Origin of the sequence: Alkalihalophilus pseudofirmus OF4, from assembly GCF_000005825.2 — a bacterium.
GTDB classification, from domain to species: Bacteria; Bacillota; Bacilli; order Bacillales; family Bacillaceae_D; genus Alkalihalophilus; species Alkalihalophilus pseudofirmus.
This window is the reverse complement of the sequence record NC_013791.2, coordinates 2593185-2705967: the sequence shown is the minus strand read 5'-3', so window position 1 is coordinate 2705967 and position 112783 is coordinate 2593185. Positions and strand designations below refer to the sequence as shown.

At 39.2% G+C, this 112783-nt stretch carries 121 protein-coding genes, 17 tRNA genes, 2 pseudogenes and 1 riboswitch (2 of these 141 only partly in view); of the genes and pseudogenes, 95 read left to right on the top strand and 45 right to left on the bottom strand.

The window, feature by feature from the left end; all coding sequences use genetic code 11:
* From BPOF4_RS13785 to BPOF4_RS13770, 4 genes are all read left to right on the top strand, one after another.
* A protein-coding gene (locus BPOF4_RS13785; protein WP_012959795.1) for a helix-turn-helix domain-containing protein crosses the window boundary here: on the top strand, window positions 1-272 show its 3' end. The gene continues 295 nt to the left of window position 1, outside the view; the window shows 272 of its 567 coding nt (coding positions 296-567); the start codon falls outside the window, past its left edge; it ends in the stop codon at window positions 270-272.
* A 36-nt stretch (window positions 273-308) separates the two neighbouring features.
* Window positions 309-2057, top strand: coding sequence for a sensor histidine kinase (locus tag BPOF4_RS13780; RefSeq protein ID WP_012959794.1), 1749 nt, complete (start codon window positions 309-311; stop codon window positions 2055-2057).
* On the top strand, window positions 2050-2784 hold the full coding sequence (locus tag BPOF4_RS13775) for a LytR/AlgR family response regulator transcription factor (protein ID WP_012959793.1): 735 nt from the start codon (window positions 2050-2052) through the stop codon (window positions 2782-2784). Before BPOF4_RS13780 ends, BPOF4_RS13775 begins: the two co-directional genes overlap by 8 nt.
* A gap of 158 nt (window positions 2785-2942) precedes the next feature.
* Window positions 2943-4391: a carbon starvation CstA family protein gene (locus BPOF4_RS13770; protein WP_012959792.1), complete on the top strand. Its 1449-nt coding sequence runs from the start codon at window positions 2943-2945 to the stop codon at window positions 4389-4391.
* A 149-nt stretch (window positions 4392-4540) separates the two neighbouring features.
* On the opposite strand, the gene BPOF4_RS13765 is transcribed toward BPOF4_RS13770, so the two are convergent.
* The 5 genes from BPOF4_RS13765 to BPOF4_RS13750 form a co-directional block, all read right to left on the bottom strand.
* Window positions 4541-5140, bottom strand: coding sequence for a hypothetical protein (locus BPOF4_RS13765; protein ID WP_012959791.1), 600 nt, complete (start codon window positions 5138-5140; stop codon window positions 4541-4543).
* Between the two features lie 159 nt (window positions 5141-5299).
* Window positions 5300-5755 carry a GNAT family N-acetyltransferase gene (locus tag BPOF4_RS13760; RefSeq protein ID WP_012959790.1) on the bottom strand — a complete coding sequence of 152 codons (456 nt, stop codon included), beginning with the start codon at window positions 5753-5755 and terminating at the stop codon, window positions 5300-5302.
* A 178-nt stretch (window positions 5756-5933) separates the two neighbouring features.
* Complete coding sequence (locus BPOF4_RS13755; protein ID WP_012959789.1) at window positions 5934-6161, bottom strand: DUF3813 domain-containing protein; 228 nt, start codon at window positions 6159-6161, stop codon at window positions 5934-5936.
* On the bottom strand, window positions 6161-6298 hold the full coding sequence (locus tag BPOF4_RS22255; RefSeq protein ID WP_012959788.1) for a hypothetical protein: 138 nt from the start codon (window positions 6296-6298) through the stop codon (window positions 6161-6163). Before BPOF4_RS22255 ends, BPOF4_RS13755 begins: the two co-directional genes overlap by 1 nt.
* A 71-nt stretch (window positions 6299-6369) precedes the next feature.
* Window positions 6370-7179: a Cof-type HAD-IIB family hydrolase gene (locus BPOF4_RS13750; protein WP_012959787.1), complete on the bottom strand. Its 810-nt coding sequence runs from the start codon at window positions 7177-7179 to the stop codon at window positions 6370-6372.
* A 149-nt stretch (window positions 7180-7328) separates the two neighbouring features.
* Here BPOF4_RS13750 and ctaG point away from each other — a divergent pair, with 149 nt between their 5' ends.
* From ctaG to BPOF4_RS21240, 17 genes and pseudogenes are all read left to right on the top strand, one after another.
* Entirely contained in the window at window positions 7329-8246 is a 918-nt protein-coding gene (gene ctaG, locus BPOF4_RS13745) for a cytochrome c oxidase assembly factor CtaG (RefSeq protein ID WP_012959786.1), read from the top strand.
* Window positions 8247-8264: 18 nt separating this feature from the next.
* A complete protein-coding gene (locus BPOF4_RS13740) occupies window positions 8265-8855 on the top strand; it encodes an SCO family protein (protein ID WP_012959785.1) in 591 nt (196 codons plus the stop codon).
* A 125-nt stretch (window positions 8856-8980) separates the two neighbouring features.
* Window positions 8981-9178: a hypothetical protein gene (locus BPOF4_RS13735; RefSeq protein ID WP_012959784.1), complete on the top strand. Its 198-nt coding sequence runs from the start codon at window positions 8981-8983 to the stop codon at window positions 9176-9178.
* A gap of 18 nt (window positions 9179-9196) precedes the next feature.
* A pseudogene (locus BPOF4_RS13730) lies at window positions 9197-9511 on the top strand (redoxin domain-containing protein); the annotation flags it as partial.
* 156 nt (window positions 9512-9667) lie between these two features.
* Window positions 9668-10705: an N-acetyl-gamma-glutamyl-phosphate reductase gene (gene argC / locus BPOF4_RS13725; protein WP_012959782.1), complete on the top strand. Its 1038-nt coding sequence runs from the start codon at window positions 9668-9670 to the stop codon at window positions 10703-10705.
* A gap of 13 nt (window positions 10706-10718) precedes the next feature.
* A complete protein-coding gene (gene argJ / locus BPOF4_RS13720) occupies window positions 10719-11954 on the top strand; it encodes a bifunctional glutamate N-acetyltransferase/amino-acid acetyltransferase ArgJ (RefSeq protein ID WP_041822490.1) in 1236 nt (411 codons plus the stop codon).
* A 13-nt stretch (window positions 11955-11967) separates the two neighbouring features.
* Window positions 11968-12753, top strand: coding sequence for an acetylglutamate kinase (gene argB / locus BPOF4_RS13715; RefSeq protein ID WP_012959780.1), 786 nt, complete (start codon window positions 11968-11970; stop codon window positions 12751-12753).
* A gap of 13 nt (window positions 12754-12766) precedes the next feature.
* A complete protein-coding gene (locus BPOF4_RS13710; RefSeq protein ID WP_012959779.1) occupies window positions 12767-13924 on the top strand; it encodes an acetylornithine transaminase in 1158 nt (385 codons plus the stop codon).
* 91 nt (window positions 13925-14015) lie between these two features.
* Window positions 14016-15095 (top strand): carbamoyl phosphate synthase small subunit, encoded by a 1080-nt coding sequence (locus BPOF4_RS13705; protein ID WP_012959778.1) that lies wholly within the window; start codon window positions 14016-14018, stop codon window positions 15093-15095.
* The gene (locus tag BPOF4_RS13700) at window positions 15088-18234 is read left to right on the top strand and encodes a carbamoyl phosphate synthase large subunit (RefSeq protein WP_012959777.1); all 3147 of its coding nucleotides are present in this window, start codon (window positions 15088-15090) and stop codon (window positions 18232-18234) included. Before BPOF4_RS13705 ends, BPOF4_RS13700 begins: the two co-directional genes overlap by 8 nt.
* Before the next feature lie 18 nt (window positions 18235-18252).
* Window positions 18253-19215 carry an ornithine carbamoyltransferase gene (argF, locus tag BPOF4_RS13695; protein WP_420796438.1) on the top strand — a complete coding sequence of 321 codons (963 nt, stop codon included), beginning with the start codon at window positions 18253-18255 and terminating at the stop codon, window positions 19213-19215.
* Window positions 19216-19279: 64 nt separating this feature from the next.
* Window positions 19280-19456 (top strand): annotated as a pseudogene (locus BPOF4_RS13690) (YjzC family protein); the annotation flags it as partial.
* Between the two features lie 179 nt (window positions 19457-19635).
* Complete coding sequence (locus tag BPOF4_RS13685; RefSeq protein ID WP_012959774.1) at window positions 19636-20382, top strand: alpha/beta fold hydrolase; 747 nt, start codon at window positions 19636-19638, stop codon at window positions 20380-20382.
* A 29-nt stretch (window positions 20383-20411) separates the two neighbouring features.
* Window positions 20412-21158 (top strand): NAD-dependent epimerase/dehydratase family protein, encoded by a 747-nt coding sequence (locus BPOF4_RS13680; RefSeq protein ID WP_012959773.1) that lies wholly within the window; start codon window positions 20412-20414, stop codon window positions 21156-21158.
* 5 nt (window positions 21159-21163) lie between these two features.
* Complete coding sequence (locus BPOF4_RS13675; protein WP_012959772.1) at window positions 21164-21370, top strand: hypothetical protein; 207 nt, start codon at window positions 21164-21166, stop codon at window positions 21368-21370.
* A 221-nt stretch (window positions 21371-21591) separates the two neighbouring features.
* Complete coding sequence (locus BPOF4_RS13670; protein WP_012959771.1) at window positions 21592-22257, top strand: cobalamin B12-binding domain-containing protein; 666 nt, start codon at window positions 21592-21594, stop codon at window positions 22255-22257.
* Window positions 22244-22993, top strand: coding sequence for an STAS domain-containing protein (locus BPOF4_RS21240; protein WP_012959770.1), 750 nt, complete (start codon window positions 22244-22246; stop codon window positions 22991-22993). Before BPOF4_RS13670 ends, BPOF4_RS21240 begins: the two co-directional genes overlap by 14 nt.
* 36 nt (window positions 22994-23029) lie before the next feature.
* Here BPOF4_RS21240 and BPOF4_RS13660 read toward each other — a convergent pair whose 3' ends face one another.
* A complete protein-coding gene (locus BPOF4_RS13660) occupies window positions 23030-24625 on the bottom strand; it encodes a peptide chain release factor 3 (RefSeq protein WP_012959769.1) in 1596 nt (531 codons plus the stop codon).
* A 375-nt stretch (window positions 24626-25000) separates the two neighbouring features.
* Here BPOF4_RS13660 and BPOF4_RS13655 point away from each other — a divergent pair, with 375 nt between their 5' ends.
* The 4 genes from BPOF4_RS13655 to BPOF4_RS13640 all read left to right on the top strand — a co-directional run bounded on the left by BPOF4_RS13655 (window position 25001) and on the right by BPOF4_RS13640 (window position 27031).
* Window positions 25001-25957 (top strand): BMP family ABC transporter substrate-binding protein, encoded by a 957-nt coding sequence (locus BPOF4_RS13655; RefSeq protein WP_012959768.1) that lies wholly within the window; start codon window positions 25001-25003, stop codon window positions 25955-25957.
* 134 nt (window positions 25958-26091) lie between these two features.
* The gene (locus tag BPOF4_RS13650; protein ID WP_041822935.1) at window positions 26092-26271 is read left to right on the top strand and encodes a ComZ family protein; all 180 of its coding nucleotides are present in this window, start codon (window positions 26092-26094) and stop codon (window positions 26269-26271) included.
* Between the two features lie 73 nt (window positions 26272-26344).
* Window positions 26345-26677 carry a hypothetical protein gene (locus BPOF4_RS13645; protein WP_012959766.1) on the top strand — a complete coding sequence of 111 codons (333 nt, stop codon included), beginning with the start codon at window positions 26345-26347 and terminating at the stop codon, window positions 26675-26677.
* A 66-nt stretch (window positions 26678-26743) separates the two neighbouring features.
* Window positions 26744-27031: a hypothetical protein gene (locus BPOF4_RS13640; RefSeq protein WP_012959765.1), complete on the top strand. Its 288-nt coding sequence runs from the start codon at window positions 26744-26746 to the stop codon at window positions 27029-27031.
* Between the two features lie 18 nt (window positions 27032-27049).
* On the opposite strand, the gene BPOF4_RS13635 is transcribed toward BPOF4_RS13640, so the two are convergent.
* Window positions 27050-27328, bottom strand: a complete 279-nt coding sequence (locus BPOF4_RS13635; protein ID WP_012959764.1) for a hypothetical protein — start codon at window positions 27326-27328, stop codon at window positions 27050-27052.
* Window positions 27329-27541: 213 nt separating this feature from the next.
* Between BPOF4_RS13635 and BPOF4_RS13630 the strand changes: the two genes are divergently transcribed.
* Together BPOF4_RS13630 and fabF are read left to right on the top strand one after the other, a co-directional pair.
* The gene (locus tag BPOF4_RS13630) at window positions 27542-28477 is read left to right on the top strand and encodes a beta-ketoacyl-ACP synthase III (protein WP_012959763.1); all 936 of its coding nucleotides are present in this window, start codon (window positions 27542-27544) and stop codon (window positions 28475-28477) included.
* A gap of 60 nt (window positions 28478-28537) precedes the next feature.
* On the top strand, window positions 28538-29773 hold the full coding sequence (fabF, locus tag BPOF4_RS13625; RefSeq protein ID WP_012959762.1) for a beta-ketoacyl-ACP synthase II: 1236 nt from the start codon (window positions 28538-28540) through the stop codon (window positions 29771-29773).
* A gap of 77 nt (window positions 29774-29850) precedes the next feature.
* On the opposite strand, the gene BPOF4_RS13620 is transcribed toward fabF, so the two are convergent.
* Window positions 29851-30804, bottom strand: a complete 954-nt coding sequence (locus BPOF4_RS13620) for an LCP family protein (protein ID WP_238446466.1) — start codon at window positions 30802-30804, stop codon at window positions 29851-29853.
* A 492-nt stretch (window positions 30805-31296) separates the two neighbouring features.
* On the opposite strand from BPOF4_RS13620, the gene BPOF4_RS13615 reads away from it, so the two are divergent.
* On the top strand, window positions 31297-32580 hold the full coding sequence (locus BPOF4_RS13615; RefSeq protein WP_012959760.1) for an acetyl-CoA hydrolase/transferase family protein: 1284 nt from the start codon (window positions 31297-31299) through the stop codon (window positions 32578-32580).
* Window positions 32581-32596: 16 nt separating this feature from the next.
* Here BPOF4_RS13615 and BPOF4_RS13610 read toward each other — a convergent pair whose 3' ends face one another.
* The 3 genes from BPOF4_RS13610 to BPOF4_RS13600 all read right to left on the bottom strand — a co-directional run bounded on the left by BPOF4_RS13610 (window position 32597) and on the right by BPOF4_RS13600 (window position 36714).
* On the bottom strand, window positions 32597-35134 hold the full coding sequence (locus tag BPOF4_RS13610) for a CBS domain-containing protein (protein WP_012959759.1): 2538 nt from the start codon (window positions 35132-35134) through the stop codon (window positions 32597-32599).
* A gap of 102 nt (window positions 35135-35236) precedes the next feature.
* Window positions 35237-35899, bottom strand: coding sequence for a hypothetical protein (locus BPOF4_RS13605; RefSeq protein WP_012959758.1), 663 nt, complete (start codon window positions 35897-35899; stop codon window positions 35237-35239).
* Window positions 35900-36123: 224 nt separating this feature from the next.
* Window positions 36124-36714, bottom strand: a complete 591-nt coding sequence (locus BPOF4_RS13600) for a cell wall hydrolase (protein WP_012959757.1) — start codon at window positions 36712-36714, stop codon at window positions 36124-36126.
* 356 nt (window positions 36715-37070) lie between these two features.
* Between BPOF4_RS13600 and BPOF4_RS13595 the strand changes: the two genes are divergently transcribed.
* On the top strand, window positions 37071-37886 hold the full coding sequence (locus BPOF4_RS13595; protein WP_012959756.1) for a CAP domain-containing protein: 816 nt from the start codon (window positions 37071-37073) through the stop codon (window positions 37884-37886).
* 103 nt (window positions 37887-37989) lie between these two features.
* Window positions 37990-39114, top strand: a complete 1125-nt coding sequence (locus tag BPOF4_RS13590; protein WP_012959755.1) for a D-alanyl-D-alanine carboxypeptidase family protein — start codon at window positions 37990-37992, stop codon at window positions 39112-39114.
* Between the two features lie 49 nt (window positions 39115-39163).
* Here the strand turns inward: BPOF4_RS13590 and coaA are convergent, their stop codons facing one another.
* A complete protein-coding gene (gene coaA, locus BPOF4_RS13585; protein ID WP_012959754.1) occupies window positions 39164-40114 on the bottom strand; it encodes a type I pantothenate kinase in 951 nt (316 codons plus the stop codon).
* Window positions 40115-40260: 146 nt separating this feature from the next.
* Complete coding sequence (locus BPOF4_RS13580; protein WP_012959753.1) at window positions 40261-41070, bottom strand: PRC-barrel domain-containing protein; 810 nt, start codon at window positions 41068-41070, stop codon at window positions 40261-40263.
* A 198-nt stretch (window positions 41071-41268) separates the two neighbouring features.
* Between BPOF4_RS13580 and BPOF4_RS13575 the strand changes: the two genes are divergently transcribed.
* From BPOF4_RS13575 to BPOF4_RS13560, 4 genes are all read left to right on the top strand, one after another.
* Entirely contained in the window at window positions 41269-41703 is a 435-nt protein-coding gene (locus BPOF4_RS13575; protein WP_012959752.1) for a MarR family winged helix-turn-helix transcriptional regulator, read from the top strand.
* A gap of 29 nt (window positions 41704-41732) precedes the next feature.
* Entirely contained in the window at window positions 41733-42713 is a 981-nt protein-coding gene (locus BPOF4_RS13570; protein ID WP_012959751.1) for a ring-cleaving dioxygenase, read from the top strand.
* 30 nt (window positions 42714-42743) lie between these two features.
* Window positions 42744-43361 carry an alpha/beta hydrolase gene (locus tag BPOF4_RS13565; RefSeq protein ID WP_012959750.1) on the top strand — a complete coding sequence of 206 codons (618 nt, stop codon included), beginning with the start codon at window positions 42744-42746 and terminating at the stop codon, window positions 43359-43361.
* 133 nt (window positions 43362-43494) lie between these two features.
* The gene (locus tag BPOF4_RS13560; RefSeq protein ID WP_012959749.1) at window positions 43495-45666 is read left to right on the top strand and encodes a DNA topoisomerase III; all 2172 of its coding nucleotides are present in this window, start codon (window positions 43495-43497) and stop codon (window positions 45664-45666) included.
* 51 nt (window positions 45667-45717) lie between these two features.
* On the opposite strand, the gene BPOF4_RS22655 is transcribed toward BPOF4_RS13560, so the two are convergent.
* Window positions 45718-46014 (bottom strand): hypothetical protein, encoded by a 297-nt coding sequence (locus BPOF4_RS22655; RefSeq protein WP_012959748.1) that lies wholly within the window; start codon window positions 46012-46014, stop codon window positions 45718-45720.
* Window positions 46015-46047: 33 nt separating this feature from the next.
* Window positions 46048-46185, bottom strand: a complete 138-nt coding sequence (locus BPOF4_RS22250) for a hypothetical protein (protein ID WP_012959747.1) — start codon at window positions 46183-46185, stop codon at window positions 46048-46050.
* Between the two features lie 175 nt (window positions 46186-46360).
* Between BPOF4_RS22250 and BPOF4_RS13550 the strand changes: the two genes are divergently transcribed.
* From BPOF4_RS13550 to BPOF4_RS22805, 4 genes are all read left to right on the top strand, one after another.
* Entirely contained in the window at window positions 46361-47206 is an 846-nt protein-coding gene (locus BPOF4_RS13550) for a DUF2268 domain-containing putative Zn-dependent protease (RefSeq protein WP_041822488.1), read from the top strand.
* A gap of 59 nt (window positions 47207-47265) precedes the next feature.
* Entirely contained in the window at window positions 47266-47472 is a 207-nt protein-coding gene (locus BPOF4_RS13545) for a YuzI family membrane protein (protein WP_031311585.1), read from the top strand.
* Between the two features lie 128 nt (window positions 47473-47600).
* Complete coding sequence (locus BPOF4_RS13540; protein ID WP_012959745.1) at window positions 47601-48347, top strand: YjbA family protein; 747 nt, start codon at window positions 47601-47603, stop codon at window positions 48345-48347.
* A gap of 172 nt (window positions 48348-48519) precedes the next feature.
* Window positions 48520-48642, top strand: coding sequence for a hypothetical protein (locus BPOF4_RS22805; protein WP_012959744.1), 123 nt, complete (start codon window positions 48520-48522; stop codon window positions 48640-48642).
* 103 nt (window positions 48643-48745) lie between these two features.
* Here BPOF4_RS22805 and trpS read toward each other — a convergent pair whose 3' ends face one another.
* On the bottom strand, window positions 48746-49738 hold the full coding sequence (gene trpS / locus BPOF4_RS13535; RefSeq protein ID WP_041822932.1) for a tryptophan--tRNA ligase: 993 nt from the start codon (window positions 49736-49738) through the stop codon (window positions 48746-48748).
* A gap of 194 nt (window positions 49739-49932) precedes the next feature.
* Between trpS and BPOF4_RS13530 the strand changes: the two genes are divergently transcribed.
* Window positions 49933-51069, top strand: a complete 1137-nt coding sequence (locus tag BPOF4_RS13530) for an MGDG synthase family glycosyltransferase (RefSeq protein WP_012959742.1) — start codon at window positions 49933-49935, stop codon at window positions 51067-51069.
* 50 nt (window positions 51070-51119) lie between these two features.
* Here the strand turns inward: BPOF4_RS13530 and BPOF4_RS13525 are convergent, their stop codons facing one another.
* Together BPOF4_RS13525 and BPOF4_RS13520 are read right to left on the bottom strand one after the other, a co-directional pair.
* The gene (locus BPOF4_RS13525; RefSeq protein WP_012959741.1) at window positions 51120-52211 is read right to left on the bottom strand and encodes a class II aldolase/adducin family protein; all 1092 of its coding nucleotides are present in this window, start codon (window positions 52209-52211) and stop codon (window positions 51120-51122) included.
* Window positions 52208-53449 (bottom strand): zinc-dependent alcohol dehydrogenase, encoded by a 1242-nt coding sequence (locus BPOF4_RS13520; RefSeq protein ID WP_041822487.1) that lies wholly within the window; start codon window positions 53447-53449, stop codon window positions 52208-52210. The genes BPOF4_RS13525 and BPOF4_RS13520 overlap by 4 nt, the downstream gene beginning before the upstream one ends.
* Window positions 53450-53624: 175 nt before the next feature.
* Here BPOF4_RS13520 and BPOF4_RS13515 point away from each other — a divergent pair, with 175 nt between their 5' ends.
* Window positions 53625-54503, top strand: coding sequence for a diacylglycerol/lipid kinase family protein (locus BPOF4_RS13515; RefSeq protein WP_012959739.1), 879 nt, complete (start codon window positions 53625-53627; stop codon window positions 54501-54503).
* A 15-nt stretch (window positions 54504-54518) separates the two neighbouring features.
* Here the strand turns inward: BPOF4_RS13515 and BPOF4_RS22245 are convergent, their stop codons facing one another.
* Window positions 54519-54671 carry a hypothetical protein gene (locus BPOF4_RS22245; RefSeq protein WP_158305572.1) on the bottom strand — a complete coding sequence of 51 codons (153 nt, stop codon included), beginning with the start codon at window positions 54669-54671 and terminating at the stop codon, window positions 54519-54521.
* A 68-nt stretch (window positions 54672-54739) separates the two neighbouring features.
* Entirely contained in the window at window positions 54740-54907 is a 168-nt protein-coding gene (locus BPOF4_RS22475; RefSeq protein WP_012959737.1) for a hypothetical protein, read from the bottom strand.
* 90 nt (window positions 54908-54997) lie between these two features.
* On the opposite strand from BPOF4_RS22475, the gene BPOF4_RS13510 reads away from it, so the two are divergent.
* A complete protein-coding gene (locus tag BPOF4_RS13510; protein ID WP_012959736.1) occupies window positions 54998-55555 on the top strand; it encodes a TlpA disulfide reductase family protein in 558 nt (185 codons plus the stop codon).
* A 61-nt stretch (window positions 55556-55616) separates the two neighbouring features.
* Here the strand turns inward: BPOF4_RS13510 and BPOF4_RS13505 are convergent, their stop codons facing one another.
* Complete coding sequence (locus tag BPOF4_RS13505; protein WP_012959735.1) at window positions 55617-56612, bottom strand: sodium:calcium antiporter; 996 nt, start codon at window positions 56610-56612, stop codon at window positions 55617-55619.
* A 398-nt stretch (window positions 56613-57010) separates the two neighbouring features.
* Window positions 57011-57532, bottom strand: coding sequence for an HD domain-containing protein (locus BPOF4_RS13500; RefSeq protein ID WP_012959734.1), 522 nt, complete (start codon window positions 57530-57532; stop codon window positions 57011-57013).
* Between the two features lie 169 nt (window positions 57533-57701).
* On the opposite strand from BPOF4_RS13500, the gene trhA reads away from it, so the two are divergent.
* The 5 genes from trhA to spxA all read left to right on the top strand — a co-directional run bounded on the left by trhA (window position 57702) and on the right by spxA (window position 61682).
* A complete protein-coding gene (gene trhA / locus BPOF4_RS13495; protein ID WP_012959733.1) occupies window positions 57702-58346 on the top strand; it encodes a PAQR family membrane homeostasis protein TrhA in 645 nt (214 codons plus the stop codon).
* Window positions 58347-58503: 157 nt separating this feature from the next.
* Complete coding sequence (locus tag BPOF4_RS13490) at window positions 58504-58734, top strand: excisionase family DNA-binding protein (protein ID WP_012959732.1); 231 nt, start codon at window positions 58504-58506, stop codon at window positions 58732-58734.
* 39 nt (window positions 58735-58773) lie between these two features.
* A complete protein-coding gene (locus BPOF4_RS13485; RefSeq protein WP_012959731.1) occupies window positions 58774-59985 on the top strand; it encodes a putative glycoside hydrolase in 1212 nt (403 codons plus the stop codon).
* A 198-nt stretch (window positions 59986-60183) separates the two neighbouring features.
* Complete coding sequence (locus BPOF4_RS13480) at window positions 60184-60753, top strand: GNAT family N-acetyltransferase (RefSeq protein WP_012959730.1); 570 nt, start codon at window positions 60184-60186, stop codon at window positions 60751-60753.
* Window positions 60754-61286: 533 nt separating this feature from the next.
* Window positions 61287-61682 (top strand): transcriptional regulator SpxA, encoded by a 396-nt coding sequence (gene spxA / locus BPOF4_RS13475; protein WP_012959728.1) that lies wholly within the window; start codon window positions 61287-61289, stop codon window positions 61680-61682.
* A gap of 49 nt (window positions 61683-61731) precedes the next feature.
* Here spxA and BPOF4_RS13470 read toward each other — a convergent pair whose 3' ends face one another.
* Window positions 61732-62400: a TerC family protein gene (locus BPOF4_RS13470; protein ID WP_012959727.1), complete on the bottom strand. Its 669-nt coding sequence runs from the start codon at window positions 62398-62400 to the stop codon at window positions 61732-61734.
* Between the two features lie 461 nt (window positions 62401-62861).
* Between BPOF4_RS13470 and mecA the strand changes: the two genes are divergently transcribed.
* The 4 genes from mecA to pepF all read left to right on the top strand — a co-directional run bounded on the left by mecA (window position 62862) and on the right by pepF (window position 68396).
* On the top strand, window positions 62862-63515 hold the full coding sequence (gene mecA / locus BPOF4_RS13465) for an adaptor protein MecA (RefSeq protein WP_012959726.1): 654 nt from the start codon (window positions 62862-62864) through the stop codon (window positions 63513-63515).
* Window positions 63516-63622: 107 nt separating this feature from the next.
* Window positions 63623-65134: a cardiolipin synthase gene (cls, locus tag BPOF4_RS13460; RefSeq protein WP_012959725.1), complete on the top strand. Its 1512-nt coding sequence runs from the start codon at window positions 63623-63625 to the stop codon at window positions 65132-65134.
* Window positions 65135-65290: 156 nt separating this feature from the next.
* Window positions 65291-66493, top strand: a complete 1203-nt coding sequence (locus BPOF4_RS13455; protein ID WP_012959724.1) for a competence protein CoiA — start codon at window positions 65291-65293, stop codon at window positions 66491-66493.
* A 100-nt stretch (window positions 66494-66593) separates the two neighbouring features.
* Window positions 66594-68396, top strand: a complete 1803-nt coding sequence (pepF, locus tag BPOF4_RS13450) for an oligoendopeptidase F (RefSeq protein WP_012959723.1) — start codon at window positions 66594-66596, stop codon at window positions 68394-68396.
* A gap of 483 nt (window positions 68397-68879) precedes the next feature.
* Here pepF and BPOF4_RS13445 read toward each other — a convergent pair whose 3' ends face one another.
* On the bottom strand, window positions 68880-69797 hold the full coding sequence (locus BPOF4_RS13445; RefSeq protein WP_012959722.1) for a ClpXP adapter SpxH family protein: 918 nt from the start codon (window positions 69795-69797) through the stop codon (window positions 68880-68882).
* A 43-nt stretch (window positions 69798-69840) separates the two neighbouring features.
* Window positions 69841-70215 carry a globin domain-containing protein gene (locus BPOF4_RS13440; RefSeq protein WP_012959721.1) on the bottom strand — a complete coding sequence of 125 codons (375 nt, stop codon included), beginning with the start codon at window positions 70213-70215 and terminating at the stop codon, window positions 69841-69843.
* Window positions 70216-70450: 235 nt separating this feature from the next.
* Here BPOF4_RS13440 and BPOF4_RS13435 point away from each other — a divergent pair, with 235 nt between their 5' ends.
* Window positions 70451-72490, top strand: coding sequence for a molybdopterin-dependent oxidoreductase (locus BPOF4_RS13435; protein ID WP_012959720.1), 2040 nt, complete (start codon window positions 70451-70453; stop codon window positions 72488-72490).
* Window positions 72491-72528: 38 nt separating this feature from the next.
* Here the strand turns inward: BPOF4_RS13435 and BPOF4_RS21235 are convergent, their stop codons facing one another.
* The gene (locus BPOF4_RS21235) at window positions 72529-73239 is read right to left on the bottom strand and encodes a lytic transglycosylase domain-containing protein (RefSeq protein ID WP_012959719.1); all 711 of its coding nucleotides are present in this window, start codon (window positions 73237-73239) and stop codon (window positions 72529-72531) included.
* Window positions 73240-73302: 63 nt separating this feature from the next.
* Window positions 73303-73899, bottom strand: coding sequence for a CYTH domain-containing protein (locus BPOF4_RS13425; RefSeq protein ID WP_012959718.1), 597 nt, complete (start codon window positions 73897-73899; stop codon window positions 73303-73305).
* Window positions 73900-74076: 177 nt separating this feature from the next.
* On the opposite strand from BPOF4_RS13425, the gene BPOF4_RS13420 reads away from it, so the two are divergent.
* The 4 genes from BPOF4_RS13420 to BPOF4_RS13405 are packed head-to-tail and all read left to right on the top strand — an operon-like array spanning window position 74077 to window position 76896.
* Window positions 74077-74463: a UPF0738 family protein gene (locus tag BPOF4_RS13420; RefSeq protein ID WP_012959717.1), complete on the top strand. Its 387-nt coding sequence runs from the start codon at window positions 74077-74079 to the stop codon at window positions 74461-74463.
* A 21-nt stretch (window positions 74464-74484) separates the two neighbouring features.
* Entirely contained in the window at window positions 74485-75117 is a 633-nt protein-coding gene (yjbM, locus tag BPOF4_RS13415) for a GTP diphosphokinase (RefSeq protein ID WP_031311579.1), read from the top strand.
* 23 nt (window positions 75118-75140) lie between these two features.
* Window positions 75141-75935, top strand: a complete 795-nt coding sequence (locus BPOF4_RS13410; protein ID WP_012959715.1) for an NAD kinase — start codon at window positions 75141-75143, stop codon at window positions 75933-75935.
* Entirely contained in the window at window positions 75928-76896 is a 969-nt protein-coding gene (locus BPOF4_RS13405) for an RluA family pseudouridine synthase (RefSeq protein ID WP_012959714.1), read from the top strand. The genes BPOF4_RS13410 and BPOF4_RS13405 overlap by 8 nt, the downstream gene beginning before the upstream one ends.
* A 51-nt stretch (window positions 76897-76947) precedes the next feature.
* On the opposite strand, the gene BPOF4_RS13400 is transcribed toward BPOF4_RS13405, so the two are convergent.
* The gene (locus tag BPOF4_RS13400; RefSeq protein WP_012959713.1) at window positions 76948-77415 is read right to left on the bottom strand and encodes a hypothetical protein; all 468 of its coding nucleotides are present in this window, start codon (window positions 77413-77415) and stop codon (window positions 76948-76950) included.
* A 47-nt stretch (window positions 77416-77462) separates the two neighbouring features.
* Entirely contained in the window at window positions 77463-78200 is a 738-nt protein-coding gene (prpE, locus tag BPOF4_RS13395) for a bis(5'-nucleosyl)-tetraphosphatase PrpE (RefSeq protein WP_012959712.1), read from the bottom strand.
* 203 nt (window positions 78201-78403) lie between these two features.
* On the opposite strand from prpE, the gene BPOF4_RS13390 reads away from it, so the two are divergent.
* Window positions 78404-80467, top strand: a complete 2064-nt coding sequence (locus BPOF4_RS13390) for a cation:proton antiporter (protein WP_012959711.1) — start codon at window positions 78404-78406, stop codon at window positions 80465-80467.
* A gap of 39 nt (window positions 80468-80506) precedes the next feature.
* Here BPOF4_RS13390 and BPOF4_RS13385 read toward each other — a convergent pair whose 3' ends face one another.
* Together BPOF4_RS13385 and BPOF4_RS13380 are read right to left on the bottom strand one after the other, a co-directional pair.
* Complete coding sequence (locus BPOF4_RS13385) at window positions 80507-80947, bottom strand: class F sortase (protein WP_012959710.1); 441 nt, start codon at window positions 80945-80947, stop codon at window positions 80507-80509.
* A gap of 169 nt (window positions 80948-81116) precedes the next feature.
* On the bottom strand, window positions 81117-81938 hold the full coding sequence (locus BPOF4_RS13380; protein ID WP_012959709.1) for a DUF4397 domain-containing protein: 822 nt from the start codon (window positions 81936-81938) through the stop codon (window positions 81117-81119).
* A gap of 247 nt (window positions 81939-82185) precedes the next feature.
* Between BPOF4_RS13380 and BPOF4_RS22470 the strand changes: the two genes are divergently transcribed.
* Window positions 82186-82329: a hypothetical protein gene (locus BPOF4_RS22470; RefSeq protein WP_012959708.1), complete on the top strand. Its 144-nt coding sequence runs from the start codon at window positions 82186-82188 to the stop codon at window positions 82327-82329.
* A gap of 110 nt (window positions 82330-82439) precedes the next feature.
* Entirely contained in the window at window positions 82440-83216 is a 777-nt protein-coding gene (gene fabI, locus BPOF4_RS13375) for an enoyl-ACP reductase FabI (protein WP_031311576.1), read from the top strand.
* A gap of 57 nt (window positions 83217-83273) precedes the next feature.
* Here fabI and BPOF4_RS13370 read toward each other — a convergent pair whose 3' ends face one another.
* Window positions 83274-83714 carry a hypothetical protein gene (locus BPOF4_RS13370; protein WP_012959706.1) on the bottom strand — a complete coding sequence of 147 codons (441 nt, stop codon included), beginning with the start codon at window positions 83712-83714 and terminating at the stop codon, window positions 83274-83276.
* 150 nt (window positions 83715-83864) lie between these two features.
* Between BPOF4_RS13370 and BPOF4_RS13365 the strand changes: the two genes are divergently transcribed.
* Window positions 83865-84224: a DUF1360 domain-containing protein gene (locus BPOF4_RS13365; RefSeq protein WP_012959705.1), complete on the top strand. Its 360-nt coding sequence runs from the start codon at window positions 83865-83867 to the stop codon at window positions 84222-84224.
* Between the two features lie 34 nt (window positions 84225-84258).
* On the opposite strand, the gene BPOF4_RS13360 is transcribed toward BPOF4_RS13365, so the two are convergent.
* Window positions 84259-84951 carry a hypothetical protein gene (locus BPOF4_RS13360; RefSeq protein ID WP_012959704.1) on the bottom strand — a complete coding sequence of 231 codons (693 nt, stop codon included), beginning with the start codon at window positions 84949-84951 and terminating at the stop codon, window positions 84259-84261.
* Between the two features lie 127 nt (window positions 84952-85078).
* Complete coding sequence (locus tag BPOF4_RS13355) at window positions 85079-85732, bottom strand: BMQ_0737 family morphogenetic spore coat protein (protein ID WP_012959703.1); 654 nt, start codon at window positions 85730-85732, stop codon at window positions 85079-85081.
* A gap of 238 nt (window positions 85733-85970) precedes the next feature.
* Between BPOF4_RS13355 and BPOF4_RS22800 the strand changes: the two genes are divergently transcribed.
* Window positions 85971-86105, top strand: a complete 135-nt coding sequence (locus BPOF4_RS22800) for a hypothetical protein (protein ID WP_012959702.1) — start codon at window positions 85971-85973, stop codon at window positions 86103-86105.
* A 66-nt stretch (window positions 86106-86171) separates the two neighbouring features.
* Here the strand turns inward: BPOF4_RS22800 and BPOF4_RS13350 are convergent, their stop codons facing one another.
* The 3 genes from BPOF4_RS13350 to BPOF4_RS13340 form a co-directional block, all read right to left on the bottom strand.
* On the bottom strand, window positions 86172-86585 hold the full coding sequence (locus BPOF4_RS13350) for a hypothetical protein (protein ID WP_012959701.1): 414 nt from the start codon (window positions 86583-86585) through the stop codon (window positions 86172-86174).
* A 132-nt stretch (window positions 86586-86717) separates the two neighbouring features.
* Window positions 86718-87359, bottom strand: coding sequence for an HD domain-containing protein (locus tag BPOF4_RS13345; RefSeq protein ID WP_012959700.1), 642 nt, complete (start codon window positions 87357-87359; stop codon window positions 86718-86720).
* Complete coding sequence (locus tag BPOF4_RS13340) at window positions 87356-89713, bottom strand: ATP-dependent helicase (RefSeq protein ID WP_012959699.1); 2358 nt, start codon at window positions 89711-89713, stop codon at window positions 87356-87358. Before BPOF4_RS13340 ends, BPOF4_RS13345 begins: the two co-directional genes overlap by 4 nt.
* Before the next feature lie 167 nt (window positions 89714-89880).
* On the opposite strand from BPOF4_RS13340, the gene BPOF4_RS13335 reads away from it, so the two are divergent.
* A complete protein-coding gene (locus tag BPOF4_RS13335; protein WP_012959698.1) occupies window positions 89881-90063 on the top strand; it encodes a hypothetical protein in 183 nt (60 codons plus the stop codon).
* Between the two features lie 108 nt (window positions 90064-90171).
* Window positions 90172-90483 (top strand): HNH endonuclease, encoded by a 312-nt coding sequence (locus BPOF4_RS13330; RefSeq protein WP_012959697.1) that lies wholly within the window; start codon window positions 90172-90174, stop codon window positions 90481-90483.
* A gap of 7 nt (window positions 90484-90490) precedes the next feature.
* Here BPOF4_RS13330 and mscL read toward each other — a convergent pair whose 3' ends face one another.
* On the bottom strand, window positions 90491-91027 hold the full coding sequence (gene mscL, locus BPOF4_RS13325) for a large conductance mechanosensitive channel protein MscL (RefSeq protein WP_012959696.1): 537 nt from the start codon (window positions 91025-91027) through the stop codon (window positions 90491-90493).
* Window positions 91028-91134: 107 nt separating this feature from the next.
* Window positions 91135-91206: transfer RNA gene (locus tag BPOF4_RS13320), tRNA-Gln, on the bottom strand.
* A gap of 183 nt (window positions 91207-91389) precedes the next feature.
* Between BPOF4_RS13320 and comGA the strand changes: the two genes are divergently transcribed.
* The 18 genes from comGA (at window position 91390) to BPOF4_RS13230 (ending at window position 95215) form a co-directional block, all read left to right on the top strand.
* Window positions 91390-92424 carry a competence type IV pilus ATPase ComGA gene (gene comGA / locus BPOF4_RS13315; RefSeq protein WP_012959695.1) on the top strand — a complete coding sequence of 345 codons (1035 nt, stop codon included), beginning with the start codon at window positions 91390-91392 and terminating at the stop codon, window positions 92422-92424.
* Window positions 92421-93485 carry a competence type IV pilus assembly protein ComGB gene (gene comGB / locus BPOF4_RS13310; protein WP_012959694.1) on the top strand — a complete coding sequence of 355 codons (1065 nt, stop codon included), beginning with the start codon at window positions 92421-92423 and terminating at the stop codon, window positions 93483-93485. Before comGA ends, comGB begins: the two co-directional genes overlap by 4 nt.
* Window positions 93486-93642: 157 nt before the next feature.
* Window positions 93643-93718, top strand: a tRNA-Ala gene (locus BPOF4_RS13305).
* A gap of 8 nt (window positions 93719-93726) precedes the next feature.
* Window positions 93727-93819: transfer RNA gene (locus BPOF4_RS13300), tRNA-Ser, on the top strand.
* 35 nt (window positions 93820-93854) lie between these two features.
* Window positions 93855-93931: transfer RNA gene (locus BPOF4_RS13295), tRNA-Met, on the top strand.
* Window positions 93932-93935: 4 nt separating this feature from the next.
* Window positions 93936-94012 (top strand) — tRNA-Asp (locus BPOF4_RS13290).
* A gap of 17 nt (window positions 94013-94029) precedes the next feature.
* Window positions 94030-94114: transfer RNA gene (locus BPOF4_RS13285), tRNA-Tyr, on the top strand.
* A 15-nt stretch (window positions 94115-94129) separates the two neighbouring features.
* Window positions 94130-94205: transfer RNA gene (locus BPOF4_RS13280), tRNA-His, on the top strand.
* Between the two features lie 10 nt (window positions 94206-94215).
* A tRNA-Gln gene (locus BPOF4_RS13275) sits at window positions 94216-94290 on the top strand.
* 5 nt (window positions 94291-94295) lie between these two features.
* Window positions 94296-94367: transfer RNA gene (locus BPOF4_RS13270), tRNA-Gly, on the top strand.
* A 9-nt stretch (window positions 94368-94376) separates the two neighbouring features.
* Window positions 94377-94453, top strand: a tRNA-Arg gene (locus tag BPOF4_RS13265).
* A gap of 170 nt (window positions 94454-94623) precedes the next feature.
* Window positions 94624-94694, top strand: a tRNA-Gly gene (locus BPOF4_RS13260).
* 15 nt (window positions 94695-94709) lie between these two features.
* Window positions 94710-94786, top strand: a tRNA-Ile gene (locus tag BPOF4_RS13255).
* A gap of 1 nt (window position 94787) precedes the next feature.
* Window positions 94788-94862, top strand: a tRNA-Asn gene (locus BPOF4_RS13250).
* Window position 94863: 1 nt separating this feature from the next.
* Window positions 94864-94954, top strand: a tRNA-Ser gene (locus tag BPOF4_RS13245).
* 11 nt (window positions 94955-94965) lie between these two features.
* Window positions 94966-95040: transfer RNA gene (locus BPOF4_RS13240), tRNA-Glu, on the top strand.
* Between the two features lie 8 nt (window positions 95041-95048).
* Window positions 95049-95124 (top strand) — tRNA-Lys (locus tag BPOF4_RS13235).
* A 9-nt stretch (window positions 95125-95133) separates the two neighbouring features.
* A tRNA-Leu gene (locus tag BPOF4_RS13230) sits at window positions 95134-95215 on the top strand.
* Window positions 95216-95396: 181 nt separating this feature from the next.
* On the opposite strand, the gene yidD is transcribed toward BPOF4_RS13230, so the two are convergent.
* Window positions 95397-95639 carry a membrane protein insertion efficiency factor YidD gene (yidD, locus tag BPOF4_RS13225; RefSeq protein WP_012959693.1) on the bottom strand — a complete coding sequence of 81 codons (243 nt, stop codon included), beginning with the start codon at window positions 95637-95639 and terminating at the stop codon, window positions 95397-95399.
* A 173-nt stretch (window positions 95640-95812) separates the two neighbouring features.
* On the opposite strand from yidD, the gene comGC reads away from it, so the two are divergent.
* From comGC to BPOF4_RS13185, 8 genes are all read left to right on the top strand, one after another.
* The gene (gene comGC, locus BPOF4_RS13220) at window positions 95813-96118 is read left to right on the top strand and encodes a competence type IV pilus major pilin ComGC (protein WP_012959692.1); all 306 of its coding nucleotides are present in this window, start codon (window positions 95813-95815) and stop codon (window positions 96116-96118) included.
* Entirely contained in the window at window positions 96105-96557 is a 453-nt protein-coding gene (comGD, locus tag BPOF4_RS13215) for a competence type IV pilus minor pilin ComGD (protein WP_012959691.1), read from the top strand. The genes comGC and comGD overlap by 14 nt, the downstream gene beginning before the upstream one ends.
* Window positions 96451-96858 (top strand): type II secretion system protein, encoded by a 408-nt coding sequence (locus BPOF4_RS22240; protein WP_420796445.1) that lies wholly within the window; start codon window positions 96451-96453, stop codon window positions 96856-96858. Before comGD ends, BPOF4_RS22240 begins: the two co-directional genes overlap by 107 nt.
* Entirely contained in the window at window positions 96845-97276 is a 432-nt protein-coding gene (gene comGF / locus BPOF4_RS13205) for a competence type IV pilus minor pilin ComGF (RefSeq protein WP_041822484.1), read from the top strand. Before BPOF4_RS22240 ends, comGF begins: the two co-directional genes overlap by 14 nt.
* Before the next feature lie 11 nt (window positions 97277-97287).
* The gene (comGG, locus tag BPOF4_RS13200) at window positions 97288-97677 is read left to right on the top strand and encodes a competence type IV pilus minor pilin ComGG (protein WP_012959689.1); all 390 of its coding nucleotides are present in this window, start codon (window positions 97288-97290) and stop codon (window positions 97675-97677) included.
* Window positions 97670-98170 carry a shikimate kinase gene (locus BPOF4_RS13195; RefSeq protein ID WP_012959688.1) on the top strand — a complete coding sequence of 167 codons (501 nt, stop codon included), beginning with the start codon at window positions 97670-97672 and terminating at the stop codon, window positions 98168-98170. Before comGG ends, BPOF4_RS13195 begins: the two co-directional genes overlap by 8 nt.
* Before the next feature lie 47 nt (window positions 98171-98217).
* Window positions 98218-98409 (top strand): YqzE family protein, encoded by a 192-nt coding sequence (locus tag BPOF4_RS13190; RefSeq protein ID WP_012959687.1) that lies wholly within the window; start codon window positions 98218-98220, stop codon window positions 98407-98409.
* A 207-nt stretch (window positions 98410-98616) separates the two neighbouring features.
* Window positions 98617-98862, top strand: a complete 246-nt coding sequence (locus BPOF4_RS13185; protein WP_012959686.1) for a DUF2626 domain-containing protein — start codon at window positions 98617-98619, stop codon at window positions 98860-98862.
* A gap of 90 nt (window positions 98863-98952) precedes the next feature.
* On the opposite strand, the gene BPOF4_RS13180 is transcribed toward BPOF4_RS13185, so the two are convergent.
* The gene (locus BPOF4_RS13180) at window positions 98953-99588 is read right to left on the bottom strand and encodes an MBL fold metallo-hydrolase (RefSeq protein WP_012959685.1); all 636 of its coding nucleotides are present in this window, start codon (window positions 99586-99588) and stop codon (window positions 98953-98955) included.
* A 369-nt stretch (window positions 99589-99957) separates the two neighbouring features.
* On the opposite strand from BPOF4_RS13180, the gene BPOF4_RS13175 reads away from it, so the two are divergent.
* Entirely contained in the window at window positions 99958-100137 is a 180-nt protein-coding gene (locus BPOF4_RS13175) for a DUF2759 domain-containing protein (RefSeq protein ID WP_012959684.1), read from the top strand.
* 57 nt (window positions 100138-100194) lie between these two features.
* On the opposite strand, the gene BPOF4_RS13170 is transcribed toward BPOF4_RS13175, so the two are convergent.
* Both BPOF4_RS13170 and BPOF4_RS13165 read right to left on the bottom strand, forming a co-directional pair.
* The gene (locus BPOF4_RS13170; RefSeq protein WP_012959683.1) at window positions 100195-100992 is read right to left on the bottom strand and encodes a YqhG family protein; all 798 of its coding nucleotides are present in this window, start codon (window positions 100990-100992) and stop codon (window positions 100195-100197) included.
* The gene (locus tag BPOF4_RS13165; RefSeq protein WP_012959682.1) at window positions 100970-102652 is read right to left on the bottom strand and encodes a DEAD/DEAH box helicase; all 1683 of its coding nucleotides are present in this window, start codon (window positions 102650-102652) and stop codon (window positions 100970-100972) included. Before BPOF4_RS13165 ends, BPOF4_RS13170 begins: the two co-directional genes overlap by 23 nt.
* A gap of 218 nt (window positions 102653-102870) precedes the next feature.
* Window positions 102871-102967: riboswitch (glycine riboswitch) on the top strand.
* Between the two features lie 186 nt (window positions 102968-103153).
* Here BPOF4_RS13165 and gcvT point away from each other — a divergent pair.
* The 3 genes from gcvT to gcvPB are packed head-to-tail and all read left to right on the top strand — an operon-like array spanning window position 103154 to window position 107110.
* The gene (gene gcvT / locus BPOF4_RS13160; RefSeq protein ID WP_012959681.1) at window positions 103154-104251 is read left to right on the top strand and encodes a glycine cleavage system aminomethyltransferase GcvT; all 1098 of its coding nucleotides are present in this window, start codon (window positions 103154-103156) and stop codon (window positions 104249-104251) included.
* 58 nt (window positions 104252-104309) lie between these two features.
* On the top strand, window positions 104310-105653 hold the full coding sequence (gene gcvPA / locus BPOF4_RS13155) for an aminomethyl-transferring glycine dehydrogenase subunit GcvPA (RefSeq protein WP_012959680.1): 1344 nt from the start codon (window positions 104310-104312) through the stop codon (window positions 105651-105653).
* Window positions 105650-107110, top strand: coding sequence for an aminomethyl-transferring glycine dehydrogenase subunit GcvPB (gene gcvPB, locus BPOF4_RS13150; protein ID WP_012959679.1), 1461 nt, complete (start codon window positions 105650-105652; stop codon window positions 107108-107110). The genes gcvPA and gcvPB overlap by 4 nt, the downstream gene beginning before the upstream one ends.
* 37 nt (window positions 107111-107147) lie before the next feature.
* Here gcvPB and BPOF4_RS13145 read toward each other — a convergent pair whose 3' ends face one another.
* Entirely contained in the window at window positions 107148-107525 is a 378-nt protein-coding gene (locus BPOF4_RS13145; protein ID WP_012959678.1) for a rhodanese-like domain-containing protein, read from the bottom strand.
* Between the two features lie 198 nt (window positions 107526-107723).
* Between BPOF4_RS13145 and BPOF4_RS13140 the strand changes: the two genes are divergently transcribed.
* Window positions 107724-108557 (top strand): lipoate--protein ligase family protein, encoded by an 834-nt coding sequence (locus BPOF4_RS13140; RefSeq protein ID WP_012959677.1) that lies wholly within the window; start codon window positions 107724-107726, stop codon window positions 108555-108557.
* A 44-nt stretch (window positions 108558-108601) separates the two neighbouring features.
* Here the strand turns inward: BPOF4_RS13140 and dat are convergent, their stop codons facing one another.
* Window positions 108602-109435, bottom strand: coding sequence for a D-amino-acid transaminase (dat, locus tag BPOF4_RS13135; RefSeq protein ID WP_012959676.1), 834 nt, complete (start codon window positions 109433-109435; stop codon window positions 108602-108604).
* Window positions 109436-109902: 467 nt separating this feature from the next.
* On the opposite strand from dat, the gene BPOF4_RS13130 reads away from it, so the two are divergent.
* Complete coding sequence (locus BPOF4_RS13130) at window positions 109903-112476, top strand: vitamin B12-dependent ribonucleotide reductase (protein ID WP_012959675.1); 2574 nt, start codon at window positions 109903-109905, stop codon at window positions 112474-112476.
* Window positions 112477-112583: 107 nt separating this feature from the next.
* Window positions 112584-112783 carry the 5' end (the start) of a spore photoproduct lyase gene (gene splB / locus BPOF4_RS13125; RefSeq protein WP_012959673.1) on the top strand. Its footprint extends 826 nt past the window's final position, so the window shows 200 of its 1026 coding nt (coding positions 1-200); it begins with the start codon at window positions 112584-112586; its stop codon lies off the right edge, out of view.

Below are 112783 nucleotides of genomic sequence, written 5' to 3'. Positions count from 1 at the left end.
TGTTTCCAAAACCTCTAAATAAGCCATTTGAATTATTCTCATTCTCATTAGCTAAGGACAGTTCATATGTATCAGAACCTCATCAAAAAGGAGTAGAAGAGTATTTAGTGGTAGAAGAGGGGAATTTAGAGTTAACGGTCGGGAATCAACTTTATCAGTTGAAAAAGGGACAAGCGATTCATTTTAGAGCAGATGATATTCATGCCTATAAAAATACAGATGTAGAAGATGAGTGTATCGTAACGATGCTGATCTACTACCCGCCTAAATAAGTGGATAGGTTAAGCAGATGAAAGGAAGTGAGTGTTATGTGGGAATTGTTATTAGTCATGCTAGAGCGGCTCGGAATCATTGTAACAGTTGCCTTCTTAGTTACTCGCTTTCGTTTTGTCCGTAATATTATTGAAGAAAAAAATGTCTCGTCGATTCAACGCCTTCACTTTATTTTGATGTTCGGTTTGTTTGGCATCATCGGCACTTATACAGGTTTAACCATCAATGCTGAGGAAGGGGTCTACACGAGGTGGACGCTTTCTTTAACTGATGATGAAGCAATTGCCAATGCGAGGGTGATCGGCATTGTTGTTGCTGGACTCTTAGGTGGGTGGAAGGTAGGTATCGGCGCGGGGTTGATTGCCGGTATTCATCGTTACACCCTTGGAGGATTCTCTGCTTTGGCTTGTGCGATCTCTACAGTCTTAGCAGGTTTAATTGCGGGATATTTCTATAAGAAATACCGTAATCATCGGATGGTCTCGTGGAAAAATGCCTTATTAATAGGAATGCTAGCTGAAGCTGTTCAAATGTTGATTATCCTGCTTATTGCAAAGCCTTTCTCGGCTGCTTGGGCGCTGGTCTCAAGCATTGGCGTACCGATGATTATTGCAAATGGAATCGGTACGGCTATTTTCATCTTAATTATTAGAAATGTGATAAACGAAGAAGAAAGAATGGGGAAGCTTCAAGCAGAACGTTCGTTTAAACTGGCTAATCAAACGTTAAAGTATATGCGCAAGGGGCTCAATGAGAGCTCTGCTAAAGCAGCATGTCATATTTTATTTAAAGAGATTAATGTTGCAGCAGTTTCGATCACAAACCACCAAACGGTGCTCGCTTATGTAGGCGAGGAAAATGGGAATGAAAAACAAGAAATTAAAACGAAAGCCACAAAAGAAGTATTAAAAACAGGGGAATGGAAGCTTGCTGATGCAAGGGATATGGAAGGTTTAAATGTACGAGAACCGCATCATTCGGCCATTATTGCCCCGCTGATCCAAAATGAGAAGCCGGTTGGTACGTTAAAGCTGTATTTTAAATCAGAAAAAGAAAGAACACCTACTACGATCGAGCTGGCAAAGGGATTAGCTGAATTATTAAGTCAGCAATTACAGCTGGCTTATGCAGATGATCAGTTAAAACTCGCAAAACAAGCAGAAATTAATGCACTAGAAGCACAAGTCAATCCTCATTTTCTATTTAATGCTCTTAATACGATTGTCTCATTAATAAGAACGGATCCAAACAAGGCAAGAAAGCTGCTTATATCCTTATCTAAGTTTTTTAGACAGAACTTAACTGGAATTCATGCCAAAGAGGCAACGATAAAAGAGGAATTAAACCATGTGAAGGCTTATTTACAGATTGAGCAGGCAAGGTTCAGTGATCGATTGGAGGTTTATTACGAAGTATCAGACTCTCTTATGTATGTTACAGTTCCTCCAATGACCTTGCAGCCTTTAGTAGAAAATGCGATGAAACATGGGTTGAAGGATAAAGTGGGACATTGCACGCTTGTTATCCGTGTGTATCAACATGAGCATTTTGTGTGCATAGATGTTGAAGACAGCGGGGTAGGAATATCTGAACAGAGACAGAAAGAACTCTTTACTCAGCCTGTTCAATCTGAAGTTGGGACAGGAATTGGTTTATACAATATGAAAAGAAGACTTGAAATGATGTATGGAAGCCATTTTGAGATTAAGGTTAAGAGTGAGGTAGAGCAGGGAGCCACGTTTACTTTATGTATAAATCAAGAAAGGGACGAGTCTAATGACTAAAATTAAAACGATGATTATAGATGATGAACCGCACAGCAGGGATGAGCTCAGTCATCTTTTGAGTGAGCATAAAGATATTGAGGTTATTGATCGCTGCACTGATGCTCAATCTGGATTAGTCTCCATAATGAATAAAGAGCCTGACCTCGTTTTTCTTGATATAGACATGCCTAAAATAAATGGTCTGGAGCTCGCTTCCTCTTTAAATAAATTAAAAAAGAAACCGAAAGTGATTTTTGCTACGGCTCATGAACAATATGCAGCAAAAGCATTCCGAGTACAAGCTTTTGACTACTTATTAAAACCGTTCGATGAGGAGGAGCTAAGTGAGGCGTTAAGCAGGTATAGAGACCAAATGGATGATAAAGAGTCTGATGAGCGGAAAATAGAGAGCAGGCTTACCAGGCTTGCTGTAGAGGATAATGAAGAGATCAGCTATATCGACCCGAACACAATTATATACATGGCAAGAGAAGAAAGGGACACGGTCATTAGAACCAGAGAAAAAGAGTACAGGCTGAGGACCCCTTTAAAGGACTTAAAGCAAAAGTTAGCCGGGTATCCATTTGTTCAAACACATAAAAGTTATCTCGTAAACGCCGCAGAGATTGCAGGTCTCATTCCTTGGTTCAATGGAGCTTATCAAATTAAGCTTAAGGGAGTGAAAGAGGAGATTCCTGCAAGCAGAACATATGTGAGGGCATTAAGGGAGCAATTTGAGTTATAAACCATTCGGAAAGTTACAAAGGTAGCGGAGTGAGATGCATTTTACCCTTAAAAATATACCTCTCACTCACAATATTCGACATTTTAAACCGCTTACATGCTCTGTAGGGATACAAGCTGATACAATAGCTTCAAGAAAACCTAAAGAGGTGAGCAGAAATGATAACGTTTGCAATATCGATTATTCTTCTAATTATAGGTTATTTCACATATGGCAAGTTTGTGGAGCGGATCTTTGGAGTGAAGCCTGATCGCCCTACACCAGCTTACTCAGAGCAGGACGGTGTGGACTATGTTCCAATGGGTACAAAACGTAATTCTCTTATTCAGCTTTTGAATATCGCTGGAGTAGGTCCAATCTTTGGTCCTATTATGGGAGCGTTGTATGGACCGGTAGCTTTTTTATGGATTGTACTAGGAGCGATTTTTGCCGGGGCTGTACATGATTATTTAACGGGGATGATTTCGATTCGTAATAAAGGAGCTCACTTACCTGAGCTTGCTGGTAAATTCTTAGGGAAAGCAATGAAACATATTGTAAACGCCTTCTCGGTGTTATTATTATTGCTTGTTGGAACGGTATTTGTTAGTGCTCCAGCTTCATTAATTGATAATATCACACCAGGATGGGTCACTTTAGGGATGATTGTAGCTGCCATTTTTGTTTACTATATTATTGCGACGATGCTTCCAATTGATAAAGTTATTGGACGTGTTTATCCGATCTTAGGAGCGTTACTATTAATTAGTGCTTTAGGTATTGGGGGAAGCTTGATCGTAACAGGGGCACCGATTCCTGAATTAACATTAACAAACATGCACCCTGAGGGCTTAATGATTTTTCCTTTATTGTTCTTAACGATTTCATGTGGAGCTTTATCTGGTTTCCATGCGACTCAGTCACCTATTATCTCACGTACCACGATGCGTGAGAAAAACGGCCGCAGCATTTTTTATGGGATGATGATTACAGAAGCCATCATTGCAATGATTTGGGCAGCTGCTGCAATGAGTTTGTTCCATGGCACAGATTTAAGTGCTCTTCTAGCAGCAGGAGGTCCTGGTGCAGTGGTAACTGAAATCTCTATTACGATGCTTGGGGCAATCGGAGGAACACTTGCTATCATTGGTGTTATTGTTCTTCCTATCACTTCAGGTGATACAGCTTTCCGAAGTGCACGTATGATTATTGCAGATTACTTTAAAATCGGACAAAAGAAAGTGATGAACCGTTTTTATATCGCTATTCCGATGTTTGCGATCTCTATGTATTTAACAACCATTAACTTTGATATTTTATGGCGTTACTTCTCTTGGGCCAATCAGTCAACGGCAATGATTGCTCTGTGGGTTGGTGCAATGTACCTTATTTTAGCTCGTAAGTTACATTGGATTGCAAGTATTCCTGCAGCGTTTATGACGATGGTCACGTTCACGTATATTGCCAATGCACAAATTGGATTCGGATTATCAATTGAGGTTTCTTATATGGTTGCGGCGGCAGGCACAGCTGTTGTTATAACCTTATTCACTATGGCAGCAAAAAAGCGTCTTGGAATGAATATTGAAATTGATGAGCCAGCCGAGGAGAAAAGAGCAGTAGCATAATATCTTAAGCAGATGTTCAAATTAGGTCCTGATAGGTCCAGGTAGGTCCCGAAAAAATGCAAGCACCATGTTGAGATGTGCTTGCTTTTTTCGCTGTCAAAAACAGCGGATAAAGTTGTCAGGCTTTGTCAAAGCGGCTTAGTAAGAGTCTAGAGCAGCTGTTCTACTTGTTCACGTCTTTGCAAAAGTTTCTTTAGTCTTCTTTTATGCGATTCAATTTGCGATTCGTCAGCATCGAGCAGGGCTTCATGCAGTTCCATTAGGACATAATCAATCTCTAAGTTCATCATATTATAAATAGTTTTGGGCTCTAGGGATTTACCATCATCTTTGTATTGAATCATAGATCCATTTCTGTTCATCATCACTTTTTCACTCCCATCAATTTCTATCATAGATTCAATGTCACCGGCTTGATACGACGTAATGTAGAGAGGACCATCTGTAACACGTTTGACAATTGCATTTCCGCGTTCGCGTTGAAGTAATTTTTCAAGGGCACTCGCAAGGACGTCATCATAAATGTGAAGACACTCAGCGGATAGGGTTAGAAATTCAGTGTTACGTATGAAGGGAAGTTCGTGAACGGAGTCCTCAAGTTCGATCATTAAATAAATCGTCTTAGAGTCGTATCGCCAAAACAGCGAATAATGGTGACTCATCATTCTTTTGATAAATTGATGGAGTGCTGGTTTAGTTAGTTCAATGTATACATCTGAAAATTCAACATCAACAAACGCTTCTCTCATTATCGTCCACACTCCTTTGCGGGCTTACGATAACCAATTTGTAAGGTTGCTACATCATATGTTTAATAGTCAGAAAAAAGAAGCAATTCGCCTAGTTTCTCAAATAAATGGGCATGGGCACAGAAACAAAAAAAACTGATGGGAGTGTATCCCATCAGTTTAAAATCTAAATCCATATCGTTTAGAGACAATATCATAAAAGCCTAATGAATTATAAAGGGCTTTGGTAGCTTCGTTATTAATTCCTGTTTCTAGCTCAATCCCTTTTATATTCTCATTTTCAGCCCAGTAAATAATCTTTAAAAGCAGTTTTTTTGCGATTCCTTGATTACGATGTTCCTTATGAACATAAAGGTCATTCAGCCAAATATAGTGGCCGCCCTTATCCATACTGATTCCCACATTGAAAAATGCCGCTCCCACCAGTGTATCATCCTTTTCAGCCACAAAAATATGAGCCTTAGACCCTTCTTGTAACGTTAAATGAATGGAAGATAGAAGCTGCTTATACGGGTCTTCAGCCCACATAGAATCTACTTGACCCATTAAAAGGTCCGCTATTCTGTGCTGCGTTTCACTATCTGCACTCTTGGGTATTTCATAAACCTTAACCATGTTTTGCTCCCCCTGCACAATTATACGTGTTTGACCATATACATTATCCATTATAGCGTAACATAAAAGAGGGTAGGAGAATAGTAGATACCTAGCTGGTTGATTGTGTTAAATGAAAAACGGCCATTCAAAGTTTAAACCTTTGAATGGCCTTCATTCATAAAGCGGTCTGTTTTTGTTATTCAAACTGCCCCATAGACGTAATGTTTTGCAGTTGAGTTTGCATGTGGCCAAGCTGCTCTTGTTCTGCCATTGAGGAATTATGAAACGCGGAATTCAGTGCATTTTTAGCACGTTGAATTTCTTTTTGAACAGCTTCCCTTTGAATATCTGTTTCAGCTGCAAGAGCTAATAACTCCGCACGTGCAACCGCTTCGCGAGCTTCTTGATACAGCATATTTCCCATTACTGCTCACCTCGCTGATTACGCTGGTTGGATTGTTCTCTTTGCTTCATACTTGGTAAACCTTCTGTTTCATTTGCAGGCTGTACCGCATCCTTACCTTGCTGGATTGCACGCTTTGATCTAGAATGTTTGCTCATGTTCATCTCTCCTTTGGACAATGGGATTCACTAATAAGTTGTCCAAACGTAATGGTGAACATGCAGTGGTTTTAGAGATTTAGTGCTTCTTCTAAATATAAGGCAATGCCATCTTCTTCATTTGACTTAGTTGTCGCATTTGCCAGGTTTTTTAACGCATCAATCCCATTTTCCATAGCGACTCCTTGACCTGCAAATTCAATCATCTCAAAGTCATTATCTTCATCACCAAAGGCAATAATTCGATCACGTGGAATACCGTAAAAGTCAGAAACTTTCTTCAGGCCGACCGCTTTGTTCATACCAGCCTTAACAATCTCAATTACATTCCAAGGTGCTCCCCATGTTCGTTGATCAATCACTTCTGCATGCGCATCTTTAATTAAATCACGCAATTGTTTTTCATTTTGTTCATTTGGGTGGATAAGAATAGCTGTAGGATCATCCCGCAAGATATGAAGTAAATTACCATGATCAACAGGACTTGACCCTGCTGTAAACGTATCAACAAAAACTTTATCAAAGTAACGAAGATAAAAGTCATCAATTACTTCTACCATGATATTGCTGACATCAAATGCTTCGCATGTTTCAATTACTGTCTTAGCCGTGTTTAGGTCAAGAGGTGAATGATAGGTGCCAAAGCTTGAATCTTTCGGATGATGCGTAAAAGCGCCGTTAAAGTTAACAATGGCTGTATCTAGCTGCAGTTCATGATAATACTGCATGCTCGCACGGTAAGGGCGTCCGGTTGAAATGACTACGATATGCCCTGCATCTCTTGCTTTGTTTATCACTTCCTTCGACCGGGAAGAAATCGTTTTTTGATCAGTAAGCAGTGTTCCGTCAAGGTCTAGGGCAATTAGATGTTGATTAGACATAGTTATCTCTCCTTTTATCTCTCACTAAATTAGGTAACAAAATGTCCTTATTCCTCCAAAAAATCTCGTTGCATTATATGATATAGTATTGATGTATACAGTACATGCTGTATGAATTACATTACTCTCCATAAAGGAGGAAGCGCATAATGGAGACATTATTTACTAACTTTGGGGCGCGTGCATTATGGACTCCAGAGTTAATTGTTGTACTTTTAATAGTTGGTGCGATTTATTTTTATATTGTAACCAAAGGGCGTGTCCGTTTTAAGGATGCAGACGTTGTTCCTTTGAGAAAGAAAATATACTTTTCCCTTGGGTTGATTGCTTTATATGTTGGATGGGGAAGTCCACTGTATGTAGCTGGGCATATTATGATTACTTTCCATATGACGCAAATGGTTTTTGCCTATTTTGTAGCTGTACCTCTAATGCTGCTTGGCACGCCTCAATGGGTGTTTACAGCTCTTATTAATAAATTTAAGCACACAGCTCTAGGGCCGGTCTTTAAAATCATATGGAGCCCAATCATGGCTTTATTCTTATTTAACGGACTTTTTTCATTGTATCATGTCCCATTTATGTTTGACACGTTGATGCAGTCAGAGATCCTGCATAGTTTGTATCAGCAAGTTCTATTTATTGCAGCAACGTTAATGTGGTGGCATATGTTAGCACCGGTTCCTTCTACATCACAGTTATCAGACCTAAGAAGAATTGGTTATATTTTTGCAAATGGTATTCTCATTACACCAGCGTGTGCATTAATTATTTTTGCCCCAGAACCGCTGTATCAAACCTATACAGACCCCAGCGTCTGGGCTTCTGTGATGGCTTATTGTCTGCCGGCCGGTGCAGATGTGCCGATGTCGGTGTTTAGCGGGCCGAACTCATTTGCCTTTTTAGAAACGAGAATGGACCAGCAGCTTGCAGGGGTTCTAATGAAGATCATGCAAGAAATTACGTATGGCTTTACGATTGGGTACGTATTTAAGCAATGGCTGAAAAAAGAGAAACAGCAGGACGGGGCATTAACAATCAGTGATATTCCCGTTCCAAAATCATAATGTGAAAGAGGATAAAAAATGAAGAAATGGATCGTCGTTTTAATAAGCATGTTCTTTTTATCTGGCTGCGGCTGGATTTATGGTATGGGAGGAAACTCCGAATTTGATATTTCAGGCGGTAATTTAGAAATGCCTGAATTTGAATTTACAAATCAAGATGGAGAACCGTTTGGTAAAAGTGATCTTGAAGGTGACTACTGGCTTGCTACGATGATTTTTACCCAATGTCCTTCTGTTTGTCCGACAATGACTCCTAATATGCAGCGCCTTCAAGATGTGATGATTGCAGAAGGGAAAGAAATGAAATTCATTTCATTTACAGTAGATCCCAAACAAGATACACCAGAGGTTCTTCATAAGTACGGAACGAATGTCGGGGCCGATTTTAACTATTGGAATTTTTTAACTGGCTATTCGCAAGAGGAAATAGGTGACCTTTCAAAGGAAGCGTTCGCTGCGATTGTACAAGATGTAGAAGATAGTGATGAGATTATGCATAGTACAAGCTTTTACTTAGTAGACCCAGAAGGCAATGTAATTAGAAAATATGATGGACTGCAAAGCGACCAAACTGAAATTGTAAAAGATTTAAAGGCGACGGTTAACTAAAACGGTTAAGTAAGACGGTTAACTAAATAAAGTGTTTGGCAAACAGATTAGTTGACTCATCAAAGCCTTTTTCATAAGCTTCTACTAGTGAGTAACTCAAATTGATTGTAAGTGGAGGTGAAAAAATGAAAAACTGGATAAAACGCCGTTCGCTTTTATTACTTATTGTGGCTGCGATTGCCCTTATGCTGCAAGCTTGCGGTACAGAGGAAGACGGAGAGCCAAGCGGTGAACTTTCTCTTATTAATGAGGATAATCAAGAAGTTTCTCTAACTAATAAAGATCGTGCTACTGTGCTATTTCACTTCACTGAAGTTGGCTGAGGACTCTGTCAGCAGCAACTAGTTCAGTTGCAGGAGAATATTCATTTATTGGATGATATGGATGCAGATCTATATGCTATTAGCGTAGACAGCCCTGATAATCATAACCGATTAAAAGAAGCTGGTGCTTTTACGTACTCGTTTTTAACAGACCAATCATTTGAAGTGCTTGAAGAAGTCAACATGAAAAATGATGAAATGTCTTATCGCGGGGTAAGTATCCTAGATGAAAATGGTGCTTATGTTTATCATGAAATCAATGATTTATGGGGCGAACAAATTGAAGAAACAGCTGAACGTATTCACGAACAGCTGGAAGAATTAAATAATTAACAGAGAAGCGCGGTTAGATGCCGCGTTTTTTTGTTGTCTAAAGAAGAAAATTTAGATAAATGAAAAATAAAATAAAAATACAGTTGAATTTATTTTTATTCATACTTATAATGGGAAACAAGATAAATGCGAGACGCGGAAATGGAGAGTTGAATTGTGAAGGTTGGAATTATTGGTGCTACAGGTTATGGTGGAGCCGATCTGCTGCGCCTGTTATGGCAGCATCCCGAGGCAGAAGAAATCATCACGTATACATCTTCAAAACAGGATTTGCATATTCATGAATCTTATCCTCATTTAACAGCAATGTATGAACAAAAATTAGAAGAACTTGATGCACAAAAGGTCGCAAGTGAAGTAGATATTGTTTTTCTAGCTACTCCTCCTGGGGTATCAAGTGAATTGACTGCATTATTAGCTCAACACGGCGCTCAAGTCATCGACTTGTCAGGAGACTTGCGATTAGAAGATCCTGATACTTACACCGCTTGGTATAAGCGCCCATCTGCATCTAGTAATCTCTTAAATCAAGCGGTATACGGACTATCGGAATGGAATCAGGCCGAGATAAAAGAAGCTGATATCATTGCTAACCCAGGCTGTTACCCTACTGCGATTTTATTAGGGCTTGCTCCGCTTATTAAAGAAGGGTTGATCGATCCAAATTCAATTATTATTGATGCGAAGTCAGGGACATCTGGTGCTGGCCGTACGCCAAGCCTAATGACCCATTTTAGTGAGATGAATGAGAATTTTAAAGCTTATCAAGTGAATACCCACAAGCATATTCCTGAAATCGAGCAAGTATTGAAGTCTTGGAATGACAAGGCAGGCGCTATTACATTCCAGCCTCATCTTGTTCCGATGGTTAGAGGAATTATGGCAACGATGTATGGAGTCTCCATCAAACCTACTTCAGAAGCAGCGCTCAGAGGATTATACGAAGAAACGTATAATGAGAGCCGTTTTGTTCGAATAAGGCCAGCTGGCTCATACCCAGCAACAAAAGAAGTATATGGAAGCAACTTTTGCGATATCGGGATCGGTTATGACGAACGAACAAATAGAATAACAGTCATTTCCGTGATTGATAATGTGGTAAAAGGAGCTTCAGGGCAAGCGATTCAAAACTGGAACATTATGAACGGATGGGATGAAGCAACAGGTCTTAATGTGGTGCCAACCTATCCATAAAGGGGTGGATGAAGTGAGTGTACTAAGTAAAGAGGTTCACATATCAAAAATAGATGAAGGCGGTATTACAACGCCAAAAGGCTTTAGTGCTGTTGGAGTTCACACTGGGGTTAAACGAAAAAGAAATGACCTGGGTGCGATTTTCAGCGACGTTCCTTGCAGTGCAGCTGCTGTATATACATTGAATAAAATGCAGGCAGCACCGTTAAAAGTAACGCAAGAAAGTATTCAAAAAGAGGGTAAAATCCAAGCACTTGTTGTAAACAGTGGAAATGCAAATGCTTGTACAGGTCAGAAAGGCTTAGAGGATGCTTATAAAATGCGTCAATTATCCGCTGTACACTTTGGGATTGAAGATCATCTAGTAGCTGTCACTTCAACTGGTGTCATCGGTGAATTTTTACAGATGGATAAAATTGAAAAGGGTATTACCCAGCTTGTACCAAGTTCAACAAAAGAAGCAGCTTATGCGTTTAATCAAGCCATTTTAACGACGGATACGATTCAGAAACATACATGTTATCAAACATCGATTGATGGGGAGTGTATATCAATCGGGGGGGTAGCTAAAGGCTCTGGGATGATTCACCCTAATATGGCCACGATGCTGTCCTTTATTACGACTGATGCCAATATTGAACCTGATATCGTGCAATCAGCGTTGTCCTCCATTACGAATAAGACCTTTAACCGCATCACTGTCGACGGTGACACGTCAACAAATGATATGGTCGTAGTAATGGCTTCGGGCCTCGCAAACAATCAGCCGCTCACTCCAAGCCACCCGGATTGGGATGCTTTCTATCAAGCATTAGAAGCAGCATGTGAGGATTTATCAAAATTGATTGCCCGTGACGGTGAAGGGGCGTCTAAATTAATTGAAGTTCAAGTAAATGGGGCTAAAAATGATGAGGAAGCTGGGAAAATTGCCAAACAAATTGTCGGCTCTGACTTAGTGAAATCAGCGGTGTACGGAACAGATGCCAATTGGGGACGAATTATTTGCGCGATCGGTTACAGTGAATGCGACATTAATCCAGATACCATTGATATCGGAATTGGCCCGATTAAAACGTTGGAGTCAAGCAGTCCATTAGCTTTTTCTGAAGAAGAAGCGACAGCTTATATGAAGGAGAACGATACAGTCATTATTTCAGTAGACCTTCATGTCGGAGAAGGGTTCGGCAAAGCTTGGGGCTGTGATTTAACCTATGAATACGTCAGAATTAATGCCGGCTACCGGACATAAGGAGGAAGCTGTTATGAAAGATCTTATCGTCATTAAATGCGGCGGAAGTACACTTGATCAGTTAACCCCATCATTTTTTAACACAATTACCGATTTAGTGAAAAGCGGTAAGAAAGTGATCATCGTTCATGGCGGAGGGCCCCATATCAATCAAACTCTGAATCAATTAAACATCGAATCTACGTTTGTAAATGGGTTAAGAAAGACTACCCTCGATGTTTTGCAGGCAGTTGAGATGGTTCTATGCGGCAAGGTAAATAAGGCGCTGGTAACCAAAGTTCAACTAGCTGATACATTAGCTGTCGGGTTATCAGGCTTAGACGGCGGACTGATGAAAGTTGAAGCAGTGGATGAGGAGAAATTAGGCTTTGTAGGAGAACCGGTACAAATTAATACGGACCTTATTTATCAATTACTCGACCAACATCTCGTTCCTGTAATAGCTCCAATTGGAATGAATGAAGAAGGTCATCACTATAATGTAAATGCAGATAGTGCAGCGGCGGCGATTGCTAGAGCTACTCAAGCAGAAGAGCTAGTATTTGTAACAGATGTGGACGGCATTTTAAAAGATGGTGATTTGATAGAATCTGCAACCTGTGAAGAAGTTGATCAATTGATTGAAGATGGTACGGTATATGGCGGGATGATTCCTAAAGTAAAAGCCGCTATGAAAAGCTTAACGGGGAATGTGCAATCAGTAACAATCATGAACGGGAAATCAGATCAATCATTATTTAATGGAGATCTAATAGGAACAAAAATTTCAAAATCACTAAGCAATCAGCCGGTGATGTAGAGGAGAGATAAAAATGAGTGCTTTATTTCCTACATATGCTAGATGGCAGTTAGAACCAGTAAGTGGAGAGGGAGCTTTATTAGTCGATAGCTCTGGTGTGACTTATCTCGATTTTGTAGCTGGTATTGCTGTTTGTAATCTAGGTCACTGTCATCCAAAAGTTAATCAAGCAGTGAAAGAACAAGTCGAGAGTTTATGGCATGTGTCCAATCTATTTCAAATTAAACAACAAGAACAGGCTGCAAAAACACTGACGGATTACAGCGTTTTAGATAAAGTATTCTTTTGTAACAGTGGGGCAGAAGCGAATGAAGCGGCGATCAAGCTCGCTAGGAAAGCAACGGGCAAACATAAAATTCTTAGCTTTCATCAGTCGTTTCATGGCCGTACAATAGGAAGCATGTCAGCTACAGGCCAATCAAAAGTTCATGAAGGCTATGGACCGCTTCTATCTGAATTTGAGTATCTTCCTTACAATGATGAGAATGCCCTAAGCGATGCCGTTGATTCTGAAGTGGCTGCGATTATGGTTGAAGTCATCCAAGGGGAAGGCGGGGTTACTCCAATGACTCAAGCTTTTGCTGATAAGTTAAAAGAAGTGACTGAATTGCACGGATGCTTGCTTATTATCGATGAAGTTCAAACCGGAATCGGCAGAACAGGCACATTGTTTGCTTACGAACAATACGGCTTATCACCAGATATCATTACTGCTGCAAAAGGACTCGGAAATGGGTTTCCTGTTGGTGCAATGCTAGGCAAAGAACATTTAACGCCTTACTTCCAAGCGGGCAGTCATGGTTCAACATTTGGCGGGAATCCTCTAGCGATGGCAGCAGTGAATGCGGTATTAAAGGAAGTAGTGACAGAGAACTTATTAGAAGATGTCAAGAAAAAAGGAAAATGGGTCATCAATGAGCTAATCGATTTCAGCAAGAAAATGGATGAGATCGTTGAGGTACGCGGAAAAGGGCTGATGATCGGGATTGAATGCAAGCATGAAGCAGCGCCATTAGTTGCTGCATTAAGAGAGCAAAAGCTTCTCGTATTGCAAGCTGGACCGAATGTTTTGCGTCTTTTACCGCCATTAGTTGTAACAAATGAGCAATTAGAACAAGCTGTAGAAGCAGTAAAAAATGTGTTTAAATCAAGTACACTTTTGACTCAATAGGTAAGCTGCGTAATGCTCTTTTTTTAGAAAAAGAATGTATAAAAATACTATATAAAGAATATTCATTCGATGGATGTGGAGGGATTAGTTGATGAAAGGCTACATTGTACTTGAAACCGGGGAAATTTTTGAAGGAGAGCTTACAAGAGATCAAAAGCATGTACATGGAGAAATCGTCTTTTTTACAGGGATGACGGGGTATCAGGAAGTGATGACTGATCCGTCATTTAAAGGGCAAATGGTCGTGTTTACGTATCCGTTAATAGGAAATTATGGTGTGAATGCTGTGGATAATGAAAGCAGAAGCTCTCAGGCAGCTGCCCTCATTGTTCACAAGCTTAGTGATGAGGGGTATCACTATGATTCCAAAGATAACCTTACCACAAGCTGCGCCAAAGCAGGAATCCCGCTCTTAACGGGGGTGGACACACGGGCGATTGTAAAACGTATTCGTGAAAAAGGTGATATGAGGGCGATCTTAACAACTGACTTAAAAGAGGTTGATTTCGAATTAATCCCTAATTTAGCTGATCAAGATGTCGTTGCGGACGTATCTGTCACCAAACCAAGGCAGCTAGGAAGCGGTGATACCCATATTGTTGTGATGGATTATGGGTATAAAAAATCAATTATTGATCACCTTCTTGATCTTGATTGTAAAGTGACGATTATGCCTTTTCACTCAACGTTTGAAGAGGTGGAAGCACTTAAGCCTGATGGAGTAATGTTATCTAACGGGCCTGGTAATCCAAAACGTTTAGTCCATTTGCTGCCTTCTATAAAAAAGCTGGCTATGACATTTCCTACCATGGGAATCTGCTTAGGCCATCAGCTGCTTGCGCTGGCATTTGGTGCTGACACAGAGAAGCTGCGTTTTGGTCATCGGGGAGCAAATCAGCCGGTGATTGACTGCATGACAAATAAAGTGTACATGACATCGCAAAATCATAGCTACGTAGTAAAGGAAGATTCCTTAATTCAGACAGGTTTCAGTCCGAAATTCATGAATATAAATGATTCATCAATTGAAGGGTTAATCCATAATGAATGGGCCGTTATGACCCTTCAATTTCATCCAGAGGCTCATCCGGGCCCAAGTGATAGTGCTCATTATTTCAATGATTTTATGCAGATGGTTCATAAGAAAGGGAGAGAGAAGACGTATGCCTAAACAAGAACAGATACAATCTGTGCTCGTTATTGGTTCTGGTCCAATTGTGATCGGCCAGGCAGCAGAGTTTGATTATGCAGGTACACAAGCATGCCTTGCATTAAAAGAAGAAGGAATAAAAGTAATCCTAGTTAATAATAATCCAGCAACAGTTATGACTGATGAAGCGTGTGCAGATGTCGTCTATTTTGAGCCGTTGACGGTTGAAAGTATTAAAAAGATTATACAAAAAGAAAAGCCTGATGGGATTTTAGCCACACTAGGAGGTCAAACGGGGCTGAATTTAGCTTTAGCTCTTCATGATAAAGGGATCTTAGAAGAGCTAGACGTTGAATTACTTGGAACTCCAATTGAATCGATCAAAAAAGGAGAAGACCGAGAAGAGTTTCGTGCATTAATGCATGAATTAAACGAACCAGTCCCAGAAAGTGACATTGTAACGACTGTTGATGGCGCGCTTCAATTCGCCGAAAGCGTAGGCTACCCAATTATTGTAAGACCAGCCTATACCCTTGGGGGAGCAGGAGGCGGAATTGCAGAAAACGAGGCTGAACTTCTGCGCATTATTAAAGGAGGGCTCGCTCTTAGCCCGATTAATCAATGCTTAGTAGAGAAAAGCATTGCTGGCTTTAAAGAAATTGAATATGAAGTCATGCGAGATGAAAATGATACGTGCATTACAATCTGTAATATGGAAAATATCGATCCTGTTGGGATTCACACGGGTGACTCAATGGTAGTGGCACCCTCACAGACCTTAACGGATGTTGAATATCAAATGCTGCGTTCTGTATCTGTGAAAATCATTCGTGCGCTTGGGATTGTCGGAGGATGTAACATTCAATTTGCCCTCGATCCGTATAGTAAAAGATACTACTTAATTGAAGTGAACCCTCGTGTCAGCCGTTCGTCTGCTTTGGCTTCTAAGGCAACCGGTTATCCGATTGCAAGAATGGCAGCGAAGTTAAGCATTGGTTATCAGCTGCATGAACTAATCAACCCAGTAACTGGACATACGTATGCAAGTTTTGAACCCGCTCTCGATTATGTAGTTGTCAAGTTTCCGCGCTGGCCGTTTGATAAGCTGACTCAAGCAGAGCGCCAGCTTGGTACGCAGATGAAGGCCACGGGTGAAGTTATGGCAATCGAGAGAAACCTTGAAGCGGGTATTCAAAAAGCTGTTAGGTCGCTTGAAATTAAAGTAGAAGGGCTTAGTTTGCCAAGCTTGAAATCTTTGAATGATCAAGAGTTATGGCAAATAGTTAAGAAAGCCGACGATCGCCGCTTTTTTGCCATTATGGACTTACTTAGAAAAGGGATTACAGTCGAAGAAATTCATCATGAAACACAAATTAACCACTTCTTCTTACGGGCTTTTCTCCATCTCGTGGATATAGAAAAAGACATTTCAAAACAAACGCTCGAAGCTGTAACAAAGGAGAAGATGCATGTTTATAAAGTGAATGGATTCCAAGATCAGTGGCTCGCAAAACAATGGGGAGTATCTGAGCTTGCTATTCGTCAAAAAAGAAAAGGGTTGGGCGTCACTCCTGCTTATAAAATGGTTGATACATGTGCTGGAGAATTTACGGCTTCTACCTCTTATTATTACTCTAGCTGGAGCGGTGAAGGAGACGTAGAGGTCACACAGGATAAAAAGAAAATCATCATTCTTGGTTCTGGACCTATCCGTATTGGTCAAGGGATTGAATTTGATTATTGTTCGGTTCACGGGGCAAAAAGTCTGCATCAATTAGGGTATGAAGCGATTATTATTAATAATAATCCAGAGACTGTCAGCACCGATTATGCCACAGCTGACCGCTTATATTTTGAGCCGCTTACAGTAGAAGATGTGCTCAATATAATTGACATCGAAGAGCCTGAAGGAGTGGTAGTCGGGCTTGGAGGGCAGACCGCGATCTCATTAGTTGAAGGTTTAGAAGAAGCGGGTATTCACATTTATGGGACGAAAACAGAAACGATTGATCAACTTGAAGACAGAGGGAAATTTTATGAGTTTATGAATCAGGTAAATGTCCCTCACATTCCTGGCGTGACGGCAGAGCACAAAGCAGATGCGATTGAGAAAGCAAGCGAGATTGGATACCCTGTTTTAGTTAGACCGTCGTATGTTATTGGCGGTCAGGGCATGATGATTGCTACGTCAAAACAAGAGCTAAAAGAGGTTCTAGACTCAAAACAATATGATCTAACTTACCCGCTGTTAATTGATGCGTATTATCCTGGAGTGGAGCTAGAGGTAGACGTTTTAACAGACGGAAACGATATCTATATTGCAGGCTTATTTGAACAAATCGAAAAAGCAGGAGTGCACTCAGGTGATAGTATAGCTGTCACACCATCTTATTCTGTGTCTGATGAAGTCAAAGAATTAATCTTAACTTACACGAGTAAGATGGCAAAAGGAATGGACCTTAGAGGCATATTTAATGTTCAGTTTGTTTTGTTTGAGGAAAGTCTTTATGTGATCGAGATTAATCCGAGAGCATCAAGAACGGTTCCTATTTTAAGCAAAATCAATGGTGAAAATTTAATTGAATATACAATTCATCTCTTATTAGGTAAATCCTTAGCTGAGGTTACCTCACATAATGGTTATGGAGAGATTCCAGGCTTTTATACAGTAAAAGCACCGGTGTTTTCTTATCAAAAGCTCTCAGGAGTTGACCCTATTCTTGAAGCCGAAATGAAGTCAACCGGTGAATTAATCAGCATTAGTTCAGATTTAAATGAGGCATTTAAGAAGACATTTGAAGCATTGGATATGGGAAATTCAGTATCGAACACAGTAAACCGTTCTGTTTTTATTGAGATCGATGAGATGTATAGCAGTGAGCTTGACCGCTACAAGCAACAATTAGCAGCAGAAGGGTTCACGATCGAAGAAGAGGGATTTAGTGAATGGATACAATCTGACGGGGCAGCTCTTCTAATCAGCCTGCCTAAGCCAGGATTTAAAACAGGAATGGATAAACGAATCGAAGCATTGAAGCAGCGTGTAAATGTAATAACAGAATTAACGACGTTAGAAGCGCTTTTAAAAGGAAATAAACCTTGTTGCGATCATTTACTGTCGATTCAAGAATGGAGAATGAGAACGAAGGAATTAGTATAATAATCATGTGAAGGTGTGTTGGATGTGAGCAACCAAACAATAGAGAGCAAGACATCAATCAAAGGAAGAGATTTTCTTACGTTATTGGATTATACTCCAGAAGAAGTCAATCAGTTACTAAAAACAGCTATGCTGCTTAAAGCTGAGGCGAAAGAAAAATCGATTCAGCCATTACTTAACGGTAAATCGTTAGGAATGATCTTTGAGAATTCTTCTACAAGAACAAGGGTATCATTTGAAGTAGGAATGACTCAATTAGGGGGGCATGCGTTGTTTTTGAGCCCAAAAGATCTTCAGATTGGCCGTGGTGAACCGATCATGGATACAGCTAAAGTTTTGTCACGCTATGTAGATGCGATCATGATTCGCACAAACTCCCATGAAATGGTCGAAGAACTAGCAGCTCATGCAGATGTTCCGGTAATCAATGCGCTGACTGATGCGTTTCATCCATGCCAGGCGCTTGCAGATCTTTTAACTATTAAAGAGCATAAACCAAATCAAGGGAAAATAAAGATGGCCTATGTTGGAGACGGGAATAATGTGGCCCATTCTCTTTTGGCAGCCGGTGCAAAAGCGGGGATGGATGTAGCTATTGCAACGCCTGAAGGATATGAGGTCAATCAAGACATTTTTAATCAAGCTGTTGAAGCAGCTAAAGAAACTGGAGCCATCTTATCACAGTCCAATGACCCTGCTTATGCTGTTAATGATGCTGATGTGATTTACACAGATGTATGGGCGAGCATGGGGTATGAAGCTGAGCAAGCGGCAAGAATGGAAGTATTTACTCCTTTTCAAGTGAACGAGGCGTTAGCAGCTTATGCAAAACCAGATTATTTATTTCTTCATTGTCTGCCGGCGCATCGCGGTGAAGAAGTGACTAGTGAAGTAATTGATGGCGGGAATTCTGTTATTTATGATCAGGCAGAAAATAGACTGCATGCTCAAAAAGCAATTTTAGCCTCCCTGCTTTCATAAAATATTGTTCTAGGCTCATGATTCTTCTCAATATGGAAATTCTAAACCTAAAGGAGGGATCATGATGGGGCAGAATAGACAATTTGATCACGGTCAAAAAGCACCGAATAACGGGATTTATGTTGAAATTGGTGAAACAGGGAGTATGGTACAGAACCCTAAATCCGTAAAGCTTAAAGCGGGAGACACATTCCCGGAAAATTCAAACCATAACCGCAAATGGACTCAAAAAAGGAAACCATTAGAAAAAGTTACAAAAAGCAGCAAGCATGATGTGAATTCGTGCTTGCTGCTTTTTTTGAAAAAGAATATCCTCATTTGACTCATTCCGTTTTTCCTAACATATGCATAGGGTAATAAGTAATGAACACTTATTTAAAAGTGTTTAGATCATATGATTAGGGAGGGGAGAGGCGAAAAATGTCAGTAGATGAGACATTCTTTAAAATTGAAAATCAGTGGAACCTCCTCTTTTTTCCTCGGCAGCCCAATGGGTTTGCTGTATTTATAATAGGAGATCACCCAAAGAGCGTTGAAGAATCATCAAGTATATGGCACCAACATCCTGAGAGGTTCCTTTTTATACAGGCTTTAATAAAAAAAGGCTATACCATCTTTACTTCCGAGCTATTTGGTAGGCATTGGGGGAGCAAGCGCGCTGTGGATTACAGTGAACAGTTATACCATCTTGTATATAAAAGGGCTTTATTAAATAAGAAAATTCACCTTATTGCAGAGGGAAGCGGAGCCTTAGTCTCACAATCCATTATTAAAAGAAGGCCTGAATTAATAAGGTCTGTATTATATATTAATCCTTGTCTTGATCTTCTTGCTTTTGCTAAACAAGAAGAACATAATAAATTATATTATAAACGATTTATTAGGGAATTTGCACAAGCACATAGTATGGAAGAAGACGCGGCAGCTCTTTCCTTATCTCTAGATCAAAATGAATTTAATAGAACAACTCAATATCCGCCTATCCATATTATTCATGATGTCCTGCACAAGCGTTTTCCTTTTGATCAACATAGCAGGCCCTTCACTCTAGAAGCTCAAGATAAAGAAATGCAGGTAACCCTTAGCTTACATGGGGGAGGGAAGACCTTTTCATCTTATATAGACCCTGCTTGTCGATTTTTTAAGAAGCATGAAACCAACTTGTAGCGGGGATAAATCGGATAAGGAGGGGTTGGATGAAAAAAGTATGTGTAACGGGAGCATTAGGGTTTGCTGGTTTTCATCTCTGTAATGAATTATTAGAACAAGGAATTGAAGTCATCGGCATAGATGAACATGATGAGAAGCGTGCGTTAGAACAAGAAGAGATGGAATTAAGAATAGGCAGGAATGCGCTTTTTCATCTGTTTAAAACTGCGATAGAGTACCTTGAAAAAGACAAATGGAAGGATATAGATGTTTGTTTTCATATGACTCCCCTTGAAAGCACAGCGCTTGAAGATGAAAAGAGAATCCTAAATTTATTGATGAATAATCTCTCACATCGATGTACGTTCATCTACCCGATTTATACTGCCATTAACGATCAACCGAAGCTGTTTGATATTGAAGCTGAAATTAAACCATACATGAGGCTGATATCAGCTTATCAAATCGTAGAGCTGCCTAATCTATATGGACCTTGGCATTGCGAAGGGCTTCTAGATGTTGATGAGAGTTCATTGTATATAAAAGACGCCGTAAAAGGATTAGTATTAGCTGCTAAAAGCTCTAAAAAGAATGAGGTCATTTATTTGCCAACCTATTATGAACTTAATCAAAAGGTAATTTATCAAACAGAAAATCGATCCTCCGCTGCAATTGAAAAGGCAGAGGAGATCGGATATATGCCTGAGGTGGAGATTGAGACGGGAGTTGCAAAGTGCAAAGAACATATGAAACAATGGCAAAAACAACTTGATCTTTTAAAAGGAAGTGACTAAAGTAAGTGGCTAAATCGGAATGGAAGAAATCGGAGTGGAGTCGATCGTTAATCGGGATCATCATTTTTGGTGTGGTCACCTTGATATTTTTTTATATAGGAACGAATGTAATTGGCTTCTCAGATGGAATAAGTGTTATAGGAGGGTTAGTCTTAGGCTTTGCAGCAGAGTTTCTTTACCGAAAATGGACCGCTCATAAGCGGATGTCTTAGAAGACTCTATAGGGGGTCTTTTTTTTATGCAAGTTTGAAAGGTTTGGAAAAAGGGTAGTACTTCTTTTTTACCTGAATGTATGCCATAATAGGATGAATGGACAAGAAATCTCGTTTTTATAGCAATCTACTAGTCTCAAACATCTAGCAAAGGCCTACCCTTTAAACGATTAGCAGAACGTATTTTTTCTCTAATTTATAGTAAGAGAGGTGAAAGTAGAATGCAAAATGAAGTAAATCTGTTTGTCAAAGCTCTGCTCTCAGGTAATCAAAAAGAGGCTTGGAATATCTCTCAAATGGTATTAAAGCAACAAGGTCATTCCTTGCCGCTTTATAATGGATTAATTACAGAATCAATGAGGGAGATCGGGCGCTTATGGGAAGAAAACGAAATCAACGTAGCGGATGAACACTTAGCTACATCAACCTGTGATTTTGTTCTTTCATTGTATCACTCAAAACGAACAGCTAATTTACGTTATATGAACGAGCAGCCAAAAGCTATGTTTCTTTGTATAGAAGAAGAACAGCATGATATAGGCCTTAAACTTACTTCACATTTATTCGAACAAAAAGGCTGGAAGACACGATTGTATGGAGCAAATTTGCCGCTTGATGCCCTTGTTAGTGCGGCGATTGAATGGAAGCCAGAGGTGATCGGGCTATCTGTTACCATACCTTATCATTTAGTGAACCTAAATAAATTCGTACGTACGTTAGAAGATTTACCGCACCGGCCAACTGTCTTAGTAGGAGGTAGATTAGTAGCAGAATACGACCTAAGAAGTCATTGCTCAGATCAAACTCTACTATTAAAAGATTTGAATGAATTAGACCGATGGCTGGAAAATTATTCAGCTGGAGTGAAAGTGAATGATAAATATTAAACATGTACCAGCTCCGTACATTATTTTTAATCGTGACCTGGTATTGATTGATCAGTCTGATGATGCAAAGGATTTCTTTAAACACTTTCAGGCGATCGAAGAAATCATCGATCAAGGAAGCTTAAACAAATTTCAAAAGGCCCTTCAAGCTAATGAACGTCAAGATTTTGAATTGGTTATGAATACAAAGCAAGCTCCTATGGCTTTATTTCAATGCTCATTATCTTGGAAGGATGACATGTATCACTTAATATGTGTCCCAAAAGATGAAGACATCAAACGTTTAGAAGAGTTAGTACAGCAGCACAGTAAACGTCTCGCTTCAACAAACTTTGAGCTGCTTGAGCAAAAAGAGAAACTTGAGGAATCACTCAAAAGAATAAAAATGCTTTCCGCCCCTTTTATACGCATATCAAAAACGACAGGGGTCGTATTATTTTACGGGGAATTTGATCGAACACTCATTGAAATGAATCAAAATGAAATATCTAAGCAAGCATTCAATGGACAATTTGAGCAGATCCTTTTTGATTTTAATGGGATTGGCGACCTAGAGAAAGACGGTGTAGATGCCTTCTATTATCTAATTCAAAGGCTGCAAGTTATGGGGATTCATTCAAGTGTAATCGGCTTATCACCTAAACAGGTATTCCACTTCAATAAACAAGGAACAAAATTAGACGCTACATTTAAAAGCAATCTCCATGATGTGATCTATTCCTATTTAAGCTCATAAAAAAAGATGGCCCTTTGGCCATCTTTTTTCTTTTAATTAGGATTGAGACTTATAAAATGAGTTTTCATAGAACTGAATATTAGGGTATTTATCAATCGCTGTTCGCATTTGGAAATCATTATCAAATAGTGCTACAATACGCCCATCACGGTCAGTAACCAGATTACGCTGCATTTTTTTGAATGTATTCATTTCCTCTTCAGGACCATCAACCCACCGTGCAAATGAAAACGGAAGTCGTTCTAATTGAATATCAACATGGTATTCATTTTTGAGACGATGCTCTAATACTTCAAATTGCAGGACTCCAACAACCCCGACAATTTGCTGTTCATTGAAACGGTTATAGGTTTTAAATAATTGGATTGCTCCTTCTTCGGTTAATTGCTGCAACCCTTTCTCAAAAGACTTATGCTTTAATGCTTCTTTGACGGTAATCGCAGAAAAATGTTCAGGCGAGAAATGTGGCATTTCGTCGAATTCGAACTCTTGGCCTTCTACAAGTGTATCACCTATTCTGAAGGTGCCTGGGTCGAACAAACCGATAATATCGCCTGCATGGGCCTCATCCACAATGCTTCTGCTTTGAGCAAGGAACTGAGTTGGCTGAGCTAATTTAAGATTCTTGCCAAGGCGGACATGCTTAACCTGCATTCCTCGTTCAAATTTACCTGACGTTATACGTAAGAAAGCGACACGGTCACGGTGTGCTGGATTCATATTAGCTTGAATTTTAAAGATGAATCCTGAGAATTTGTTATGGGTAAGGGGATCAATTATTCCTTTTGTGCTTTCTCTTGGCGTCGGCCATGGTGAAAGCTTAAGCATATGCTCAAGGAAGGTCTGTACCCCGAAGCTCGAAATAGCACTTCCAAAGAAGATCGGTGTCAATTCACCTTTTTTAATCAGGTCAAGGTCAAACTCATCACCTGCTACATCAAGTAACTCTAACTCTTCTCTAAATTGAGCGACCAGACCCTCATCACCAATCGCTTCATCTAGTTTAGGATCATCCGGACCGGTAAGCTGAATCACATCAATCTCTTTAGGGTTATCTGGATTATAAAGTTCAAGCTTCTTATTATGACGATCATATACCCCGCTGAACGATTGACCCATACCAATAGGCCAGCCCATAGGATACGAACGAATTCCAAGCAGTTCTTCTAATTCTTCCATAAGTTCAAAAGGATCTCGTCCTTGACGATCTAATTTATTCATAAAAGTAAAGATAGGAATACCGCGCATTTTACACACTTTAAATAGTTTCTTCGTTTGAGCTTCGACCCCTTTGGCCGCATCAATTAACATGGTAGCCGAATCTGCTGCTGTAAGGGTTCTATAAGTGTCTTCACTAAAATCTTCATGCCCAGGAGTATCTAAAATATTGACATGATAGCCATCATATAAAAACTCAAGCACTGAACTTGTTACAGAGATTCCACGTTGTTTTTCAATCTCCATCCAGTCACTCATCGCATGTTTACTATTTTTTCGCCCTTTAACTGTACCGGCCTCACGAATAGCTCCGCCAAATAATAATAATTTCTCAGTTAGTGTCGTCTTACCGGCATCAGGGTGAGAAATGATTGCAAATGTCCGTCTTGATTGAACGGGTTTTAGTTCAGTCATCATGTATTCCTCGTTTCTACAAATCATATCAGAAATCATATGATCAATTATTATCGTCTTATTATACCAGTCTTAGAAACGGGATTCACCCTTGGATTCATCTATTAGTGCAGCTTTTACACACAATGGGTTGAAAAACGAATAATAACTACGCAATATAAGACCTTTGGAGGGTGCAGAAATGATTACATTTAGATTACGTTTTAATTAATTTAACAAGTTATGCAGGGTGTCTAAATAATCATAACGAATAGGGTAGTATGGCCATTAACCCCAAGCACGAATGAAATAGCATTTTTAAAACAACGAGGAAGAAAAAATCTACCAAATGTTTTATACTAGTAGTTGGTGGAAATCAATCAGGAGAGTGCGAGCATGTTCATTCAACGATTAATTGTGAGTTTAGCAGTTGTATTGATGGTAGCAGCTGGTTGTTCAGCTGAGTCAAAGGAAAATGGGCTAAAAGGAGTAGGTTTGTTAATTGAAGATACAATCGATGACCAAGGGTGGAACAGCAAAGGGTATCAGGGTTTATTAACGATTCATTCTACTTTGGATGTTCATGTTGATTTTAGAGAAGAAGTGAATTCTAAAGTTGATGTGATAAATGGAATTAACGATTTTATAGAACAAGATATTAATTTAATTTTTGGTCATGGCCAGATCTATGCTGATTATTTTTCACAACTCAGTGAAGACTATCCAGATGTACACTTTGTCAGTTTTAATGGGGAAGTGACTGGCGAAAATGTGACGAACCTAGAGTTTGACAGCTACGCTATGGGTTTCTTCGCTGGGATGGTAGGGGCGTCAACCTCTCAAAGCAGCCAGATTGGTGCCATTGCTGCGTTTCCATGGCAGCCAGAATTAGAAGGGTACAAAGACGGAGCAAAGTATATTGATTCAGAAGTAGAGGTAAGGATCGAGTATGTAAATGACTGGTCCGATACTGAAACAGCCATCGACTATTTTTATCAATTGAAAGAGAAAAATATTGATGTGTTTTATCCTGCTGGAGATGGTTTTCATGTTGAAGTGATCGAAAAAGTAAAGCAAGAGGGATTGTATGCAATCGGTTATGTTGGGGATCAATCAGATCTAGGAGAAGCGACCGTATTAACGAGTACCATTCAACATGTAGATGAACTATATGAGCTTGTGGCTGCACAATATCAAGCAGGAACATTAGAACCGGGCAATCATACATTTGATTTTACAGAAGGAGTTATCTCTCTAGGAGAATTTAGTTCTCAAGTGCCGAAAGAGGTACAAGACCAAGTGAAAAGTGACTTGAATACATACATCGAAACAGGAGAGCTGCCTAATCAATAAAGGAATCATACCATTTGTAATCTTTAAGTTAGTTGTTCATTTCCTTGCCTAAAACGTGAAGTCATAGTAAATTTAACATGGAATCTTTTTGTACAAGTCTGATAAAGAGGTGACTATAAGTGAATAATCCAGAAATGAATATGAAATTTATGCAAATTGCAATGAACCATTTACCGGAAGGGAAAAAATTTCTAGATGACAAAGGAATCGAATTAAACATGGATGATTTGCAGCCCATGCTTGAACTATTGCTTAATGTCATGTCTGAAGCATACGAGCTTGGTCTAGAAGACGGTAAATCTGAGAGTAAATAAGAAAATGAATAAAAAAAGAAGAGGCTTACCTGATATTAAGGTTAGCCTCTTTCTATGACAGGAGAGAACCTTGATGACAAAAGAAGAAAAGCTGCAAGCATTTGCTGATAAAATGAAGGAAGGATTTAGGTTAGTATCTGAAAAAAGAAATGAAGAAGCAATTGAGACGCTTAAGCCATTTGTTGAATTAACGAAGAAAAGCGGCGGCGAGCATATTAGATTATTTGTTCACTATAGTCTTGCTCAGATTCGTACCGGAGATTTTAATGGCTTCCTAGAAACGTACGAAGCCGTCAAAAAAATGAAACCTAAAACGACGGAAGAAGAGAAATTAAAAGGCCAGCTGGATGGGTTTTTTAATGATCTGATGGAGGAGCTTGGGAAGTCATCAGGACAATCGGAATAAGGACACGCTCAAAATGAGGGGAGAGTCCATAGGATGTAGGGAATCTATGTGAAGGAGTTGGGATGGATGAATTATCAGCCTTACCAGCCATATCATCAAATGGTGCGATCTCATCAAGTGAACCCTCATGATCAAAGGTATTTCCCTTTTATCCCTTTTTTGGGCGGTTTAGCGATTGGCGGTTTATTGTTTAATAATTACGGAAGGCCGCCTGTGTATTACAGTCCTAGTTATGGCCCGAACTTCGGCCCGAGTTACGGCCCGAGCTTTGGCCCAAGTTATGGCCCGAATTTTGGTCCGAGTTACGGTCCTAACTTTGGTACACCTTATAATCAATTTTATTATTATCGGTAAAAAGAAGGCAGCAACGAGTTATACGTTGCCGCCTTCTTTTTTATTTGTTGTTTCAGTGGCTGCCTCTTTAACCTCACGATCACTTGTTTTATGTTGCTGGTGTTTAAAAAATGTCTGCAGCACTCCCATCAAAGGAGCTAATTTATCAATGGCTGGTCCAACGGTTTGGACTAATGTGATAATCTGTTCTAATTGGGTCGGTTTAGCCTCTTCTTTAGCCGGCTCAGGCGGCGGTGTACCAAACATTAGTTGAGAAAACACATCAACCTGCCGTTCATCTTTTTTATGCTTACTCATTTGAAAATCCTCCTTACTCTCCAGCTTCTCTATCCCTTACTAGTTTATGGGCATCGTCCCTTTAATGTGTGTGGACAAATGCCCTTTTCACATGATTAGGAACTTCTTAATTTTTGTAGACAGACTTATTTTAATAAGATAAAATTAGTATCAGGTACTAATAATAACTCGTAAATTATGTAGCGGTTTTTATAAAGGGGGAATCAGCATATGGTGAAAGCTGGGATTTATGGAATGGGAAGCTACATTGGTGAACAGGTAGTGACCAACGCAGATCTTGAAAAGAAAGTAGATACTTCTGATGAGTGGATTAAAACTCGTACAGGAATTGAAGAGCGCCGCTTTGCACCAGACCATGTAGACAGCTCTGATATGGCATTTCAAGCAGCTGAAAAGGCGTTAGCACATGCAGATATTTCAGCCGAAGATCTTGACTTGATTCTTGTCGCTACAGTGACTCCAGATATGCCATTTCCGACTGTTTCTTCGCTCATTCAAGAGCGTCTTGGTGCAAGTAAGGCTGCAGCAATGGATATCAGTGCAGCTTGTGCTGGATTTATTTACGGCTTGGCAACAGGACAACAATTTATTGAAACAGGAGCTTATAAGCATGTTCTAGTCGTTGGTGTCGAGAAATTATCAAAAATCACTAATTTTGATGATCGTAATACGGCTGTATTATTTGGTGACGGGGCAGGTGCTGCAGTGCTAGGGCCTGTATCTGAAGGTAAAGGTCTCCTAGCTTTTGAGCTAGGTGCAGACGGTGCTGGTGCGATGCATATTAATCAAAAAGGTGATTTTTTAGAAATGAATGGCCGGGAAGTATTTAAATTTGCTGTTAGACAAATGGGTGAGTCTTCTCTTTCTGTACTGAAAAAGGCAGGTTTAACAAAAGAAGATGTAGATTTTCTCGTTCCTCATCAAGCAAATATCCGGATTATGGAAGCTGCACGTGAACGCCTTGAATTACCAGCAGAAAAGATGTCTAAAACGGTTCATAAGTATGGTAATACATCGTCTGCCTCTATTCCGATGGCTATGGTGGATGAAATAAATAGTGGTAAAATCAAAGATGGAGATACCCTTGTTCTTGTAGGTTTTGGAGCGGGATTAGTATGGGGATCGGTTGCCCTTCGCTGGGGACGTTAATACTATTCTTAACTTGAGATCACAATGATGAAAATTGTAGTTGAAAAGGAGAGTATTGTAATGGAGAAAAAACGTGTCGTAGTAACGGGTGTTGGAGCAGTCACACCACTAGGTTTAAATGTGGATACAACTTGGGAGAAAGCGATTAACGGGGAGTCTGGAATTGGCCTTTTAACGAGAGTGAATGCTGAAGAATTTCCGATGAAAGTTGCAGCAGAAGTAAAGGATTTTGATCCAAGTGAATTTATGGATAAAAAAGAAGCTAGAAAAATGGATCGTTTTACTCAATTTGCTGTAGCAGCTTCTTTAATGGCTCTAAAAGATGCCAACCTTGAGATTACAGAAGAGATTGCTAATCGTGCAGGAGTGTGGATTGGTTCAGGAATTGGCGGTATGGAAACTTTTGAACAGCAATTCCGTACATTCCTTGATAAAGGTCACAGAAGAGTGAGTCCATTTTTTGTCCCAATGCTAATTCCTGATATGGCTTCTGGCCAGGTATCAATAATGACAGGAGCAAAGGGAATCAACTCATGTTCTGTTACAGCGTGTGCTTCTGGTACAAACTCTATTGGAGATGCCTTTAAAGTAATCCAGCGTGGTGATGCCGATGTGATGATTACAGGCGGAGCAGAAGCCCCAATTACGAATATGTCTGTCGCTGGTTTCTGTGCAGCAAAAGCTGTAACAACAACCGACAACCCAGAAAACGCATCGCGTCCATTTGATGCAGACCGAGATGGTTTTGTTATGGGAGAAGGAGCAGGTATTCTTATTTTAGAAAGTCTAGAATCAGCCGAGAAGCGCGGTGCAACCATTTATGCAGAAATTGTCGGCTACGGTGCAACAGGAGATGCTCACCATGTGACAGCTCCGGCTCCTGAGGGAGAAGGCGGTGCCCGTGCTATGAAGCAGGCAATTGAAGATGCAGGCTTACAACCTAGTGATATTGATTACATGAATGCGCATGGTACAAGTACACCATATAATGATAAATTTGAAACAATGGCTGTGAAAACAGTATTTGGAGAGCATGCTGAAAAACTAGCAATAAGCTCAACAAAATCAATGACTGGTCACCTTTTAGGAGCAGCAGGAGCAATTGAATCTGTGTTCTCGGTAAAAGCGATCAAAGACGGAATCATCCCGCCTACAATCAATTACCATACACCAGATCCAGATTGTGATCTGGATTATGTGCCAAATGAAGCAAGACGACAAGAAGTACGAGCTGTTTTGAATAATTCTCTTGGATTTGGCGGACATAACGCAACGCTCGTATTTAAACAGTTTTAATTAAACGTTAATAATGCAGTAAATAAAAATAGCTCATTGACAATTTGTTGTCAATGAGCTTTTATTGTTTATTTCCTCTACATATCTTCATCATCTTCGGTTGTTGAATCATTAGCAAATCCCTTTGATTCATTGGAGAAGAAGGAATGGATAGCTTCTTTATTTTTTTCGAAATCAAGTTCAAGTACAGCACCAGCATGGCTGTAATGTTGGTCGCTGTAACCATCTTTAACCGGAATTCTTAATGTCTGTACATCATCAACCGGATTTAAGATGAAGTCACGTCCTAAACTAAGCATTCTAGTTGTTTTAATGTTAGTATCTAAATATGGTTCAACAGATCCGATTAGACGTGGAACTCTTGTAAGACCTGAAACCGTTAAAAGTTCATCTTTTAACAAAGTCAACATCTCTTGCTGCCGTTCCACACGGCCAAAGTCATTATTAGCATCACTTCTGAAACGTACATAATTCAATGCTTGCTGGCCGTTAAGCACTTGTGTACCAGGTTCAAAATCAATGACTGTACTTCCGGATTGGTAGTACATGCGATCTTCAACATCTACTTCTATCCCTTTAGGGGCAATCGTATCAACGACTTCAACAAAGCCATCAAAATTAACCATAGCATAATAATGAAGATCCAATCCAAAGTTATGTTCTATGGTTTCTCTTAAAAGGTCAGGACCTCCTAAGAAAAACGAGGCATTAATTTTGTTATCACGATATCCAGGAATTTCAACGTATGTGTCACGCATAATAGATGCTAATTTTGCGTCCCCATTTTTGGGATCATATTGAGCCACCATAATTGTATCTGTTCTAGCTGGTTCATCTTCAGCAGTATCCACACCTATTAACAATACATTAATAGGTTCGTTATTCTCAGGTTCCTTTGATTGAAATTCATGCACTTCCGTTTCATCTTCTAATGTTTCGTCACTGTCGTTTGTTTCAGTTAAGTTTTGTTGGGCATTATTTTTTCCTAATTCATATTGAAAAACTGCAAAGGCAGCAGTTGAAATAAACAATAAAGAAAAAAGTAAAAGGAATGAAACAAATAATTTTTTGCGTTTCCTAGGTCTTCTTTTATGTCTATCGGATCGTCTCCTGCGTGTGTCCACCTAAAACTCCTCCAATCTCAACAAAAAAGATTCTTGCTCTTTTTGTTGGTATAACGAATTTCATTATATCAGATTTTTTCTTTTGAGCCGGTAAAAAATAAAAAAAACGTCTAGAATTCGACAAATTACCACATTAACAACAAAAGTTGGTATTATTTTCGTGAGTGGCATTTAGGCACTGGTTCATACTAAAAAAGAGTTATTTATTGAAACCGTGTATGAATGTGCAGGTGGATGTAAGAAAAATATGAGTATACAGAAAAGTTTTACTTTACTTAATCGGCTCGGTTTGCCTTGGTTGTAGGTATTTAACATAGTATTATTATTGCTTGAGGAGATTCAAAACATAAGAAGAAATATTGGGGAATTGTACCCGTATGATGTAGGAGGATTTTTGTCATGAGTGTGCACGAGTTATACAAACAAAAAAAAGCTGCCACTTCCTTGGAAGCGGTATCAATAATACAGCCTCGTGAAGATATTATCGTACCCCTGGCAGTCGGGGAACCACCTGGATTAGTTCTGGCATTAGCGGAACATAATGGATTAGAGGGAAATCGTTTATTTCAAATGCTTTCTCTTTACCCTGTTTTATCAGTCGATCCATCTAAGGTGAAAATTGTTTCTATGTTCTTAAATAAAGATGAGCGTCGTGCATTTTATGATAAAGAAGTGGATCTGCTTCCAAACCACTTTTCTGATTTGCCGCAAATTTTAAAAGAGACGACACACGACCGAGTGATTATGGCCGCCGTTTCACCAATGGATGAGGACGGATATTTTTCACTTGGAACAAATTGTGATTATGTAGCTCCTTTATTAAAAGACGCAAAACGAATCATTTTAGAAGTGAATGAGAATATGCCGAGAACATTCGGGCAAAACCACATTCACATTGATCAAGTAGATGCATTTATAGAAAATCATGTGGAGCTGCCTGTGACACCAGATATTCCTTTAAGACCTGAGGATGAGATTATTGGTAAGACGGTAGCAGATTTAATTCAAAATGGAGATACCCTTCAAATCGGTTTTGGAGCGATTCCGAACGCGATTATGAACTTCTTAAAAGATCACCGAGATTTAACCATCTTCACTGAAATGATTCCAGATAAAGTAGTCGACTTGTTTGAGAGCGGAGCAGTATCAAATCTTTCAAATCCACTTCATAAAGGGAGTATGACAGCAACGTTTGCTTTTGGCACAAAAAGACTTTATGATTTCATGGATCAAAATAAACAAGTTCAAATGTATCCGGTTGATGAAACGAATGACAGCTGTTTAATAGCAAAAATCAATCAGCTTGTTACAATTAATGCCACGATTGAAGTCGATTTAATAGGTCAATGTAATTCTGAATCAATAGGCGGGCGCTACTATTCATCAACTGGGGGACAAGGAGATTTCGGAATTGGTGCAAGAATGTCAAAGGGCGGGAAGGGTATTATCTGTCTTCACTCCACAACAAAAGGCGGCACGATCTCAAAGATTGTTCCGACATTGGCTACTGGTTCTGTTGTTACAACATCAAAAAATGATGTAGACTATGTTGTAACAGAATATGGTGTGGCTAAACTTCGAGGCAAGACCATTAGGGAAAGAACACAAGCTTTAATTGATATCGCTCACCCGAATTTCCGAGGTGAACTTACGGAAAAGGCAAAAGATATGGGTTATCTATAAAAAAAGCAGAAGCTAACTACAAATGGTTAGCTTCTGCTTTTTGTTTTTCTTTGAGTACCCACTTAGTTGCTTCTTCTTTTGATGAAATTTCCCCGTTGAGCTGTTTGATTTCAAGCTCAAATAAGTAATCTCTGAAATGAGGTCCTGGTTTAAAATCAAGTTTTATCAGGTCATCTCCAGTTAGATATAAAGATATCTTCTGTCTCTTTTTGAAGTAATCATCTAAGTGAGTGTGGAATCTTTGGGTTGGATCCAGCAGGTAGAAACGCAATGTTTCATCATGCACAGCATACAAATACCTGTGTAATTCACCTATCGATTTAATCTCTTCTATTGGTGCTTGTTTAAGCTCATTTAACTGTTCGATAAAGACTCGTTCTTTTGCCGTCATAATATAGAGTTGGATCATTTCACGCCAATTAGAAAGCGGAGAAGCAAGTGCTGTTAATATATGAAAAACAGTATGGCCGGATTGTTTAAACACCCTCTCTGCATATTGCCAAGAAGATGCGGGCAGCTCTTTTTGAAAGAGTGTTTTCCATACATTTAGTGTATCCAAAAGGTAGAAAGCTTCTAGGTCTTTTGCTTCCTTATGAATTAAGGTTAGTTCCTGCCTTAGTCTTTGCTGGCTTAGAGAAAAAAGGTGAGACATCGCGCTTTGTGCGAGCCTGGCCGTTTCTCCTTCGATGGAATAGCCAAACCTCACTGCAAAACGAACAGCTCTGAATATACGTGTTGGATCTTCAATAAAACTGATTGGATGAAGGATGCGAATTTTCTTCGCTTTAAGGTCTTCTATCCCCTGATATTCATCTAATAACTTGCCAAATGAATGTTCAGATATTGACATGGCCATAGCATTAATCGTAAAATCGCGCCTTGTAAGATCCTCATGAATATTTGATGATCTTACAATAGGAAGAGAGGCGGTTTCCGCGTAGTATTCTGTACGGCAGGTAACGATATCGATTTTCATATCGTCAGGAGTCGTCCATGTAGCCGTTCCAAATGTATCATGTTTTTTAATGCTGCCACCATTAGAAGCAGCTAAAACATTGGCAAATTCAATTCCATCTCCTTCAATGACAACATCCAAATCTTCATTAGGTCTTTTCAATAACAGATCACGAACAAACCCTCCGACTAAATAGGCATTTACCCCAAAACGGTCTGCTTCTCTTCCAATCAGCTTAAGCAAATGAAAGTGTTCCTTACTTACTGTGTCTTCTAAACGTTGCACAAGATTTGGGAAGTTGGCTTCATATTCTTTTTTTTGAAGATAGGAAATAATATTTGTTCTTGAAATGATCCCTGCAATGTTTTGATCGTCCATAATGGGGATGCGCCCGATATTATGACTAATCATAGCCTGCTGCACTTCATCTATGGTTGAATCTACTTGTTTAGTAACGATCTCTCGTGTCATATATCCTTTGATAGGCGCATGACCATATTGATGGTGAATCGCTTTGTCTACATCTCTTCTTGAAATAATACCAACCAGTTCTTCATGGTCATTTACAACTGGAAAACCGGTATGGCCAAAGCGAATCATCATTTCTTTAGCATCTGTTATCGTGTCATTTTCATGAATTGTTTTAACTGGATAACTCATCACTTCTTTAGCTGAAACGGTGTGTTCAACAATCATATCTATCAGAGGGAGTACCTTCCTGCGAGCCTCTTCTAAAGTAGTTTTCTTCATCATAGCTGAAGCCGCTTGGCTATGTCCTCCACCACCAAGCTCTTTAATAAATGATTGAAAATTAATACGTGTAGAACTGGCTCTGCAGACGAGGTGGACATGCTTGCCCATTTTGACAATAGTAATTACAGCATCGGCAGAGCTAGCATCTAATAATTTTTCTGTAAGGCTGGATAATCCATTTTGAAAACGGTCTTGCTCATGACATGAAACAACTACCTGCAGTCCATCTAATTGATGCAGCGTCTGTGAGTGAAATAATTGATTAAATAAAGTCTGTTCGGCTTCGGTTAAGGCTGGAGTGACAAATCGATTAACAATCTCAATATCTAAATGATGTTTCATTAAAAAAGAGGCTGCATGAAAATCACGCGATGTAGTGCTAGAGAACGTGAAGTTGCCCGTATCAGAGTACAAACCTAGTCCAAATAAATTAACTTCTTCAGGTGTAAGAAGAACATCTTTATGTTCTAGGTGTTCTATTAATAAGGTAATAGCGGCACCTACTTGTTCGATTTGATGACGCTCATTTTGATTTGTATGTAATAGAAAAGGAGGGTGATGATCATATACAATCGTTTCGATCTCATCCATTAATTCTACACTTGGAATTCCGGTCCGGTCTATAGCCTGGACATCTACCAAGATTAGTGAGGAAACATGCTTCCATTCAACCGACTCATATGTGGAAAAGGAAAAAAGGTCTTTGTAGATCGACATATAGGTGGTGACACTTCGATCTAATTTATCAGAAATGGCAATGATTGCTTCTGGATATAATTTTTTTGCAGCAACCATGGAGGCTACACCATCGAAATCAACATTTTGGTGAGAAACGATAACTTGCATGCAGGTGTTCACTCCCTAGTTTTTTCCTTATTGTATCAAAAATAAGAAGGGGAAGACATAGGGAGATCTAATATGTGCGCAAAATTGCATAAAAAAGAGAGGTTAAAGCCTCTCTTCAAATAATATGCCAGTATGCTGATAAGGAAGTTTTTCATAGGGGTTGTTGTTTAATGTCGGTTCGCATTTGTCTGCAAGAATAGTTTGGTACTCGGTCAACACTTCTTTCATAAATGAACCTATGAATTCAGAAGTGACCTTAGTTCTATTTTCGTTTATACTGTATGTTTTTTCATCAAAGGTTAAAAGAGAATGAGCGGTTTCTATCACTCCATACTCTTCAAAAGTAGTGGCAAAGCCTGCATATACTTGATGCAGTTTAGCAGTATAATTTTGGCAGCTGATTTGATCAGTATGTTTTAGCGATTGAATGAGTTGATTGTAGCTGTTTACTAACTTTAATACTAATTCTTTCTCTGGATCATTTTCCTCGCTTGTTAAGAGAGCTGTACTGTTATTTTGAACCTCATTTCGAGTAAATCGATCGGAGTGAACGTTCGTTTTACTTGATTGAGCAAGGTGTTTTTCATAATAATAATCGTAGCTTGTAAGCTGGTGGTCGCTAGAATGCTTGGTGGGATTTTTCGTTGCTTCCGCTTTCTCAACCGGCATTACTGGATTTACCCCGTTTGAACTGGACATTTTATTGACAAAGCTTGTATGGATACGATTTGCTCGAAGTGAGGTTACTCTTGATAGACGAGCCATAATACATTGCACCACCTTTCCTATTAAGTTAAGAGACTTATTATACATATACATATTCTAAGTTATGAGTTGTATTCCCTTTTTGTACGTCTTTAATCTTTAAAAATTAATTATTAGAAAAATCTTTAATGCATGGAGGTTTAGTATGAGGTTTAGTATATAGAAAAGCGGGTATAAAAAAAGAAGCCGACACAAAATGCCAGCTTTTTAATTGGATCTATTATTTATTTTGCAAACACGTGTTTACCGATACGAACAGTTTCTGTTTGTGTGCCAATCCAATGGTTTGTTGCAATTTCTGGATTGTAGAAGTAGATAGAACCTTGGCTGTCACTTTGAAAGGCAATGGCTTCTTGTACAGCTTGTTTTGCTTCATCATCTGCCGGCTGATTAATCATACCGTTTTGAACAGGTGAGAAAGCATAATGTCCTGATGGACCAATTTCGTTAATAACTTCTTTGATCGTATCAGGAAACTCAGGATGATCGACACGATTAAGTACGACGGTTGCTACAGCTACTTTACCTGCATATGGCTCACCTTGAGCTTCTGCATGAACTAGACGTGATAACAATTCACGCTCTTCCGTTGTAATAGCAGCCGGAAGGGAAAGTGTTTCTCCTACTTGAAGCGCTGATGTTTCTTTATTATTAAGTTCTTTAATTGAATCAACAGTTACGCTGTATTGTTGTCCTAATTGATAGAGTGTATCGCCTTTTTGAACGGTATGACTGTGTGATGCCGCATCAGCAGTTTGGTTTGCAGTGAATGCTAGAGCAATTCCTGCACATATTGGTAAGATGTATTTCTTCATTTAGAAAACCTCCTGTAATCTATGCTGTCTACTAAACTAACAAAAAATAGAGTAGAATACTTCCTGAAATCTTTTCCATTCCTCTGAAATATCCTCACAAATCCCTTAGGTATCGAATTGCCTAGGCTTTTTTACATTTCTGTAACGAATATTGAATAAATCTATAAAAATATGAATAAAAGAATGAATATTTTTTGGTCATTTCTGTGTTTCTTCCTTATATTATAAAGGTTTTTTAGTGTGGATTGATGCTTGGTTTATACAGTAATATGCATGATTTACCATAGGAACAAGCTAGATTCTGTGCTAGGATTTTGATGTACCAAAAAAACAACAACCTTCAAGGAGGCATTTTCATGAAGAAATTTATCGTTACAACAATCGCCGCTGCAACAATGGCAGCTGGTTTTGCTGGTCAAGCTGCTGCATCTGAACAGCCAAATACAAAGGTTATCACACAAAAGCATGTGATTGCATTAAATGGTGCAGATCAAGAGTCTATTCAAAAATTAATAGAAGAAGTAAAGCAAACTAGTAATCTACAAGATTTACTAAATAAATGGAATATTACATTACCAGAGCTCGAAAAAGAAATGCAAAAAGAAGAACCAGCTCCAGAACAAAAAGAAGAGCAGCCGGTTGAAACACCTAAAGTAGAACAGCCTGCTGAAGAAGCACCACAAGAGGATGCACCACAAGAAGAAGCTCCTCAAGCTGAGCCGGCTCAACCTGTACAACAACCAGCTCCAACTGAAGAAACTGAGCAAAATTCAGAAGAACAATCACAAGAACTATCTGCTGAAGAACAGCAAATGGTTAACCTTGTTAATGAAGAACGTCAAAAGCAAGGTCTTGCACCTTTAAATATTGATGTTGAGTTAACAAAAGTTGCTCGTGTTAAAGCGCAAGATATGATTGATAACAACTATTTCGCTCACCAATCACCAACTTATGGTTCACCATTTGAAATGCTTGACCAATTTGGTGTGAGCTATAACACAGCTGGTGAGAACTTAGCTGGTAACCAAACGGTTGAAGCAGCTCACCAAGCACTAATGAATTCTGACGGACACCGTGCTAACATTTTAGGCGGTAACTACAGTGAAGTAGGAATCGGCATTGTTGATGGCGGTCCTTACGGTAAAATGTTTGTTCAATTATTTAAAGGGTAATAAGGTACCTTAAAAACTGATGGATTAAGAACTTGGTCAAGCGGCCAAGTTCTTTTTTTCGGAATGAACCAATTGGTTATAGTGTAAAAAAGGAGGACGATCAGTGAGCAAGAGAGGCATCACGAGAGTAAAGAGCATCATGCTCCTGTTATGTGTTTCGTTCTTGATTGCCCAGGCTGTACCACAACAAGCAAAAGCATCTGATACACCTGTTATCGAAAGTGAAACAGCGGTACTCATAGACGGAGCCACAGGAGAAACGTTATGGGGAAAAGACAGTACAAAGAGAATGTATCCAGCGAGTGTCACTAAAATTATTACAGCTATAGTAGCGATAGAGGAAGGGAACTTAGAAGAAAAAGTAGCTGTTAGTGAGAATGTAATGGATGTAATTGGCACAAGAGTATACCTTTTGCCAGGAGAAGAGGTCAGCTTATTAAAGCTTGTACAGGGACTAATGATTAACTCAGGAAATGATGCGGGCCTAGCAATTGCTGAGCACATGGATGGAAGTGAAGAGGCCTTTGCAAAAAGAATGAACAGATTTGTTGAAGAAGAGATCGGCGTAAAAGATTCCCATTTTACAAACCCACATGGCCTATTTGATGAAAACCATTATACAACAGCGAAAGATTTGGCGATGATTACGAAATATGCAATGGAAAATGAGGTGTTTAAAGAGATTGCCCAAACAAAAGAAATGGAATGGATTGGAGAAGGTTGGGAAACGACAATTTATAACCATCATCGGATGTTATGGGATTATGACGGGGTGACGGGTGTGAAAAATGGATTCGTGCAGCGCTCCGGGTTTACTCTATCTACAGCAGTAGAGCGCGATGATATGGAGTTAATAGCAGTGACATTAAACGCCCCTGCGGCAAAAGTTTCTTACCAAGATACGGCAGCCTTATTTGATTATGGCTTCACGCGCTATGAACCTCATGTTATAAAAAGCGATAGATTGTTTAGTGATGAGAGCGGCCGTAAATATGAACTAGAAAATGATATTTATTATGTGATGGAAAAAGGGAAAGAATCAACAGTGGAAGTGACTAATGAAGGAATGTTACAAATAAAGAATACGGAAGGGAAGGTTCTTAAAGAAGTCCCTTTAAAGGAGCTAAAGGATAAAGAAGATCTAATAGATAACCCAAATGTGAATGAAACAGCTGAGCAAGGGTTTATCCAGTGGTTTTTGAGGTTTATCCCTTTTACTAATCCTTAATCATTAAAAAAGCCGAAAGATGAACGTCTTTGCGTCCATCCTCGGCTTATTATTTTTTCTTAACCATTATTTCTTCTACTCGATGTCCGGCCCCTTTTTTCAAAATAAGATCGGCACGGTTTTTAGTAGGCCTAATATTACGTTCAAGATTTACCCCATTTATACTTTTCCATATATCAGTTGCAAACCCGACTGCTTCTTCATCAGATAAATGTCTGTAACGGTGGAAGAACGATTCAGGTTTTTGAAAAGCGGTATTCCTTAAGAGCTTAAACCTTTCAATGTACCAGTTTAAAATGTTATCTTCTTCCGCATCAACGTAAATAGAAAAATCAAAGAAATCAGAGACAAACATTTGTGGGATTTTTTTATTCTTTTTATTTACTTGAAGAACATTGATTCCCTCTACAATCACTACATCTGGCTCTTCTACAATCTGTTTTTCAGTTAAACGATCATACGTAAGGTGAGAGTATAAAGGGGTTTCCATGTAAGCGCAACCAGACTTTAAGTCGGTTAGAAATCCGAGTAAACTTTCAATATCATAGCTCTCAGGAAAGCCTTTCCTCTTCATTAATCCCCGTTCTTCTAATACGGCATTTGGTAAGAGAAAACCATCCGTTGTCACAAGATCAACTTTAGGCTGCGTAGGAAAACGTGAAATTAATGTTTGAATCAATCTGGCTGTCGTACTTTTTCCAACTGACACACTTCCAGCGATTCCAATAACAAATGGAACTTTTTTTGTTTTCTTTTGAAAAAATTGATTTAGATCTTTATGCAAGTGGTTTGCATGCTTCATATGCAAATATATGAGCTCTGAGAGAGGCAGATAGATATCTGTTACTTCCTCGGCTGAGATCGTTTCATTAAGCCCTTGCAGCTGTTCTCGCTCATCAGCTGTTAAGGTAATGGATGTTTTGTGAGATAAATTCGCCCATTCATTTCTTGTAAACGTAGTAAATGCAGACGGACGAGAAACCATTTGGTAGGTAGTCATGATAGTCTCCTTTTCATACCAATGAATGTTACGTTCTATTGTACACTATTCCATATAAATCGATAAGGATCAATTTATTTTTCTTCCACTAAAAAAGATCGCTAAACTTAGTAATAAAGTTTAGCGATCTCATAAAGCAGTGGAAATTAGCGAATATCTACCCAATATCCCTTGCGATTGTAATGCTCATATAATGCAGCCTCATCTTCACGCGTAATAGGCTGGTCGGATACAAATTCAGGTGCATCCTCGATTCGTTTATTTTCTAGGTCAAACGTAATCGTGTGATCTCTCCAACTCACATCATTAAGCCAATCGATGGAAACAAGTACTAGTTCTTTATTGAAGAAGCCTCCAACATTTACGACAAAGTATCTTATTTTCCAATCTTCATCATCTATGACACAGTCGTGGATCTTACCTGCTTCACCATCAGCTGTATGAACTTTATAGCCTTTAATATCTTCTACACTAATCAGCTGCTGATCTTCACGATATTGCTGCTCTCTTGCATGTGCCTCATCGCTGCGCAAACCATTATGCTCTTCACGCGGGGCTTCAGGATTAAATATAGGAGGCATCATAGGAGCATGAGCTTGAAAGCCAGTTATATCTCTTCTTGCGGCGTTATCCGCCCAGTAATTTTCCCAGCCGTAATAAGAGCTTAGTTGCTGTTCGTATCTCCTCGTGATCGGTTCATGTTCTTCTGGTTTAGGGCTATCTTTAATTTGATCTTTCGTCGCATTAACTGCAATACGCTCATTCGATCGGTCAATTTCTTTAAAAGATAATGGGCTTAACAGAACTTTTCCTCCAAAAAACCATGTCCTTGTATCTCCAACAAAGTAACGAATGGTTGCGGTATCGGAATCAAAATAAAAATCATCCAACGAACCTAATTCTCCGTCGCTAGCTAACATAGAATACGATTTTAATGTCTTTGCGCGTAATAACATATCGTCAATCATCCTTCCTATTTGTTTTACTTTTTCATTTGTTTCGAGTACTTTATTTTTTATTTTCTTACAAAGTAAGTTCCCGAACTTGGGCATATTAAACATAGAGTTATATGACCAGCCGGCCAATAAAAAGTAAATGACTTTACAATTTATCAGTTTAGTACTAAACTGATAAATGTGGGAGGTGAATTACACGTGTTTAGCAAATCAAAACATGAAGATCGCTTAAACGTACTAATCTGGTTTCGTTTAGCTAGGCTGTATCATGAGAGTATTAAACAGTCTAATCAACATTTAAGTCAATGGGGGTTAACTGCTTCACAATTTGATTTACTCGTTCAAATTGGCACGCATCAACCTCTTTCACAACAAGAGTTAGCGGAAAAGCTTTTTGTTACAAAAGGAAATATTACGCAAGCAATCGTTAAGCTTGAGGCAGAAGGTTTAGTATTACGTAAGCAAGAGTGGCGTACAAAAATATTGAGTTTGACCGAAAAGGGAAAGGCATTGTTTGACGAAGTGGTGCCAAAACAAGAAGAATTTCAAGCCTCTCAATTTAATGGCTTAACAAAAATAGAACAAAAAGAATTACTGCGTTTATTGCGAAAAGTAGAAGGTCATAACAATTAGAATAAAATTGATTAATAGGAGTGATGATCATGAGTAGAAAGCCTTTAAAAGGACAGCACCACGTATCAGCCATCACAGCAAATGCAAAGGAAAATTACCGGTTTTATACAGAAATATTAGGGATGAGATTAGTCAAAAAATCCATTAATCAAGATGATCCATCCGTCTATCATTTATTTTACGCAGACGAGCGGGGGAATCCTGGTACAGATTTAACTTTTTTTGAAATTCCTCATGCTGGAAAAACGTACCATGGAACAAATAGTATAACGGCTACGTCTTTAAGAGTTCCTAACGATAAAGCATTAGAATACTGGCTGAATCGTTTTGAAGAATATAAAGTGGAACATGATGAAATGACAAGACATACAGGAAGAGCGATTCTTCCTTTCAGAGATTTTGAAGGGCAGCGCTTAGTATTAGTATCAGACGAACATGACAACGGTGTGAGCGGCGGTTCTCCATGGAAGGATAGCCCTGTACCAGTTGAACATGCGATTTATGGGTTAGGTCCGGTTACTTTAACGGTTTCTCGTCCGGAATTAACGGAGAAGGTTCTCACGTCAATTATGGGCTTCCGCGAAACAAGACAATATGCACCGCTTGTAGAAGGTCAGAAGCCTGTGCGTGTATTTGAAACAGGCGAAGGCGGATCAGGAGCTGAGATTCACTTAGAAGAACGTAAGGACATGGAGCGTGAGAGACCAGGCAGAGGTAGTGTTCACCATGTGGCTTTTAGGGTTGAGAATGAAGAAGATATGAAAAAGTGGGTCGAACATATCAATGAGATTGGCCTGCCAAACTCAGGTTTTGTAGAAAGATATTATTTTAGATCCCTATATTTCAGAGAGCCAAACGGCATTTTGTTTGAATTAGCTACTGATGGCCCTGGTTTTGAAGGAGATGAGCCGTTCGAAACACTTGGTGAAAAACTTTCGCTGCCTCCTTACTTTGAAAGTCAGCGTCCTCAAATTGAAGCAAACCTTAAACCGTTAAAAACAAGCAAGTAAGGATGTATGTTAGTAAAGGAGGAGATTTGAATGAAGCTTGAACATATTTATAAAGAAGCAGCAAAAGAAACCATGCCTACGTTACTTTTGCTGCATGGAACAGGTGGGAATGAAAAGGATTTACTGCCCTTAGCAGATATGATTGCACCTGATGCCTCAGTTCTCAGTGTAAGAGGAAATGTTCTAGAAAACGGGATGCCTCGATTTTTTAGAAGAATAAGTGAAGGTGTATTTGATGAAGAGGATCTTATCTTCCGTACAAACGAATTAAATGAGTTTCTAAATGAAGCTTCCGAAAAGTATAAATTTGACCGTCACAATATCATTGCAATCGGCTATTCAAATGGTGCAAATATAGCCGCTAGCTTACTTTATCATCATGCCTCATCATTAAAAGGGGCGGCGCTGTTCCATGCGATGGTTCCTAGAAGAGGAGTAGACATTCCAAACTTAGAAGATCTCTCTGTTTTTGTCGGAGCTGGCAAGGCGGATCCTTTAATCCCTGCAGAAGAAACAAAAGAGCTGATCGATCAATTGCGCGATGCAGGGGCTCATGTGACAGAACACTGGGGCGAAGGCGGCCACCAATTAACAAGAGATGAAGTAATCGATGCGAAGTCTTGGTTTGAGGAAAAAATAATCAAATAAAAATAGTAAGCATACCTCGCTGATAGTAGGCCGGGTATGCTTTTTTTTAAAGTGGAAATGTATTAAAAAGAGGACAAGTGTTCCCTTGATTCCCTCACTTGCTGTATACTTATAAGTCTAGGGGGGAGTTTAAATGAAGTTAATCATTGCAGAAAAACCTGATCAAGGAGCAAAGCTTGCCGCCCCTTTTCCAATGGTGAAAAAGCAAGGTTATATAGAAATTAAGTCATGCGAGATGTTCCCTGAAGGCGCATTTGTAACATGGGCAGTCGGTCATTTATGTGAATTAGAGTCACCAGAAAAGTATGACCCTAAATGGAAATCGTGGAAGTTAGATACTCTGCCCATTTTGCCGCCAACATTTAAATATAAAGTGAGTAAGGGAAAATATAAGCAATTTCAAGTTGTGAAGAAATTAATAGAGAATCGAAATGTGAGAGAAATCATCATGGCAGGTGATGCAGGACGGGAAGGTGAATTAATTGTTCGTTTGATTATTGAACAATGCAGGGCATCTCATCCGTTAAAACGGTTATGGTTATCATCACTAACAAGACAAGCGGTAATTGATGGTTTTAACACGTTAAAGCCTGAACAGGAGACACGTCCTCTTTATGATGAAGCCTTAAGCCGAGCATGTGCTGATTGGTTGATAGGGATGAACGCTTCTAGAGCCTATACTCTGCTTCTTGGTGAAAAAGGGATTGATGATGTGTTCTCCACAGGACGCGTTCAAACCCCTACACTAGCACTGATTGTGAAACGTGAAAAAGAAATCGAAGCCTTTAAGCCTGAACCATTTTGGGAAGTGAAGGCTGCCTTTAAAATGGGAGAGAAAACATATGAGGGTGTTTGGCATAAAAAGGGTGAAACAAGGGTGAATTCAAGTAGGCAAGCCCTGCAAATTGCTCAATTTTGCGAGGGGAAGCCAGCAATTGTTCAAGCTATCAAAGAAGAGAAAAAGGAATACGCTCCGCCTTATTTATACAATCTATCAAGCTTGCAAACTGCCGCAAATAAAAGATATAAATATTCCCCTAAAAAAACACTCGACCTTGCTCAAAAGCTCTATGTAAAAGGGTATATTTCCTACCCGCGTACAGACTCAAGCTTTGTTACGAAAGGGGAAGCAAGTACCTTTCCGGCAATCCTTCAAAAGCTTTCTGCATTTAAAGAGTATGAATCGTTTTTTCCTTTACCGGTTAAAAGCTTAATGAACAATCGACGATTTGTAAATGATCAAAAGGTAAGCGATCATTATGCGATTATACCGACAGAGCAAGTACCTAAGCAAGAGAGGTTAGGGGCTGAAGAGCGAAACATCTATGATTTAATTGTACGGTCGCTTCTTGCTGCTCATGAAAATGCAGCAATTATAAGTCATACTCAAGTGGAAACGATTGTTGATGGACGTGCAACGTTTCAATCGAAGGGCAAGCAAATGATAAATGAAGGCTGGCGGAAAATAATTTATGAAGGTAAAAAGCAGGAGGATACACTTTTACCTCCACTTTCGCATGGTGAAGAAGGCGTCGTTTCAAAGTCCGTTGTAAAAGAGGGTATGACTCAGCCTCCTAAAAGGTACACAGAAGGTCAGCTCATAACGGTGATGAAAGCTGCAGGTAAGTCAATTGAGGATAAAGAACTCGAAAAGGTTATGATGGAGTCACACGGACTCGGTACAGAAGCAACAAGAGCAGGAATTATAACGGTGTTAAAAGATAGAGGATATATGATGGTAGAGAAAAATATAGTTTTCCCTACTCAGAAGGGCCGGTTATTAATTGATTCTCTTGGCACAAGTATCCTTGCTTCAGCTGAAATGACAGCTAAATGGGAACAACGGCTTCGTGAAATTGGAAAAGGTGCCGCTTCAAAGAACGATTTTATGGAGCAAGCTAGAAAATTATCTGTTCATTTAATTAATGAAGCGGTATCTCAATCTAGATCATGGGATTTTACAAACATTGATACATCAAGCATCAAGCGAAGAGGAGGAAAAGGTTCCAAGTCGTACACAGGAAACAGGCAAGTCAAGAAAACAGTAGGTCAGTGCCGGTTATGTCAGGGTGAAATCCTAGATCGGGGTACGTTCTTTGGATGTTCCAATTATAAGTCGAAAAAATGCATGTTCACTTTATCTAAAACTCTGCTTGGGAAAAAATTGACGGAAACCACCGTCACCACATTGTTATCTAAGGGAGAAACAAGGGTTTTAAAAGGTTTTAAAAAAGGGGAGCAGACATTTGATGCCGCCCTCCGTTTAACTCCTGAAGGGAAAATCACTTTTCAAAAAAAAGAATAACCTTTTTTCATTCAAAAAGGATGCAGCTACGTATCGTATGCCGCATCCTTTTTATTTTTTACGATTCATAAATGCATCAATCACATCCCCGAACGGCATTTCGCTTACCTTGTCAATGATCTTCTCTAACTGGGTTTGTTTACGCAAATTCCCTTGAAGAACAATTTCGACATTTTGCTCATTATCAACAAGTACCGCTCGAACGGTGAGGGCATTCGTTGCCAGCGCGGCAATAACGGCAATTTGCTGAGGAGTAAGAGCATTAGAATCTTTTTTCTGCTGGTTGTTTTTTTGATTGTTATAAAAAGATCCATTTTGGCCGCTGTAAGGTCCGTTCTGTTGATTCATATCACTTACCACCCATCCTAGCCAGTATGAAGGTTAACCTAAGAGGATGACATCTTCTGTAGGTGAGGCAGTATCAGAGTCGACGGTGCCAATACCTAAAGCAAACGAGCCAAACAATAGCACCACAACGAAAAGTAATATAAGCCTCTTAGCTTCTTCTTGATCGGACATTATCTACACCTCCATGCCCATCTGTTCTTCCTCCATCTTATGAAAAGAAAGCCTGCTAGGTGCATGCCTTGTTTAGAGTGATCACAGTTAAAAAATAGAACTAATTCTTAATAAATTTACCTATAAGCGGAATCATTTCTGCTTCTCTCATCATAAAGTAGTACTAAGAGAGGGCGTGATAAGGATTGGTATTGTAAGAACGGACAAGTGGTTAACTCTTTACTTGGCTGAATGGAAAAAGAAATCCAACCTTATGCAAAAGATTGCATGGCATCAAAAAATGCTCATCTCTCCATTAGAGAAGGTGAGTGACTCTCTGCCAGATACAAATAAATTACAACAACATTTCATTCAATCAGGTCTTATTTTGCCAGAGGAAGATAGTCACCAAGACATCAATGATATGCTCGAACGCAATTATTGGAAAGTGATATCCACCCATTATCAACAATTAAAACAAAAGTGGTCAGCTCATGATGCTGGGGTGTATATTTTTCCTGCTAGTAAAGATCAAGCTTCTATTCAATCTCTTGGCGGGAAAAATGGACTAACCATAGATCGTTTTATCTTTCTATTTTTAACAAACGGGTTATCAAATTCAGAATTAAAAGCCATTATTACGCATGAATATCATCATATATTCAGACTCTCTGTAACCGAAGAAACGGAAGAGTCGATTACTTTCTTAGAATCAATGATCATGGAAGGGTTAGCAGAGTTAGCTGTAAGTCAGGAAGTGGGAAGGGATTACACAGCGGTTTGGACGAAAGAACTTTCTTTGAAGCAGATGAAAAGGTTATTTAAAGAATGGCTCGAACCCTATTTGTTCACAAGAGGCAGAAAGGACCATCACACACTCTTATATGGAGGCGGACCTTATCATGTACCTAGGTGGCTTGGGTATCGCTGCGGATATCTAATCGTAGAGCAGGCGTACAAAACGTTTAATGAACGTTCGATAAAAACAGTGACTGAAATACCAGCTGAAGATTGGCTGTCGGCATCAGGGTTTCTAAAGTGAAGGAGGGCGGTACATGTTTGTAATTTATTATTATACTAAGTGGATTGGCAGTGGTGAGTATGGTTAGAATTTTCATTATGTTTGTTGGATTTGGATTTTCGGTTGCAGGAGGAATAAGTTTACTTGCCTATTTGAATTTACTTACTTTAGGCTATGAATTCTCCTATTATATGCGTTTTATTACAACTAGAGTTGAGTTCTATTTGTTTATTCTTGGAGTAATAATGGTCATTGGATCACTGGCTATTCCAGATCGCAGAAAGTAAGCCGGTATATTAATTTCGACTGAGCAAGAGGGTCAGCTATCTATTAAATGTATCGAGGAAAGTGTTTAAAATTCTCAAAGCTTGCCTATACTGTGGATACAAATCGCAATCAGTAAGGGGGGCTTTATATGGTCCATATCAGGGACGTATGGGTCAATTGGTTTGAAGGGGAAGAGAATGGTTATAACGTGTGCGATTTTTTTGAATGGCGCAGTGATGACCGAATCGAGGTACTCGATCAAGCAATTTTGATTAAAGTCAGCCAGGAATTATACGATTATATTGAAAATCATTTGTCAGACCTGCCAGAAGATTTACTTGAAGCCGTACACCAGCAAAGTTATTTGCGTAAAAATATGTCACGGATTCAATTGGATTATTGTTTTATTGCAACAGATGGTGCTGGCATCATCGCTGTTGATACTATGGGCTACAAAACACCGATTAGGAAAAGCCGCCTGACACCTAGACAGGATCAAATTGTCTATGAAATGCTAGAACAAAATCAATTTGAGACATTTGAGTTAAAAGAAAAACATGAACCTAAAGAATATCATATCTTATCTCCAGACCCAGATGATATGCGCGGCCTTACTCGTAAGGAGCGTCAGCTGAAACAGCTTTTATATATGGCGCTAGATCAGCTTTATCATTCAGGGAATGATGCAGAAGTACGTTATTGGTACACGGAATGGAATCCTAGAGACTATGTCAGAATTCAGATGATGACTAGGGATGAAGCATGGCATGAATTATATAATGAAGTCAAAGCAGGGTGGTCAAAACAGCATCATCATTTATGTGAAGCAATGGTGAAGGGACAAGCCTTCTTTGAAAAGCTGTGGGAACTAGAGCATGGGGAAAGTGTAAAGTAAAACATTGGTGATTTCTCATAGAAGATGAATCCGGCCATATCATTAATTAATCGTTTTCATTATGTATGATCTAAATATGTGGATCGCGTGAAACATTGGCTTCTAACATTTACAACCTACTTTAACTCTCCTATAATAAAAAGGACTATGGCATAGCAGGGAGGGGAAACGTGTGGAGACAATGGACAACTTTGCATATTTAATTATGCAGATCCTTACGGTCGTTTTACTAGTGGGAACTTTAGGTCTTTCTTTCTTTGTAGGGAAAGTATGGAAGAAAAACCACGGATATTAAAAAGTGATGAATTAAAATGAAGCTGCACTCAGCCTTAAAGGAGAGTGCAGCTTTTTTGTGATCCTCATTTGCCTTATATGCTTATTTAAATTCATCCGCTAGATTAACGCTTTTTACGTCCGAGTCCCATTGCGCGCTCCGCTTTCTCCACCATTTTGCTAGCTGTGCGGTTTGCTTTTTCGGCCCCTTCATCGAGGATTCGATCGAGTTCTTCAGACTCAATAAGCTCATGATATCGTTGTTGAATCGGCTCTAGCGTACTCACAACAACATCAGCTAAATCTTGTTTAAATTCCCCGTAGCCTGCCCCTTGATACTTTCTTTCTAATTCTTCAATTGAAATTCCTGAACATAACGAATAAATGGATAATAAATTCGAAACGGCAGGCTTATCTTCTCGATTAAATTTAATTTCACCATCTGTATCAGTTACAGCACTCTTGATCTTTTTAGTGATTGTTTTTGGATCATCAAGCATTGAAATATAGCTTTTTGCATTAGGGTTTGATTTACTCATTTTTTTGGAAGGGTCATTTAACGACATAATACGTGCTCCGACTTTTGGAATACGCACTTCCGGTATTGTAAAGATGTCATTATATTTTTTATTAAATCGTTCTGCAAGATCTCTTGTAAGTTCGAGATGTTGTTTTTGGTCTTCCCCAACGGGCACAATGTCTGTTTTATAAAGAAGAATATCAGCTGCCATTAAAGGGGGATAAGTTAATAGTGAAGCAGATACAGCCTCTTTCCCGTCAGACTTATCTTTGAATTGAGTCATTCTCTCTAGCTCGCCAATATAAGCTACACATTGCATCATCCAGCCAAGCTGCGCATGTGCAGGAACTTCTGATTGAATAAATAAAGTAGATTTATTAGGGTCAATTCCAACAGCAAGATATAAGGCAGCGAGACTTCTGATGTTTTCTCGTAACTTTAATCGATCTTGCGGTACTGTAATTGCATGCTGATCTACAATACAGAAATAGCAGTTTGCTTCATTTTGCATATCTACAAAATGTTTCATTGCCCCTAAATAATTTCCAAGAGTTAATGTACCGCTAGGCTGAATGCCTGAAAAAACTGTTTTCATAATACACGACCTTCCAATCATTATCTAATTATTGTTATGTATGTAATGTAATAAGAAAATCATAACAAATTGTTACGGAAAATCCTAGTCAGCGTTATCTGTCTTGCTAATTAATTTGAATAGTATCCTTTACTCATTTAAGGAAATAATATGGTTACCTGCTTAGTTTTTAGAAGGTTAGAGGAGGGATATTACCATTGAGCCATATAACCATTTTTTCAGCTTCAATCGGGCATGGTCATAATGAAGCATCAAAAGCATTAAAAGCGCAGTTAGAAGAGGAGGGTAGAAGTGTAGACATTGTGGATACTTTTCATGCTATACATCCAATCCTTCACAAATCGTTTGTCACAGTTTACTTAAATATGATTAAAAGAGCACCTACTCTATGGGGAAGTCTTTATAAATATGGTGCTGAACATTCTTGGTATTTATTAGTAGATAAATTAGCATCTTTATTTTGTGGAAGATTGAATACGATTATTACAAATCAAAATACATCCATAATGATTTCCACCAACCCTTTTGTCACATCTTTTCTCTCCATTATAAAAAAGAAAAGGTGTTTAGATATTCCTTTATATACAATTATTACTGATTTTGATTTGCATCCGGGGTATGTGAGGCCTGAAGTAGACGCTTATTTCACTGGGTCACCCTATCATGCTGAATTCGCTGCTGAACATAATATTCCCCTAGAACAAATTCATTTTACAGGGATACCTATAAAAGCCATTCCAGAACCTTTAACACCCAGAACTCAAATGAGGGAGGAACTTGGCTTAGAGCCTTATACAAAAACCATCCTTATTACTGGGGGAGGACTAGGATTAGGTAAATACAATGAAATTATTCGTTCATTAGAAGAAATAAAAGAGCCTCTCCAGGTCCTATGTATGACCGGAATAAATCAAAAAGTAGCAAAGCAATTACAAAAAGTGCAAAGTACACATTCTATCAAAGTTATCGAATTCACAGAAATATTTTTAGATTATTTACGTGCAAGTGATGTTGTATTATCGAAAGCTGGCGGCTTAACTATGTCAGAAGCCCTTGCTTGTGAAACGCCTATGTTAATTTATAATCCGGTTCCAGGACATGAAGAAAATAATGCGACGTTATTGTCCGGTTTAGGTGCTGCTGTAAAAGCTGATCAATTATCTGAAGTAACATTGTTACTTGAGCATATTCTTTTTAATGATACGCATTATAATACCCTTGTACAAAACGCAAAAAGATCAAAGAAGCCTGATGCTGCAAAGCAAATTGCAAGGAAAATTGAACATTTACAAGATACTAAAGGAATAAACAGTGATCGTCTGCAACCTTCATAGGAAATAAACTGCCTCGATTTTGAAGCAGTTTATTTTTATGTCTATTTATACTAATTCATAGGAATTTGACGTTGAATTTTACCTTCTATGCGTTCAAAGATATTTTCAAGAGATGGTCCGGTGATGGTTAAACCATGGTTTTTTAGGCCGATGATGGTTTCATTGGGATTTTCAGATTCTCTTACTAATTGCGCAACTGTTTCTGCTAATTCCAGTGTACCGCATGGGTAATTAATTTCTGTTGCCTTTATACCATCCATCCATGCGTGAATATGCACAATGGCTCCAACATCAGGATGTTCTTTATAAATCATCCAATGTTCAATGGCATCCACTGATGCTCTTTTAGGTTTAATATTCGGAGGAATACTAACCTCCATTTGATTGGATTCCTCGTTATACCCTTTTATATAAAGGATATCTCTACCTACTTCATTCATATTTGATTTATCAATTCCGCTCGCACTCATCCAGAAATGATCTGCATTAGAACGTGCACTTAAATTTCCGTAACTTAATCCTCCAATTCCATAAAGTTTATTTAAATGACGCATATCTCTATCACTTAAATAATGGTCAAGAGGAAATGGGGCTGGCAATAAATCCATCATGTCTAATTTTTTCCCCGAAGCACTAAGTTCAACCGTAACTTGATCTCCTTCCCATTTAGCAGCTGGCAAATCTTCAGAAAATTGATTATCAATGACTAAACGAGAGGTTGATAATGGCTGCAGGCGTTGAAAGACCTTCATAAAAAATGTGTGTTCATCTTCCCCTTTATTATGTTGAATAGAATAACAACCCTGCTCAGGAGTAAGGAAATGAATATCAACTTGATCATTCTTATGATTTACATAAACGAGATGGTTAGCTAACGAACGTATAAGAAAGGGATACACTTCTCTAAAAATATCATAAGGTGCTCCTTTACTTTCTAAGATAGCGACAACAAAGGTAGCTTGTGCTTTTCTTCGGTAAGGTTTTGGATTGTCTTGATCGATAAAATGAAAAACAAGGTTTGTGTGTGCATCAGGTTGATTTGTATGGTTAAAGCCATTTTTAATAAAAGTTGAAGTGAGACCAGTGGATAACCAATCTAGTGTTGAAGTTGGTGGTTCGGAACTGAAAGTAAAGTTAGTCATGCGCTGCCTCCTACTGTCTTATCATGGTCAAAAATAACTTTTAGGACATCTCTTTTTTGCTTTTTCGATATGGTTTTAAATGCAAGTTTATAATCTGCTAAGGAAAAACGATGAGTAATGAGGGGAGATAGGTCGACTTTCCCTCGCCTCATAAGTTCAATGGCAATATCCATTGTGTCTATATTTTCACCTTCAAACTCGTTATAGCTGTAAGCAAAACATCCTTTAATCGTTAGTTCATTTAACCAAACGGCAGTCCAGTCAATTTTTTCCATGACGCTTGCTAGTCCAAGTAATACGACTTTCCCGCCGCTATGAGTAAATCGTAAAGAATCTTTAATGCTTTTATCTTTACCTACACATTCATATACTATATCTGCACCACCTTGTATGACTTCATCGCCAATAACTGGCCTTAAGACTTCGGCATTTAAAACGCGTGCAGTTTCCCCTACGTAAGACTTGTCCAAATAAACAATATGGTCTGCCCCGTAGGACTTAGCTGCTTCCCCTTGAAATGAATACTTCACAAGCATTGTGATAGAACACTTTATATCAAGAGCACGCAGCGCGACTAAAACGGATAAGCCGATCAGCCCACCACCAATAATTAATACATTATCGTTTGGTGCAGGTGGGTTTCTAAGAACGGCATGCAAGGCACAACTAAATGGCTCTACTAATACTCCGTTTAAATCATCGACCTCATCAGGCAAAGGTTTAATTTGACTTTTATGTGCTACTAAATACTGTCCCCAGCTGCCACCTGTATTGTGGCAGGCGCCGATAAGCAAGCCTGGTTGAATGGATCCTTTATTCTTGTTAATGCAGAGGCTTTGATCACCTCGCATGCAAGCAGGACAAGGTTCCATATCCCGGCTTTCACAAGATAAGACAGGATTGATCACAATTCGTTGACCTTTAGAAAGTCTATCCACGTTTGAGCCTACTTCATCTATTTGTCCTACTGCTTCATGTCCGATTGTGAAAGGAAACGATACAAAAGGTGAAGTAGAGGGACTATCATGTAAATATAAAAGGTTCATATCACTACCACAGATTCCCCCATATTTGACCTTTACCTTTACCCAATCTTCATTAGGTAAGGTTGGTTCATGAATTTTCCTCCACTGTAAACAAGAGAGGTGATTGTTCCAAAAAACGGTTGGTATAAATCGGCCTATTGTCTTTGAGAGAAGATATCTAGGAATGGTGAAATCAAATTGCAATGCGTTCATTAGATCGACCCTTTCTTAACCTTTTTTTTAATATGTGCATTTTCTGCCTAGATATGTATATAGTTACCAAAAAAATGAATGAATTGGGCACAAAATAGTGATCCTATTAAAGGGATCCGTTGATAGATGAGGAATTAAGACAAAAGGCACAAATATAGGTGGGGGTATAACTATTATGTTCGTTTTTATTGTAAACACTAAAGCTGGAAAAGGAAGAGCGAAAAGGGTCTGGACTAGAGTAGAGGAATATTTAAAAGACAATAAAATTGAGTACCAAGTATTAAAAACAGTTTCTAAAGAGGAGATAATGCAGTTAAGGTCAATTCTTGAGAATGCTCGAGGCAAGGTGAGGTGTGTAATTGCAGTCGGGGGTGATGGAACAAGCCATAGCGTCATTAATGAATTAGCAGGAACAGATGTCCCATTCAGCATAATTCCGACTGGTTCTGGTAATGATTTCGCAAGAGCCAATGGTATAAGTAAAGATTGTATTAAACAGATCAATCATATAGTAAACAGTGATCATGAAAAAATGGATGTGATCACAATGGGGGCAAAGAGTTGTCTCACAGTCATCGGGCTTGGCTTTGACGGTTTAGTTGCAAAGGTTACTAATGAAATCAAAATTAAAAAATGGCTCGGCAGTGCTGCTTATATTTACAGTGTGCTAAAAGTATTGAATTATTTTAAACCGGCGAATGTTGTATTAACTATTGATGGTGAGGAAATGAAGGTTGACAATGTATGGCTGATCGCTATAGCAAATCATCCCTATTACGGCGGAGGGATGAAGATTTGCCCTAATGCATCGAGCAAGGATGGGTTATTAGATATATGTGTAGTTCATAGTTTATCCAAATGGAAATTGTTGAGCATATTTCCTTTAGTATTTAGTGGAAAGCATTTGGGAAAAAAAGGAGTCAATGAGTATAGAGGAAAGACTATACAAGTCTCTTCTGAAAAGCCATTAATGATTCATGGAGATGGGGAGATGATTGGAGAAACTCCAGTAACCATCTCTGTAAAAGAGCAGGCACTAAATGTAATATCGTAACGAAATGAATTTTCGTTACGATTTATAAGGATTAAGTTTATTAGCAAGAGTATATCTTTTTTGTGTTTTCTGATCATAGTTAAAAACTTCTTCATATTCAAGGGCAAAAAGAATTTCAAGAAATTCAATACTAATATTTTTAATTGTTCGTAAGCTGAAACTCATCATATATTCCTCCTCTTAGGTGGTTACATTTAATGTAAGCAAAACAAGAGAAAAAATACTGACCTTAATTATTAATTATTTGTTTTTCTTTCGCGAAGTCTTAAAACCCATAAAATGATATTAATAGCAGCTATAATAAAGAAGAACCAATCTGCTTCTGTATAGTTGGTATAGGCTAATATCACATAAATTCCTAAGATCGTTACAGCAATCACTTGTAAGATTTGTAGCTTGGTCAAAATTATTCCACTCCTTTCGCATCATTACTGATAGATGGACATAATCTACATTATAGCATCTTGTTTAGTTATAAGAAGGGAGGATAACAAATGAAGGTTCGCCAAATGGCGTTTAGAAGTGCTCTTATATTGATCCTTTGTTCAGTCGGGTTTATGTATAGCCAGTCACAGAGTGTATTTCAGCAAGTTGAAGAAGCTGTAGCTGCCTCAGTTAAACAGGGGGTACAAGTTGGTAATGAGGCGAAGTCATTTGAACTTCATTCATTACGAGGGGAAACCGTTTCTCTTAACGATTTTCATGGCACACCTGTTGTTATTAATTTTTTTGCTACATGGTGTCCGCCTTGCCAAGAAGAAATGCCTGTCATTGTAGAATTAGAGAAGCGCCTGACTCAAAAAGGGGCAAAGTTCATAGCGGTTAATATGACTAGTCAGGAAGCAAGTATTGCTGAGGTTGAACCGTTTTTAAAACACTTTAATGCCTCATTTGATGTGCTGCTTGATGAAACAGGAGAGGTCATGAATATGTATCAAATTATCGGTATCCCAACAACCGTTGTTATCGATGAAAATGGAGTCATTGTTCAAAGGATAAATGGAGGGCTCTCTTATAGTATGATGGAGGATCTATATTTATTTAGACAGTGATGAAGATAGAAAAAAGAAGAGAGCCAGTCAGCTCTCTTCTTTTCGTTTTATTTCACTGTTCTTACTGAACAAAAATTAAGTAGGAAGAAACAAAGTAGAGGGCAATTAACACGATAGATGGCAGGGCATATCTAAACGTGGAGTTAATGGGTTTCCTCACTAATGAATAAAGTACTACCACACATAAAATCGCTACAGCGGCCGCGGTAATTTGATGTACGCTTGATACCGCAGAAATAATGGAACCTTTTTGATAAAAAATATCAGATGCACCTAATATTAAAATATTGAATAAATTACTACCAAGGATCGAACCGATCGCTAAGTTATAATTTCGAAGCTGAAGTGCTACTAAGACAGATACTGCTTCAGGCAAGGAAGTCGTAGCTGCAATGAGAAAACTCCCTACAAAGCTTGAACCAAGTCCAGTGACAACAGCTATTTTATCACCAGAAACCGTAAGTAATGTTCCGGCACCCATAATGACTACAGCAGCGATAATAAAGCCAATTATTGCAGTTTTTAGGGGAATGGCAGAAAAGTCATGGGCAGATTCCTCTTCATCAGCCACTGGCACAGGAGCTTTAGATTCTTTATTGGACATTTTTGAAATATACCATACACCAAACCCATAAAGAGTGATTAAAATCCATATATCCACACCAATATTTAAAAATGATATGTCAATTCTTATGGTTAATGCTAGCAGAGCTACAATGGCAAGCAATAATCCAAGGCTGGCAGTAAAGAAATGAGAGTGATCGGCATGACGGAATATTTGCTGCTTACGAAAGTACAAGTCAAAGCAAGCGATGATTAGTAAATTAAACATATTACTGCCAAAAACGTTTCCCACCGCAATATCTGGGTTGTCTAGTACAATAGCCGATACACTAGTTGTTACCTCAGGCAAAGAGGTTGCTCCAGCAAGAAATATGGTACCAACCACCATCCCCCCGAGTGATGATTTCTCTCCAATGGTATCAGCATATGTTGACAGCTTAATGGCTGCAAGAACAGTGATAATGGCTGCTATTATAAACCAGACGAAAACCATATAAAAACCTCCTCAATAATTTAAATCATCAATCAAAAATATAAATCAAACTCAAAACAAAAATAAGAAAAGTCTGTCTAGAACACAAAAAAGACCTTTTTATGAGAGTTTGCCCAATAAAGCAAACTCTCATAAAAAGGTCTTGCGTACTTTGAATAATCAAAGCTCAATGAACCGAGTGTTATCCACTGTCATGACGACTCATTGACCATAGGTCGCTACTCCCCTTTTTAGGGCTAACTGTATTCGATTAAGTATTAATGTAGCATGTGGATTGCGGGTCGTCAATGATTTTTATTTTGGCCGCACATCAGAGTAGGATAGAAACAGCATATAAGGTTAATCAAAATAGATTAACCTTTTGTTGGAATATTTATAATGAAGTTCATGTTTCTGTATTATGTGGTTTGGGATAAGGCGAGTGCTACTAATTCGTCTAGTTCGGCAAGCATTTTTCTTGCTCTCTCATCTGAGATCGTTCTGTAATGATGTTCCCCGCTTGGCTCTTCATCTGCCTCATCAGCTAAGGCAACCACTTGTTGAAGGGGGTTTAAATGAAGCTCTCCTTGAGGCAGATATGAATCGGTATGGAGAAGAATAGCAAGGGCAATTTCTTTTGCTGATTTTGGATGTTCTCCAAGACGAATCAGCAATTTGTGCGCACGCTCTGCCCCTTTAATCGCATGAATATCATTTTGTTTGTATAAATCATAATCCCACTTCCCGTTGCGATACCAAGTATAATGGCCAATATCATGAAGAAAAGCAGCTTTTGTGGCAAGGTCAGGGTTCACATTGTATTTTTTTGATAATTTATAGGCATGAAAGGCACAAGCAATTGCGTGCGCCATCCCAGAACGTTTTACGAATTTTTGAGTTATTGGGTGATTAAAAAGTTGAATTAATGTGACATGTCTCATGAGACTGGCTCCTTTCAAGTATGGTAAGATATCTAACGAGCAAAAAATGTATTTTTACTATTATATAGAGGACGAATAGTAGATGCAACGAAAATGTAAGATTTGTTTATTATTCTTTTATCCCATTCTCTGTTATAATAAAGCAATTATTAGCAAAAAGGAGAGACGAATGGATACAACACATACATTTTCAAAAGGCGAAGAAATAGCAAATGCTATCACTCACGGTATTGGGGCATTATTAAGTATTGCCGCATTAGTATTACTCATTGTCTTCTCAAGTTTACACGGATCAGCTTGGCATGTTGTCAGCTTCACCATTTTTGGAGCAACGATGCTTATGCTCTATATCTCATCAACGATGTTACATGCTCTTCCACCAGGGAAAGCTAAAAATGTATTTGAAGTGTTAGATCATGCCTCTATTTATTTGTTTATTGCGGGTTCTTATACACCGATTTTATTTATCGTCGTTCAAGGAGCATTAGGTTGGACATTGTTTGGAGTTGTTTGGGGTCTTGCGACGATCGGGATTGTCTTTAAAGCTTTTTTTGTTAAAAAATATTTATTTTTATCGACTGTATTTTACATTTTAATGGGCTGGTTAGCTCTATTTGCTATTCAGCCTATTATGACCAACTTAGGTACAGAAGGGCTGATCTTCCTGATTGGAGGAGGACTTTGCTATACGATTGGAGCAATCTTTTATGTGTGGAGAGGATTTAAATATCACCATGCTATCTGGCATCTTTTCGTTTTAGCAGGGAGTGTACTGCACTTCTTCCTCGTCATGATTTTTATTCTTCCATTATAGAAGGTAAAAGGTTAAGTGGAAGGTTAAAACGATAGGCACGACACGATAGAGAATTGAGAGAGCCGAATAACGAATGTCGTTGTTCGGTTTTTTTGAAGGAGCTTCAAGGGTGACTTCATGAATTAGAGACGTTATAATTCAAGTGGGAGGATTATACATGTATGTAAGCATTGAGGATTTAGCGGAATATCTTGGAGTATCCAGCCTCTACATTAAAGAACAGATTCAAAAAGGCAATATTCGTGTCGTTTTTGATGGGAATTCGTACTTAATAAATAAAGCACAGTTTTCAAAGCATAAGGAACAAATTGACTTAAAGAAAAAGCAATTAGCTGAGGAACTTGCAGAACCTATTCCTGAAGATTGGGATGCAAAAGATGAAGATTAATACATAAAGAGAATAGTTAGGGAGAAAGGTTGTGTATGAATGGGGAAATATCTCGGCATAGTCATGATCGTAATGACTTCTTTACTCTTATTTGTTATGTCACCAGTATCAGCGGAAGAGGCTTCTACAGTGCAGGCTAAAGACCATGCCTTTAAAGTGGTTGAACGTTCGCCTCTTGGGCTGCCAGAGCAATTAAATCGATTTGTCTATGATTCAGGATACCACTTTACTTATCCGGAAGACGGGGTTCGAGGGATTTATGTAACAGGAAATTCAGCTGGAGGAGAACGCTTTGAAAGTCTTTTAGAATTAGTTAATTCAACGGACCTTAATTCAATGGTAATCGATATTAAAGAGGATCATGGGCATCTCACCTATCGACCTGAAGAGGATTCTCCTTTTTATGGAATTTCCCAAAACTTCATTTCCAATACGGACCAAATGATGGAGACATTAGAAGAGAATGAAATTTACCCGATTGCAAGAATTGTTGTTTTTAAAGATTCGATCTTAGCAGAAGAACGTCCGGATTTATCCTTTCTTGATAATGGACAAGTTTGGAAAAATGGACGAGGAGAAGCATTTGTTAACCCATTTCTAAAAGAAGTATGGGACTACAATATTGATATTGCAGAAGAAGCAGCCAAAATGGGATTTAAAGAGATTCAATTTGATTACGTAAGATTTCCTGAAGGATTTGAGAGAAGAGATGAGATGCTTCAGTATTCAGTTGGTGAATATGAAGGCGGAGATGGTGATAATATTCAAAAACGTGTCTCTGCTGTAACCGATTTTGTAGCTTATGCTAGAGAACGATTAGCTCCATATGACGTGGACGTATCTGTAGACATCTTTGGATACGCTGCGACGATATCAGAAGCGCCTGGTATTGGCCAAAACTTCTCGAAAATATCTGAGAATGTTGATGTAATCTCATCTATGATTTACCCGAGCCACTGGACGCCTTATTTTGGACTGGATAAACCAGATCTATATCCATATGAGTTAACAAAGGAGTATGCAAAAGTTGAAAATCAAGTATTAGGGGCATTAGAGGAACCACCTGTTTCTCGTCCATGGATTCAAGACTTTACAGCCAGTTATTTAGGTTCCGGAAATTATCTCGTTTATGGTAAAGAAGAAGTTGAAGCTCAAATACGAGCTTTAAATGAGGAAGGAATTGATGAGTTCTTATTGTGGAATGCATCAAACCGATACACAGAAGGCGTGAATTATAAGCCTCTAGATTAAAGAGTGTCCGAATGGACGCTCTTTTTTGTTTTCTAGAGTATATCGTAGCATCTTAGAAGTATTCTATGAGAAAGAGGTGTGATCTCGGTTAGTTTCATCGTGTGAAGTTATCTCACAAAAGATGATGTAAAGTGCGAGTTTATAGTTTTTGAAAAGAGGAATATACTAGTAATAGTACATTATACGGAGGTCATAATTGTGAATTGGTATGAAAAATTAAATAAGTATTTTCCTGTTGAAGAAATGAAATCAAGAGAACATATGGAACTGTTATTAAAAGAAAAAGCAGATATTTACCATAAAGATGAAGGGCCAAATCATGTTATGATGTATGTAGAAACAGATGACTTTACATTTGTAGATTATTTGTTCGTTTCTAAAGACGCTAGAGGCCAGGGGTTAGGTAAGAAGCTTCTCGATAATCTCAAAGCAAAGCATAAGCCAATTATCCTTGAAGTTGAACCAATTGATTATGAAGAAACGGACACAGAAAAAAGACAGCGCTTTTATAATCGTGAAGGGTTCAAACATGCACAGTCTATAGGATATCGCCGACGTTCACTAGCGACAAACGAAGTGAATGAACTTGAGATCCTATATTGGTCACCAACGGATGAATCTGAGCATAGCATCTATGAAAAAATGAAGCATACGTATCAAAATATTCATACGTATAAGGATAAAGAATTATATGGTTCTTCATATGAGGATGTCGATCAGGTTCTTACGTATAATAATCCAAGTGACGATGATCAGCCGACTGTATAAGTGAACTCTTGACGCCAAGTAAAGGATGGTGTTCTAGATGAAAGGTTCACAGAAGAACAAGTTGAGAAAACGTAAAAGAGACATGGTGAAAGATTTCCTTAAGAAAAAGGCGAAAAATTTAAAAGGAATTCCTAAAAGAAGGCCTATGACACAGCCTTCAAAACGGACACCTGCATCCTAGTATACGCACAGGCTATGTACAAAGTATGTACATAGCTGTTTTTATGCAAATAAATATCTTAAATTTAAAATGTCTACCATTTCTGTGACGATCATGTGACAAGTAAGGCATGAAACAAAAAAACAGCGTATAATCAACTAAGTAAACATAAATGTTTAGAAACTTTTACGTTTAATGTTTGGGGTATTAGGGTATTAGGTAAGTGCATATAGAGTACTTTGTTCAACTATTGTATAGATAATTTGAACTTTACCTATACAAAACTTAAAAAATCCATTATAATTAGATCTATAAGACAATTCCCAACAATCTTCATCAATAGATCTCAATTCTGGAAGGAGAGGTCCACACGATGGTTACATTATTAACTTCACCAAGTTGTACATCTTGTCGAAAAGCAAAAGCATGGTTAGAGGAAAACAATATTCCGTTTGAAGAACGTAATATTTTTTCTGCGCCGCTTTCAGTGGAAGAAGTGAAAGAAGTCGTACGCATGACCGAAGATGGAACGGACGAGATCATCTCAACAAGATCAAAAGTGTTTCAAGAGTTAAATGTAGAACTAGAATCTTTATCACTTCAAACACTCTTCAAAATAATTAGTGATCATCCCGGCTTGCTTCGTCGCCCGATTATTTTTGATGAGAAACGCCTGCAAGTTGGATACAATGAAGCGGAAATTCGTCGATTCTTACCAAGGAAAGTTCGTTCTTTCCACTTAGAAGAAGCAAAACGCATGGTTAACTAATACAAAACCTTCTAGTTAAAACATAAACTAGAAGGTTTTTCTCATCTCACTATATAATGTGGCGCATGTATTTTTTCTTTGTAAGATAGCCTAGAAGAAGAACCCCCCCAATGACTATAACTTGAAATGCAATTGAAAAAGATGGGTGATGAGTAAATAGAGGCGATAACATGTTTTCGTGCTTAATCATTCTCGTTGCTGTAAAGGCCAAAATGGCAGCACCGAAATAAATAATAATAGGAAAGCGATCAAAAGCTTTTAGAATGATTTTGCTGCCCCATATAATAATAGGCACTGAAAAGAGGAGGCCTATTAAAACAAGGGTTGTATTTCCGTGAGCGGCTCCCGCTACAGCAATGACATTATCAAAACCCATAACAAAGTCTGCAATGACTATTGCTTTTATTGCTGAATAAAGACTGTTTCCGCCATTAATAGTAGTATGGTCATCTGGTGTAGCTAGAAGGGAATAGGCTATGTAAATTAATAGAGCACCGCCAATTGCTAATAAAAACGGAATTGCTAGTAATTCTACTGCTATAAAAGTTAAGCACATTCTAATCAAAAGGGCTAATGTAATTCCTAAAATAATCGCCTTATTACGAACATCTGGATGAAGATGCCTGCATGCTAAGGCGACAACAATCGCATTGTCTCCCCCTAAAATAATGTCTACACCGATAATGGTTACTAATGATATCAACCAATCTATATCCATTTATGCATCAGCTCCTATAGTGTATAAGCTAAATCCATCATATTTATTCTTGACATAACATAAAGTGATCTGTAACAATTAAAAGTCATAACAGCTAACGAGCCAAAATGATCTAGCTTGTCTTCACACTCTATAGAACACATATATTTATAGGCAGGCTAAATTATGATGAAAACCTCATAAATGAAGCAGTGTGATTATTGGAACGCCTTTTTTCTGAAAAATCATAGAAAAATAGGTTTTTAGATTTCCATTTTGAGCTTATATGTCATAAAATATAAGAAACAGATAATATGCTCTATAAATCATGTCTTAAATAATTGATCGTTGAAACCAGCTAAGATTGAGACCAGTAAGGATGTAGGTTACTTTAGTATGAAATAGGGCAAGCTGAGTCGATAAGAATGATATAGACTTTTACTTTTCTGTTTGATTAAAGTTCGATAGGAGGGAGAGCGAACATGGATATTGAACGCGTGAATGATACAACAATTAAATTCTTTATTACGTATAAAGATATTGAGGACCGGGGCTTTGACCGAGACGAAATTTGGTATAATCGTGAACGTGGCGAAGAGCTCTTCTTCGAAATGATGAATGAGGCAAATGACCGAGATGAATTTGAATTAGATGGACCTTTATGGATTCAAGTTCATGCATTAGATAAAGGGTTAGAAATTGTGGTTACCCGCGGACAAGTGAGTGATGGCAATGTGAAACTCGAAATCCCTGTAAGTCAGGATAAAGAAAATACTGACGAGAACATCGTTGACTTAATGACAGGTCATTCAAGTGAAGACGATGAAGGTATTGATACAGATCAGCTGGAAATTGTGATTGGTTTTAATGATTTTGAAGATATTATTTCGTTAAGCCATAACTTTTTTATAGACGATCTTGAAAATGAACTATATCATTTCGAAGGACGTTATTATTTGCATGTGCTATTTAATGACGATCAATATAACGAAGATGAGCAGGATGACATGTTAAGTCAAATGCTTGAATATGGATACGAAACAGACCTTTCCATTCACCGTATGCAAGAGTACGGCAAGGAAATTATTGGAGAATATGCTCTTAAACACCTAAGAGGTCATTTTCCACAAAATTAACTGATGTAAGCCGATTTCATAAAGAAGTCGGCTTTCTTTTATCTTGATCAATGTTAAAATAAGGTTGTTAATCAACCACCATTTATTAATTGCCATGGGAGAATAAAATGAAAAACAGATTAAATGTTTTAGCTTTTTTTGCGCTATTATTTGCGGCCCTGTACATTTCAAGAGGTTTTCTGCAAAGCTGGATGGTAGGAACACTGAGCGTTGTGTTTACTCTATCCGTTATATTTATTGGCATTATTATTTTCTTTGAGAACAGACATCCTACAAAAACCCTTACTTGGCTTCTAGTGTTAGCGGCATTTCCAGTCGTCGGCTTTTTCTTTTATTTAATGTTTGGACAAAATCATAGAAAAAGTAAGCGGTTTTCTAAAAAAGCAATAGAAGATGAACGAGCCTTTCAAAAAATTGAGGGGCAGCGGCAGTTAAATGAAGAGCAGCTGAAGAAAATGGGAGGGCATCAACAATTATTGTTCCGCTTAGCTCATAAGTTAGGCAAAAACCCGATCTCCTTTTCAAGTGAAACGAAAGTATTAACAGATGGAAAGGAAACCTATGCTCATATCCTGCAAGCACTAAAAATGGCAGAACACCATATTCATCTTGAGTATTATATCGTTCGGCATGATGACCTTGGTAACCAAATTAAAGATATTTTAATTTCTAAAGCCAAGGAAGGAGTTCACGTACGTTTTTTATATGATGGGGTAGGGAGCTGGAAGCTTTCGAAGTCATATGTCGAAGAACTGCGGGATGCAGGAGTGGAAATGGTTTCGTTCTCACCTGTAAAATTACCTTTTTTAACTCATACGATTAATTATCGTAACCATCGCAAGATTATTGTCATCGATGGGGTAGTAGGATTTGTCGGTGGTTTAAATATCGGTGATGAATATCTAGGTAAAGATGCATACTTTGGTTATTGGAGAGATACACACTTGTATGTAAGAGGAGAAGCTGTTAGAACACTTCAGCTTATTTTCTTGCAGGACTGGCATTATCAGACAGGTGAAACGATTTTAAACCAAACGTATTTATCTCCTTCACTATCAATGACAAAGGGCGATGGCGGCGTTCAAATGATTGCAAGCGGGCCGGATACGAGGTGGGAAGTGAATAAGAAGCTATTCTTTTCAATGATCACTTCTGCAAAAAAATCGATTTGGATTGCAAGTCCGTATTTCATTCCAGATGATGATATTTTAAGTGCTTTAAAAATTGCCGCTTTAAGCGGGATTGATGTCCGAATCCTTGTCCCAAACCGTCCAGACAAGCGAATTGTTTTTCATGCCTCAAGGTCTTATTTCCCTGAGCTGCTTGAAGCAGGAGTAAAGGTTTACGAGTATAACCGTGGTTTTATGCACAGTAAAATAATTATTGTCGATCATGAGATAGCATCAATAGGCACATCTAATATGGATATGAGAAGTTTTCATTTAAACTTTGAGGTGAATGCCTATTTATATCGTACGAGCAGTGTGACAAAGCTTGTAAGTGATTATGTTTACGATCTCGAGCATTCTAACCAAATTAACTTTTCATTGTTTAAAAACCGACCATTTTTCCATCGGCTTATTGAATCAACCTCAAGGCTTTTATCACCATTATTGTAAACGTACAAATAAGTCATAAATCCCTCTTCTTATTATTAATTAAGAATGGGGATTTTTTATTTCAATTAAATGAATGATTTAATTATTTGAAATAAACAGGAGATCTAGAAGAAGAGGTCGAATAAATCCTTATCTTAGAATGGAGGTGTTCCTCAGTTGTTAACTGCAAAACTAAAAGATGGCTCAACTATTTCAATGTGTGATCAGTGGACCTATATCCAGTTAAAGGATATGAGAGAGGAAGTGAATTTTTATTGTCCCTGTTGTACAGCCGAACTGCTGCTCAAGATTGGCGACAAGAAACAATGGCATTTTGCTCACAAAAAAGGATCTTCATGTACTGTTCAAGGGGAGCCTGAATCCCTTTATCATTTGAGAGGGAAAAAGCAGCTGTATGAATGGATCAGAAAACAGGGCTATAAAGCTGCACTTGAAGTATATCTTCCGCTCATTAGACAAAGACCAGATGTGTTATTCAAAGTGAAAGATCAGCTTTATGCTATCGAATATCAATGTTCAGTTATTGAAGAGAGCCAAATACGAAAAAGGTCGAAAGGGTATGAGCAGCTTGGCATCATTCCTATTTGGATTTTTGGCGGCAATCGTTTAAAAAGGGTAGGTGCAAAGGTCTTTTCTATCCAATCGTTTGAATGGTATGCCAGTTCGATTCTACGTGATATCCCCTCTGTCATTCACTATTATTGTTCCGACCTTCAAAAATTTATCACTCTCACACACCCCGCTCCGATCTCTAAAATGAAACACGTAGCTCCCCTTCGTGAAGTTTCGAATCAGGACTTTTTACTATCCCACTTATTGCATATGCCAGAGCCAATTTCATCATTTAATGAGAACTGGATAGAGGTCAAAAAGAAATGGCGCTATGCTAAAATATATCCTTACCCCACCCCAACCGATCGATTTTTTCATCAATTATTGTATCATCACCGTATCCCGCCTTCTTTGTTTCCCATAGAGGCTGGATGGCCCACTCCTTCTTATTCCTTGATTGAAACCTCTCCTCATATTTGGCAGACGTATTTATTGTATGCCTGTCTTCTTCAAAAGCCAATTCACCACCCTATTACGTTTCGTTCTATTCATTCATGCTTTCTTAAAAAGGAAGGGAAACGTTGGCTGAAAATGAGGTCTTTTTATCAGCCAGTCTATTTAGAAGAAACGCTAGCTGGGTATCTCACATTTTTAACGGAAGCAGGCTTTCTGCAGGTAATCTCTGAGCAGCCCAAAACGTATATGAGGCTTAGGGATGCTGTAATTCCCACTACTGTAGAGGAAGCGAACCAGCTTGATCATAAACTATTGCATCAATCCCGTAAAAACTTAAATATGGATAGTTAATAAAGAAAGGAAAATTCTCCTTGATGACGAATACTATAAGTTGGGAAGGAATGATTTCACACCTTCTCTTTTTGAGTGATCATATTTGGAGGGATTAATCTTGGCTAAACAACGTTTAAAAAGAACTGAGGTACCTGAAGCTTCAAAATGGGACCTAGAAGCTATTTTTGCGACAGATAAAGAGTGGGAAGAAGAGTTTTCTGCTGTAAAATCTCTTTACCCGCAAATGACCGCATATAAAGGGAAACTAGGAGAATCAGCTGACAGTCTATACGAAGCACTTCAAAAGCAAGATGAGATCAGCGAGCGCTTAAACAGACTATATACTTATGCTCATATGCGCAATGATGAAGATACAACAAATTCACTCTATCAAGGGCTGCATGACAGAGCAATGAGCCTAAGTGCACAAGTTGCACAATCTGTAGCATATTTAACTCCTGAACTGCTAGAGCTTGATGAGAAAATAATCAAGCAATTTATTAATGAACACGAGGGATTAAACAGATATGAGCACATGTTGGAAGAATTATATAAAGAAAAGCCGCATGTGTTATCTGAAGCAGAAGAGGCAATCTTAGCTCAAGCGAGTGAAGCGCTTCAAAGTCCTGGGCAGACGTTTGGTATGTTAAACAATGCAGACTTAACATTTCCGACAATAAAGGATGAAGATGGTGAAGATGTAGAGATTACTCATGGCAGATTTATATCTTTACTTGAGTCAAAAGACCGTAAAGTGAGAGAAAATGCATTTAAAGCCGTTTATAATACATATGGGCAGTTTAAAAATACCTTTGCTCAAACATTGAGCGGCCAAGTGAAAAAAGATTTATTCTTTGCAAATGTACGGAAGTACCGCTCGGCTAGGGAGGCAGCATTAAGTCAAAATCATATCCCAGAGGTGGTATATGACCAGTTAGTAGAAACGATTAATAAAAATATTCACTTGCTGCATCGATATGTGAAGCTGCGCAAAAAAGTACTAGGCGTTGAAGAGCTGCATATGTATGACTTGTATACGCCGTTAGTAGAAGGCAGCAAGGTCAAAGTTTCTTATGAAGAGGCTAAAGATCTTGTAATCCAAGGGGTCGAGCCGCTTGGAGAAGAATACGTGAACGTCTTAAAAGAAGGTTTTACTAAACGCTGGGTCGACGTAGAAGAAACGGTTGGTAAGCGCAGCGGGGCTTATTCTTCAGGTGCTTACGGAACGATGCCCTACATTTTAATGAACTGGCAGGATAACATCGATAACTTATTTACATTAGCTCATGAATTTGGCCATAGTATGCACAGCTACTATACTCGTAAGCATCAGCCTTATGTCTATGGGGATTACACTATTTTTGTCGCTGAAGTTGCTTCGACGTTAAATGAATCATTATTAAATGATTACTTAGTTAAAACGACAACAGATAAACAACAAAAACTGTACCTGTTAAATCATTTTCTAGAAGGATTTAGAGGGACAGTGTTCAGGCAGACAATGTTTGCTGAGTTTGAGCAAAAAATTCATGAACTGTCTGCTGACGGGGAGGCTTTGACCCCTGAATTGTTAACAACAACCTATTATGAATTAAACAAGAAATATTTCGGTGAAGAAATGGTTGTAGATGAAGAGATTGGTTTAGAATGGGCACGTATCCCTCATTTCTATTACAATTTCTATGTCTATCAGTATGCAACGGGCTACAGTGCTGCAGCAGCTCTTTCAAAGCAGATATTAGAAGAAGGGGAGCCAGCGGTTGATCGTTACTTATCCTTCTTAAAAGCAGGGAGCTCTAATTTCCCAATCGAGGTGCTGAAGGAAGCTGGTGTAGACATGACGTCTAAAGAGCCAATTGAAGAAGCGCTCCGTTTATTTGAAGAAACACTTGATGAAATGGAACGTTTATTAAAAGCATAGGTAAATGTATACATTGTAAGGAGGCCCCGCGTTGACTATAAACGCGAGGCCTTTTTGATATAAGCTATCTGTACCCCTTAAATCGGTTTTGTTTCAATGGAGGACTAATGGTAAATATAATAGAAAGAAACAATAGTGGAGCTGCAACAAACAGTGGGAACATACTCATTAGGGATAAGATGTAAAAATAAAAGGCAATGATGATTAAAATGAGCCCGATAAAGCGCTTTGCCTTGGTCAATGTCAATCTTCCTTTCATTAGGAAATAGTCATCTTAAGTCAGTAGGTATGTAATATATATATGAGGGTAAGGTCTGTTTAAGACAAGTTTTTACACATATGACGATATGATGAACGATGCAGAATCAATATTGTCTTACCTTGATTCATTTGATATTCTATACATGTGAAACACATCACATTCTCTCCCCCATAGAGGATGAAAAGAGCGCCTCATATTGAGACGCTCTTTTATCAACTCTTTTAGCTGCCGATATACCTCCAAAAGGTTCCGTATTTCACCGGCACGGCTTCTACTTTTTGCTGAAGTTTTAACAATTTTAATTGCTTTTCAGCTTCTTCAGGAGCTAAATCAAACACCACCGCTACTTCAATTGTCGCCACGAAATTATATCTCTTAAGGAACTCTTCGATCGAAATAGGCTCGGCTTTTTCCGGTGTATAGCCTAGGAGTTCTTCAATCATTTGAACGTAGATGTGATAAGGATACAAGCCTGTAATACTTAAACCTTCTTCGTCTACATTATTATTGAAGAAAACAAAGGTCGGAACCACTTCAACGCCCATCTCATTTGTTGTTTTTATATCACATTGAAGAGCCTTCTTTGCAAGTGGTGACTCAAGGTCTTTCTTAAATTCTTCTAAATCTAAATGAGCAGATTCGGCACAATTCATAATGATCTCATCTTCGGTAATGTTTTTTTTCTCCAAAAACAAATACTCTCTTAATTTACGCAAAAAGCGTGAACCTGCGTGCGGCCCTTGTAGTTCCGCAGCTTTAATGGCAATGGATGCTTTATATGGAGAAGACCATTCATGTTCTAACCATACATCCCCATCACATGACATCCCGGTTTCATGAGCAATTTTTTCCCAAACCTTAGCTATTTCACTCTTTTTGGCTAAGCCTTTTTTTGTTTCTTGGCAGAAATTCCATGCTTGTAATCGACCAGCGACTAGAAATCGAATTTTGAAATAAGCCCCGTACTCAACTTGGAGCTTTTTTAATATCGGTTCAAACGCCCAGCATTCTGCGCATAGCGGATCAATAAAAGTATATATTTCCAGCGGCTTACGTTTTGTTTGCAAGGGGTGTTCAGGATCCAGACCACATATGCCGTGTTCGTTATCACAAGATGAATGGAGCTCTTTTGGTTTCAATGGTCATTCTCCTTTCTTAAAAGCTTTATCATTGTAGGAAGCTCTATTTATTAACCATATGATGAGCAGTCATCGTCAGTCTTTCCATCATGTATTCACGTATAAGACCTTCTACATTCACAGTGTCCATTGCTTTATTCATACAAGACAACCATGCTTCTGCTTCGTTTTTAGATATAGGAAATGGCATATGTCTTGCTCGTAACATAGGATGTCCATGCTCTTCTGTATAAAGGGAAGGACCTCCTAAAAATTGAGTCAGAAATTGTTTTTGTTTACGGGCCGTTTCCGTTAAATCCTTTGGAAATAAGGGGGCTAGGTCCGGATGATTAGCTACGTATGAATAAAACGTATCGACCAACTCTGAAAGAACGGCTTCTCCGCCGAGGGCTTCATAGGGTGTCATTTGGTTTGACATGTATCTCGCTCCTTAACACACAGCCAGTACACTCTTAAGGTGAGAGCTAGTATAATTAATATAAAAGAGTAGCTGTATAATTTGACCTATCTTTACCTTACTGTTTGTGATTATAATTGCTCAATCATTACTGTTTCATATTGTAGCAACCTCAAACAACTTCGGCAAATAATCTGTTTGCTATTAACAGTATAGAATAGCCTTTAGCTTTTTAAAAAGAAGGGGAGCGGTTCTTTTGAATCATCCGAAAGTTATGAACATGACCAAGTTACATACAGTATGTCCTCATAATTGTCCTGATACTTGCGGTCTGACCGTAGGTGTTCGACAAGGTGTTGTGCAACATGTCACCGGACAAGCGAGCCGCCCTGTTACAAAAGGAGTCATTTGTGAAAAGGTAAGACATTATCCTAAAAAGATCTATTCAGAAAAAAGGCTGAAAAAACCGCTCAAAAGAATAGGGGAAAAAGGGGAAGGAAAGTTTGCAGAGATAAGTTGGAGTCAAGCAATAGCAGAGATCTCAACAGAGCTTTTAAACGTGAAAAAGAGATACGGAGGGAGGAGCATCCTGCCGTATAGTTACAGCGGTACGATTGGAGTCATTCAAAATGCCAGCATGGACCGGCGCTTCTTTAATCGTCTTAATTCGGCAATGATTGATCGTACGATATGTTCAGCTGCAGGTAATGCTGCTTTTTTGTATACGATGGGTGCACAAGTCGGTTTAGATCCTGAAGATACTGTCCATTCATCTCTCATCATTATTTGGGGAGCGAATACACTGCTAACAAATATCCATCAATGGCTGCTAATAGAAGAAGCGAGAAAAAAGGGAGCGAAAGTTATTGTAATTGATGTAGAGCGGACAGAAACTGCTAAAAAAGCAGATCAATATATTGAAGTGGCTCCTGGAACTGACGGTGTGCTTGCTTTAGGTTTGATTCATGTTTTATTTGAACAGGAGCTGGTTAATCAGACATTTATCCGCCGTCATACAATAGGTGTAGATCATTTGAAAGAAGAAGCTTTGGCATACACCCCTGAATATGTAGAAGAAATGACTGGTGTTAAAGCAGAAGTGCTTAAGCAATTAGCTATTAAGTATGCTGCACATAAAGCTTCCTTCATCCGTATTGGCAATGGGCAGCAGCACCATACAAACGGAGGAATGAATACACGGGCGATTTTATGTTTGCCAGCGTTGACCGGTGCATGGCAGCATCGGGGCGGGGGAGCGATCTTTTTTAATTTAAGTCAAGGCAGGGTGAATTCAAAAGCACTTGAGCGGCCCGATCTTCGGACAGAAAAAGCAAAGCTTATTAATATGAATAGTCTTGGTGAGGCATTGGCGGCACGAAAGGACCCTGTTAAAGCATTGTTTGTCTATAATAGTAATCCAGCTTCAGTGAATCAAGATCAGATGACTGTTTTAAAAGGGTTAAAAAGAAAAGATTTATTTACAGTTGTGCATGAGCAAACGATGACTGAAACGGCCATGTATGCAGATTATGTACTACCTGCAACAACAGCGATGGAGCATCTAGACTTATATAAATCCTACTGGCATCGCTACTGGCAAATAGGGAAACCGGTCATTAAGCCTCTAGGAGAAGCGGTTTGTAATACGGAATTATTTAGAAGACTGGCGGATGCATGTGGTTTTAAAGAAGAGTGTTTTTTAGAAGACGATGATTCCCTTATCCGACAGGCCATAATAGACAAGCCCAAACACTGGCAAGAAGATCTGTTAGCAGGGAAGACTGTGAAATGGCCTTTAGAAGATGTAGATGATGTGGAACCTTGGACGGCGGGAGATTACCTTACTCCATCTGGTAAAATTGAATTTTATTCAGAACAAATGAAACAACACGGCTTACCACCTGTCCCTTCCATCAATAAATTGATGAAAAGGGGGGAGGATGAATGGTGGCTTTTATCCTCACCGCATCGAAGGGGTTTAAATAGTCAATTTCTATCAAGTTTTTATGACGAGGGGGAAGAAGAGCCTCTTGCCGTTATTCACCCGAAAACAGCAGGGAAATGTAAAATTGTTGAGCACGACACGGTTTCGCTGTTTAATCGAAATGGGTCCATTGAGGTGAAGGTGAAAGTTGACGATCGTGTAGCTGAATCGGTCATCATGATTAGAGGGGTATGGCCGCATAAAGCATTTGGCGGGAAGAATACAAATGCTTTAACTACGAATAAACTTTCCGATTTTGGCGGCGGAGCGACCTATTTCACTACATTGGTAAAAATAAAGAAGAAACAGTAAAAAAACACCCCCCTTATAAGGATGAAAGGGGGGTGTACTCATGCATTTAGATACGTATTATACACTTTTGGGACGTAATTTTGGGTTTCTTTGAATGGCGGGATGCCATTATAACGGTCAACATTTCCTGGTCCTGCGTTGTATGCCGCAAGAGCAAGTTTCACGTCTCCTTTATATTTATCAAGCATTTGACGTAAGTATTTAGTTCCGCCCTCAATATTTTGTTTAGGATCTAACATATTATCTACCTTAAGCATACGGGCAGTAGCTGGCATCAGCTGCATTAAACCAGTCGCTCCTACATGACTTCTAGCAGATGGGTTAAAGTTAGACTCGTGTTTAATCACAGCATAAATTAACTTTGAGTCTACATTGTATTTTTTTGCTGCAGCTTCAATAAAGGAGGCAAATGGGGCGCTGTTGTTTAATGGCTTTGAATATTGATGCTCTTGTGAATGAACCTTATCCCCTTTGCTCGTTCGGCTTTGAACCTGACTAGCTTGATCAGATACACTTGATTGTTGCATCTGCAAAAATAAATAACGGTCTCTTAATGAGGGGTTCATAAATAAGTCTTGGTTTCTACCTATCGAAGTACCCACCATCGAATTGCTTATTTCATTTGTATTCTCTTGCTGTAAGAAGGCAGCAAAGAGAGGGCGTAAAGAAGCGGCTTGAGTCGTCGTGTCCTGAGTCACATTTCTTATAAAAGGCTGCGTGTTGACAGAGTTTAAAAATGAGAAATCCATAAGGTTACCTCCGTAACAGATTTAACCTAACTTTACCAAATATTTCACTAGGCAACAATTAGTTTATGATGATAATTGTTGTTTTCTGTCAAAGAAACGCTCAACTTTATTCGGTGTAGGGGCTTGGGAGAGGTTGGCGCTCGTTAATAGGTTTTCTATTACGCTTTGTGCATGCGATAAAGTACTGCCTTCAAATTCAACTTCATAATCTACTTGATCTAAGTAGGTACTTTTATCAAAGCACAAAATGCCGTTCTCATATTCTCCTTCGATCCGGCTTGTTGTCAATGTACCTAAGTAGGTTAATGAATCTACGTTAACACCCAGCTGCATGAGTTGCTCACACACCTCACCTGAAGGAAGTTCTCCTGTATTAATAGCATGCTCTGCTTCATTTAAAGAGAGCATCTGATGGGTTTCAAGTAAGCCTTCTTGTTCGGGTTTATTGTTCGGTTCTTTTAAAGTCAGCGTATAGTTCCCTTCTTTCTCTCGAATTCGAAGGGCAGATCTTTTACTTTTAAGAATAAAGTCAGCTGTTTCAAAGTAATGATTTTTTTGAGTAACAGCATGTTCAACAGAGTAGTTTACTTTTTGGATTAAATGGTGGAAAGCCTGTTCTGTAACTAATGATTTTACTTCAATTTCAATTTCTTGCGACATATCGGCTCACGTCCTTATATTTTGAGATTTTCTCATTATCTCACAGCTCTGTTGTCCACTCAATACAGATCTTAATTCCCTTGTGCTTCTAATAGGAATGAACATAAGTGTGTGGTAAACTTGTGTGGTAAACTATTGAAGATAAATACTCTATGAATGTGAATGTTGGAGGGTACTATGAAGAAGTTGAACGTATTAGAAATTACAAAAAATAGTGAGGGGTATGCTGCAGCGTGTGAGCATACATTTACTCAGGATGAAATCAAGGGAATCAAAGCCGGAGAGAGAATGCTGGTTGATTCTGATGGGTTAGCACTTATATACATAATAGAAGACGATGAGCAGTTTTACTATGTATCTTTTGGTCAAAATACATGGCCTATGCTCGATGAAGCGTATAAGACAGAGACCCCGCTTATTTTAGAATTTGATTCTAATCATACACTTGAATTAGTGCAGCTGCATGCAGAACTAGATTTTCTTTTGGAGAATATTGAAGGAAACAGCAATTATGGTGAAGAATTAGAGACCGCTGTTTGTGAAGTGTTTAAAAAGACTGTTTAGTATTGGACGGATGGTGATTGAATGAGTGACTGGGGAACTTTTTTAATGCCTTATAAGCAAGCGGTTGAAGAGTTGAAAGTGAAATTAAAAGGGTTGCGCGAACAATATCAGCGATCTTCTAATCATACACCGATTGAATTTGTTACTGGGCGAGTCAAGCCTATCTCTAGCATTGTAGATAAGGCAAAACGAAAAAATATTCCTTTAAATGAACTTGAGGATAAAATGCAGGATCTTGCGGGAGTTCGTATTGTTACACAATTTGTGGAAGATATTGAAACAGTTATAAAGTTAATCCGCACACGCACAGACTTTGACATCATAGAAGAACGGGATTATGTGGTGGAAAAGAAACCAAGCGGATATCGTTCGTATCATTTAGTGCTCCGTTATCCTGTCCAGACAATTGAAGGCGAGAAGAAAGTATTAGTAGAGCTTCAAGTCCGCACGCTTGCAATGAACTTTTGGGCAACGATTGAACATTCTCTTAATTATAAGTACAGCGGAGAAATTCCAGAAGATATAAAGATGAGGTTAATGCGTGCGGCCGAAGCTGCCTTTAAGCTCGATGAGGAAATGTCGATTATACGTGATGAGGTAAGAGATGCTCAGGAAATATTTATTCAAAAACAAGAGCAAGGCAGAAAGCTATAGGAGCAGGAAGGGATGAGGACCATATGAAATTTACTGTCACTTCACGTGGTGATGATCTATCTAACACATTACAACAGCGAATCAAACGATATTTGTTAGATTTTGGATTAGTATATGATGAAGAAACTCCTGAGATGGTTGTAACAGTGGGCGGAGATGGTACCTTGCTTCAAGCTTTTCACGACTACAGTGAACGTCTTGAAGATACTGCTTTTGTAGGAATCCATACAGGCCATTTAGGATTTTATGCAGACTGGGTGCCAGATGAGGTGGAAAAGCTTGTGATTCACATCGCTAAGACTCCTTATCAAATTGTTGAATACCCGCTGCTTGAAGTCGTCATTAGGCATGAGGGCGAAGGGAAGTCTGAGCGCCATCTTGCATTAAATGAATGTACGGTTAAAAGCTTAGAAGGTTCTCTTGTAAGTAATGTACAAATTAAAGGAGATACATTTGAGGTCTTCCGCGGTGATGGGTTATGTATTTCAACCCCATCTGGAAGTACAGCTTACAATAAAGCTCTTGGCGGTGCTATTTTGCACCCTTCTCTTGCTTCCATTCAAATAGCTGAAATGGCTTCGATTAACAACAGGGTATACCGGACAGTAGGCTCACCGCTTGTCTTGCCGCAGCATCATACCTGTTTGTTAAAGCCATTAAATAATGTTGATGTTCAAGTAACGATTGATCACTATACACTTGATCACAAAAGAGTGAAGTCGATTCAATGCCGGGTTGCCGAAGAGAAGATCAGGTTCGCTAGATTTAGACCGTTCCCATTTTGGAAACGGGTAAAGGATTCATTTATCGGTGAGTAACATGTCTCAAAGTGAAAGCATGTCTTGTAAAATAGAGTGGGTTGTACCAGCGAATGTTGTTTCTTCAAACGCTTGTTCTTCAATCAATGAGGGAATTAATGAGGGAATCCTCCTTAGAACGTTTTTGAGAGACGTTATTGGAATTTCTAAGAAATCGCTAGCTGACATAAAATTTAAGGGTGGAAAAATTCTAGTTAATCAGAAGGAAGTCACGGTTCGAACAACAATATTCAGTGGGGACAGAGTGGAAGTGTATGTGCCGCCTGAGCCTAAAAATGAATCACTGAGGCCTGAATGCATCCCCCTGGATATTCACTATGAAGATGACCACCTTTTAGTGATAAATAAGCCGCAGGGAATGCCTACCATTCCATCTAGAGAGCATCCAAGTCGTACGCTTGCTAATGCCGTTATGGGGTACTATGAAAGCCATCATATTCCCTTTACCTTTCATGCTGTTAACCGGCTGGATCGTGATACTTCAGGCCTTTTAGTTGTAGCTAAACATGGGTTAGCTCATGATCAGTTGTCTAAAGGACAAAGGGCTGGTAAGCTGAAACGATATTACCTGGCTTTAGCTGAAGGCTTTGTTCAACCGAGAGAAGGAACGATTCACGCTCCCATTAAAAGAAGGCCCTCAAGTATTATTGAGCGGATGGTTGCAGCTGATGGTCAAGAGGCGATTACTCATTATAAAGTAATCAATGATAATCAAGCTTATTCTGAAGTAGAGATTAATCTTGAAACGGGCCGAACTCATCAAATTCGTGTACACTTTGCTCACTTAGGGCACCCGTTACTTGGGGATGATCTTTACGGGGGCAGTATAGAATTGTTGGCAAGACAAGCTCTCCATTGCCAAAGAGTTGAATTGATTCATCCGTTTACAGGGAAGCATCTTCATTTTTCTGCTCCACTCCCTAAAGATTTGATTGAAGTTAAAGACAAACTCATAAAATAAAGCGAAAAGCATCCTAAGAATCCTTTTGCTAGGACCCCTAGGATGCTTTTTTTATTCTGTAGTCACTTGGTTTACAGTCATTCGTGCAAGTTCCGTTTCAGATTCGTCTAACACAGCTACTTCAATCAATCCCTGTAATTCATCGATCGGCTCTTCAACTTGATAAGCGAAGGATTCAGAAATAAAATAACTTCCATTCGGTTTTATATTGAATGTTTCAAGGTTTCCTTCACGGTCCATGAATGCGAAAGGAGATTCTTGGTCTAGTTGGTCTAAAAGATTTTCATCATTTATATGAAACTGAACACTTAATGGCCCTGAAGGAATAGCAGTAGGATTTTCAAAACGCGTATAAATTGTGAGCAATGATCGTTCCTCATCCACAATTAAACGAGTCGCTTCTTCATCAATTATCACTTCTAAAGACGGACCGCAGCCGGATAATAGGAAGATAAGCAATAGGAAGAACCATTTCACTTTGGACTTTATTTCTAGCTTCATTTTCATTTGTGCTTTCAATCTTTTCCAACTTCCTTTCTAATTTAATCAGTGATGACTATATAAGTTTAAGTAAATGAACGGAACTTTTCTTCGACATACGGCATAGAAGAAGGTACTTGTACTGTCGTCATTTCAGGGTACCTTAAAGCGGTTAACTTGCCCCCGAATACACAGCCTGTGTCAATATTTACTGTGTGATTCAAAAAGCGCGGCTCTTTGACTGGCGTATGCCCATAGACTACAACTGCACGTCCATTATAACTTTTTGACCAATCTCTTCTAACAGGAGTGCCATCAGGGTTTGTTTCACCTGTAATATCACCATACAATACAAATGTCTTGACCCGTTTATTTGTTTGGCCAATATCCTTGGCTTGAATCCCGGCATGAGCAATAACAAGGTTTCCGCTATCCAAAACGTGGTATAGAGGGGACTTCTCAACAAGAAAAAGAAACATTTTTCGGATTTGGCTGTATTCTTCTTTTGATACGTTATTTAATTCTGCAACGGTTGTCTCTAAACCATGTTTTTGCTGGACATTTCTACCTAGAAAGAATCTATACAGTTTATCACAGTGATTACCAGGTACATAATACGCTTGGTCATCTTTCACTAAGCTATAAACTAATTTTATGACCTTTAGTGAATGAGGACCCCTGTCTGTGAGGTCTCCTACAAAAGCAAGTTTTCGTCCGTGTGGATGGGCAAAGCTTGTATTAGATTTTTGATATCCTAATTTTTTAAGCAGTAATACCAATTCTTCATAACACCCGTGCACATCGCCAATACAATCTATGTTCAAAGATTTCACTCCTTAATAATCATTTTAAGACATGAAAGAATACATGCATTTTAGCATAAATCCTTCCATACGAGATAAGGATATACAAACTATCTCTATTTCAATAAAAAATGTAAGGGTATACATTTTAGCTCTTCGTTGACAATGAAGAGATGCTTTCTTTAAGATGGTTAGGATAAATAAAAATAAAAGGTGTGCTGATTTTGTTTGAACAACCCGTGACGAATCCCGTCCTTATTTTTGCTATTGCTATGGTTGTCTTTTTAATTGCCCCGTTAATCATGGCGAAATTGCGTATTCCTGGAATTATAGGTTTAATCTTAGCCGGGGTCATTATTGGTCCTAATGGTCTTGGGATGCTTGATCGCGACCCAACCATTGTATTACTTGGAACAGTTGGACTTCTGTATATTATCTTTATTGCAGGTCTTGAGATTGATTTAGATGGATTTAAAAAATATCGTACAAGAAGCTTGTTTTTCGGTTCTATGTCATTTACTATCCCGTTTATACTTGGAACCATTATTGTTTACCTGCTTGGTTATTCTACAGCCGCCGCCATCTTACTTGGCTCGCTGTTAGGTTCACATACGCTGCTGGCCTATCCTATTGCCAGCCGTATTGGGATAACGAAGAATAAATCGGTAACGACCACTGTTGGCGGGACGATTATGACGGATACTTTAGCCCTTCTTATCTTAGCGGTAGTGGCAGGCTCTACTCAAGGTGAACTAACAGCTAATTTCTGGTTTATCCTGCTCGTATCTCTTGCACTTTATGTAGCTGCGGTACTAATATTAGTACCGATTGTAGCTAAATTTTTCTTCCGTACATTGAGCAGTGAAGGAGCACTTGAATTTATCTTTGTAATGACGGTTCTGTTTGTATCAGCTTATTTTGCGACAATAGCAGGGTTAGAACCTATTATAGGGGCATTCCTTGCTGGTCTTGCGTTAAACAGATTTATTTCTGAGCAGGGTACATTGATGAATCGAATCAAATTTGTAGGTAATGCTTTATTTATTCCATTCTTCTTATTATCAGTTGGAATGCTGATGGATATAAGTATATTATTGTCGGACCCGTCTGCATGGCTTATGGCAGCTGTTGTTGTGACACTTGTTATTAGCGGTAAATTTTTAGCTGCATGGATTGCAGGTAAAATCTATCACTATTCGTCCGACGAAATTAAGCTGATGTTTGGATTATCGATTCCGCAGGCAGCTGCAACATTAGCTGCGACATTAGTCGGTTATGACCTTGGCTTGTTTAATCAGGCTACTGTAAATGCAGTGATCGTCATGATCTTAGTGACATGTATGATCGGTCCATATATGGTTGAAGTATATGCCCGCAAGATTGCTCTAAAGGAAGAGCAGCGGCCGTATGAGCCGTCAGAGGCACCGCAAAGAGTGCTAGTGCCGGTAGCCAATCCAAAAACGATGGAATCCCTGCTTGAGCTTGCTTTTATTATTAGAGGGAATTCACCTGAGCCACTATATACATTATCCGTTGCCCAGGGGCGCGGGGAAGAGGCTCCTGAGAAAATCATTCAAGCAGAGAAAACTCTTAGTAAAGCGGTAAGCTATGCCGCTGGCGCTGAGGTGCCTATGCAGATGTTAACACGCGTGGATCCGAATATTACTTCAGGTATGATCCGGGCTATGCAAGAGTCTAGGATCACTACAGCCGTTATAGGGTGGAATGGTAAACTATCGACCCCGCAGCGGATGTTTGGAGGGATATTAGATCAATTGCTTGAAAGAACGAACCAAATGATTTTAGTGTCTAAGCTGGGTCACCCTTTAAATACGACGAAAAGACTTGTCGTTATTATTCCTTCAGGTTTTGACCATAAAAGGGCCGCGTATGAGTCCATTCGTACAGCTAAGCAGCTTGCAAGTCAAATAGGAGCGATCATTACTGTTTATGTGATTCATGATGAGACAAAAAGCTATGAGAAGATGTTTGACAAGGTGAAACCTGATGTACAACTTCAAGTGATCGGTGTTCCTACATGGAATGAATTACACCACTCCTTTATGCCGCAGCTGCGTAAAGATGATCTAGTTGCTGTATTAAGTGCAAGACGAGGTACTCTTGCATGGCATCCGCAGTTAGAGCGGCTGCCTCGAGTGCTTGCTGTAGCGAAGCCAGAGAGCTTTATTATGATTTATCCACCAGATAGGGAACCGGTTGATTTGCGTGGATCTAGAGGAACAGATGTACCCAGAACAATGTTATCTAATAAATCTTACGAAGAATAAGAAGAAAGAAGCTAGGCCGATTCAAGGCCTAGCTTCTTATTATTGACTAACAAGTTCAGTTGTCACGACTAACCTTTCGCGGTGTGTCCGCTCTACTCTGTCAAATTCACCTGTACACGTAATCAAGTTTAAACGCTTAGCAGAAGTGTAACCGAAGATTTGATCGATTGGAGCGTCATCGTACGGATAAATTTCCATACTTGTCACTTTAAATTCGAGTGTCTGGCCTTCTTGGTCGGTTACATACACTTGATCGCCAACCTCTAACTGATTGAGATGAAAGAATATGGCTGGACCAGTTCTTGAGTCCACATGACCTGCAAGTACTGCACTACCTTGACTGCCGGGTTTGGCCCCCGGTTGAAACCAGCCCACTTCAAATGGGTCGTCCGGAATCTCCATTTGCCGCTCGTCATTCAATCCGACCTCTAAAACGTCAGCTTCGATCTCGATCTTTGGAATAGAGATGGATGCCGGCACAATCCCTGATTGGTGTTGTATGGCTGACGGTTTTACTTTCTCTTGTGTGGCCGCTTGATTGAGAGCAGGTGAATCGTTCGTTGTAAGAGCGGGAGGTGGCTCAGCAGCTATATCAGTCTGCTTGCACCCGCTAACAATGAACGTGCTGAGAGCAACAATGATTAGTAAATTACGCTTCTTGTTTACGACGAATGTTAAGAAAAAAGACAGCTGCCCCGAGTGCTAGTGCTCCTGCAAATAAAATTGGCATGAAGCTAGTGTTGTTTTGTGCACCGCCCATCCCTGTAGCAGGCATTTCAGCTGGCATCGCTTCGTGTGACATGTCACTTAATACAATGACATCAAGTCCAGGTTCTCCATCAGCAAATCCTACTGCAAATACACTGTAAAGCATGTCTGCTTTAAGTTCAGTCGCTGGAAGCTCAAGCACAACATCTTCTGTTCCTGCAACTCTGATTTCAAGATCAAATGTAGCAGGTGCTGTTTCTAAATAATCAGTAACAGCTTTAAAAGGTGCATCTTCGAACAATACATCCCCGCCTGCTACTGCTACATCTACATTTGGCGCATCAGGAGAAAAGTGTCCAACTCGTACTTTCGTTTGTCCCGATGTAGTCATTTGTTCGTCATTAATAATAGAAAGCTCAAGATTTTCAACCGTATTAACAGCGGCTACTGTGTAAGCTTCTCCGCCTTCAACAGATAGTGTAGCAGAGAGCACTGGTTCTTCTTCTTCAACCGTACCAGCAGCAAAGATTTCTACCTCATGATCTCCTGATGGAACATGAAGGTAATCAGTTGCCGCTTTGAAATCGGCCCCTTCCACAACAACATCTCCATTTAATACAACATCTACAGCTGGTGCATCAGGCGAGGCGTGTACAACACGAACTTTCGCTTCATCATCCCCATGGTCGGCAGCCAGTCCTGCACCTCCAAATGATAAGGTTAGGGCCCCGACTAATGATAAAATGAATCCTTTTTTCAACATAAAATCATCTCCTCGTGTTTGATTATTTTTGTATGATAATTACTGTTTTGAAAGCCTTCCAACAAAAAAGTCACCTCCTTATACAAAGTGTTTAAGTTTTGTTGTACTAATGTACAGTTAAAGTTTAGCTTTATTCCGTTGAAATTGTCAAAACATTAGCTATACTAATTCGAGAAAATAAGACGATAGACCTAATTTGTATAATGTTCTCTAATTGGGAATGTTAGAAGAGAAGGAGGGATGACCTATGGAGCCGCTTATAATATGTCCTAAATGTCATAATAAGAAAGAAATTAGACATTTACTAACTGCTCAGTCAAATCAAAACATCATCTATGAATGCCCGGACTGTGCATTTATCTTACGAAATATAGAAACAAAGAAGGGATAAGATCTCAATTTGTTGAAAGAGATATTAAGGTAGTACCAAGTAGTGGAGAGGTATGATATAATAATTAGTACTTGGTACTAATAACTACCTATAACGGAGGAGATTAAATGATTCAGTTGTCATTAAAAGATCGTACATATGTTGTAATGGGTGTGGCAAACAAAAGAAGTATCGCGTGGGGAATTGCTCAGTCACTCGCAAGTGCAGGAGCTAGATTAATATTTACATATGCTGGTGAAAGACTTGAGAAAAACGTGCGCAGTTTGATGGACACACTGGACCGTGAAGATCATTTAATTCTGCCGTGTGATGTTACGGATGATGCGGCAATAGACCAAACGTTTTCTAAGATTAAAGAAGAAGTAGGCACAATCCACGGTATTGCTCACTGTATCGCTTTTGCCAATAAAGAAGAGTTAGAAGGAGAGTACTTAAACACAACTCGTGATGGGTTTCTCCTTGCTCAAAACATCAGTGCATACTCTTTAACTGCTGTAGCGAAAGCAGCGCGTCCGCTATTGTCTGAGGGTGGAAGTATTGTGACGTTAACATACTTAGGCGGAGAAAGAGTTGTTCGCAACTATAATGTTATGGGTGTAGCAAAAGCTTCTCTAGATGCAAGTGTGAAATACCTAGCGAATGATTTAGGAAAGGAAAATATTCGTGTTAATGCAATCTCAGCTGGTCCGATTCGTACGTTAGCAGCTAAAGGAATTGGCGGTTTTAATGATGTTTTAAAAGAGATTGAAGAACGTGCCCCATTACGTAGAACTACAACACAAGAAGAAGTAGGGGACACAGCATTATTTTTAATGAGTGATCTTTCTCGTGGGATAACGGGAGAACTTCTACATGTAGATAGCGGGTATAATACATTATCCCTTTAAGAACATAACTAATCAAAAAAAGCAAGCACCTGTTTATGGTGCTTGCTTTTTTGTTAATTAACGAGGTCCGGGAGATTGGCTGCCAAAGCCTCCTTGGCCTGATTGCTGACCATAAAAACCTCCCTGACCACCGATTCCCCAGAACCACCAAGGGAAAAACGGAGGTCTAGGACGTGGTGGTCTTGGTTGTGGCCCTGGACCAGGGCCTTGATGTGGGCGTGGTGGGATCGGCCCGTAATATGGAGCAATTCCAACTAAATCACTGTTATGAACTTGAATAAACTGAGGCTGATAGTAAGGAGCCTGATAAATGAACATAGAAACCATTCCATTACGCCGGTTAAAGTCAGTCACATACGCAATGACTTGGCCGTATCCTGGGATAGATGTTGTGATCCACTGATTTACATATTGATCAATAACGGATGGGGGGAGAAATTGCACAGATGGCTGCTGACGATAAATGTCATCTTGATGGTGATCATAATAGTAATGCATAGTAGCTCTCCTCTCAAGCTATGTTTTCAAAGTCTATATGGTAGCCTATGTTTATTTGTAAAATGGGTGTTTGTCTTTAAGACAATTTTAATGTCACTACAGCTTTTTCTGCGTATGTATAAGTAAAGAAGAGATGCAGGGGGCAGAGAGATGGAGAATTATATAGTATCATTATTTGAATTTTTTTTACTTTCTTTTGCTGTCTTCAGGTTTACTCATTTAATCGTATTGGATGAAATTACAGACTTTATTAGAAAACCTTTTACGGCAGTGGTAGAAGAGATAGATGAAAACGGGGAAGTCTATCAATATATTGAAGGGAAAGGCAGCGGTATACAAAAATGGATCGGAAACTTATTAAATTGTTATTGGTGCTTTGGGGTTTGGGCCTCCATTTTGTTATATGCAGGTTTTGTTTTGTTTCCGGTCATTTTCACTCCCGTTATATATGTTTTAGCTATAGCAGGAGTGGCTGCACTTATTGAAACCTTCGTTAAACAAATGACCTAAAAAGACAGCTGCGTCATCAGCTGTCTTTTGGCCTTCAGGAAAGTTTACATGAAATGGAATTTATTGCAGCCTGGCCTTCAGGAATTTCCCTGCAAATGACATATCCTCGTACGGTTATTTCATCCTCTACATGTTTTTTAGAGATCTGAAGTTCTAATGGAGAAAAAGAAAGAGACTGGTTTATTTCTAATTGAACGTTTGAAACAGGCTTCAACCAATAGAGTCCACTTTTTCTTGCTTCCTGCAGGGAACTGCCTTCTGTAAACTCCCATGTTAGATAATCGTCTGAAATGATGTATTGTTCAGTTTGAGAAACAGGTCGATAATTGATTTTTCCAGTTAGGTTACAGGCAGCAGAAGGGCTGATTTCAAGGCAGATAACAGGCTCATGAAGAGCAGCGCTTCCTGTATTCGTGATGGTGTAGCTGCCGATAATCGTAATGGGATCTTCTTCATTGGTTTTGGGTATAAGAATCGAGTAAGAAAAAAAACTGCTGCATCCTGCTGATAGTTGACTGGCCTCGTGAGTAATAGGTGGAGGAATCGAACGTTCAGCTTCCTGTATTTTTTCTGTTAAAGAGGTGACGGTTTCCTTTAGATCTTGGATCTGCTTTTCTTGTTTAGCTACGTTGCTTTTAATTCTTTTGATTTCTTCAGTGCAATAAGTCATCTTTAGTTTATCTTGATGAGAATATAGCTTTGGGGTAGGTGATGAAAAATTTGTCATGACCATCACTCCTTAAGTCCAGAATTTCCTTTTATATCTTTATGTACACACCTATAAATCATGCGGAAGAATAAAGAAAACCGAGCAACAGTTAGTCAACTGTTTGCTCGATTCTAAGGTAATGGCATTAGCACTTAGGTTTTTTACCTGGGAAAACATGTGGACATTGTTTTGGTTCTTTTAAAGGCTCACACACCATGACATCACTAATTGGGAACTCATCACGAGGGTTGCAATATGATGCTTCTACTTCAAGTTTCACAAAATCTGTCACTTGAACGTCTAAGCAGAAATCTGCACTAAGTGTAAGAGTTGGCGTATTATTACAACAGAAAAACTCAGCGTCAGCCATACCATCTAGGACCGTCGCATCTACGCATGTTCCTTTTGGTGCGCATAAATAGAAGGTTTCAATAGTGCAGAAATCGATTGGATCTTCTGTACTGCATACTTTTGAATCCCCATCTAAAATCTTAACTTTCACTTTAAATGTTACAAGGATTCTAACTTTATGCAGTGTAACTGTTTCACCGTTAATAGTCACTTTCATTTTTTCTCTGCCGCCAGACTGAGGAAGCTCTTTTGCCTGAACATCGAATACTTTTACATCAGCAGTGAAATCTGTACCAAAGCATCCGTCCGTATCGCATAGATCCATTGGACAATCTGTTAACTTAAAGAATTGCTTTCCACTATAAGTCTCTGAAACATTAACTGGACGAATAACCCAGTCAAATACTTTCTTTGCATTAATACACACATTGTGTTTTTTATGACTCATCAGTATACCTCCTATTTTTTCACCTTATTACCACAAAGAAGATGGTAACTAGGTTTTCAGACTACTGTATAGTATGACAGCCCGCCAAAATTGTGTTTATTTATAAGCGTAAATTCGAAAAAGGGCGTTTGTGTAAGTCAGCAAAAAGCTGAATAGAGAGATTCTTATAAACAAGCTTAAAGAATAAGCGAATCTTTCACTCCTTTCATAGTCTATAAAAGGAAAGGGGGAGAGTGCGATGAAACAACGTCCAAAGTCATCTGCTTCTTTTAATGCAAAGCCAAAGCCATCTTCAAAAGCAGCGTTCGGTAAGAAAACCATAAAAAAGTCCTCAACTAAAAAAAGTAAAGGCTGTTGCGGCAGAGCGAAGTAACAAGTGAAATAAATTGTTTGGAAAATAAATAAAGCCAGCTGAGCCTGTCAGCTGGCTTTATTTCCATTATTCATTTTCTTCTTTATGATTCATTAAACTGCGGTGAAACCAATTTCGTTCAATGGTCATTTCACCTTGATTTTCAACGAGTTCTGGGTGGTCCTCTGTATTCTCCTGATTAACAAATGAAGATCTGGTTGAATAAGGTCCAGTGCTTTCGTACCTTGCGATTTTTTCTTCTGCTAGTGCAAGTTTTTTAGTTAGCTCGCTAACCTTGTTCTCAAGATCAAATGAGTTTGCGTACTGTTTTTTTAGCTGCTTATTTTCTGCCTGCAGTTGATCAATTAAACTATAATGATAGTCATTTTGGTATTTATTGACGATTTGTTTGTATTTCGCTAATTCTGATTCCGTGTAAATTAGTCGTTGCTGTAGTTGAACAGGAGTAAGCTTTGATTTAGAGATTAGATGCTTTTGCATGACATACACCTCCAGCTTATTGGATCTCTATAGAAATACTATGCCATACAAACTGGCTATATGTATGGGCTAATAGGATATTCGACAATATGAAAGAAACCTCCTTCATTTAGGAAGGAGGTTTGCACACTATTATCGGCCGTTCCATTCTTGGTAAAACTGTTCAAGGTATGTTTCCATAAAGGCATGACGCCGGGCAGCTAATTTCATGCCAGTTGTAGTGTTCATTTGATCTTTCAGCTTTAAGAGTTTCTCATAAAAATGGTGTACAGCCGATGATTTCCCGTGTCGATATTCCTCTATGGACATTTCATTTCTAACAGGTAATTCAGGGTCATACATAGGCTGTCCTTTATGTCCTGAATACACAAACGTGCGAGCAATACCAATCGCACCTAGTGCATCTAAACGGTCTGCATCCTGCACGATTTTTCCTTCTAAAGTGGAGACTGGCTGCCCATTGCCTCCTTTAAAGGATATCGTGGTTATGATAGAGATAATTTGTGCGATCGCCTCATCACCTAAACCATTCTCTTTAAACCACTCGTCTATTTTCTTTAAAGCCTCTTTTTCGTTTTGAGCAACTTTATCATCAGCTAAATCATGTACCAATGCAGCAAGAGTGACGATCTCATCGTTAGCGTGTTCTTCTTTAGCAATTTGCTGAGCAGTTCTTGTCACACGTAAAATGTGATACCAATCATGGCCTGATTCTTCGTTGATCAATTGAGCTTTTACCCATTTTTCCGTTTTTTCTATAATCCCTTTATTCATCTCTTACCTCCAATTAAAGAAGGAATCTTATGTTTCGATTGGGTACGAGCCATCTTCTTCACCTCTCTTACAAACCTTGATGAATGAGCTCTTTTACCGCGTCTCATAGTCGGTACAGATATGGCTAGAGTATTTTTAGCTCTCGTCATAGCTACATACATTAAACGCCGTTCTTCTTCGAGAGGTTTGTCATCACCTTCACGCCAAGCATCTAATGCGTAATCATGGGGAAGCGAACCTTCATTTGCACCTAGGATATAAACATGTTTATATTCCAGTCCTTTCGCACGGTGAATCGTTAATAATTGAACAGCCGTTTTTTCGGCTGGCATCTTTCTAGCTTCCTCTTGTTTGGCAATCATATGATCAACATGTTGAATAAAAGCTTCTATCGTTTCATGTTGTCTAGCCGCCACTTTTAAATCACGTACATCATCTGACCCGCGATCGAGTTTATTTCCTTCATTTCCTTGCTTTTTGAGATAATCCTTCAAGCCCATTTCTTGTTCAATAAAGGCAATGGCCTCAACGGGTGTCTTCTTTTTGATTTGTTTAAATTGTTCAGGAAGTTTTTGCAGCTTCTTTTGTTGAAAGTTAGGCAGACCGCTTAAGTGAGTAAGCGCCTCTACAAACGAACAATCTTCCGTAATTGTGAGAGCTTTCAAATCTTGAATGACTTGCTGCTTTAAAAATAGAGCTCCAATTAGGTCTTGTATAGCCTGTCCGTTATCAGGATTGATGCACAACTGCAAGTAGGCGAGAACTTTACGAACTGCTTTTCTACGGTAAAATGAATCCCCGTCACTTTCAATAGAAATTGGCAGGCTTGAAGTTACCATTCGTTCAAATAAAGCGCGTGACGTCACATTTGTTCGAAACAACACAGCAAAATCACTTGGCTCGGCGCCATTTTTTATTCTGCTTTTAATATCATTCACGATCATTGTTGCTTCCTCTTCCTCGTCATAAGGGAAAAAGAGAACAGGTGCATTCTCATCGGTGTGCTGGGCATGGAGCTGTTTATTAAAGCGAGTTTTATTAGTTGTAATGACATTATTAGCTGATTCAACAATGGGATGGGTAGAACGGTAATTTTGATCGAGAACACATACTTTTGCTTCAGGGTAATCGCTTTTGAAATTGAGAATATAATCAGGATCGCTCCCGCGAAAGGCATAGATTGATTGATCATCATCTCCTACCACACAAAGGTTCCGCTTAGTTTCTGTAAGTAAAGTAATTAATTCAACCTGCACCTTATTAATGTCTTGGAACTCATCAATAGAGACATAGGCAAAGCGTTCTTGGTAGCGTTCAAGCAATGCTTGATTTGTTGTTAAGAGATCATAGCAGCCTAATAGCATATCATCAAAATCAAACAAACGTTTACTGGTCCGCATTTGTTCATAACGCTTATATAAGTAAGCCGCGCGCTCTTCCCATATATCTTTAGGCTTAATTTCGTTGGGGTTTTGCATATGATTTTTCCACCAGCTTATCTGAGTTAGTGCCTGGTCATATGCAAATTCCTTTTCATCTAAGTCGATCTCTCGGCCAGCCTCTTTTAATATCTGGTCTTTTTGCCAATCCCATTTTAATAAATGCTGGCTGTTCCATTTTTCAAAGTCATAATGCATGAGCATTCTGTAAAAGATGCTATGAAAGGTTCCAACTACTAACTGTTGAAGGGCACCTTTTGTGACCCCAGGATAAATTGTCATTCTTTCTTTCATTTCTTTTGCTGCTTTTGCTGTAAAAGTGACTAATATCATTTGTTTTGGTGAATAATTTTTCTCTGTAAGCATATAGGCAGCTCTAGTTGTTAGTACTCTGGTTTTCCCGCTTCCTGCTCCGGCTAAAATAAGCAGCGGTCCTTCCGTTGTAGTAGCAGCATTCCATTGCTGATCATCTAATGAAATACCTTGTTCTTTAAGGATCGCTCTGTAACCTGTGTATTCTTCATGGCCGCTCTTATGGTGAGCAGTGAAAGTAGGAATGGCTTTTATTGGTTCTGGCGGTTTCCACTGGTCTGTTGCAGATGATTCATTGCCAGAAGAAGAGATCTCTCTTCTGACAGGCATTTTAAAACCGTTGAGAGAAGATGTTTCTGTACGATCGCTTTGTTTTTTTTGAGACTCTCGCTCATAGGCTGCTACTTCTTTAAGACAATCAAGAGAAGTAGGCGGGTGAATAAAAAAGGGTGCCTCATGAATGCCGATATAGATGCGCAAAGGCTCCCCGCAATGCATACAAGTTAGTTCTTGTCGAATACTAGCATTATACATTTGTTGCCATTGGCTGCGTTCGATTGAAGACAGCTGAATGACTTTTTGTTTATATAAGGCTGTTTTCACATCAAAGCCTCCTTACTTCATTAACCAAATTCAATCATGTTGATTTATTAATACTGTCGTTACATTTTGTTTCACGTTGTAAACCACTTTTCTATCCTAGCAGATTTAAGAGGAGAGTTGGACTTTTTTTCATAAAGGAAAATAAGTTATTAAAAGGAGGAATTTAAATGATTGCATTCTTTTCAGCAGGAGTAATTGTCACCTTGTTATCTATTTTATTGTTTGGGTATCATTGGCTTTTGAATCAGGAGTTTTTGTTTGGTGCGTTTATCGCTTCTCTTGTTGGGCTGAATTTTATCTTTATCGCATATATCCAATATAGACAAATGAAAGAAGACGGCGGTTTATAGAGTATTAAGCTGGGAATAGAATACTACCCTGATTGAGTAGATTAAATTGAGTAGATTAAATTGAGTAGATTAAATTGAGTAGATTATATAAAAAAGGAGAATGAACTTTTGAAGAAACTAAGAGTAGGTACATGTGAACTGTGTGAGAGAGACAACGTGCAGCTTACGGTTCATCACCTGACTCCAAGGGAGGAGGGGGGAGCACATTTAGAAAAGGCATTGCTGTGCATCCCTTGTCATAAACAAATACATGCACTCTATACAAATGTAGAACTTGCTATTCGGCTTGATACAATCCCACGTTTAAAAGATGATGAGCAAATAAAAAAATACATCAAATGGATACGGAAGCAGCCTTCACAAACGTTAATTAAAACAAAAAAATCAAAAGAGAAGCGTTCAAAATCATCAAGATTTTGAACGCTTATTATTTTGAACGCTTTTTAATAACTGTTTTTAATGGGAGAGTATGTGTTGGATTAGAAATATTTAAGTTTTCGGCATTTTTACTGTTTGAACGTTGAATTAAATTTGATGTGCAGTGTGGGCACCTGCGTGCTTTATAGGCAATGGATTTGAAACAATAAGAACATAATTTTGTTTTCATATCGATTAACGGATCTTCATCCGGCCTTCTGATTCTGTTCATCTGCCTGACAAATAAAAATAAGATGAAAGCTACGATGGCAAAGTGAACAATGTGATTTAAGAACATACCATATTTAAGCATGGGAATTCCGGCAGCTTCAGCCTCGGCGAATGAATTAAAGCGACGGTCCGATAAATTAAGGTATAGATTAGAAAAATCAACTTGTCCGAACAGCACACTAAAGGGAGGCATGATCACATCTTCAACAAAAGATTCTACAATTTTTGCAAATGTCGTGCCGATAATGACCCCAACACTCATATCAATCACATTTCCACGAACAGCAAATTCTTTAAATTCATGTAAAATATTCATTGTCACCACCTGCAATTATAAGGTTGTTCTATACAAACCTATGCATAAGTCATGAACAAATGATAAAAAAGTGGACATGAATGCTTCATGTCCACTTCTTAGATATACTGGGCTAGCTGGATTCGAACCAGCGAATAACGGAGTCAAAGTCCGGTGCCTTACCACTTGGCTATAGCCCATCGCTCTGTACTTATAGAGTAACCTGATTTTGTTCGTTTATTCATCTTTATTGCAGGATTTTTTAAAAAAAATATCGAATAACTGTTCTTATCGAAAGAATAATCATATTGAATCACTTTGAATAACGTTCCTTATAATTATTCTTTTTACATTGATCTTTTAAATCGAGAGGAGAGAGAGATTTGTATGATGTAGAAAAAATAAGTATGGCCATGTTTGAAGAAGCAGTAAGTGTACATGCCACCGACATCCATTTAGTCCCTCTAGAACGTGAATGGCTCATTCAGTTTAGAATGAATGGTACCTTGTACGATTATAAATCGATTCCTCTTATGTTAGGTGAGAGAGTGCTTGGGCACTTAAAGTATCATTGTGGCATGGATATAGGAGAAAGGCGGTTTCCTCAAAGTAATGCGATGACAATTGTTGTGAAAAAAGAAAAAATTGATCTCAGACTATCAACCCTCCCTACACGTTCTAAAGAAAGTTTAGCAGTGCGGCTATTACCTCAAAAGCGAAAAAAAGAATTAATACATCTCCCGATCCTTTCATCGAATGTTCAACAACTCCAATATATCACTACTCTCCGGCAAGGACTTTGTTTAATTTCAGGACCAACTGGCTCTGGTAAAACAACCACTTTATACGCATGTTTAGAAGAAATCCTCTATACCTCTTCCAAAAAAATTATTACCATCGAAGATCCCGTTGAAAGAACTCTTGATTATCTTATACAAATTGAAACAAATGATAAGGCAGGTATTACCTTTGATATTGGGTTGAAGGCAGCTTTAAGACATGATCCAGATGTCATTATGATTGGAGAAATCAGAGATGAAAAAACGGCTAAATTAGCCGTTCGAGCAGCTTTGACAGGACATCTTGTTTTTGCGACTGTGCATGCAAATAATAATTACTCAGCCGTATTAAGGATGTTGGAATTTGGTGTGTCTAAACAAGATGTATGTGAAGGATTACAGGCAGTCATCTGTCAGTGTTTAGTTAATCGTCAAAGCAAGGTAAGAATGGAAGTAGAGTCTTTTAATCACATGCCTATCTATAATCGTGGTTCCCTCTATACGTTTGATCATAACGAGCAAATTAGAAAGATGGTGAACAAGGGTTTAACAAGAGAGGCAAATACTTTAGAAAACCAACTAAGAAAGGCTTGGGCTCTGGGTTATACAAACGAGTGTGAAAGGGGTGGGGAGGGGTGAATGATCGGGTTACTCATAAGCAAACATCTATTTTTAACGGTAATCAGCAAATGGTGTATGCAAGATCATTCAAACTTTTAGGGAAGTTGTTAAAGCAAGGATATTCTATGGACCACGCCTTATCATTTATGCTTATACATCTTCCAAAAGAAGTTTCGGTCCCCCTCACACAAGTGCAGGCATCTCTTAAAAATGGTCAAGAAATTCATCAGTCTTTCTCTCAATTGCCGGTTCCAAGAGATGTGATTTCATTTCTTTATTTTTATCAATATCATGGACAGGTAAGTGATGGATTTATACAAGCTGGAACATTATTAGAAAAGCGGCAGGTTACGAAACATCAAATGTATAAGCTGTTGAGGTACCCAGTAATGCTTGTCTGGATTTGTTTCGTCGTTCTAATTGTACTCCATTTGTTTGTTGTTCCTCATTTTAATTCTTTATTTGAAACAATGCAGGGGGACCCTCCGCTGTTAACTACTATTGTTCTGCATTCTCTAACAGCTATCCCGTACATAGGAGCAGCAACAATCCTTTTAATAGTGTTTTCTTTATTCTATATATTTCTGTTTAAGAAAAAGTGGCCGCCAAGTAGAAGAATGAAGTTTTTATTAAATACTCCCTTTGTCAATCAGATCGTAAAACAATTAAGCACCTATTTTTTCTCCCTTCAAATAGGACGTCTTCTTCTCTCAGGAACCTCCCTTCAACAAGCATTATCTCTGTTCGAAAAACAAAATCATCTGCTATTTTTCCAGCAAGAAGTGATTAAAATCAAGTCTGAACTGCAACTTGGCACACCATTTTATCTTTTAGTAAAAGAAAAAGATTATTTTATAAAAGAATTAAGTTTTGTCATCGAGAATGGAGAGAGGACGGGCTACTTAGGAGAAGATCTAGAAAATTTCAGTACATTGATTTACTCAGAATTAGAAGAGAAGTTAACCAAAGTGATGGATTACTTACAACCTTTTATTTTTATTTTAATTGGAGCTTTTATTTTTATTTTATTCCTTGGTATTATGCTTCCTATGTTTCAAATGATTGGCTCTCTGCAATAGGGCGAATACCTTAAGTTACAAGCCTTTTTAAAAAAATATAACTTTTTTTCAAAAAAGGCTTGTATTTTTATTGCGATTCATGGTACATTATTAAACGTCGCTGGTGAGCGAAAAAACAACGATAGAAAAGGCAATCACTTTTTATCGCATTACATATGGGGCCTTAGCTCAGCTGGGAGAGCGCCTGCCTTGCACGCAGGAGGTCAGCGGTTCGATCCCGCTAGGCTCCACCATATATCGCGGAGGAATACCCAAGTCCGGCTGAAGGGATCGGTCTTGAAAACCGACAGGCGGGTTAAACCGCGCGGGGGTTCGAATCCCTCTTCCTCCGCCATATTTTCTTGAATAGTAAATACTACTTTAAAACGACGCGGGGTGGAGCAGTTCGGTAGCTCGTCGGGCTCATAACCCGAAGGTCGGAGGTTCAAATCCTTCCCCCGCAACCAAAATGGTCCGGTAGTTCAGTTGGTTAGAATGCCTGCCTGTCACGCAGGAGGTCGCGGGTTCGAGTCCCGTCCGGACCGCCATTTAAAAACAATATAGTGGAGGGGTAGCGAAGTGGCTAAACGCGGCGGACTGTAAATCCGCTCCCTCAGGGTTCGGCGGTTCGAATCCGTCCCCCTCCACCATTTATTACTAAGATGGCGATTGTGGCGAAGTGGTTAACGCACCGGATTGTGATTCCGGCATTCGTGGGTTCGATTCCCATCAGTCGCCCCATTTTTAGTTTTGGGCTATCGCCAAGCGGTAAGGCAACGGATTTTGATTCCGTCATGCGTAGGTTCGAATCCTGCTAGCCCAGCCATTTTTGCGGAAGTAGTTCAGTGGTAGAACACCACCTTGCCAAGGTGGGGGTCGCGAGTTCGAATCTCGTCTTCCGCTTTTATATTTGCGCCCTTAGCTCAGCTGGATAGAGTGTTTGACTACGAATCAAAAGGTCGGGAGTTCGAATCTCTCAGGGCGCACCATTTATTTACTTCAAATGCGGGTGTAGTTTAGTGGTAAAACCTCAGCCACGAGCAATACTACTATGTATTATCTGCGAGTTGTCTCGACACATTTAACTTCTTCAGTTGCTAGAAGAGGAAGAGACATAGTATTTGGCGAGAACTGAATAAAGCAACGATTATTTTAATATGCGGGTGTAGTTTAGTGGTAAAACCTCAGCCTTCCAAGCTGATGATGTGAGTTCGATTCTCATCACCCGCTTTTCCATTTTTCCATGGGCCTGTAGCTCAGCTGGTTAGAGCGCACGCCTGATAAGCGTGAGGTCGGTGGTTCGAGTCCACTCAGGCCCACCATTCCACAGTAGCTCAGTGGTAGAGCAATCGGCTGTTAACCGATCGGTCGTAGGTTCGAGTCCTACCTGTGGAGCCATGGAGAAGTACCCAAGTGGCTGAAGGGGCGCCCCTGCTAAGGGTGTAGGTCGCGCAAGCGGCGCGAGGGTTCAAATCCCTCCTTCTCCGCCACTTTTATGAATGGCCCGTTGGTCAAGCGGTTAAGACACCGCCCTTTCACGGCGGTAACACGGGTTCGAATCCCGTACGGGTCACCATTTAGTTTGAGCCATTAGCTCAGTTGGTAGAGCATCTGACTTTTAATCAGAGGGTCGAAGGTTCGAGTCCTTCATGGCTCACCATTTTCATACGCGGGTGTGGCGGAATTGGCAGACGCGCTAGACTTAGGATCTAGTGTCTTATGACGTGGGGGTTCGACTCCCTTCACCCGCACTACATAGAAGAAGCTGTCCATTATAGGGGAGCTTCTTTTTTAGATGTTCGAGTGGTGCATCCTTAGGATATACCATTTATGCCTATAGGTCAGATGGGCGCTTAACAGCAAGTAAAGAGTAAATAGATAAGCCAACATGAAATGAAAATAAAACAGCTAGCTATTCCCTTATGGGTATAGCTAGCTGTTTCTCGTCTCTTTTTCGTTTTCTTTTTCAGGCACTAAATCAATACCGCCAGGGTGAAAAGGATGACATTTACTTAGGCGTTTAATTGTTAACCAACTTCCCTTAAAGGCCCCAAAGCGTTTTATGGATTCAATACCATAATGAGAGCAGGTAGGGTAGAATCGGCATGTAGGGGGCTTCAAAGGGGAAATGAATTTTTGATAACCACGAATAAAGAGGACTAAAATTTTTTGCATAATAACCTCACTTTAATTGATTCGATATCTCAGAAAGTTTTTTTATCTTTTAGAAGGATTTTGGATGATCTATGTCTAATAATAGCAAATAATGACTCATGAAAGGAGGCAAGTGTTTAAGATCCCCCCTGTACAGCTCCTCGTATTATATCCTATCTTTGAGGTGATGAAAAATGAAAAAGCTTCTATCCAACGAACGTGGTTTTACCCTTGTTGAAATGCTTGTCGTGTTAATGATCATCTCGATCCTCCTCTTAATTGCTATCCCGAATATGGTGAAAAATAACGAAGTTGCAGGCTCAAAAGGTTGTGATGCAACGATTAAACTCCTGCAGACACAGGTACACGCCTATGAAATTGAAACAAAAGAAAAGCCAGCAAGCCTCGATGTGCTTGAAACGGCCGATTATATTGAAACAACGGTATGTCCAAACGGTGCTCCGCTAAAGATAGAAAACGGTAAAGTTGTTGAAGGATAAGTCAACATACTCTCAAGCTGGGTACACCTTAACCGAGCTCTTAATTACTCTCTCTATTCTCTCCATGTTAGTTCTTCTTCCTATTATTTACCTTCCCACTTCCATGAACACCTATAAAACAAAAGAAATTGCCGATCAATTTAAGGAAGATATCCTTTTAGCCCAGCATTTAGCAATGTCACACGGTGAGATCGTCACGATTAAATTTTTTGGACCTCAAAAAGAGTACCGGATTTTTGGAAGCAAGGTTTATTTAGTTAGGCCTTTCGCCGATGAAAACATGGTCTTTTCTTCACATAGTCTTCCTGGCATACAAATCCAATTTTTGGAGAATGGAAACCCGCGCTATTCTGGTACAATGCATTTGGATATCCAAAAAGAGAAATATGCCTATACAATCCTTCTTGGAAAAGGGAGGGTGCATTATCGAAAACTCTAGTGGTTTTACTTTGATGGAAGTTATTCTCGCTCTCTCACTTCTCTCTGTTTGCACCTTAGCAATTCTGCCCGCCTCTGTTGTTGTTTATAATGAACGTTTAACTTTACAACAGGAAAACTTGGCAGGTGAACAACTTAGAGAGTCGATACAAAATTATTTAACAGGTGTAGAGACTCCAACAGCACCTTTGTGGATGACTGTTGAGGAGACGCGATCAACTTCAGGAGAGTATGAAGTATGTGTTGCCTATACGGGTGCTAATAAAAGGCGATATCATAGGTGTCTCTATGCGAAAAAATGAACAAGGTTTTACGTTACTCGAGATTTTGCTTGTCTTAAGCATTTTAGGCGTTCTTGTGTTTGTCTTTCCTACCATCATGGGAGTCATACAACATACAAAAAATCACGAGACTCATGAAAAGCTAGAATTGATGGTGTTTTTTAATCAATTAACGGATGAAGTGAAGGAATCCAGAACAATTAGAATCGAGGGGAGAGAGGTGGTTTTAATTAAAGGGGATGACACGGAAGTAAGTTATAGACAACTTGACACCGGCCAAATTAGACGATTCTCAAACAACAGCGGATATGTACCAATGTTGTATAATGTTCAATCTTTTTATTGTGAGCGGGAGCAGAAGAAATATCGATGTACGGTGACTCTTATAAATGGAGAGGCCATGAGCAGATCGATGATGCCGATGTATGGTGTGTATTAAGGAGTTTATAAATGAGGAATGATAGAGGCTTTGTTTACCCTATTGTATTAATTATATGCACATTCCTGTTGTTTGGTTTGACGGTACAAACGAATGTATATCTCCAGGAGAAGAGGTTTGCTGTTGAGCAGCAATTCATATTAAAGGGTGATACATTGATTCAAAGAGGTCTCGTAGACTTTATCGTTCACGCACCAAGTACAGAAAACTCAACTTTATTCTTTTCATACGAGGATGGTACCGTTACACTTATTACAATGAGTAAAAGTGAGACGGAATGGCAGGTCGCTGCAACTGCAGAACTATTGGGTTCAACCCATGTACGTAGAGCGCAGTTTTATTACGACCCCTACCATCAAAGCATTAAAGAATATTGGGAGGTTTCCAAACGTGATGAATGATCGAATTTATCTTACTGGATTTATGGGTTCTGGTAAAACAACGGTAGGCCAAGCTTTAGGCAAAGCGTTAGGATATCAGGTTATCGATACGGATCAATGGATTGAAGAAGATCAACAAAAGAAAATCAAAGAAATTTTTAATGAAGGGGGAGAAAAGCTTTTTAGGAGTCTTGAAACGGCAGCATTAAGAGAGTTAACTCAAAAAAAAGCTGTAATTACAACCGGCGGCGGGATCATTCTAAAAGAGGAAAATCGACAAATTATGAAAGGGTCTGGAACAGTGATATTTCTAGACTGTGCCATCGAAGAAGTTATTCGCCGGACGTCTAATGATGATTCTAGGCCGTTGCTTAAAGAGAAATCTAAAGGTGATATTCAATCCATGTACGAAGACCGCTTGCCGTTATATAAAGAAGCAGATATCCACTTAGACACTACAGGGAGGTCCATTCTTGAAATCGTTGCTGAGTTGAAGTCAGCTATGCTTAAATAAGGTGAAAATCGGCTATACTAAAACGAATAATCGTTGAGGTGATGGCCATGTCATTAAATGAGTACATTAAATTTATCACACAGCAGCTTGTGTTAAGGCTTGATCAACCAAAGGAAGTGAGAAAACAGGAGCGTGAAGCAAGAAAAGCAGAACGCCCGCCGTTTGCGTATCGCACTTTCGGGATTATTCCTTTTGCAATCAGTCTGTTATTTAAAAGGAAATCGAAAAAGCAGCTGTAAAGTTTAGGGGAAATGTTCCTGATTTTAGAGGCATTATAGCTGGTAGTTGTCGAAATAAATAGAGGTGACACAGATTTGCCACCGATCAAGCATTTACAATCAAAGTTTATCTCGTATATAATAAGTTTGTACTCTATAATTTGATAACTAGCACTATGACTTCCTATTGACGGATAGTGATTGCAAAAAGAAGGAGGGAGTAAGCAAATGGAGCGCATGTTTCGTGTTTTAGCTTTCTGGACAGGGATCTTCTCAGTCTTGTTCTTCGTTGGTGATATGCTTAACATGGCTTTGCTATTCTTTGCCCAAACAGGTGCATTGTTAGCACTAAGCTATTTAAACTTATCAGAACGTGTGTATATCTACATTTTCGGTGCGTACTTAACGATTTTCTTCGTTGGTTTCACGTACTATTCCACTTTCTTATTAGTACCAAGTTTTGGAGGTCACTAAGACCAGGTACATATGCGCACAAAAAACGTTGCCCCTTTAGTGAGCAACGTTTTTTTCTATTCCCTTTAAATTTATCATTTTAAGAATTTATTAAAACCCTGATAAGAAAGGATTTCCATCCATTTCTTCGCCAATTGTCGTTACAGGGCCATGGCCTGATGCTACAATGGTTTCCTCAGGAAGTTCTAACAGCTTCGAATGAATGCTTTTTAGCAAAAGGTTATGATCTCCTCCTGGAAGATCTGTGCGTCCAATGCTTTGCTTAAAGAGGGCATCTCCAGAGAATACTACCCCTTCGGTTGCTGAATAATAAGAAACACTTCCTGGTGAATGGCCTGGTGTATAGAGAATATCGAATGAAAAAGAGCCGAGCTGAATGGTTTTTTCCTCTTGAATGATCTCATCAGCTGCACAGGCTGTAATTGAAGCATTTCCTAAAAAACGGCCTGATCCATTTTTAGCTGCATCAGAGAGCCAATCCTTTTCAGCTTCATGAATATATACAGGGCAATTAAAAGCCTCTCTTACTTCATCTACGGCACCAATATGGTCAAAGTGGGCGTGAGTTAATAAAATAGCAATCGGGCTAATCTGTTGATCGTTTAGCCATTTAATGAATTCCGGTCCATTGCCGCCGGGATCAAAAATCACAGCTTCCTTTTTTTCGTTCATTAATACATAGGCATTTGTCTGCAAAGGCCCTAACGGAATTTGAGTCCAGTTCATATGATCTCCTCCAGTATTTTCTACATAATATGTATTTGAAATGTAATACCATACTCATATCTTACCATCTTACACTTTTCTTACACCAATCTTATTATCTTACAGATTATCTTTCAAAAGAATGTATGTGCATATGGTTAGATAAAAAGTTCACAGCTATGTAACGTTTTGTTTACCATTTATATTGTATCTTAAGTATACTTAAGGCAAATAAGTGAATTTTATAAGCAGGCTGGCTTGTTTAACGTATTTGTACAGGTTGATAAAATGAACAGGACCCAATATCCTCTTGTTTAGAGAGTTGGATTTGTTTATAATAAGATGTACAAACTGGGTACTGAGATACATACATAAGGAGGGTGAGACCTAATGTTTCTAGCAATTACATTTCTATTAGTAGCGATTTTATCTGCAGTTGGCATCGTTCGTGAAATGCGTAGAAAAAATTTCTTCGCAGTTGGGTTTGCGGCATTGTCGCTTGCTGTTTTTGGCTGGTTCTCAGTCATGACTATTATTTCAATCATCGCTGGCGGCGGTGCAACAGCTTAATACGCCTAAATGTAAAACTCCCTTGCATAGCAAGGGAGTTTTTTGTTGAAGTATAGTTTAGTGGAAAACCTGCTGCTGTAAATAAAAGATGCCGCCATTTATCACATCTACATGGATTTTAGGTTCATATTGTTCGGCAAGGGCTTGCTTTTCTAACTCATAACTCTCTGGCTTGTCTTCATATTCCTCATAAAAATGCTCTAGGAGAGCTAAGTCATTTTCCCACCTTTCTATTGCTTCGCGAGCCCAGGTAGAATCTTCGTTTTCGGCATAGGTCTGCACCATTTTCTGTAGTCTCACGATTCCGCTTTTAGGCGTAATCAAAGGAGATAACGTGAAACAGAAATCGGGAATGGAAGATTTTAATATTTTGCCTTCGATTGAATCATAAAACCCCGGCACAATCTGACCGTGAATTAAATTCAACCCAAGCGATAAGATAACGTCTTTTTTACGATCGCATTGAAAAGACACTTTTACATTTAAACACAACCAAGGCTGCAGGGGAGTGGAAGCATGACCATTTGTGGCAACTTGTTCATATAATCTAATAAATCCGCCAAGCGTCCTTGTTGACTTAAATAGCTGATGCAGGCGTGGGGAGCCATAATGGATGGGCTCTCCTCGCAAATCATCCGGTGCATTAGCTTTATCCGTAATAAAGGTGATTTTCATTGGGTTAGGCGTACCGCCAGTCTTCTCAAGGTAGTGCCAATAAAAGGGCCTGTTCATTAATAGTTTATCAAGCTCAATCGATAATTGAACCGTTAGATAGGCAGGTGTATTCTCAAGAACAGGACTATCATTTGCTTCGAAATAGCGCTCTAAGAAATTATGAATTTGTTGCTGTTGCACCTAATTCACCTTCCTCTTCGTTTGTTCTCATAGATTGTGCTTCATTCATAATGGCTGCAAGATGGTCGAGTTTAATTTTCACTTCACCATCTGATTCAGATTGAACAATAATGTCTTTAACATGTTCCTCTATTGAAGTGAGGTCTATTTTGGTTAAGATTTCATCAAGTTCACCAATAACTGATTCAAATAAATGAATCTTTTCATAGAGTAACTTAAGAATATGCTGCTCTACCGTATCCTCCACCGCGAAATTATAAATATGAACATCATTTTTTTGCCCTAAGCGATGAATACGTCCGATTCGCTGTTCAATGCGCATTGGATTCCATGGGAGGTCGAAGTTAATAATATGGCTGCAGAACTGCAGGTTAATTCCTTCTCCTCCTGCTTCTGTGGCGATAAGAACTTGAGCATGGGACTCAAACAGCTGTCTCATCCAATCCTTCTTTCCGCGCTTAAAGCCGCCTCGAAAAGGGACAGAAGAGATGCCGTTTTGTTTTAAATACCATTGAAGGTAGAGCTGCGTTGCTCTGTATTCAGTAAATATAATCACTTTATCATTGATTTTCTTTACAAGCTCTAATGCCTTTTCTGCTTTGGCGTGACCATCAATACCGCCGATCATGTGAAGCAGTTTTTCAGCTTGTGGGAGGGTGCGTCCGTCTTTTTGTGCTTTTTCAATCATATTTTTTAACGTCATAAAAGCTGCTTCACGGCTTGAACAGATTTCACGCTGCAAAGTAATGAGAGAGAAATGACTTGAATCCCCTTTAAGCGTTTGAAGAGCATCATAGAATTCTCTCTCTTTTGGACTGAAAGTGATCGGCACCGTTTCAACCACCCGCTTTGTCCATTGAATGCCTGTTTCTTCTCTTCTATTTCTGACCATGACCTTACTGACAAGCTCTCTTAATTTCTCATCATTTTTTGGTGACCGTTTATTTGATCTGAATTCTTTTTCAAAACTTGATATGTCTCCTAGATGGCCTGGTTTTAATAGAGAGACTAAGTTAAAGATTTCTTCTAGTTTGTTTTGAACAGGAGTAGCCGTTAACAATAAACAAAACTTCTTTTTAAGGTTTCGGATAAACTCGTAATTTTTCGTTTTTGGATTTTTTAACTTATGTGCTTCATCAATAATTATTAAATCATAGGATTGATTCATGACAATGTCACGGTGCGGCTGTCTTTTTGCTGTATCAATCGATGCGACTACAACGTCACATTGTTCCCACACATAGGTTTTACGCTGCGGAGTTGCAGGGATATGAAATTTAGTATTTAATTCGATCGCCCACTGTGACACAAGGGAGGCAGGGACGAGTATTAATGCTTTTTTTACAAGTCCGCGAATCATGTATTCTTTCAATATGAGACCTGCTTCAATGGTTTTGCCAAGCCCCACCTCGTCAGCTAAAATAGCTTTGCCGTTCATCTGCTCTATCACGGTATTCGCCACTTCAATTTGATGAGGAAATGGATCAAGCTGCGGGAGGTGGTTTGGAGCAATTAAGCCTTGAAATGCTGAGATCGATTGATGCTCTTCAGCCTCATAAGCAAGACGTGCTAATTCATAACTTGCAAAAGGACCGTCTTGATCCAAGCGCTCAAGGAATTGATCCTGCCAACTGTGATCAAAATGTATGTTTATTTTCATGGTTATCTTTCCTTTCCTAAAAGAAACTATTGCGCCATTTGAATCGTCTTGGTAGGATATGAGTAGAAGGAAACAGACAATTCGTCAAATTCTGTAAAAGTAGATTAAATCATAGAGTGTATTGATGGATAGTAGAATAAATTCGTTTTTCTTTTCTAGTATGTACCAATTCAAGTGAAAACATGAAAAATGATCCTATAAAAGTGAAGCTTTTGCGGATGAAAGTAGGGGGAGAGACTGCGTATTAGCTGCGCAGCGCCGAAGGAGCAAGCAAAATTTGTGAATCTCTCAGGCAAAGAAGACTCTTACAGGACGCAGCTCTGGAGAGTGCTCAAATGTTGAGCCACCTACGAAGACAGTTCTTAATAGAACGAAACTTTCTGGTTAAAGGACAGGGTTATACATCGTATGTGTATAGCCCTGTCCTTTTTTTGTTTACCCAGCCTATCTTCATAATTAAATTTCTGAATAGTGTTTGTTTTAACACAAAGGAGGACAATGATGACAACGTTAAAGCGCACCCCTTTATTTGAAGAATATCAAAAAGCAGGAGCTAAAACGATTGATTTCGGCGGATGGGATCTGCCTGTTCAATTTTTAAGCATTAAAGAAGAACATGAAGCAGTCAGAACAAAAGCAGGATTATTTGACGTGTCTCATATGGGCGAAGTCGAGGTTAAAGGAGATAATGCGTTAGCCTACTTACAAAAGATGATGACAAATGATGTTAGCAAACTGGTGGATAATCAAGCACAATATACCGCTATGTGCTATCCGAATGGGGGGACTGTTGATGATCTCCTTATCTATAGAAAATCGGAAGACGATTACTTGCTCGTCATTAATGCTTCTAATATTGATAAGGATATGGATTGGCTCAATCAACATAAAATCGCTGGTGTTGAAGTGAATAATATTTCAGACGATATTGCTCAATTAGCGATACAGGGACCAATTGCAGAAGAGATCTTGCAGACACTTACAGATCAAGACTTAAGTGACATACGCTTTTTTCGCTTTCAAGATGATGTCGATCTATCTGGTATAAAGGCGTTAGTGTCTAGAACTGGCTATACGGGCGAGGATGGGTTTGAAATTTATTTGCAGGCGGAGCAGGCAGCTGAATTATGGAGCAGGCTGCTTGAGACAGGAAGCAGTAAAGGGTTAGTGCCATGCGGGTTAGGTGCGCGTGATACGTTGAGATTTGAAGCGAAGCTGCCTCTTTATGGCCAAGAATTAACAAGTGAGATCTCCCCTCTTGAAGCTGGTATAGGATTTGCAGTTAAGGTAGGCAAGGAAGAAGACTTTATTGGCAAGGACGCATTGAAAAAGCAAAAAGAAGAAGGGCTTAAAAGAAAACTCGTTGGTCTTGAAATGGTTGATAAGGGAATCCCGCGGACAGGGTATGAAGTATTAGCAAATGATAAACAGATTGGCTTTGTCACAACAGGAACACAGTCCCCTACACTTAAAAAAAATGTAGGACTAGCTGTTATAGACAGTGAGTATACGGAAGCAGGGACAGAAGTGTACGTTCAAGTGCGTAAAAAAACGCTAAAGGCAATGGTTGTAAAAACACCTTTTTATAAACGTTCATAAGTGAGTAAGAGAATGTGTACACAAGAAGTGTCTATAAGGATGAGGAGGAGCTAGCAACATGACGAATCGCTATTTACCTATGACCGAACAAGATGAAAAAGATATGCTTCATACTATTGGGGTCGACAGCATTGAAGAATTATTTTCAGATATTCCAGAAGCGATACGATTTAAAGGGGAATTAACGATCCCTAAAGCATTAAAAGAGCCTCAACTTGTGAAATATTTTCAAGGTTTGGCAGCAAAGAATGTTTCCCTTAAACAAAAAACGTCTTTCTTAGGTGCTGGAGTATATGAGCATTATATTCCTTCAATCGTTGATCATGTAATATCCCGCTCTGAATTTTACACTGCGTATACTCCTTATCAACCGGAAATTTCCCAAGGAGAACTGCAGGCTATTTTTGAATTTCAGACGATGATTAGTGAACTAACAGGAATGGACCTCGCTAACTCATCTATGTATGATGGCCCAACTGCACTAGCGGAAGCGGCAATGATGAGTGCTGGTCAAACAAAAAAGAAAACAATACTCGTTTCAAAAGCCGTCCATCCAGAAGCAAGAGAAGTACTGAAGACAAATGCTTACGGGCAGCGATTAAATGTAGTTGAGGTTGATGTGGCTGATGGTGTGACTGATCTTAATGCACTGAAAAAAGCATACAGTGAAGATACTGCGTGTGTGATTGTACAGTACCCAAATTTCTTCGGAAACTTAGAATCACTTGATAAGATTGAGGAAATTACACACTCTGATAAAGCAATGTTTGTCGTATCAAGCAACCCAATGGCGCTAGGTCTCCTAAAATCACCAGGTGAATACGGGGCAGATATTGTTGTTGGGGACGCTCAGCCATTTGGTATTGCACCCCAATATGGCGGACCTCATTGCGGATACTTTGCTACGACGAAAAAGTTAATGAGAAAAGTGCCTGGCCGTCTTGTCGGACAGACAACTGATGAAAATGGACAGCGTGGATTTGTCTTGACATTGCAGGCACGTGAGCAGCATATCCGCCGGGAAAAGGCGACGTCTAATATTTGTTCCAATCAGGCACTTAATGCTCTGGCTGCTTCTGTTGCTATGACTGCGCTTGGAAAGGCTGGAATGAAAGAAGCAGCCTATCAGAATCTGCAGAAGGCTGCCTACGCGAAAAAGCAATTGAAAGAAAATGGTGTAGAGGTTCTCGAAGGAGCTCCGTCGTACAATGAATTTATCATTAAGCTCGGGAAGCCGATTGAAGAAATAAATCAGGGTTTATTAGATAAAGGCTTTATTGGGGGTTATGATTTAGGGTTCTATTACCCTGAATATCAAGATCACATGCTTGTATGTGTAACTGAAGTGCGTACGAAAGAAGAAATCGATCAATTTGCAAAAGAATTGGGGGCGTTAGTATGAACAGTCAAGACCAGCCGCTCATTTTTGAATTAAGTAAAGAAGGCAGAGTCGGGCATAGCTTGCCTGACCTTGATATACCTTGTGAGTCACTGGAGGCGTTATTGCCTGAGGAATTTATTCGAGAGCAGGCAGCTGAACTGCCAGAGGTGTCAGAGCTTCAGATTATGCGTCATTATACTGCCCTGTCTACTCGTAATCATGGTGTAGATTCAGGTTTTTACCCATTAGGGTCATGTACGATGAAGTATAATCCTAAAATTAATGAAAATGTCGCTCGTTATGAGGGGCTAGCTTATGTTCACCCATATCAGGCGGAAGATCAGGTTCAAGGGTCCCTTGAATTACTATATGACCTGCAAACTTCTCTTGCTGAGATTACAGGGATGGATGAAGTGACGCTGCAGCCAGCTGCTGGAGCTCATGGAGAATGGACTGGATTAATGATGATTCGTGCTTTCCATGAAGCAAATGGCGACACCGAGCGCACAAAAGTCATTGTGCCCGACTCAGCTCATGGGACCAACCCGGCTTCAGCGACTGTAGCAGGTTTTGAGTCGATTACGGTTCGAACCAATGGAGAGGGACTCGTAGATCTTGATCACTTAAGAGAAGTGGTAGGACCTGATACGGCGGCATTAATGCTGACAAACCCTAACACATTAGGTCTTTTTGAAACCTATATCGAAGAAATGGCTGCCATTATTCATGACGCCGGCGGTAAACTTTATTACGACGGAGCCAATTCAAATGCGATTCTAGGAATAGCAAGGCCGGGTGATATGGGCTTTGATGTGGTCCATTTAAACCTGCATAAGACGTTTACTGGTCCTCACGGAGGCGGCGGCCCTGGATCTGGTCCTGTCGGAGTGAAAAAAGAATTGATTCCATTTCTACCTAAACCTGTTTTAGTGAAAGAACAGAATACGTACCGCTTTGAATATGATCGTCCGAAGTCGATTGGACGAGTGAAGCCGTATTATGGAAATTATGGGATCAATGTACGTGCGTATACGTATATCCGTACAATGGGACCAGAAGGGTTGAGAAAGGTCTCTGAATATGCCGTGTTAAATGCTAATTACATGATGCGCAGACTAGAGCCGCATTTCGATCTGCCGTATACACAGCATTGTAAACATGAATTTGTTATATCAGGACGCAGACAAAAGAAGCTCGGTGTAAGAACGCTCGATATGGCCAAACGCCTTCTAGACTTTGGCTATCATCCTCCGACCATCTACTTCCCGCTCAATGTAGAGGAGTGCATGATGTTTGAGCCGACTGAAACAGAGTCAAAAGAAACGCTTGATGAATTTGTTGATGCGATGATTCAAATAGCAAGAGAAGCAGAAGAAAGTCCAGAAGTAGTCCAAGAAGCTCCTCATCATACGGTTATCAGCCGCTTAGATGAGACGACTGCTGCGAGAAAGCCAATCCTTAGGTATCAAAAAGCATAAATAAAAGAGGCTGATATATCAGCCTCTTTCTTTATGCTTATTTTTTCTTGATTTTGCCTGTCCATTTTTTGAAGCCGCCTTGAAGGTGATAGAGATCTTCCACACCGCGTTTCTTTTTAAGGAATTGAGCAGCTTGTCTGCTTCTAGCTCCTGATTGGCAATAAAGGTATACAGGCTGGTCGGTACGGACTTCGTTGGCGCGCTGACGTAACTGGGACATAGGAATGTTTCTTGAGCCTAGAATATGCCCGCCCTCATATTCACGTGGTTCACGTACATCGATTAATTGCGCCTTTCGATACCCTTTAATGAAATCTTCCTGTGTTAATGTAGTTAAGTATTTAGGCGTATAGAAACGTTTAAATACTGCATACACCACTAGTGCTAAAAGAATCAGCCATAAGTAAATCATCATAAATCTACGTACACTCCTTCTACAAATACATCATTTCTCATTAAATTATATCTATCTAGACAGGAATTAGCAATTGCTATATGTGAATCGATGTTAATTAGTCACAGAATATCAAAGCAACCTACTTGGCTCTCTTTAGTGATTTTGTTACACTAGGTTGGAACTTTAGATGATAGCATACAGAAAGAAGCGATGAATATGAATGAAACATGGCGTTTTATTGATTCGGGTAATTGTTCACCTGCTTATAATATGGCTTTAGATGAAGCATTGCTAGACTGGCATAGTAAAGGGAAGATACCACCGACCATCAGATTTTACGGGTGGAACCCTGCAACTCTCTCCATTGGTTACTTTCAAAAAGTAGAAAAAGAAGTTAATATGCAGGCAGTTAAGGATTATGGGTTAGGATTTGTCAGAAGGCCTACCGGAGGACGTGGAGTTCTGCATGATCAAGAACTTACATATAGTGTGATTGTTTCAGAAGACCATCCTGAAATGCCAGCGACTGTTACTGAGGCGTATCGTGTGATCTCAGAAGGTATTCTAGAAGGGTTTAAAAAAGTAGGACTTGATGCTTATTTTGCGGTACCTCGTACAGATGAAGAAAAAAATGCGTTGAAAAACCCTCGCTCAGCTGTTTGTTTTGATGCGCCTTCTTGGTATGAACTGGTTGTAGAAGGCAGAAAAGTGGCAGGGAGTGCTCAAACGAGGCAAAAAGGAGTTATTTTGCAGCACGGCTCAATTATCTTAGATATTGATGAGGATAAGCTATTTGACCTGTTTAATTATCCAAGTGAACGTGTACGTGAAAGAATGCAGAAAAACTTTAAAAATAAAGCAGTGGCAATAAATGCTCTTCGCAAAACCCCTCTTACAATGGAGGAGGCAAAAGAGGCCTTTCATTATGGTTTTGAAAAAGGGTTAGGCATTACTCTTGAACCTTATTCATTAACTATGGATGAGGAAGCAGAAGTATGGAAAATTGCTCGGGAAAGGTATGAACAAGATAGCTGGAACTACCGTAAATAATAGAAAAGGCCTGGAATCTGCCAGGGCCTTTTCTATTTATTTTGTTATGGCAGCAGCTGCTTGAAGGCTTCTTGCAGCTGTCTTGTGATAGGACCAATCTCAAGCGTTGCTGAGACATCACCTGTAATCGACCGAACAGGGGTTACTTCCATCGTTGTGCTAGTTATAAAAGCTTCATCTGCAATCGCTAGTACATCGACTGGGAAGGCTTCTTCTACTACATGCAGCCCAGCTTCTTTAGCAAGCTTGATGACAACTTGTCTAGTGATGCCGTTTAAAATTAAGTTTGTGGCAGGATGAGTATAGAGGGTGGAATCTTTTATTAGGAACAGGTTTGATGACGAGCCCTCAGTCACCGTACCATCTCTGTGCATGATGGCTTCATGGCAATTGTGATCAGCTGCTTCTCGCTTTGCCATTATGTTACCAAGTAAGTTTATCGTTTTAATGTCACAGCGCAGCCAACGGATATCTTTTGTGAGCCATAAGTCGACTCCGTTAGTTAATAGCTCTTCTTTACGCTCTAGGTTTTCAGCAAAACCAGTTAGAACGGGTGAGATTTCACGTTGGTATAAATGGTTCCTTGGCTGTAAGCCGCGTGTTAATTGAATATAGACAATTCCTGTTTCAATGGTATTTTTTATAATCAATTCATTTATAAGCTCAGTAAACGTCTCTCTCGTTGTTGAGAGAGGGATATCAAGTTTTTTTGCGCTCTCATAAAGACGATCTAGATGTTGATTTATCGTAAATGGTTTGCCGTTATATATGCGAATAACTTCATAAATTCCGTCACCAAAATGATAGCCGCGATCATCAAAGTCTATGCCGGCTTTTTCTTTAGGTACAATATCTTGGTCAATGAGAACATATTTCATAAGTAAAACCTCCAGCTCTAGTAATTCAGATTTTCAGATAGTTATCCTCATTATCTGAACATCCAAAAAAAATTTTGTCAATCATTTTCTCTCGCTTTGTCGAATTGAGAGCAGATAAGGGTTTGACTTTTGTCCTATCTTTGGCAAGAGAGAAATTGGTTCAAATTAACGGGAAAATCAAATTAAATATCTGTTAAACTCATATATGCTTGTCTTTTTTAGCTGTTTCAAGTTTGACAAATCAGGATAAAATTTAATTTAACACAATATATAGTGTTTATTTCCGAAAAAGGAATACTATATATTGAATCAGGGTATAGACCTGTGGTAGACTTACCCAAGAATAAAAACTTAGACAAGGACATGCACCTGGCAATTCCATTATTGTTGAGTTTATTTTGATTGAGTTTATTTAAATTTAGTTTTTAATAAATGTTTTAGTGGTTTAATTAAAGGAGGAGACGTGAATGGCGATGACGATGGCGAACGTGATGCGTGTCAATGTGGAGAAATTAAATAAAGACATTGCACAATTTTCACAAGTTCATCCAATAACGGAAGACATGCACATAACGAAAAAGGGTGTGTCTAGACTTGTTATGCTTGACCGTTATACGTTTAAGGATACGGAGAAGAAAACATTAGCTGTAGGAGATTTTGTTGTATTAACTGTTAAAGCAGACCCTAAGTTCCCAGCAAGAGGATTTGGTTTTGTGGTTGAATTAAACCGCGAAGATAACAAAGCGAAAGTTCTTGTAGATGAAGAGTTCCGCGGGGTATTAGAAGGGGAAGAGGCAGAAAGCGGCCTCGTAACACGTTCACTAGATACAATTGAAAAGCCGTTAGAGTTGTTCTATGAGCAAATTGCTAAGCGTAATGCAACCGGTTTGGCATCAGTCGAAGAAGATGCAGCGCGTCGCCAAGAGTCTTTTGAACAGTTTTACAGCGAGTTAGTCAATATGAACTTCATTCCTGCAGGGCGAGTTCTTTACGGAGCAGGTGCTAAAACAGACGTTACATATTTCAATTGTTATGTAATGCCTTTTGTTAAAGATTCACGTGAAGGGATTTCTGAGCATCGTAAACAAGTGATGGAGATCATGAGCCGAGGCGGCGGAGTCGGAACAAATGGATCAACTCTAAGACCGCGCAATACGCTTGCAAGGGGCGTGAATGGGAAATCTTCTGGTTCAGTTTCATGGCTTGATGATATCGCCAAGCTTACTCATTTAGTTGAGCAGGGAGGGTCAAGACGCGGAGCGCAGATGATTATGTTGGCTGATTGGCATCCTGATATTTTAGAATTCATCATATCTAAAATGCAGAATCCGCGTATTTTGCGTTTCTTATTAGAACAGACAAATGATGAACAAATTCGTCGCCTAGTAAAAGAAAAACTAAGTTTCACCCCGCTTTCTCCAGTTGAAGAAGCAATGTATCAAGGGATCGTGAACTTCAGGAATGTTGAAGGCCAGGGAGGCTTTGATACAAAAGTCATTCAAGAAGCGGAAGATAAATTAATGACAGGCGGAACATACAAGGTCAACAACCCAGAGTTTTTAACAGGCGCTAATATCTCCATTACGTTAACGAAAGAGTTTATGGAGGCTGTTGAAAACGATGAGGAGTACGCACTTCGCTTCCCTGATGTAGAAAATTATACGGCGGAGGAAATGGAGTCTTACAATGAAACATGGCATGAAATCGGAGATGTGCGTGAATGGCGCGAGATGGGATACGGTGTTCGAACCTATCGCCTAATTCGAGCTAAAGAACTATGGAACCTGATTAATATTTGCGCCACGTATAGTGCAGAACCAGGTATTTTCTTCATCGACAATGCTAATGATATGACGAACGCTAAGGCATACGGACAAAAAGTAGTCGCGACTAACCCTTGTGGAGAGCAGCCGCTTGCTCCGTATTCTGTTTGTAATCTCGCTGCAATTAACTTAGCAGAGATGGCTGATAAGGAAACAAAAACAGTTAACTTTGATAAATTAAAACGGACGGTTGAAGTCGGCGTACGTATGCAAGATAATGTCATTGATGCTACACCGTATTTCTTAGAGGATAATACGAAGCAAGCAAAAGGAGAGCGTCGTGTCGGACTTGGAGTAATGGGTTTACATGATCTGCTTATCTACGCTGAGACGGTCTATGGATCAGAGAAAGGCAACCAATTAGTTGATCAAGTATTTGAAACGATTGCAACGACGGCTTATCGCACAAGCATTGAGTTAGCAAAAGAGAAAGGCAGTTTCCCATACTTAATTGGTCAAAATGAAGAAGAGACGAAAGCATTACGAGAAGCATTCATTAATACAGGCTACATGAAAAAAATGCCTGAGGATATCCGTGAAGGCGTGCTGGCGTATGGAATTCGCAATTCTCATTTACTAACGGTTGCCCCAACAGGAAGCACAGGAACGATGGTGGGGGTATCTACAGGTCTTGAGCCATACTTCTCATTCTCTTATTTCCGAAGCGGACGCCTTGGTAAATTTATCGAAGTGAAAGCAGGAATTGTGGAAGAGTACTTAAACAGCCACCCAGAGGCTTCTGCGGACGAATTACCAGAGTGGTTCATTTCTACAATGGAATTATCACCAGAAGCTCATGCAGATGTTCAGTGTATTATCCAGCGTTGGGTTGATAGTTCATTATCTAAAACCGTTAATGCTCCTAAAGGCTACACAGTTGAGCAGGTTCAAGCGGTTTATGAGCGCCTATATCGCGGCGGTGCTAAAGGCGGAACCGTTTATGTCGATGGCAGCCGGGATGCTCAAGTGCTTTCACTCAAAGCCGAAGAAAATAATTTCGAACAAAAAGAGCTTTTCGAACAAACAACTGAGGAAGCTGAGGGTGAAAAGAAAAAGGTCGTTCTCGTTAATACAATTACAGAAGTTCGATCAACAAATGTGACGTTTGGTTCAGAAGTAGGGAATACGTGTCCCGTTTGCCGAGAGGGTACAGTTGAAGATATTGGCGGCTGTAATACATGTACAAGCTGCGGTGCACAGTTGAAATGTGGATTATAATGAAGATGAAGATGAGCTAACAAGGCTCATCTTCTTTTTTTTGTTCTAAATACTGGCATGATGAATGCTGGTTTTTTGCACATTCTAAAAGAAAAGGAGGAGAGAACATGAAACCATTCTCACCACAGCTCGTCTATTTTGAGCCGGGAGCTCTTGAATATCCGCTCGGCAAAGCATTAAAAGAAAAGTTTGAGAAAATGGATGTTGAAATTAGAGAAACGACTTCACATAACCAAGTACGCAACATTCCAGGAGACAATGACCTGCAAAAATATCGAAATGCTAAATCAACACTGGTTGTAGGTGT

Coding starts and splice junctions, on each gene's coding strand:
- BPOF4_RS13685 (WP_012959774.1), top strand. CDS start 19,636: ATGTCAGTAGATGAGACATTCTTTAAAATTGAAAATCAGTGGAACCTC.
- comGF (WP_041822484.1), top strand. CDS start 96,845: ATGCGAAAAAATGAACAAGGTTTTACGTTACTCGAGATTTTGCTTGTC.
- BPOF4_RS13180 (WP_012959685.1), bottom strand. CDS start 99,588: ATGAACTGGACTCAAATTCCGTTAGGGCCTTTGCAGACAAATGCCTAT.
- BPOF4_RS13610 (WP_012959759.1), bottom strand. CDS start 35,134: ATGCAAGTTATCGTTTCTCACCAAAATGTTGATTTCGATGGTGTAGCC.
- BPOF4_RS13140 (WP_012959677.1), top strand. CDS start 107,724: ATGAATGAAACATGGCGTTTTATTGATTCGGGTAATTGTTCACCTGCT.
- BPOF4_RS13540 (WP_012959745.1), top strand. CDS start 47,601: ATGGTCCATATCAGGGACGTATGGGTCAATTGGTTTGAAGGGGAAGAG.
- BPOF4_RS13520 (WP_041822487.1), bottom strand. CDS start 53,449: ATGAACGCATTGCAATTTGATTTCACCATTCCTAGATATCTTCTCTCA.
- BPOF4_RS13360 (WP_012959704.1), bottom strand. CDS start 84,951: ATGACAAATTTTTCATCACCTACCCCAAAGCTATATTCTCATCAAGAT.
- BPOF4_RS13710 (WP_012959779.1), top strand. CDS start 12,767: ATGAGTGCTTTATTTCCTACATATGCTAGATGGCAGTTAGAACCAGTA.
- BPOF4_RS13605 (WP_012959758.1), bottom strand. CDS start 35,899: ATGGCTCGTCTATCAAGAGTAACCTCACTTCGAGCAAATCGTATCCAT.
- BPOF4_RS21240 (WP_012959770.1), top strand. CDS start 22,244: ATGATAAATATTAAACATGTACCAGCTCCGTACATTATTTTTAATCGT.
- BPOF4_RS13350 (WP_012959701.1), bottom strand. CDS start 86,585: ATGCAAAAGCATCTAATCTCTAAATCAAAGCTTACTCCTGTTCAACTA.
- comGG (WP_012959689.1), top strand. CDS start 97,288: ATGAGGAATGATAGAGGCTTTGTTTACCCTATTGTATTAATTATATGC.
- yjbM (WP_031311579.1), top strand. CDS start 74,485: ATGAGTGACTGGGGAACTTTTTTAATGCCTTATAAGCAAGCGGTTGAA.
- BPOF4_RS13655 (WP_012959768.1), top strand. CDS start 25,001: ATGTTCATTCAACGATTAATTGTGAGTTTAGCAGTTGTATTGATGGTA.
- BPOF4_RS13755 (WP_012959789.1), bottom strand. CDS start 6,161: ATGGGAAATATGCTGTATCAAGAAGCTCGCGAAGCGGTTGCACGTGCG.
- BPOF4_RS21235 (WP_012959719.1), bottom strand. CDS start 73,239: ATGGATTTCTCATTTTTAAACTCTGTCAACACGCAGCCTTTTATAAGA.
- BPOF4_RS13735 (WP_012959784.1), top strand. CDS start 8,981: ATGAAAAACTGGATAAAACGCCGTTCGCTTTTATTACTTATTGTGGCT.
- BPOF4_RS13600 (WP_012959757.1), bottom strand. CDS start 36,714: ATGAAGAAATACATCTTACCAATATGTGCAGGAATTGCTCTAGCATTC.
- BPOF4_RS13410 (WP_012959715.1), top strand. CDS start 75,141: ATGAAATTTACTGTCACTTCACGTGGTGATGATCTATCTAACACATTA.
- BPOF4_RS13670 (WP_012959771.1), top strand. CDS start 21,592: ATGCAAAATGAAGTAAATCTGTTTGTCAAAGCTCTGCTCTCAGGTAAT.
- mecA (WP_012959726.1), top strand. CDS start 62,862: ATGGATATTGAACGCGTGAATGATACAACAATTAAATTCTTTATTACG.
- BPOF4_RS13145 (WP_012959678.1), bottom strand. CDS start 107,525: ATGATGATTTACTTATGGCTGATTCTTTTAGCACTAGTGGTGTATGCA.
- BPOF4_RS13185 (WP_012959686.1), top strand. CDS start 98,617: ATGGAGCGCATGTTTCGTGTTTTAGCTTTCTGGACAGGGATCTTCTCA.
- BPOF4_RS13510 (WP_012959736.1), top strand. CDS start 54,998: ATGAAGGTTCGCCAAATGGCGTTTAGAAGTGCTCTTATATTGATCCTT.
- BPOF4_RS13780 (WP_012959794.1), top strand. CDS start 309: ATGTGGGAATTGTTATTAGTCATGCTAGAGCGGCTCGGAATCATTGTA.
- comGC (WP_012959692.1), top strand. CDS start 95,813: ATGAAAAAGCTTCTATCCAACGAACGTGGTTTTACCCTTGTTGAAATG.
- BPOF4_RS13565 (WP_012959750.1), top strand. CDS start 42,744: ATGAAGCTTGAACATATTTATAAAGAAGCAGCAAAAGAAACCATGCCT.
- BPOF4_RS22255 (WP_012959788.1), bottom strand. CDS start 6,298: ATGAGCAAACATTCTAGATCAAAGCGTGCAATCCAGCAAGGTAAGGAT.
- BPOF4_RS13705 (WP_012959778.1), top strand. CDS start 14,016: ATGAAAGGCTACATTGTACTTGAAACCGGGGAAATTTTTGAAGGAGAG.
- trhA (WP_012959733.1), top strand. CDS start 57,702: ATGGATACAACACATACATTTTCAAAAGGCGAAGAAATAGCAAATGCT.
- BPOF4_RS13750 (WP_012959787.1), bottom strand. CDS start 7,179: ATGTCTAATCAACATCTAATTGCCCTAGACCTTGACGGAACACTGCTT.
- BPOF4_RS13515 (WP_012959739.1), top strand. CDS start 53,625: ATGTTCGTTTTTATTGTAAACACTAAAGCTGGAAAAGGAAGAGCGAAA.
- gcvPA (WP_012959680.1), top strand. CDS start 104,310: ATGACGAATCGCTATTTACCTATGACCGAACAAGATGAAAAAGATATG.
- BPOF4_RS13440 (WP_012959721.1), bottom strand. CDS start 70,215: ATGTCAAACCAAATGACACCCTATGAAGCCCTCGGCGGAGAAGCCGTT.
- BPOF4_RS13560 (WP_012959749.1), top strand. CDS start 43,495: ATGAAGTTAATCATTGCAGAAAAACCTGATCAAGGAGCAAAGCTTGCC.
- BPOF4_RS13770 (WP_012959792.1), top strand. CDS start 2,943: ATGATAACGTTTGCAATATCGATTATTCTTCTAATTATAGGTTATTTC.
- yidD (WP_012959693.1), bottom strand. CDS start 95,639: ATGCAAAAAATTTTAGTCCTCTTTATTCGTGGTTATCAAAAATTCATT.
- argB (WP_012959780.1), top strand. CDS start 11,968: ATGAAAGATCTTATCGTCATTAAATGCGGCGGAAGTACACTTGATCAG.
- dat (WP_012959676.1), bottom strand. CDS start 109,435: ATGAAATATGTTCTCATTGACCAAGATATTGTACCTAAAGAAAAAGCC.
- BPOF4_RS13545 (WP_031311585.1), top strand. CDS start 47,266: ATGGTTAGAATTTTCATTATGTTTGTTGGATTTGGATTTTCGGTTGCA.
- BPOF4_RS13525 (WP_012959741.1), bottom strand. CDS start 52,211: ATGACTAACTTTACTTTCAGTTCCGAACCACCAACTTCAACACTAGAT.
- BPOF4_RS13700 (WP_012959777.1), top strand. CDS start 15,088: ATGCCTAAACAAGAACAGATACAATCTGTGCTCGTTATTGGTTCTGGT.
- gcvPB (WP_012959679.1), top strand. CDS start 105,650: ATGAACAGTCAAGACCAGCCGCTCATTTTTGAATTAAGTAAAGAAGGC.
- BPOF4_RS13175 (WP_012959684.1), top strand. CDS start 99,958: ATGTTTCTAGCAATTACATTTCTATTAGTAGCGATTTTATCTGCAGTT.
- BPOF4_RS13130 (WP_012959675.1), top strand. CDS start 109,903: ATGGCGATGACGATGGCGAACGTGATGCGTGTCAATGTGGAGAAATTA.
- BPOF4_RS13335 (WP_012959698.1), top strand. CDS start 89,881: ATGATTGCATTCTTTTCAGCAGGAGTAATTGTCACCTTGTTATCTATT.
- ctaG (WP_012959786.1), top strand. CDS start 7,329: ATGGAGACATTATTTACTAACTTTGGGGCGCGTGCATTATGGACTCCA.
- BPOF4_RS22240 (WP_420796445.1), top strand. CDS start 96,451: ATGGAAACCCGCGCTATTCTGGTACAATGCATTTGGATATCCAAAAAG.
- BPOF4_RS13345 (WP_012959700.1), bottom strand. CDS start 87,359: ATGAATAAAGGGATTATAGAAAAAACGGAAAAATGGGTAAAAGCTCAA.
- BPOF4_RS13580 (WP_012959753.1), bottom strand. CDS start 41,070: ATGTTATTACGCGCAAAGACATTAAAATCGTATTCTATGTTAGCTAGC.
- BPOF4_RS13615 (WP_012959760.1), top strand. CDS start 31,297: ATGAGTGTGCACGAGTTATACAAACAAAAAAAAGCTGCCACTTCCTTG.
- BPOF4_RS13595 (WP_012959756.1), top strand. CDS start 37,071: ATGAAGAAATTTATCGTTACAACAATCGCCGCTGCAACAATGGCAGCT.
- BPOF4_RS22470 (WP_012959708.1), top strand. CDS start 82,186: ATGGAGCCGCTTATAATATGTCCTAAATGTCATAATAAGAAAGAAATT.
- BPOF4_RS13380 (WP_012959709.1), bottom strand. CDS start 81,938: ATGTTGAAAAAAGGATTCATTTTATCATTAGTCGGGGCCCTAACCTTA.
- BPOF4_RS13680 (WP_012959773.1), top strand. CDS start 20,412: ATGAAAAAAGTATGTGTAACGGGAGCATTAGGGTTTGCTGGTTTTCAT.
- spxA (WP_012959728.1), top strand. CDS start 61,287: ATGGTTACATTATTAACTTCACCAAGTTGTACATCTTGTCGAAAAGCA.
- BPOF4_RS13740 (WP_012959785.1), top strand. CDS start 8,265: ATGAAGAAATGGATCGTCGTTTTAATAAGCATGTTCTTTTTATCTGGC.
- BPOF4_RS13775 (WP_012959793.1), top strand. CDS start 2,050: ATGACTAAAATTAAAACGATGATTATAGATGATGAACCGCACAGCAGG.
- BPOF4_RS13190 (WP_012959687.1), top strand. CDS start 98,218: ATGTCATTAAATGAGTACATTAAATTTATCACACAGCAGCTTGTGTTA.
- BPOF4_RS22250 (WP_012959747.1), bottom strand. CDS start 46,185: ATGTCCGATCAAGAAGAAGCTAAGAGGCTTATATTACTTTTCGTTGTG.
- BPOF4_RS13570 (WP_012959751.1), top strand. CDS start 41,733: ATGAGTAGAAAGCCTTTAAAAGGACAGCACCACGTATCAGCCATCACA.
- BPOF4_RS13370 (WP_012959706.1), bottom strand. CDS start 83,714: ATGCATTACTATTATGATCACCATCAAGATGACATTTATCGTCAGCAG.
- BPOF4_RS13660 (WP_012959769.1), bottom strand. CDS start 24,625: ATGACTGAACTAAAACCCGTTCAATCAAGACGGACATTTGCAATCATT.
- BPOF4_RS13760 (WP_012959790.1), bottom strand. CDS start 5,755: ATGGTTAAGGTTTATGAAATACCCAAGAGTGCAGATAGTGAAACGCAG.
- BPOF4_RS13505 (WP_012959735.1), bottom strand. CDS start 56,612: ATGGTTTTCGTCTGGTTTATAATAGCAGCCATTATCACTGTTCTTGCA.
- BPOF4_RS13765 (WP_012959791.1), bottom strand. CDS start 5,140: ATGAGAGAAGCGTTTGTTGATGTTGAATTTTCAGATGTATACATTGAA.
- BPOF4_RS22245 (WP_158305572.1), bottom strand. CDS start 54,671: ATGATGAGTTTCAGCTTACGAACAATTAAAAATATTAGTATTGAATTT.
- BPOF4_RS13195 (WP_012959688.1), top strand. CDS start 97,670: ATGAATGATCGAATTTATCTTACTGGATTTATGGGTTCTGGTAAAACA.
- BPOF4_RS13500 (WP_012959734.1), bottom strand. CDS start 57,532: ATGAGACATGTCACATTAATTCAACTTTTTAATCACCCAATAACTCAA.
- BPOF4_RS13635 (WP_012959764.1), bottom strand. CDS start 27,328: ATGAGTAAGCATAAAAAAGATGAACGGCAGGTTGATGTGTTTTCTCAA.
- BPOF4_RS13650 (WP_041822935.1), top strand. CDS start 26,092: ATGAATATGAAATTTATGCAAATTGCAATGAACCATTTACCGGAAGGG.
- BPOF4_RS13490 (WP_012959732.1), top strand. CDS start 58,504: ATGTATGTAAGCATTGAGGATTTAGCGGAATATCTTGGAGTATCCAGC.
- BPOF4_RS13420 (WP_012959717.1), top strand. CDS start 74,077: ATGAAGAAGTTGAACGTATTAGAAATTACAAAAAATAGTGAGGGGTAT.
- BPOF4_RS13365 (WP_012959705.1), top strand. CDS start 83,865: ATGGAGAATTATATAGTATCATTATTTGAATTTTTTTTACTTTCTTTT.
- coaA (WP_012959754.1), bottom strand. CDS start 40,114: ATGACTACCTACCAAATGGTTTCTCGTCCGTCTGCATTTACTACGTTT.
- BPOF4_RS13425 (WP_012959718.1), bottom strand. CDS start 73,899: ATGTCGCAAGAAATTGAAATTGAAGTAAAATCATTAGTTACAGAACAG.
- cls (WP_012959725.1), top strand. CDS start 63,623: ATGAAAAACAGATTAAATGTTTTAGCTTTTTTTGCGCTATTATTTGCG.
- BPOF4_RS13165 (WP_012959682.1), bottom strand. CDS start 102,652: ATGAAAATAAACATACATTTTGATCACAGTTGGCAGGATCAATTCCTT.
- BPOF4_RS13470 (WP_012959727.1), bottom strand. CDS start 62,400: ATGGATATAGATTGGTTGATATCATTAGTAACCATTATCGGTGTAGAC.
- BPOF4_RS22655 (WP_012959748.1), bottom strand. CDS start 46,014: ATGAATCAACAGAACGGACCTTACAGCGGCCAAAATGGATCTTTTTAT.
- BPOF4_RS13640 (WP_012959765.1), top strand. CDS start 26,744: ATGAATTATCAGCCTTACCAGCCATATCATCAAATGGTGCGATCTCAT.
- gcvT (WP_012959681.1), top strand. CDS start 103,154: ATGACAACGTTAAAGCGCACCCCTTTATTTGAAGAATATCAAAAAGCA.
- BPOF4_RS22800 (WP_012959702.1), top strand. CDS start 85,971: ATGAAACAACGTCCAAAGTCATCTGCTTCTTTTAATGCAAAGCCAAAG.
- BPOF4_RS13485 (WP_012959731.1), top strand. CDS start 58,774: ATGGGGAAATATCTCGGCATAGTCATGATCGTAATGACTTCTTTACTC.
- mscL (WP_012959696.1), bottom strand. CDS start 91,027: ATGAATATTTTACATGAATTTAAAGAATTTGCTGTTCGTGGAAATGTG.
- fabF (WP_012959762.1), top strand. CDS start 28,538: ATGGAGAAAAAACGTGTCGTAGTAACGGGTGTTGGAGCAGTCACACCA.
- BPOF4_RS13645 (WP_012959766.1), top strand. CDS start 26,345: ATGACAAAAGAAGAAAAGCTGCAAGCATTTGCTGATAAAATGAAGGAA.
- BPOF4_RS13355 (WP_012959703.1), bottom strand. CDS start 85,732: ATGAGTCATAAAAAACACAATGTGTGTATTAATGCAAAGAAAGTATTT.